Source organism: Brevundimonas phoenicis (assembly GCF_047237745.1).
GTDB lineage: Bacteria > Pseudomonadota > Alphaproteobacteria > Caulobacterales > Caulobacteraceae > Brevundimonas.
In genome coordinates, this window is the sequence record NZ_JBDFLN010000001.1 from 2,408,376 (window position 1) to 2,521,447 (window position 113,072).

At 66.8% G+C, this 113,072-nt stretch carries 110 protein-coding genes, 2 tRNA genes and 1 other RNA gene (1 of these 113 only partly in view); 63 read left to right on the forward strand and 50 right to left on the reverse strand.

The features are described from left to right. Together recJ and ABC419_RS12070 are read right to left on the reverse strand one after the other, a co-directional pair. On the reverse strand, positions 1-747 hold the 5' portion of the coding sequence (gene recJ, locus ABC419_RS12065; RefSeq protein WP_412877328.1) for a single-stranded-DNA-specific exonuclease RecJ. Its footprint begins 1,056 nt before the window's first position; the window shows 747 of its 1,803 coding nt (coding positions 1-747); its start codon is at positions 745-747; its stop codon lies beyond the left edge, outside the window. A 162-nt stretch (positions 748-909) separates the two neighbouring features. Next, on the reverse strand, positions 910-1,347 hold the full coding sequence (locus ABC419_RS12070; protein WP_412878783.1) for a hypothetical protein: 438 nt from the start codon (positions 1,345-1,347) through the stop codon (positions 910-912). 91 nt (positions 1,348-1,438) lie between these two features. Between ABC419_RS12070 and phaC the strand changes: the two genes are divergently transcribed. Further along, entirely contained in the window at positions 1,439-3,418 is a 1,980-nt protein-coding gene (gene phaC, locus ABC419_RS12075) for a class I poly(R)-hydroxyalkanoic acid synthase (protein ID WP_412877326.1), read from the forward strand. Beyond that, the gene (locus ABC419_RS12080; protein ID WP_412877325.1) at positions 3,415-3,792 is read left to right on the forward strand and encodes a hypothetical protein; all 378 of its coding nucleotides are present in this window, start codon (positions 3,415-3,417) and stop codon (positions 3,790-3,792) included. The genes phaC and ABC419_RS12080 overlap by 4 nt, the downstream gene beginning before the upstream one ends. A gap of 18 nt (positions 3,793-3,810) precedes the next feature. On the opposite strand, the gene argC is transcribed toward ABC419_RS12080, so the two are convergent. From argC to rplM, 3 genes are all read right to left on the reverse strand, one after another. Continuing rightward, complete coding sequence (gene argC, locus ABC419_RS12085) at positions 3,811-4,746, reverse strand: N-acetyl-gamma-glutamyl-phosphate reductase (protein WP_412877324.1); 936 nt, start codon at positions 4,744-4,746, stop codon at positions 3,811-3,813. A 240-nt stretch (positions 4,747-4,986) separates the two neighbouring features. Further along, positions 4,987-5,475, reverse strand: coding sequence for a 30S ribosomal protein S9 (rpsI, locus tag ABC419_RS12090; protein ID WP_003165345.1), 489 nt, complete (start codon positions 5,473-5,475; stop codon positions 4,987-4,989). A 2-nt stretch (positions 5,476-5,477) separates the two neighbouring features. Next, positions 5,478-5,951, reverse strand: a complete 474-nt coding sequence (gene rplM / locus ABC419_RS12095) for a 50S ribosomal protein L13 (RefSeq protein WP_172575532.1) — start codon at positions 5,949-5,951, stop codon at positions 5,478-5,480. Between the two features lie 269 nt (positions 5,952-6,220). Between rplM and ABC419_RS12100 the strand changes: the two genes are divergently transcribed. The 9 genes from ABC419_RS12100 to ABC419_RS12140 all read left to right on the forward strand — a co-directional run bounded on the left by ABC419_RS12100 (position 6,221) and on the right by ABC419_RS12140 (position 17,800). Then, a complete protein-coding gene (locus ABC419_RS12100; protein WP_412877323.1) occupies positions 6,221-6,832 on the forward strand; it encodes a TIGR02466 family protein in 612 nt (203 codons plus the stop codon). Positions 6,833-6,904: 72 nt separating this feature from the next. Further along, positions 6,905-7,834, forward strand: a complete 930-nt coding sequence (locus ABC419_RS12105; protein WP_412877322.1) for an alpha/beta hydrolase — start codon at positions 6,905-6,907, stop codon at positions 7,832-7,834. 113 nt (positions 7,835-7,947) lie between these two features. Then, entirely contained in the window at positions 7,948-9,615 is a 1,668-nt protein-coding gene (gene ettA, locus ABC419_RS12110) for an energy-dependent translational throttle protein EttA (protein WP_368924849.1), read from the forward strand. A 229-nt stretch (positions 9,616-9,844) separates the two neighbouring features. Next, positions 9,845-10,774, forward strand: coding sequence for a 2-hydroxyacid dehydrogenase (locus ABC419_RS12115; protein ID WP_200167419.1), 930 nt, complete (start codon positions 9,845-9,847; stop codon positions 10,772-10,774). Between the two features lie 136 nt (positions 10,775-10,910). Next, a complete protein-coding gene (locus ABC419_RS12120; RefSeq protein WP_412877321.1) occupies positions 10,911-11,873 on the forward strand; it encodes an ArsR/SmtB family transcription factor in 963 nt (320 codons plus the stop codon). Beyond that, the gene (gene metF / locus ABC419_RS12125; protein ID WP_412877320.1) at positions 11,873-12,820 is read left to right on the forward strand and encodes a methylenetetrahydrofolate reductase [NAD(P)H]; all 948 of its coding nucleotides are present in this window, start codon (positions 11,873-11,875) and stop codon (positions 12,818-12,820) included. The genes ABC419_RS12120 and metF overlap by 1 nt, the downstream gene beginning before the upstream one ends. Then, on the forward strand, positions 12,821-13,897 hold the full coding sequence (locus tag ABC419_RS12130) for a homocysteine S-methyltransferase family protein (protein ID WP_412877319.1): 1,077 nt from the start codon (positions 12,821-12,823) through the stop codon (positions 13,895-13,897). Continuing rightward, on the forward strand, positions 13,897-16,563 hold the full coding sequence (gene metH, locus ABC419_RS12135) for a methionine synthase (RefSeq protein WP_412878007.1): 2,667 nt from the start codon (positions 13,897-13,899) through the stop codon (positions 16,561-16,563). The genes ABC419_RS12130 and metH overlap by 1 nt, the downstream gene beginning before the upstream one ends. Positions 16,564-16,648: 85 nt before the next feature. Next, positions 16,649-17,800, forward strand: a complete 1,152-nt coding sequence (locus tag ABC419_RS12140; RefSeq protein ID WP_412877318.1) for an amidohydrolase — start codon at positions 16,649-16,651, stop codon at positions 17,798-17,800. Between the two features lie 55 nt (positions 17,801-17,855). On the opposite strand, the gene ABC419_RS12145 is transcribed toward ABC419_RS12140, so the two are convergent. Beyond that, entirely contained in the window at positions 17,856-19,202 is a 1,347-nt protein-coding gene (locus ABC419_RS12145) for a metal-dependent hydrolase family protein (RefSeq protein ID WP_412877317.1), read from the reverse strand. 314 nt (positions 19,203-19,516) lie between these two features. Beyond that, positions 19,517-19,590, reverse strand: a tRNA-Gln gene (locus ABC419_RS12150). 217 nt (positions 19,591-19,807) lie between these two features. Here ABC419_RS12150 and ABC419_RS12155 point away from each other — a divergent pair. The 6 genes from ABC419_RS12155 to ABC419_RS12180 all read left to right on the forward strand — a co-directional run bounded on the left by ABC419_RS12155 (position 19,808) and on the right by ABC419_RS12180 (position 23,512). Further along, positions 19,808-19,884, forward strand: a tRNA-Pro gene (locus ABC419_RS12155). Positions 19,885-19,959: 75 nt separating this feature from the next. Beyond that, the gene (locus ABC419_RS12160) at positions 19,960-20,508 is read left to right on the forward strand and encodes a DUF924 family protein (RefSeq protein ID WP_200167406.1); all 549 of its coding nucleotides are present in this window, start codon (positions 19,960-19,962) and stop codon (positions 20,506-20,508) included. A gap of 214 nt (positions 20,509-20,722) precedes the next feature. Beyond that, a complete protein-coding gene (locus tag ABC419_RS12165) occupies positions 20,723-21,583 on the forward strand; it encodes a thymidylate synthase (RefSeq protein WP_412877315.1) in 861 nt (286 codons plus the stop codon). Between the two features lie 3 nt (positions 21,584-21,586). Further along, positions 21,587-22,453 carry a TIR domain-containing protein gene (locus ABC419_RS12170; protein ID WP_412877314.1) on the forward strand — a complete coding sequence of 289 codons (867 nt, stop codon included), beginning with the start codon at positions 21,587-21,589 and terminating at the stop codon, positions 22,451-22,453. Then, a complete protein-coding gene (locus ABC419_RS12175) occupies positions 22,450-22,749 on the forward strand; it encodes a nucleoside triphosphate pyrophosphohydrolase family protein (protein ID WP_125900904.1) in 300 nt (99 codons plus the stop codon). The genes ABC419_RS12170 and ABC419_RS12175 overlap by 4 nt, the downstream gene beginning before the upstream one ends. Before the next feature lie 91 nt (positions 22,750-22,840). Beyond that, positions 22,841-23,512: an aquaporin gene (locus ABC419_RS12180; RefSeq protein ID WP_313040976.1), complete on the forward strand. Its 672-nt coding sequence runs from the start codon at positions 22,841-22,843 to the stop codon at positions 23,510-23,512. Here the strand turns inward: ABC419_RS12180 and ABC419_RS12185 are convergent, their stop codons facing one another. Continuing rightward, positions 23,513-24,112 (reverse strand): hypothetical protein, encoded by a 600-nt coding sequence (locus ABC419_RS12185; protein WP_412877313.1) that lies wholly within the window; start codon positions 24,110-24,112, stop codon positions 23,513-23,515. A 55-nt stretch (positions 24,113-24,167) separates the two neighbouring features. Between ABC419_RS12185 and ABC419_RS12190 the strand changes: the two genes are divergently transcribed. Together ABC419_RS12190 and ABC419_RS12195 are read left to right on the forward strand one after the other, a co-directional pair. Continuing rightward, positions 24,168-24,695 carry a dihydrofolate reductase gene (locus ABC419_RS12190; RefSeq protein WP_412877312.1) on the forward strand — a complete coding sequence of 176 codons (528 nt, stop codon included), beginning with the start codon at positions 24,168-24,170 and terminating at the stop codon, positions 24,693-24,695. A gap of 17 nt (positions 24,696-24,712) precedes the next feature. Beyond that, the gene (locus ABC419_RS12195) at positions 24,713-25,033 is read left to right on the forward strand and encodes a YbjQ family protein (RefSeq protein WP_003165113.1); all 321 of its coding nucleotides are present in this window, start codon (positions 24,713-24,715) and stop codon (positions 25,031-25,033) included. Positions 25,034-25,061: 28 nt separating this feature from the next. Here ABC419_RS12195 and ABC419_RS12200 read toward each other — a convergent pair whose 3' ends face one another. Continuing rightward, positions 25,062-26,156 (reverse strand): Mrp/NBP35 family ATP-binding protein, encoded by a 1,095-nt coding sequence (locus tag ABC419_RS12200; protein WP_412877311.1) that lies wholly within the window; start codon positions 26,154-26,156, stop codon positions 25,062-25,064. A gap of 86 nt (positions 26,157-26,242) precedes the next feature. Between ABC419_RS12200 and miaA the strand changes: the two genes are divergently transcribed. The 4 genes from miaA to ABC419_RS12220 all read left to right on the forward strand — a co-directional run bounded on the left by miaA (position 26,243) and on the right by ABC419_RS12220 (position 28,724). Continuing rightward, on the forward strand, positions 26,243-27,124 hold the full coding sequence (gene miaA, locus ABC419_RS12205; protein ID WP_412877310.1) for a tRNA (adenosine(37)-N6)-dimethylallyltransferase MiaA: 882 nt from the start codon (positions 26,243-26,245) through the stop codon (positions 27,122-27,124). A 13-nt stretch (positions 27,125-27,137) separates the two neighbouring features. Then, positions 27,138-27,506: a transfer-messenger RNA gene (gene ssrA / locus ABC419_RS12210) on the forward strand. 141 nt (positions 27,507-27,647) lie between these two features. Continuing rightward, complete coding sequence (locus tag ABC419_RS12215) at positions 27,648-28,145, forward strand: SspB family protein (RefSeq protein ID WP_125900893.1); 498 nt, start codon at positions 27,648-27,650, stop codon at positions 28,143-28,145. Between the two features lie 87 nt (positions 28,146-28,232). Next, positions 28,233-28,724, forward strand: coding sequence for an Ivy family c-type lysozyme inhibitor (locus ABC419_RS12220; RefSeq protein WP_412877309.1), 492 nt, complete (start codon positions 28,233-28,235; stop codon positions 28,722-28,724). Between the two features lie 64 nt (positions 28,725-28,788). Here the strand turns inward: ABC419_RS12220 and ABC419_RS12225 are convergent, their stop codons facing one another. Beyond that, positions 28,789-29,139, reverse strand: a complete 351-nt coding sequence (locus ABC419_RS12225; RefSeq protein WP_125900891.1) for a RusA family crossover junction endodeoxyribonuclease — start codon at positions 29,137-29,139, stop codon at positions 28,789-28,791. A 105-nt stretch (positions 29,140-29,244) separates the two neighbouring features. Here ABC419_RS12225 and fumC point away from each other — a divergent pair, with 105 nt between their 5' ends. After that, positions 29,245-30,636: a class II fumarate hydratase gene (gene fumC, locus ABC419_RS12230; RefSeq protein WP_412877308.1), complete on the forward strand. Its 1,392-nt coding sequence runs from the start codon at positions 29,245-29,247 to the stop codon at positions 30,634-30,636. 63 nt (positions 30,637-30,699) lie between these two features. Here the strand turns inward: fumC and ABC419_RS12235 are convergent, their stop codons facing one another. After that, positions 30,700-31,095, reverse strand: a complete 396-nt coding sequence (locus ABC419_RS12235) for a YccF domain-containing protein (RefSeq protein WP_412877307.1) — start codon at positions 31,093-31,095, stop codon at positions 30,700-30,702. Positions 31,096-31,191: 96 nt separating this feature from the next. Then, complete coding sequence (locus tag ABC419_RS12240; RefSeq protein ID WP_087140701.1) at positions 31,192-31,425, reverse strand: DUF2171 domain-containing protein; 234 nt, start codon at positions 31,423-31,425, stop codon at positions 31,192-31,194. 85 nt (positions 31,426-31,510) lie between these two features. Between ABC419_RS12240 and ABC419_RS12245 the strand changes: the two genes are divergently transcribed. Further along, the gene (locus tag ABC419_RS12245) at positions 31,511-32,104 is read left to right on the forward strand and encodes a glutathione S-transferase family protein (RefSeq protein ID WP_200167393.1); all 594 of its coding nucleotides are present in this window, start codon (positions 31,511-31,513) and stop codon (positions 32,102-32,104) included. Next, entirely contained in the window at positions 32,104-32,289 is a 186-nt protein-coding gene (locus tag ABC419_RS12250) for a DUF4169 family protein (RefSeq protein ID WP_200167392.1), read from the forward strand. Before ABC419_RS12245 ends, ABC419_RS12250 begins: the two co-directional genes overlap by 1 nt. On the opposite strand, the gene ABC419_RS12255 is transcribed toward ABC419_RS12250, so the two are convergent. Beyond that, a complete protein-coding gene (locus ABC419_RS12255) occupies positions 32,286-33,230 on the reverse strand; it encodes a DMT family transporter (RefSeq protein WP_412877306.1) in 945 nt (314 codons plus the stop codon). The two genes, ABC419_RS12250 and ABC419_RS12255, sit on opposite strands and share 4 nt — an antisense overlap. A gap of 129 nt (positions 33,231-33,359) precedes the next feature. On the opposite strand from ABC419_RS12255, the gene ABC419_RS12260 reads away from it, so the two are divergent. Genes ABC419_RS12260 through ABC419_RS12270 form a run of 3 tightly spaced genes read left to right on the forward strand, consistent with a single transcriptional unit; the run spans position 33,360 to position 34,741 of the window. After that, on the forward strand, positions 33,360-33,770 hold the full coding sequence (locus ABC419_RS12260) for a YbaY family lipoprotein (RefSeq protein ID WP_200216026.1): 411 nt from the start codon (positions 33,360-33,362) through the stop codon (positions 33,768-33,770). Positions 33,771-33,773: 3 nt separating this feature from the next. Beyond that, positions 33,774-34,013, forward strand: coding sequence for a ribbon-helix-helix domain-containing protein (locus ABC419_RS12265; RefSeq protein WP_312052651.1), 240 nt, complete (start codon positions 33,774-33,776; stop codon positions 34,011-34,013). Then, entirely contained in the window at positions 34,010-34,741 is a 732-nt protein-coding gene (locus tag ABC419_RS12270; protein WP_412877305.1) for an SIMPL domain-containing protein, read from the forward strand. The genes ABC419_RS12265 and ABC419_RS12270 overlap by 4 nt, the downstream gene beginning before the upstream one ends. A 24-nt stretch (positions 34,742-34,765) precedes the next feature. On the opposite strand, the gene ABC419_RS12275 is transcribed toward ABC419_RS12270, so the two are convergent. Genes ABC419_RS12275 through ABC419_RS12285 form a run of 3 tightly spaced genes read right to left on the reverse strand, consistent with a single transcriptional unit; the run spans position 34,766 to position 35,623 of the window. Next, positions 34,766-35,113 (reverse strand): DUF488 domain-containing protein, encoded by a 348-nt coding sequence (locus tag ABC419_RS12275; protein ID WP_200167387.1) that lies wholly within the window; start codon positions 35,111-35,113, stop codon positions 34,766-34,768. Between the two features lie 4 nt (positions 35,114-35,117). Continuing rightward, positions 35,118-35,429: a hypothetical protein gene (locus ABC419_RS12280; protein WP_412877304.1), complete on the reverse strand. Its 312-nt coding sequence runs from the start codon at positions 35,427-35,429 to the stop codon at positions 35,118-35,120. Then, the gene (locus ABC419_RS12285) at positions 35,426-35,623 is read right to left on the reverse strand and encodes a hypothetical protein (RefSeq protein ID WP_200167385.1); all 198 of its coding nucleotides are present in this window, start codon (positions 35,621-35,623) and stop codon (positions 35,426-35,428) included. Before ABC419_RS12285 ends, ABC419_RS12280 begins: the two co-directional genes overlap by 4 nt. A gap of 174 nt (positions 35,624-35,797) precedes the next feature. On the opposite strand from ABC419_RS12285, the gene ABC419_RS12290 reads away from it, so the two are divergent. Then, positions 35,798-38,137, forward strand: a complete 2,340-nt coding sequence (locus tag ABC419_RS12290) for an ATP-dependent helicase (RefSeq protein WP_412877303.1) — start codon at positions 35,798-35,800, stop codon at positions 38,135-38,137. On the opposite strand, the gene ABC419_RS12295 is transcribed toward ABC419_RS12290, so the two are convergent. After that, positions 38,134-39,294 carry a low temperature requirement protein A gene (locus tag ABC419_RS12295; RefSeq protein ID WP_412877302.1) on the reverse strand — a complete coding sequence of 387 codons (1,161 nt, stop codon included), beginning with the start codon at positions 39,292-39,294 and terminating at the stop codon, positions 38,134-38,136. The genes ABC419_RS12290 and ABC419_RS12295 overlap by 4 nt on opposite strands. Here ABC419_RS12295 and ABC419_RS12300 point away from each other — a divergent pair. From ABC419_RS12300 to ABC419_RS12340, 9 genes are all read left to right on the forward strand, one after another. Further along, complete coding sequence (locus tag ABC419_RS12300) at positions 39,293-40,579, forward strand: O-antigen ligase family protein (protein ID WP_412877301.1); 1,287 nt, start codon at positions 39,293-39,295, stop codon at positions 40,577-40,579. The genes ABC419_RS12295 and ABC419_RS12300 overlap by 2 nt on opposite strands. 68 nt (positions 40,580-40,647) lie before the next feature. Then, on the forward strand, positions 40,648-42,747 hold the full coding sequence (locus tag ABC419_RS12305; protein ID WP_412877300.1) for a DNA topoisomerase IV subunit B: 2,100 nt from the start codon (positions 40,648-40,650) through the stop codon (positions 42,745-42,747). Between the two features lie 93 nt (positions 42,748-42,840). Next, positions 42,841-43,203 carry a copper homeostasis periplasmic binding protein CopC gene (gene copC, locus ABC419_RS12310; RefSeq protein WP_200167375.1) on the forward strand — a complete coding sequence of 121 codons (363 nt, stop codon included), beginning with the start codon at positions 42,841-42,843 and terminating at the stop codon, positions 43,201-43,203. A 1-nt stretch (position 43,204) separates the two neighbouring features. Further along, on the forward strand, positions 43,205-44,110 hold the full coding sequence (gene copD / locus ABC419_RS12315; RefSeq protein WP_200167373.1) for a copper homeostasis membrane protein CopD: 906 nt from the start codon (positions 43,205-43,207) through the stop codon (positions 44,108-44,110). Positions 44,111-44,276: 166 nt separating this feature from the next. After that, positions 44,277-44,558, forward strand: coding sequence for a hypothetical protein (locus ABC419_RS12320; RefSeq protein WP_087140736.1), 282 nt, complete (start codon positions 44,277-44,279; stop codon positions 44,556-44,558). Further along, positions 44,555-44,995: a Spy/CpxP family protein refolding chaperone gene (locus tag ABC419_RS12325; RefSeq protein ID WP_368924866.1), complete on the forward strand. Its 441-nt coding sequence runs from the start codon at positions 44,555-44,557 to the stop codon at positions 44,993-44,995. Before ABC419_RS12320 ends, ABC419_RS12325 begins: the two co-directional genes overlap by 4 nt. Before the next feature lie 7 nt (positions 44,996-45,002). After that, complete coding sequence (locus tag ABC419_RS12330; protein ID WP_412877299.1) at positions 45,003-45,557, forward strand: RNA polymerase sigma factor; 555 nt, start codon at positions 45,003-45,005, stop codon at positions 45,555-45,557. Positions 45,558-45,687: 130 nt separating this feature from the next. After that, the gene (locus ABC419_RS12335; protein ID WP_412877298.1) at positions 45,688-47,502 is read left to right on the forward strand and encodes a copper resistance system multicopper oxidase; all 1,815 of its coding nucleotides are present in this window, start codon (positions 45,688-45,690) and stop codon (positions 47,500-47,502) included. Next, entirely contained in the window at positions 47,499-48,848 is a 1,350-nt protein-coding gene (locus tag ABC419_RS12340; RefSeq protein WP_412877297.1) for a copper resistance protein B, read from the forward strand. Before ABC419_RS12335 ends, ABC419_RS12340 begins: the two co-directional genes overlap by 4 nt. Positions 48,849-48,897: 49 nt before the next feature. Here ABC419_RS12340 and ABC419_RS12345 read toward each other — a convergent pair whose 3' ends face one another. From ABC419_RS12345 to ABC419_RS12365, 5 genes are all read right to left on the reverse strand, one after another. Next, positions 48,898-49,575 carry a helix-turn-helix transcriptional regulator gene (locus ABC419_RS12345; RefSeq protein ID WP_200167369.1) on the reverse strand — a complete coding sequence of 226 codons (678 nt, stop codon included), beginning with the start codon at positions 49,573-49,575 and terminating at the stop codon, positions 48,898-48,900. Between the two features lie 298 nt (positions 49,576-49,873). Then, on the reverse strand, positions 49,874-50,734 hold the full coding sequence (locus ABC419_RS12350) for a hypothetical protein (protein WP_412877296.1): 861 nt from the start codon (positions 50,732-50,734) through the stop codon (positions 49,874-49,876). 37 nt (positions 50,735-50,771) lie between these two features. After that, on the reverse strand, positions 50,772-53,387 hold the full coding sequence (locus tag ABC419_RS12355) for a fimbria/pilus outer membrane usher protein (RefSeq protein WP_412877295.1): 2,616 nt from the start codon (positions 53,385-53,387) through the stop codon (positions 50,772-50,774). A gap of 1 nt (position 53,388) precedes the next feature. Then, positions 53,389-54,126, reverse strand: coding sequence for a fimbrial biogenesis chaperone (locus ABC419_RS12360; protein WP_459562594.1), 738 nt, complete (start codon positions 54,124-54,126; stop codon positions 53,389-53,391). Positions 54,127-54,195: 69 nt separating this feature from the next. Further along, positions 54,196-54,789: a hypothetical protein gene (locus tag ABC419_RS12365; RefSeq protein WP_200167362.1), complete on the reverse strand. Its 594-nt coding sequence runs from the start codon at positions 54,787-54,789 to the stop codon at positions 54,196-54,198. 230 nt (positions 54,790-55,019) lie between these two features. Between ABC419_RS12365 and ABC419_RS12370 the strand changes: the two genes are divergently transcribed. The 5 genes from ABC419_RS12370 to ABC419_RS12390 all read left to right on the forward strand — a co-directional run bounded on the left by ABC419_RS12370 (position 55,020) and on the right by ABC419_RS12390 (position 62,524). Further along, entirely contained in the window at positions 55,020-56,267 is a 1,248-nt protein-coding gene (locus ABC419_RS12370) for a TetR/AcrR family transcriptional regulator (RefSeq protein WP_412877293.1), read from the forward strand. Positions 56,268-56,540: 273 nt separating this feature from the next. Further along, positions 56,541-58,769 (forward strand): TonB-dependent receptor, encoded by a 2,229-nt coding sequence (locus ABC419_RS12375; RefSeq protein WP_412877292.1) that lies wholly within the window; start codon positions 56,541-56,543, stop codon positions 58,767-58,769. A 72-nt stretch (positions 58,770-58,841) separates the two neighbouring features. Next, positions 58,842-60,149, forward strand: a complete 1,308-nt coding sequence (locus ABC419_RS12380; protein ID WP_412878784.1) for a metallophosphoesterase family protein — start codon at positions 58,842-58,844, stop codon at positions 60,147-60,149. 5 nt (positions 60,150-60,154) lie between these two features. Next, on the forward strand, positions 60,155-61,732 hold the full coding sequence (locus ABC419_RS12385) for an alkaline phosphatase D family protein (protein ID WP_412877290.1): 1,578 nt from the start codon (positions 60,155-60,157) through the stop codon (positions 61,730-61,732). Positions 61,733-61,759: 27 nt separating this feature from the next. After that, positions 61,760-62,524, forward strand: coding sequence for an acid phosphatase (locus ABC419_RS12390; RefSeq protein WP_412877289.1), 765 nt, complete (start codon positions 61,760-61,762; stop codon positions 62,522-62,524). Positions 62,525-62,784: 260 nt separating this feature from the next. Here ABC419_RS12390 and ABC419_RS12395 read toward each other — a convergent pair whose 3' ends face one another. Then, positions 62,785-65,448 (reverse strand): protein kinase domain-containing protein, encoded by a 2,664-nt coding sequence (locus ABC419_RS12395; RefSeq protein WP_412877288.1) that lies wholly within the window; start codon positions 65,446-65,448, stop codon positions 62,785-62,787. A gap of 250 nt (positions 65,449-65,698) precedes the next feature. Here ABC419_RS12395 and ABC419_RS12400 point away from each other — a divergent pair, with 250 nt between their 5' ends. From ABC419_RS12400 to ABC419_RS12415, 4 genes are all read left to right on the forward strand, one after another. Further along, positions 65,699-66,010, forward strand: a complete 312-nt coding sequence (locus ABC419_RS12400; protein WP_412877287.1) for a hypothetical protein — start codon at positions 65,699-65,701, stop codon at positions 66,008-66,010. A gap of 29 nt (positions 66,011-66,039) precedes the next feature. Continuing rightward, positions 66,040-66,960 carry a hypothetical protein gene (locus tag ABC419_RS12405; protein WP_412877286.1) on the forward strand — a complete coding sequence of 307 codons (921 nt, stop codon included), beginning with the start codon at positions 66,040-66,042 and terminating at the stop codon, positions 66,958-66,960. Between the two features lie 92 nt (positions 66,961-67,052). After that, entirely contained in the window at positions 67,053-68,486 is a 1,434-nt protein-coding gene (locus ABC419_RS12410) for a hypothetical protein (protein ID WP_412877285.1), read from the forward strand. Between the two features lie 2 nt (positions 68,487-68,488). Then, positions 68,489-69,991, forward strand: coding sequence for a type IV secretory system conjugative DNA transfer family protein (locus ABC419_RS12415; RefSeq protein ID WP_412878224.1), 1,503 nt, complete (start codon positions 68,489-68,491; stop codon positions 69,989-69,991). A gap of 24 nt (positions 69,992-70,015) precedes the next feature. Here the strand turns inward: ABC419_RS12415 and ABC419_RS12420 are convergent, their stop codons facing one another. From ABC419_RS12420 to ABC419_RS12430, 3 genes are all read right to left on the reverse strand, one after another. After that, complete coding sequence (locus ABC419_RS12420) at positions 70,016-72,526, reverse strand: hypothetical protein (RefSeq protein WP_412877284.1); 2,511 nt, start codon at positions 72,524-72,526, stop codon at positions 70,016-70,018. 49 nt (positions 72,527-72,575) lie between these two features. Next, a complete protein-coding gene (locus ABC419_RS12425; protein ID WP_412877283.1) occupies positions 72,576-73,109 on the reverse strand; it encodes a hypothetical protein in 534 nt (177 codons plus the stop codon). A gap of 76 nt (positions 73,110-73,185) precedes the next feature. Then, positions 73,186-74,043 (reverse strand): hypothetical protein, encoded by an 858-nt coding sequence (locus tag ABC419_RS12430; protein WP_412877282.1) that lies wholly within the window; start codon positions 74,041-74,043, stop codon positions 73,186-73,188. A 522-nt stretch (positions 74,044-74,565) separates the two neighbouring features. Here ABC419_RS12430 and ABC419_RS12435 point away from each other — a divergent pair. Then, positions 74,566-76,596, forward strand: coding sequence for a M3 family metallopeptidase (locus ABC419_RS12435; RefSeq protein WP_412877281.1), 2,031 nt, complete (start codon positions 74,566-74,568; stop codon positions 76,594-76,596). Here ABC419_RS12435 and ABC419_RS12440 read toward each other — a convergent pair. The 6 genes from ABC419_RS12440 to guaB all read right to left on the reverse strand — a co-directional run bounded on the left by ABC419_RS12440 (position 76,566) and on the right by guaB (position 83,446). Then, the gene (locus ABC419_RS12440; RefSeq protein WP_412877280.1) at positions 76,566-77,345 is read right to left on the reverse strand and encodes a hypothetical protein; all 780 of its coding nucleotides are present in this window, start codon (positions 77,343-77,345) and stop codon (positions 76,566-76,568) included. The two genes, ABC419_RS12435 and ABC419_RS12440, sit on opposite strands and share 31 nt — an antisense overlap. Before the next feature lie 628 nt (positions 77,346-77,973). After that, complete coding sequence (gene guaA, locus ABC419_RS12450; RefSeq protein ID WP_412877279.1) at positions 77,974-79,536, reverse strand: glutamine-hydrolyzing GMP synthase; 1,563 nt, start codon at positions 79,534-79,536, stop codon at positions 77,974-77,976. Continuing rightward, positions 79,533-80,228 carry a 5'-methylthioadenosine/S-adenosylhomocysteine nucleosidase gene (locus ABC419_RS12455; RefSeq protein ID WP_412877278.1) on the reverse strand — a complete coding sequence of 232 codons (696 nt, stop codon included), beginning with the start codon at positions 80,226-80,228 and terminating at the stop codon, positions 79,533-79,535. Before ABC419_RS12455 ends, guaA begins: the two co-directional genes overlap by 4 nt. Further along, complete coding sequence (locus ABC419_RS12460) at positions 80,225-81,520, reverse strand: RsmB/NOP family class I SAM-dependent RNA methyltransferase (protein WP_412877277.1); 1,296 nt, start codon at positions 81,518-81,520, stop codon at positions 80,225-80,227. Before ABC419_RS12460 ends, ABC419_RS12455 begins: the two co-directional genes overlap by 4 nt. Before the next feature lies 1 nt (position 81,521). Then, positions 81,522-81,920, reverse strand: coding sequence for an MAPEG family protein (locus ABC419_RS12465; protein ID WP_412877276.1), 399 nt, complete (start codon positions 81,918-81,920; stop codon positions 81,522-81,524). 65 nt (positions 81,921-81,985) lie between these two features. Continuing rightward, positions 81,986-83,446, reverse strand: coding sequence for an IMP dehydrogenase (guaB, locus tag ABC419_RS12470; protein WP_200166740.1), 1,461 nt, complete (start codon positions 83,444-83,446; stop codon positions 81,986-81,988). Positions 83,447-83,586: 140 nt separating this feature from the next. Between guaB and ABC419_RS12475 the strand changes: the two genes are divergently transcribed. After that, positions 83,587-84,147 carry a DUF2061 domain-containing protein gene (locus ABC419_RS12475; RefSeq protein WP_412878227.1) on the forward strand — a complete coding sequence of 187 codons (561 nt, stop codon included), beginning with the start codon at positions 83,587-83,589 and terminating at the stop codon, positions 84,145-84,147. Between the two features lie 261 nt (positions 84,148-84,408). Here the strand turns inward: ABC419_RS12475 and ABC419_RS12480 are convergent, their stop codons facing one another. Beyond that, the gene (locus ABC419_RS12480; protein ID WP_412877274.1) at positions 84,409-85,131 is read right to left on the reverse strand and encodes an RlmE family RNA methyltransferase; all 723 of its coding nucleotides are present in this window, start codon (positions 85,129-85,131) and stop codon (positions 84,409-84,411) included. A gap of 80 nt (positions 85,132-85,211) precedes the next feature. Here ABC419_RS12480 and ABC419_RS12485 point away from each other — a divergent pair, with 80 nt between their 5' ends. Continuing rightward, positions 85,212-85,676, forward strand: coding sequence for a peptidylprolyl isomerase (locus tag ABC419_RS12485; RefSeq protein WP_412877273.1), 465 nt, complete (start codon positions 85,212-85,214; stop codon positions 85,674-85,676). A gap of 24 nt (positions 85,677-85,700) precedes the next feature. Here ABC419_RS12485 and ABC419_RS12490 read toward each other — a convergent pair whose 3' ends face one another. Beyond that, on the reverse strand, positions 85,701-86,219 hold the full coding sequence (locus tag ABC419_RS12490; RefSeq protein WP_412877272.1) for a hypothetical protein: 519 nt from the start codon (positions 86,217-86,219) through the stop codon (positions 85,701-85,703). Continuing rightward, on the reverse strand, positions 86,216-87,181 hold the full coding sequence (locus ABC419_RS12495; RefSeq protein WP_412877271.1) for a M20/M25/M40 family metallo-hydrolase: 966 nt from the start codon (positions 87,179-87,181) through the stop codon (positions 86,216-86,218). Before ABC419_RS12495 ends, ABC419_RS12490 begins: the two co-directional genes overlap by 4 nt. Positions 87,182-87,327: 146 nt before the next feature. On the opposite strand from ABC419_RS12495, the gene ligA reads away from it, so the two are divergent. The 3 genes from ligA (at position 87,328) to ABC419_RS12510 (ending at position 90,871) form a co-directional block, all read left to right on the forward strand. Beyond that, entirely contained in the window at positions 87,328-89,652 is a 2,325-nt protein-coding gene (ligA, locus tag ABC419_RS12500) for an NAD-dependent DNA ligase LigA (RefSeq protein WP_412877270.1), read from the forward strand. Then, the gene (locus tag ABC419_RS12505; RefSeq protein WP_292057501.1) at positions 89,631-90,266 is read left to right on the forward strand and encodes a 3'-5' exonuclease; all 636 of its coding nucleotides are present in this window, start codon (positions 89,631-89,633) and stop codon (positions 90,264-90,266) included. The genes ligA and ABC419_RS12505 overlap by 22 nt, the downstream gene beginning before the upstream one ends. 182 nt (positions 90,267-90,448) lie before the next feature. Further along, the gene (locus ABC419_RS12510; RefSeq protein WP_003164483.1) at positions 90,449-90,871 is read left to right on the forward strand and encodes a DUF2147 domain-containing protein; all 423 of its coding nucleotides are present in this window, start codon (positions 90,449-90,451) and stop codon (positions 90,869-90,871) included. A gap of 227 nt (positions 90,872-91,098) precedes the next feature. On the opposite strand, the gene ABC419_RS12515 is transcribed toward ABC419_RS12510, so the two are convergent. From ABC419_RS12515 to ABC419_RS12535, 5 genes are all read right to left on the reverse strand, one after another. Beyond that, the gene (locus ABC419_RS12515) at positions 91,099-92,082 is read right to left on the reverse strand and encodes an aldo/keto reductase (RefSeq protein ID WP_412877269.1); all 984 of its coding nucleotides are present in this window, start codon (positions 92,080-92,082) and stop codon (positions 91,099-91,101) included. A gap of 216 nt (positions 92,083-92,298) precedes the next feature. Continuing rightward, positions 92,299-92,991: an LrgB family protein gene (locus ABC419_RS12520; RefSeq protein WP_412877268.1), complete on the reverse strand. Its 693-nt coding sequence runs from the start codon at positions 92,989-92,991 to the stop codon at positions 92,299-92,301. After that, positions 92,988-93,356, reverse strand: a complete 369-nt coding sequence (locus ABC419_RS12525) for a CidA/LrgA family protein (protein WP_412877267.1) — start codon at positions 93,354-93,356, stop codon at positions 92,988-92,990. The genes ABC419_RS12520 and ABC419_RS12525 overlap by 4 nt, the downstream gene beginning before the upstream one ends. 4 nt (positions 93,357-93,360) lie before the next feature. After that, on the reverse strand, positions 93,361-95,184 hold the full coding sequence (locus ABC419_RS12530) for an aminopeptidase P family protein (RefSeq protein WP_412877266.1): 1,824 nt from the start codon (positions 95,182-95,184) through the stop codon (positions 93,361-93,363). A gap of 166 nt (positions 95,185-95,350) precedes the next feature. Next, positions 95,351-96,217 carry a 50S ribosomal protein L11 methyltransferase gene (locus tag ABC419_RS12535; RefSeq protein WP_412877265.1) on the reverse strand — a complete coding sequence of 289 codons (867 nt, stop codon included), beginning with the start codon at positions 96,215-96,217 and terminating at the stop codon, positions 95,351-95,353. 81 nt (positions 96,218-96,298) lie between these two features. Here ABC419_RS12535 and ABC419_RS12540 point away from each other — a divergent pair, with 81 nt between their 5' ends. Further along, positions 96,299-96,871, forward strand: coding sequence for a hypothetical protein (locus tag ABC419_RS12540; protein WP_412877264.1), 573 nt, complete (start codon positions 96,299-96,301; stop codon positions 96,869-96,871). Positions 96,872-96,951: 80 nt separating this feature from the next. Here the strand turns inward: ABC419_RS12540 and ABC419_RS12545 are convergent, their stop codons facing one another. From ABC419_RS12545 to ABC419_RS12560, 4 genes are all read right to left on the reverse strand, one after another. Next, positions 96,952-97,158 (reverse strand): DUF3126 family protein, encoded by a 207-nt coding sequence (locus ABC419_RS12545; RefSeq protein ID WP_003164469.1) that lies wholly within the window; start codon positions 97,156-97,158, stop codon positions 96,952-96,954. A gap of 114 nt (positions 97,159-97,272) precedes the next feature. Then, a complete protein-coding gene (locus ABC419_RS12550) occupies positions 97,273-97,830 on the reverse strand; it encodes a hypothetical protein (protein ID WP_412878228.1) in 558 nt (185 codons plus the stop codon). 1 nt (position 97,831) lies between these two features. Next, positions 97,832-98,653 carry a serine O-acetyltransferase gene (gene cysE, locus ABC419_RS12555; protein WP_112999312.1) on the reverse strand — a complete coding sequence of 274 codons (822 nt, stop codon included), beginning with the start codon at positions 98,651-98,653 and terminating at the stop codon, positions 97,832-97,834. Between the two features lie 29 nt (positions 98,654-98,682). Further along, a complete protein-coding gene (locus tag ABC419_RS12560; protein ID WP_003164467.1) occupies positions 98,683-99,312 on the reverse strand; it encodes an NUDIX domain-containing protein in 630 nt (209 codons plus the stop codon). 45 nt (positions 99,313-99,357) lie between these two features. Between ABC419_RS12560 and ABC419_RS12565 the strand changes: the two genes are divergently transcribed. Beyond that, positions 99,358-99,960 carry a nitroreductase family protein gene (locus ABC419_RS12565; RefSeq protein WP_412877262.1) on the forward strand — a complete coding sequence of 201 codons (603 nt, stop codon included), beginning with the start codon at positions 99,358-99,360 and terminating at the stop codon, positions 99,958-99,960. A 137-nt stretch (positions 99,961-100,097) separates the two neighbouring features. Here ABC419_RS12565 and ABC419_RS12570 read toward each other — a convergent pair whose 3' ends face one another. After that, complete coding sequence (locus ABC419_RS12570; protein WP_412877261.1) at positions 100,098-100,949, reverse strand: DUF817 domain-containing protein; 852 nt, start codon at positions 100,947-100,949, stop codon at positions 100,098-100,100. Positions 100,950-101,135: 186 nt separating this feature from the next. Between ABC419_RS12570 and ABC419_RS12575 the strand changes: the two genes are divergently transcribed. After that, the gene (locus tag ABC419_RS12575; protein ID WP_412877260.1) at positions 101,136-102,125 is read left to right on the forward strand and encodes a hypothetical protein; all 990 of its coding nucleotides are present in this window, start codon (positions 101,136-101,138) and stop codon (positions 102,123-102,125) included. A gap of 2 nt (positions 102,126-102,127) precedes the next feature. Here ABC419_RS12575 and queF read toward each other — a convergent pair whose 3' ends face one another. Next, positions 102,128-102,589: a preQ(1) synthase gene (gene queF / locus ABC419_RS12580; protein WP_313428456.1), complete on the reverse strand. Its 462-nt coding sequence runs from the start codon at positions 102,587-102,589 to the stop codon at positions 102,128-102,130. A gap of 414 nt (positions 102,590-103,003) precedes the next feature. Here queF and ABC419_RS12585 point away from each other — a divergent pair, with 414 nt between their 5' ends. From ABC419_RS12585 to ABC419_RS12600, 4 genes are all read left to right on the forward strand, one after another. Continuing rightward, a complete protein-coding gene (locus tag ABC419_RS12585; protein WP_412877259.1) occupies positions 103,004-103,930 on the forward strand; it encodes an NAD(P)H-dependent flavin oxidoreductase in 927 nt (308 codons plus the stop codon). Positions 103,931-103,966: 36 nt separating this feature from the next. Next, the gene (locus ABC419_RS12590) at positions 103,967-104,674 is read left to right on the forward strand and encodes a TorF family putative porin (RefSeq protein ID WP_292057462.1); all 708 of its coding nucleotides are present in this window, start codon (positions 103,967-103,969) and stop codon (positions 104,672-104,674) included. A 64-nt stretch (positions 104,675-104,738) separates the two neighbouring features. Then, positions 104,739-104,945, forward strand: a complete 207-nt coding sequence (locus ABC419_RS12595; RefSeq protein WP_087141357.1) for a hypothetical protein — start codon at positions 104,739-104,741, stop codon at positions 104,943-104,945. Positions 104,946-105,114: 169 nt separating this feature from the next. Next, complete coding sequence (locus tag ABC419_RS12600; protein WP_003164457.1) at positions 105,115-105,327, forward strand: cold-shock protein; 213 nt, start codon at positions 105,115-105,117, stop codon at positions 105,325-105,327. Positions 105,328-105,424: 97 nt separating this feature from the next. On the opposite strand, the gene ABC419_RS12605 is transcribed toward ABC419_RS12600, so the two are convergent. From ABC419_RS12605 to ABC419_RS12615, 3 genes are read right to left on the reverse strand one after another with little or no spacing between them, the layout of a single operon-like run. Further along, a complete protein-coding gene (locus tag ABC419_RS12605) occupies positions 105,425-106,663 on the reverse strand; it encodes a mechanosensitive ion channel family protein (protein ID WP_412877258.1) in 1,239 nt (412 codons plus the stop codon). Between the two features lie 55 nt (positions 106,664-106,718). Beyond that, entirely contained in the window at positions 106,719-107,882 is a 1,164-nt protein-coding gene (locus ABC419_RS12610) for a cystathionine gamma-synthase (protein ID WP_412877257.1), read from the reverse strand. Positions 107,883-107,886: 4 nt separating this feature from the next. Further along, positions 107,887-109,290 (reverse strand): pyridoxal-phosphate dependent enzyme, encoded by a 1,404-nt coding sequence (locus ABC419_RS12615; RefSeq protein WP_412877256.1) that lies wholly within the window; start codon positions 109,288-109,290, stop codon positions 107,887-107,889. Between the two features lie 112 nt (positions 109,291-109,402). On the opposite strand from ABC419_RS12615, the gene rnr reads away from it, so the two are divergent. Together rnr and ABC419_RS12625 are read left to right on the forward strand one after the other, a co-directional pair. Beyond that, positions 109,403-111,718: a ribonuclease R gene (rnr, locus tag ABC419_RS12620; protein ID WP_412877255.1), complete on the forward strand. Its 2,316-nt coding sequence runs from the start codon at positions 109,403-109,405 to the stop codon at positions 111,716-111,718. Continuing rightward, a complete protein-coding gene (locus ABC419_RS12625; protein ID WP_412877254.1) occupies positions 111,715-112,422 on the forward strand; it encodes an NUDIX hydrolase in 708 nt (235 codons plus the stop codon). The genes rnr and ABC419_RS12625 overlap by 4 nt, the downstream gene beginning before the upstream one ends. A gap of 17 nt (positions 112,423-112,439) precedes the next feature. On the opposite strand, the gene ABC419_RS12630 is transcribed toward ABC419_RS12625, so the two are convergent. Then, complete coding sequence (locus tag ABC419_RS12630; RefSeq protein WP_412877253.1) at positions 112,440-113,054, reverse strand: hypothetical protein; 615 nt, start codon at positions 113,052-113,054, stop codon at positions 112,440-112,442. Positions 113,055-113,072: the final 18 nt, after the last annotated feature.

The following is a 113,072-nucleotide window of genomic DNA, read 5'->3' on the forward strand; positions in this document are numbered from 1 at the left end:
GGCCAGATCCAGCCACTGACGGATGTCGGGCTCAGCCTTGCCCTCGAACAGGCCGCGCCCGCGCGCTTCGCGGTTCAGGGCCGCCAGCAGGACGAAGACCACCCCCGCCGCCGCCAGATTGCCCTGCCCCGAGCCGCAGCCCGGCCGGTTCGGATTGACCACAGCGAGGCAGGCGGGCGGCTCTTCGCGCATCATATGGTGGTCGATGACGACGACCTTCAGGCCGATGACCGCCGCATGGGCCACCGCTTCATTGGCCGCTGCGCCGCAGTCGACGGTGATGACCAGATCGGCGCCGCGCGCCTTCAGCGTGTCGAAGGCCCGCGCGCTGGGGCCGTAGCCCTCGGTCAGGCGATCGGGGACATAGATGGGCAGGTCCGCCCCCAGCGTGCGGAACCAGCGCACCAGCAGGGCCGCGCTGGACGCCCCATCCACGTCGTAGTCGGCGAAGACGTGGATGCTGGCCTGCGCCTGAAGCGCGTCGACGATGGCGGCCGCGGCGGCGTCCATGTCCATGAAGCTGGACGGATTGGGGAACAGCGCTTTCAGCGTGGGCTTCAGGAAATCAGCGCCCTGCTCCGCCCCCACGCCGCGCGACGCCAGCGCCCGCGCCAGCGGCTCGTCCAGACCCAGCGCCTGGATGTGCGCCCGCGTCACGCCTGCCTCGGCGGGGCGCAACCGCCAGGCCCGGCCAGACAGGGATCGGGACACGTCGAGGAAGGCGGGCGAGACGGCGCCGTCAGCCATCAGCGCGCGCCGCCGAGACGGCAAAAGGGTTCAGACGGGACATGGGCCATGACGGCTCCTCGCACTCAAGGCGGCGAAACGCGGCCGGAGCGGCAGGATCGCCGGATTCGCCCAGGCGGGCGATGAAAGCCAAACGGCGACCTTGGGCCCCCGCCACGACTATTACGGACGCGGCCGATCGATGGGGGGCGGCGCCTTGGCGCGCTGACGCAGCGCCTCGGCGTAGGCCTCGACCTCTTCCGCCGTGCGCGCCGTTTCAGGCGACATCCGGCTAGCGTCGATGCGGCGGTTGATCGATTCGGTGAAAACGGCCGGGTCTTCGTTCAACGTCCATTCGATGCGCGCGACCTCGGCGCCCAGGGCGGCGCTACGCCCTTCCAGATTCGCCACACGCCCGGCGATCTCCGCCGGCGCCGGCAGAGGAGCGCTGGACTTCGGAAAGTCCGCCCAGCGCGGATACTGGCGGTTCTCGTCCACCAGTTGCTGCACGCGCGGCGCCAGCGGCGAGGTCGGATCGGTTTCGGGCGCGAAGGCGCTGACGCAGCCGCTCAGCAACGCAGCCCCGCCCAGCATTGCCGCCAGACCTGTCTTTTTCAGCATCAGCACGTTCATTTCCTGCAACGACATATGCCATCATCGCGCCGGGAGGAAGGCGTGCGCGTCGCGCGCCCCCATCGGAGGTTCCGCGCCCATGGCCAAGCGCCCGACCAAGACCCCGTCCGCCACGCCGAATGCGCCCGCCGCGCCGCGCAAGTCCGGACGCCCCACCTCGGCGAAGCCGCGCGCCGCCAAGAAGCCCGCCCCAGCGGAAGAGGTGAAGGCCGCTGCGCCTGAAAAGCCCGCCGCCGAAGCCCCTGCCCCGCCGCCCGAAACCCCGAACGCCGCGTCCGACTTCATGGCCTTCAGCGCCGAACAGCGTCAGCAGCTCGAGACCCTGTCGCTGAACCTGGCCAAGGCGGCGATGATGGCCCAGACGGCGGTGGCCGAGGCGGCCCTGTCGCAGGCCGACCGCCCCGCCGCCCTGTCTCCCGACCCGTTCAATGTGGCCCCGGCCATGTCCTCGGTCATGACCGGCCTGGCCGCCCGCCCCGAAAAGCTGTTTCAGGCCCAGGCCGACCTGTTCGGCCGCTATATGGAGTTGTGGTCGACCACCACCCGCCGGGCGATGGGCGAGACGGTCGACAGCCCCGCCCCGTCCGACAAGCGGTTCCGCGATCCCGCCTGGTCCGAGAACCCCATGTTCGACATGATGCGCCAGTCCTATCTGGCCACCTCGGACTGGATGAACAGTCTGGTGTCCAGCGTCGAGGACGTCGATCCGCGCGTGAAACGTCGGGCCGAGTTCTTCACCCGCCTGCTTACCGACGCCTTCTCGCCCGCCAACTTCCTGGCGTCGAACCCCGTGGCGCTGAAGGCCCTGGCCGAGACCAGCGGCGAATCCCTGGTGCGCGGGATGCAGAACTTCGCCGCCGATCTGGAGCGCGGCGCCGGGTCACTGAAGATCAGCCAGGCGGACTACGGCCGCTTCGTCCTGGGCGAGAACGTCGCCACGGCGCCGGGTCAGGTGGTCTGGCGCGACGAGCTGTTCGAACTGATCCAGTACGACGCCGCGACGGACCAGCAGCACGCCGTCCCGCTGCTGATCTTCCCGCCGTGGATCAACAAATTCTACATCATGGACCTGCAGCCGGCGAACTCCCTGATCCGCTGGCTGAGCGCGCAGGGCTTCACCGTCTTCGTCTGCTCATGGGTCAATCCGGACCGCGACAAGGCCGAGTTCGGCCTCGACGACTACATGAAGAAGGGCGTCTACCGCGCTGTCGAAAAGACGCTGGAGCAGACCGGCCAGACGCATGTGAACACCGTCGGCTACTGCATCGGCGGCACCATGCTGGGCGCCAGCCTGGCGCACATGGCGGCCAAGGGCGATGATCGCGTCGCCTCGGCCACCTTCTTCGCCGCCCAGCACGACTTCGCCGAGGCGGGAGACCTGCTGCTGTTCACCGACGAGCACTGGTTGTCTGAAATCGAGCGCATGATGGACGAGGCGGGCGGCGTCCTGCCCGGCACGGCGATGGCCGACACCTTCAACGCCCTGCGGGCCAACGACCTGATCTGGTCCTTCTTCGTGTCCAACTATCTGATGGGCAAGGCGCCGCCCGCCTTCGACCTGCTGGCGTGGAACGCCGACCAGACGCGGATGCCCAAGCGGCTGCACCTGCAATACCTGCGCCTGATGTACGGCCAGAACGCCCTGGCCAAGGGCGAACTGGAGGTCGGCGGCGAACGCATCGACCTGTCGAAAGTGCGCATCCCCCTCTATTTCCAGGCCAGCCGCGAGGACCACATCGCGCCGATGAACTCGGTCTATCGCTCGGCGCGGCTGTTCGGCGGGCCGGTGACCTATACGCTGGCCGGATCGGGTCACATCGCCGGGGTCATCAACCCGCCCTCAGCCGAGAAGTATCAGCACTGGGTCAACGCCGCCCTTCCCGAAACGCTTGAGGAATGGCAAGCGGAGGCGCAGCAGCATCCCGGCAGCTGGTGGTCGCACTGGGCCGACTGGCTGGGCGCGAAATCCGGCGAGAAGATCGCCGCGCGCGATCCCAAGGCCGGGGCGTTGAAGCCTATCGAACCGGCGCCCGGCGCCTATGTGAAAGTGAAGTCTTGAAGCGTATCGAGCCCAACCTGCTGCTGGCGATCGCCACGGCCTTTCCCCTGATCCTGCTGATCGCCACGGCCACCCTGTTCGGCACGCCGGGTCAGTTAGTGAAATACGTGATGATCGCGCTGATCGTGCCGGTCGCTTTCGTCCCCATGAACGCCGTCATGCGCCGGAAAATGGGTTGGGTGCGCCCGCCGATGATCCATCCGCAGGCTGCATCAACCGCCGTCTGGGCCAGCCTGTTTCCCGCGCTGATCATCCTGGCGGCAGGCGTGCCGCTGATCTTCCCCGGCCACGATTACGGCCTGCTGATCATCATCGCCGCCGTCTTCTTCGCCGGAACGGTGGAGTCGGCGATCAAGGCGGCACGGGCGGGTTAAGCCCGCCCCTGACCGGCCTCAGCTGAGGCCGGTCGCCTCGTCCAGGCCCAGCATGATGTTGAGGTTCTGAACCGCCGCGCCCGAGGCGCCCTTGCCCAGATTGTCCAGCAGGGCGACCAGACGCGCCTGCTCCCCGCCGCGATCGCCGAAGACGTGCAGGCGCATCCGGTTGGTGCCGTTCAGGCCCTCGGGTTCGATACCGGTCATGGCCTCGGTCTCGTCGATCTCGGCGACCTCGACGAAATGCTGGCCCTCATAAGCCTCGACCAGGGCGCCGTGCAGCCGTTCGACCGAGGGCGTCTCGGGCAGGGCCGACAGGTGCAGCGGAACCTCGACCAGCATTCCCTGGCGATAGTTCCCCACGGCAGGCGAGAACAGCACCGGGCGCGACAGCCCCGCGTGCTTCGTCATTTCCGGCACATGCTTGTGCTTCAGCGTCAGGCCATAGGCGCGGAAGGCGGTCGCAGCCCCTTCGGCCTCGAACTCGGCGATCATGGCCTTGCCGCCGCCGGAATAGCCGGACACCGCATTGATCGTGACGGGCCAGTCGGCCGGGACCAGCCCCGCCTTCACCAGCGGCCGCATCAGGCCGATGAAGCCGGTCGGATAGCAGCCGGGGTTCGACACCCGCGTCGAGGCGGCGATAGCCGCGCGCTGGGCCGCGTCCATCTCGGCGAAGCCATAGGTCCAGCCGTCCGCCACGCGATAGGCGGTCGAGGCGTCGATGACCCGCACCGACGGATTCTCGATCATCGACACCGCCTCGCGGGCCGCATCGTCCGGCAGGCACAGGATGACCGCATCGGCGCTGTTCAGCGCCTCGCGCCGCGCCTCGACATCGCGTCGGCGGTCGCCCAGCAGCATCAGCTCCAGATCGCCGCGCGCCTCCAGACGCTCGCGGATCTCCAGACCGGTCGTTCCGGCCTCGCCGTCGATGAAGATGGTGTGGGTCATCTCACGCTCCCGAAATGCCCTTCTCCCCTTGTGGGAGAAGGTGGCCCGCGCAGCGGGTCGGATGAGGGGTCGCACTGACGCGACATTCTGGCGATCTTCAGGCGAGGGATCTCGGCGAAGCGAAACCCCTCATCCGTCGGCCTTCGGCCGCCACCTTCTCCCACAAGGGGAGAAGGACAAAAGAAAAGGCGCCTCGGGTTTCCCCGAAGCGCCCTTTGTATTCCCACTCGCGGTCGCGAGTTAGCGCTTCGAGAACTGGAAGCTGCGGCGAGCCTTGGCGCGGCCGTACTTCTTACGCTCGACGACGCGGCTGTCGCGGGTCAGGAAGCCGTGCGGCTTCAGAACCTTGCGCAGTTCCGGCTCGTAGTGAGTCAGGGCGTGCGACAGGCCGTGGCGGATGGCGCCGGCCTGGCCCGACAGGCCCGAACCTTCGACGGTGCAGATCACGTCGTACTGCGTGGCGCGGTCCGAGACGGTCAGCGGCTGGGCGACCATCATCTGCAGCACCGGACGGGCGAAGTAAGCCGCCACGTCCTTGCCGTTGACGGTGATCTTGCCGGTGCCGCGCTTCACCCACACGCGGGCGATGGCGTTCTTGCGCTTGCCGGTCGAGTACGAACGGCCCAGGGCGTCGATCTTCGGCTCGCGGACGATTTCCTCGGCAGCAGCGGTGCCCAGGCCCTTCAGGGCGTCAAAGCCGGCGGCGGTGTCTTGAGTCACGTCGGTCATGCTCAGGCGCTCCGGGTGTTCTTGGACGACATCGACTTGAAGTCGATGGTCGTGGGCTGTTGGGCTTCGTGTTCGTGCGCCGCGCCGGCGAACAGGCGCAGGTGGGTCATCTGCTTGCGAGCCAGCGGCGACTCCTTGGGCAGCATGCGCTCAACGGCCTTTTCCAGGACGCGCTCAGGGAAACGACCGCCCAGAACCTTCTCCGGGGTGGTTTCCTTGATGCCGCCCGGGTGGCCGGTGTGGCGATAGTAGACCTTGTCGGTGGTCTTCTTGCCGGTGAACACCACCTTGTCGACGTTGGTGACGACGACGTAGTCGCCGCAGTCAACGTGCGGGGTGTAGGTCGGCAGGTGCTTGCCGCGCAGACGGTTGGCGATGAAGGTCGCGAGGCGGCCCACGACGACGCCTTCGGCGTCGATGTGGATCCACTTCTTCTCGACCTCGGCCGGCTTCAGCGAAGCCGTAGTGCTCTTCAGCATGATGAGGGTCCTGGAAGACGAAAAACGCGGCCCGAACCAAATGGATCAGGCGGAGGCCGGGGTGATAGAGGTTCCCTAATCAGAGGTCAATGCCAGTGTTGATGCCGATAACAACCTATCTAACTGATATATAATCACTTTTTATGAGCGGTATCAAAATACCCGATCATTGCCGCTCAAACCGCCCCGCCCCTTGCAACATCGCTCGGTCACAGCCCAGGCGTTTTCATCTTCTCGCAGGAATCCAGACGCGGTAATCGCCAGTCATGGCCCTTCGCTCGCTGTTCCCGACCCAAGTCTATGAAGCTTTTGTCAGTGCTGGGCGCGGCTGGAGCGATTTGCATGAAGAACTACTGGACCTCTGCCTGGTCATGGCCGAGGAGGACGAGGCCGGGATCGAGTGGTGCCGGGCCAACCACTATCCGGGCTACACCTCCTACGGCTCGATCAACGACCTGCCGCAACGGTTCCCCGAGTTCGCCGAGCTGAAGAAGCTGCTGGACAAGCACGCGGCGAGCTTCGCCGAGAGCCTGCATTTCGACCTGGCCAAGAAGCTGCGGCTCGACAATCTGTGGGTCAATGTCCTGATGCCCGGCGGCGGTCACACCGGCCACATCCACCCGCACGCCGTCCTGTCCGGCACCATCTACATCCATGTGCCTGACGGCGCCTCTTCGCTGAAGATCGAAGACCCGCGCCTGGTCATGATGATGTCCCGCCCCGGCCTGACCGCCGCCGCCGGCGAGGCCGAGCAGCCCTTCGTCTATCTGAAACCCGCGCCCGGCACGGTGCTGATGTGGGAAAGCTGGCTGCGTCACGAAGTGCCCGCCAACCGCGCCGCCGAACAACGCATCTCGATCAGCTTCAACTACGCCTGACGCCCGGTTCGCCCTTCCCTCGCCGCATTTGCCCCGAACCTTGCGTCAACGGCGAAGCTTTGGAGGGAATGGATGCGGGTTTTCAGCGCGGCGGCGGCGATCGCCATGTTCACGACAGGCGCCCTGCTTCTGGGCGCGTGCGGCGAAAAGGCGGATGCTCGGACCGTACGTGCCGTTGAACCCATCGCCGCGACCGAAGGCGCGCCCTATGTCCTGACCGGCACCCAGGTCTGGAGCGTGCCCGATCCCGTGTCCGGGCGGAACTATCAGGTCTTCGTCAGCCTGCCCGCCGGCTATGAAGCCAACCCCGGCCGCCGCTATCCCACGCTCTATGTCACCGACGCCGACTACGCCTTCCCCATCATCCGCCAGATCGCCAGGCGCGTGAATCTGGAGGGACCGGTCGTGCAGGAGTTCATCCTGGTCGGCCTGTCCTACGCCGACGGCGACAAGGGCGCCGACAGCCGCCGCCGCGACTATACGCCGACGCCCAACGGCCCGCGCAGCTCAGGCGCCGCCGTGCATGGCGGCGGCGCGGCCTATCAGACCTATCTGAAGACCCAGGCCCTGCCCTTCATCGAGAAGACGTTCCGCGCCGACCCGGCGCACCGCGTCCTGCTGGGCCACTCCTACGGCGGCTTGCTGGGCGCCCAGATCCTGTTCAGCGACCCGGCGATGTTCCAGTCCTACGTCCTGGGCAGTCCGTCGCTCTGGTACGACAAGGGCTACATGATGGGGGTCGAGGCCGACTACGCCCGCAATCATCGCGATCTGAACGCCCAGGTCTTCATGTATGTGGGCGGTCACGAGAAGCCCGGCCCGACGCGCCGTAACAGCGACGCCGACATGGTCGGCGACATGCAGGCGCTGCACCGCAACCTGGAATCGCGCGGCTATCCCGGCCTGAAAGTCAGCTCCGTGGTGCTGGAGGATGAGGACCACCTGACCGTCGCCCCCGTCGGCTTCACGCGCGCTCTTGAGACCGTGCTTCCCGCTCGCTGAGACCGCCTCCGAAAAGCCGCGCGCCTATCCGAAGATTTGCCCAAAGGCGTCGGGATCGCTACATCCCCCGTCAACTTCCCCATCCGCACTGAATCAAGGGCGCGACGCGACGTATGGCGCAGCAATATATCTTCCAGATGCAGGGTCTGACCAAGACCTTCCCCGGCGGCAAAAAGATCTTCGAGAACATCTGGCTGAGCTTCTACAACGACGCCAAGATCGGCGTCGTCGGGGTCAACGGCTCGGGTAAATCCACCCTGCTGAAGATCATGGCCGGTCTGGACAGCGAGTTTCAGGGCGAGGCCCGCGCCGCCGACGGCGTCAAGCGCGGCTATCTGGAGCAGGAGCCCCACCTCGATCCGGCGCTGAACGTGCGCCAGAACGTCGAGGCCTGGTGCGAAGAGAAGCAGTGGGTCAACCGCTTCAACGAAGTCGCCGCCGAACTGGGCGAAAACTACACCGACGAGCTGATGGAGGAGATGACCGCCCTCCAGGAGAAGATCGACGCCGGCGACGTCTGGGACATCGACAGCCGCATCGATCAGGCCATGGGTGCCCTGCGCTGCCCGCCGGACGACTGGGAAGTCACCAACCTGTCCGGCGGTGAAAAGCGCCGCGTAGCGCTGGCCCGCCTGCTGCTGTCGAAGCCCGACATGCTGCTGATGGACGAACCGACCAACCACCTGGACGCCGAATCCGTCGCCTGGCTGCAGCACCACCTGGAGAACTTCCCCGGCTGCGTCATCCTGGTGACCCACGACCGTTACTTCCTGGATCAGGTGACGAAGTGGACGCTGGAGCTGGACCGCGGCAAGGGCCACCCGCACGAGGGCAACTATTCCTCGTGGCTGGAAGCCAAGCAGAAGCGCGTCGTGCAGGAACAGTCGGAATCCGAAGCCCGCCAGCGCGCCCTCACCCGCGAACTGGAATGGGTCCGCTCGGGCGCCAAGGCCCGTCAGGCCAAGTCCAAGGCCCGTCTGGCCGCCTATGAGAAGATGGTCGCCGAGCAGGAAAACTCGCGTCAGGCCCAGTCCTTCGCCGTCATCCAGATCCCACCCGGCCCGCGTCTGGGCAACGTCGTGCTGGAAGTCGACGGTCTGAAGAAGTCCTATGGCGACAAGACGCTGTTCGACAACCTGACCTTCAAGCTGCCGCCCAACGGCATCGTCGGCGTGATCGGCCCGAACGGAGCCGGCAAGTCGACCATGTTCAAGCTGATCACCGGCCAGGAAACCCCTGACGGCGGCACGATCAAGGTCGGCGAAACGGTCAAGCTGGCCTATGTCGACCAATCGCGCGACGACCTGAAGCCGGACGACACCATCTGGCAGGCCATCTCGGGCGGCACCGACATCATGATGGTCGGCAAGCGCGAGATTAACACCCGCGCCTATGTCGGCTCGTTCAACTTCAAGGGCGGCGACCAGCAGAAGAAGGTCGGCCAACTGTCGGGCGGTGAGCGCAACCGCGTCCATCTGGCCAAGACCCTGGCCACCGGCGGCAACCTGATCCTGCTCGACGAACCGACCAACGATCTGGACATCGAAACCCTGCAGAACCTCGAAGAGGCGCTGGAAGAGTTCGCGGGCTGCGCCGTGGTCATCAGCCACGACCGCTGGTTTCTGGACCGTCTGGCCACCCACATCCTCGCCTTCGAAGGCGACGGCCACGTCGAATGGTTCGAGGGCAACTTCGAAGCCTACGAACAGGACAAGATGCGCCGCCTGGGCGCGGACAGCATCATTCCCAAGCGTATTCAGCACCAGAAGTTCGGTCGCTGATCCAGCTGACAGATTGACAAGCGGCCCTCCGAGCGATCGGGGGGCCGTTTTTCTATGCCCTACCCTCCCGCTCATCCCGGCGGACGCCGGGATCCAGTAAGAACCAAGCCGCCATAGGTCGAACACCACGCTTGTCGCCAAAGAACTGGATCCCGGCGTCCGCGGGGATGAGCGGTATTGAGTGAATGAGAAGGCTGGCGCTCCGACGAAAGCGGGATAGTCTGTCTCCATGACCCAGCGTCCCGCCGTCCTGATCATGCAGCGGCATCTGGCCCCGCTGAGCGCCTTTCTGGAAGGCGCCTACGATGTCTATCGCTTCTGGGAAGGCCCGCCGATCGAGGCCGCGCATGACATCCGCGTTCTGATCGTCGCGGGCGAGTTCGAGCTGGACAAGGCCCTGATCGAGCGCCTGCCCAATCTGTCGCTGATCGCCTGCTTCACCGCCGGATACGACGGCATCGACGTCGACTGGTGCCGCGCGCGCGGCCTGCCCGTCACCCATGCGCCCGGCGTGAACCACGAAGACGTGGCCGACCACGCCATCGGCCTGATCCTGGCCGCGCGGCGTCAGATCGCCGAGGGCGACCGCACGGTCCGGGCCGGCCAATGGAGCCTGTCCAGCCGCAGCATCACCACCTCCCTGAGCGGCCAGAGGCTGGGAATCGTCGGCCTGGGCCATATCGGCGAGGCCGTGGCGAGACGCGCCGAAGTCATGCGGATGGAGATCCGTTGGTGGGGCCCGCGCCAGAAAGAAGCCGCCTGGCCCCGTGCCGACAGTCTGATCGACCTTGCGCGCCGTTCCGACATTCTCGTCGTCGCCTGTCGGGCGGATGAGAACAATCGGGGTCTGATCTCGGCCGAGGTGATCGAGGCCCTGGGTCCAGCAGGCCTGCTGGTCAATGTCGCGCGCGGGCAACTGGTCGATGAGGACGCCGTCATCACCGCCCTGAAGGACGGCCGACTGGGCGGCGCCGCGCTAGACGTTTTCGCCCAGGAGCCGACCGAAGCGGCGCGCTGGGCGGGCGTGCCCAACACCGTCCTGACGCCCCATACCGGCGGCGCCACGACCGAAGCGGTGCAGGGGATGCTGATGCTGCTTCTGGAGAATCTCTCGGCCCACTTTGCCGATGAGCCGCTGAAGACGCCTGTCGCAGACTGAAACTCTGCTCCACCGGGCTGTCTCGCCCCCCATTCCAGACACGCAAAGAACGATCCGTGCCTGCATTACGCCCATAGAAGACCCGCGCGACCAGATTTTGCTTGCATAAGCGTATAAGGATATCTTTATACGACTTATGACACTGACCGCTGACCAGACTGTAGAAGCCCTGCGCGCCGCCGGCGAACCGACCCGCCTGCGCGTCCTGTCCCTGCTGGCTGCGGAAGAGCTGTCGGTGATGGAGCTGTCGCGGGTTCTGGACCAGAGCCAGCCGCGTGTCTCGCGCCATCTGAAGTTGATGGCCGACGCCGGTCTGATCGAGCGATTTCCCGACGGCGCGCGCGTCTTCTACCGCCTGTCGCACGACGCCCTGTCGCGGCGTCTGATCGACACTGTTCTGGACCTGCTGGACGACGGCGAGGGCGAGGCCGACCATCGCCGTCTGGACGAGGTGCGCAAGGAGCGCGCCATCGACGCCGCCCGCTATTTCGAGCAGATCGCGCCCCAGTGGGACCAGATGCGCAGCCTCTATGTCTGCGAAAGCGCGGTCGAGGCGGCGGTCGCGCGCGCGGCCGGGTCCGGCCCGTTCGAGCGCGTGGTGGACCTGGGCACCGGCTCTGGCCGGATGCTGACCCTGTTCGGCAGGAAGGCGAAGATGTCGGTCGGCCTCGACCTGTCGCAGAACATGCTGAACATCGCCCGCGCCAACGTCTCCAAGGCCGGGCTGGACAAGGTCGAATTGCGCCACGGCGACATCTTCTCGACCCGCCTGCCTCACGAAAGCGCCGACCTGGTGATCGTCCATCAGGTGCTGCACTACCTCGCAGATCCCGCCGCCGCCGTGGCCGAGGCCGCGCGTCTGGTCATGCCGGGCGGCAAGCTGCTGATCGTCGACTTCGCCCCCCACAAGTTCGAACACCTGCGCGAGGCGCACCAGCACCGCCGTCTGGGCTTCGCCGACACCGAGATTCGCGAATGGCTGACCAAGGCGGGCCTGACCCCCTCGGCGCCCATCGCCCTGCCCCCCGACACCGAGGGCCTGACTGTTCACATCTGGACCGGCGAGCGCGCCGCGAGCCCTGCCCGAAAGAGCGCCTGATGGCCCCCTCCTCTCTCGCCGAAGCCCGCGCCCTGCTGTTGTCGCCGCTGGGCCCAGTCGCGCGCGCCGGTTCCAACCGCAGCAGCGTCAACGTCTCCTTCGAGTTCTTTCCGCCCAAGACGGACGCGGCCGAGGCCAATCTGTGGTCAGCGATCCGACGGCTGGAACCGCTGAATCCGGCCTTCGTCTCCGTCACCTATGGGGCGGGCGGCTCGACGCGCGAGCGGACCCACCGCACCGTCCAGCGCATCATCAGCGAGACCACCCTGCGCCCCGCCGCCCACCTGACCTGCGTCGAGGCCAGCCGCGCCGAGGTCGATGAGGTCATCGAAGGCTATAAGGCCATCGGCGTCGATCACATCGTCGCCCTGCGCGGCGACCCGCCCGGTTCCGCAGGCATCGGCGGCGCCTATACGCCGCGCACCGACGGCTACGCCAACGCCACCGAACTGACCGTCGCCCTCAGCCGCATCGGCGGGTTCGAGGTCACGGTCGGCGCCTATCCGGAAAAGCACCCGGAAAGCCCGTCCATCGACCACGACATCGAGGTGCTGAAGGCCAAGGTAGACGCCGGCGCCACGCGCGCCGTGACCCAGTTCTTCTTCGACATCGAGGCCTTCCTGCGCTTCCGTGACCGGGTGCGGGCGGCGGGCGTGACCATTCCGCTGATCCCCGGCGTCATGCCGGTGTCCAACTTTGCGGGCCTGAAGCGGATGACGGCGGCGTGCGGCGCGGCCCTGCCCGACTGGCTGGCGGGTCATTTCGACGGGCTGGACGACGACCCGGAGACCCGCAAGCTGCTGGCCGCCTCCATCGCCGCCGAGACCTGCGCCCGCCTGCAGGAAGAGGGCTTCTCGGACTTCCACTTCTACACCCTGAACCGGGCCGAGCTGGTCTATGCGATCTGCCGGGTGCTGGGCGTGCGCGAAACCAAGGCTGTTGCGTAGATGACTTCCCCCCTCACCCGCGCCGAACGGATCGCCGCCCTGCACGCGGCGGCGAAGGAGCGCATCCTGGTGCTGGACGGCAGCTGGGGCGTGATGATCCAGCGCCGCGATCTGACGGAAGAGGACTTCCGCGGCGAGCGTTTCCGCGACCACAACCATCCGCAGAAGGGCAACAACGACCTGTTGATCCTGACGCGGCCTGACATCGTCGCCGACCTGCACGACGTCTATTACGCCGCCGGGGCCGATATTTCGGAGACGAACACCTTCTCCTCGACCACCATCGCGCAGGCGGATTACGGTCTGGAAGAGGCGGTCTATGACCTGAACTATGAAGGCGCCCGCATCGCGCGCGAGGTCGCCGATCGCTGGACGGAAAAAGAGCCGCACAAGCCCCGCTTCGTCGCCGGCGCCATCGGCCCGACCAACCGCACCCTGTCGCTGAGCCCCGACGTCAACGACCCCGGCTATCGCGCCGTCACCTATGACGAGGTCTATGAGGCCTATAAGCAGCAGGCGCGCGCGCTGCACCACGGCGGCGTCGACATCTTCCTGATCGAGACGGTGTTCGACACCCTGAACTGCAAGGCCGCGATCAAGGCGATCAAGGATCTGGAGGACGAGGGGCTGGAACCCCTGCCCCTGTGGATCTCGGGGACCATCACCGACCGCTCGGGCCGCACCCTCAGCGGCCAGACGGCCGAGGCCTTCTGGAACTCGGTGCGCCACGCCAGACCGTTCGCCGTCGGTTTCAACTGCGCCCTAGGCGCCGAGCTGATGCGGCCGCACATCGCCGAACTGAGCCGCGTCGCCGACACCCTGGTCAGCGCCTATCCCAACGCGGGCCTGCCCAACGCCATGGGCCAGTATGACGAACAGCCGCACGAGACGGCCCACTTCCTGGAGGAATGGGCGCAGTCGGGCCTCGTCAACATCGTCGGCGGCTGCTGCGGCACCACCCCCGACCACATCCGCCACGTTGCTGAGGAGGTCGCGGACGTGACCCCGCGCGCCGTGCCGGAGCGCCCCACAGCTCTGCGCCTGTCGGGCTTGGAACCGTTCGAACTGGTGTCGTGATGCGTCCTGTCTTCATCAACGTCGGCGAGCGGACCAACGTCACCGGCTCGGCCAAATTCCGAAAGCTCATCGTCGACGGCGACTACACCGCCGCCCTGTCGGTCGCGCGCCAGCAGGTCGAGGCGGGCGCCCAGGTCATCGACGTCAACATGGACGAGGGCCTGCTGGACGGCCCCGTCGCCATGCGCACCTTCCTGAACCTGATCGCGGCCGAGCCCGACATCGCCCGCGTGCCGATCATGATCGACAGCTCCAAATGGGAGGTGATCGAAGCGGGCCTGAAGTGCGTGCAGGGCAAGCCGATCGTCAACTCGATCTCGATGAAGGAGGGCGAGGACGCCTTCCGCCACCACGCCGTCCAGTGTCTGCGCTACGGAGCCGCCGTCGTGGTCATGGCCTTTGACGAGGCGGGCCAGGCCGACACCGCCGCGCGCAAGATCGAAATCTGCACCCGCGCCTACGACATTCTGGTCAATGAGGTCGGCTTCCCGCCCGAGGACATCATCTTCGATCCCAACATCTTCGCCGTGGCGACGGGGATCGAGGAACACGACAACTACGCCGTCGACTTCATCGAGGCGGTCCGCGCGATCAAAAAGACCCTGCCCCACGCCCGCGTCTCGGGGGGGGTGTCGAACGTCTCATTCAGCTTCCGCGGCAATGAGCCGGTGCGCCGCGCGATCCACAGCGTCTTCCTGTACCACGCCATCAACGCCGGTCTGGACATGGGCATCGTCAACGCGGGCGACCTGCCCGTCTATGACGACATCGACGCCGAACTGCGCGAATCGGTCGAGGACGTGATCCTGAACCGGCCGCAGCGGACGAATGTGTCCAACACCGAGCGGCTGGTGGACATGGCGCCCCGCTACAAGGGCGAGAAGGGCGCGGCCAAGGTCGTGGACCTGAAATGGCGCAACGCCCCGGTCGCCAAGCGCATCGAACACGCCCTGGTTCACGGCATCACCGACTACATCGTCGAGGACACGGAGGAAGCCCGCCAGGCGTCCGAACGTCCGCTGCACGTCATCGAAGGCCCCCTGATGGACGGCATGAACGTGGTCGGCGACCTGTTCGGCTCGGGCCGGATGTTCCTGCCGCAGGTGGTGAAGTCGGCGCGGGTGATGAAGCAGGCCGTCGCCCACCTCGAACCCTTCATGGAGGCCGAAAAGGCCGGTCAGGAACGCAAGGCGGCGGGCAAGATCCTGATGGCCACGGTCAAGGGCGACGTCCACGACATCGGCAAGAACATCGTCGGCGTCGTGCTTCAGTGCAACAACTACGAGGTCGTCGATCTGGGCGTCATGGTCCCGGCCGACCGCATCCTGGACGCCGCCGTCGAGCACAAGGTCGACATCGTCGGCCTGTCCGGCCTCATCACCCCCTCGCTGGACGAGATGGTCTTCGTCGCCCGTGAGATGGAGCGGCGCGGCTTCGACATTCCCCTGCTGATCGGCGGGGCCACCACCAGCCGCACCCATACGGCAGTCAAGATCGAGCCCGGCTATCGCAAGGGTTCGACCACCTATGTCATCGACGCCAGCCGGGCGGTCGGCGTGGTGTCGGGCCTGCTGTCCCCGACCGACCGGGCGAAGAACGAGGCGGCCACCCGCGACGAATACGTCCGCATCCGCGAGCAATACGCCCGCGGCCAGGAGGTGAAGGCCCGCGCCTCGCTGCAACAGGCGCGCGACAACCGCTGGCGGCCCGATGAGGCGCAACGCCCGGCCCCGGTGCCCTCCTTCCTCGGCGTGCGCGCCTATGAGGCATGGGATCTTCAGGATCTGGCCGACCACATCGACTGGACGCCCTTCTTCGCCAGTTGGGAGCTGATCGGTCGCTATCCGCTGATCCTGGAAGACGAGATCGTCGGCGAGGCGGCGCAGGATCTGTTCCGCGACGCCCAGGCCATGCTGAAGCGCATCGTCGAAGAGAAGTGGTTCACGGCCAAGGGCGTCGTCGGCTTCTGGCCCGCCAACGCCCGCGACGACGACGTGATCGTCTGGACCGACGAAACCCGCACGACAGAAGCCGCCTGCTTCCACGGCCTGCGCCAGCAGATCAAGAAGTCCAACGGCAAGCCGAACCTGTGCCTGTCCGACTTTGTGGCCGAGGACGGCGCTGACTATCTGGGCGCCTTCGCCGTCACCGCCGGTCATGGCGAGCTGGAAAAGGCGGCCGAGTTCAAGGCGGCTGGCGACGACTATTCCGCCATCATGGCCACGGCCCTGGCCGACCGTCTGGCCGAGGCCTTCGCCGAGCGGCTGCACAAGGAAGTCCGCACCCAGCTGTGGGGCTATGTTCCCGACGAACAGACTTCGGTGCAGGATCTGATCGAGGAGAAGTATCAGGGCATCCGCCCCGCACCCGGCTATCCGGCCCAGCCCGACCACACGGAGAAGGCGACCCTGTTCCGGCTGCTGGACGCAGGCGCCAACGCCGGGATGGAGTTGACGGAATCCTTCGCCATGACCCCGCCCGCCTCGGTCAGCGGCCTCTACTTCGGCCATCCGGGCAGCCACTACTTCGGCGTCGGCAAGATCGATCGCGACCAGGTCGAGGACTACGCCGCCCGCAAGGGCTGGGAGGTGGAGACGGCCGAGCGCTGGCTGGCGCCGATCCTGAACTACGATCCGGCCGCCATCGGACGAGACGACGCCGCCTGACCCGCGACCGGGGCCGCCATGTCCCCGACAGCGCGGCGGTGCTAAGGGTCAGGACGTCGTCTTTTTCGCCGGATGCCTGAGACCTATGAAGCCCCTGCCCGCCCTCGCCGCTCTCGCCTCGGACATGACCGCCTGGCGTCGGGATTTCCACGCCCACCCCGAGCTGTCGGGCGAGGAAAGCCGCACGGCGAAGATCGTCTTCGACGCCCTCAAGGACATGGGTCTGTCGCCTGAAGGCGGCATCGGCGGCGCGGGTGTTGTGGCGGTGGTTCAGGGACGCGAGCCCGGCCCGTCCATCGGCCTGCGCGCCGACATGGACGCCCTGCCCATGAACGACGACAGCGGCGCCGAGCACGCCTCGACCAAGCCCGGCGTCTCGCACGCCTGCGGCCACGACGGCCACACGGCGACCCTGCTGGGCGTCGCCCGCCACCTGGCGGCCAATCCGCCCTCGCGCGGGCGCGTCGTCCTGATCTTCCAGCCCGCCGAGGAGAACGGCCTGGGCGCCAAAGCCATGATCGACGACGGCCTGTTCGACCGCTATCCGTGCGACGAAATCTACGCCTATCACAACATGCCCCTGCTGCCGTTCGGAGAGGCGGCGGTGCGTCCAGGCGCGACCTTGAACGGCTACAAGATCTGGGACATCGACATCCAGGGCGTCGGCGGCCACGGCGCCGCCCCGCACAAGACCAAGGATCCCCTACAGGCCGCCGTCCGCGTCGCCTCGGAAATCTCGTCCATCATCGGCCGTCATGTCGATCCGATGGAACCGGCCCTGATCACAGTGACCAAGCTGCAGGCCGGCGCCTCGCACAACGTCGTGCCGCACGAGGCCAGCCTGGCGGGCACCCTGCGCGCCACCTCGCCCGAGGTGATCGAAACCATGTGGAACCAGCTTCAGGCCATCTGCGACGGCGTCAGCCGGATGACCGGCTGCACCATCACCATGACCGAAATCGCAGGCGTGCCGCCCTGCATCAACGCTCCGGACCAAGCCGCCCTCGCCGCCGACGCCTGCGCCTCCGTGTTGGGCGCGGACAAGGTGCTGCGCGACTTGAAACCCTACCCCTTCACCGACGACTTCGCCTACATGCTGCAGCACGCGCCCGGGGCTTACATGTTCTTTGGCCAGGGCGGGCCAATGGTCCATCAAACCGTTTATGACTTCAACGACGCCGTCCTGCCGGTCGCGTCATCGATCTTCGCGCGGATCGTGGAAGATCGCCTGACCTGACGAGGTCAGGCGGTCGGCGGCGAGACATAGGATCATGCCCCGTCGCCCCTGATCCTTAAAGCGTGTTCTTGTGGACGCGTCCGGCCTTCATGATCAGCTTCATCGTGCGGTCGGGGTCCGCGATCACCGAGATGTCCGTCAACGGATCGCCCTCGACCACCAGAAGGTCGGCATAGGCGCCTGCCTCGATACGCCCCAACTTCGCCGGATAGGGATTACGCGGCCCTGACAGGCTCAGAATCTCTGCGTTGCCGCCCGTCAGCATCCGCAGCACTTCCGCCGCGCCATACCAGCGCGCGAACTTGGCCAGTTGCTTGCCCTGCGTCGTCGTACCCTTGGGGCTGAACAGGATATCCGTGCCCAGGGCCATGTTGACCTTGTGCTTGCGACCCCATTCGACCGCGCGAGCCGTGCCCTCAGCAATGGTCTGCTGTTGGGCGCGCTGCTCAGGCGAGGGGTAAACATTAGCGTCCTCATCGGCCAGGAAGGGCTGGATGCTCCACCAGGCGCCGGCGTCCGCCATGCGTCGCACGGTCTCCTCGTCCGCCATCTGTCCATGCTCGATGGACTTCACGCCGCTGGCGACCGCCCGCTGGATGCCTGCCGGCGTATAGGTGTGGGCGCAGACATAGACGCCCCAATCTGTAGCGGCGGCCACCGCCGCCTTCATCTCGGCTTCCGTATATTGCAGGGCGTCGACCGGATCATAGGTCGAGGCGACACCGCCGCCTGCGTGGATCTTGATCTGGCTGGCGCCGAGCATCAACTGCTCACGCACACGGCGCAGCACCTCGGCCTCGCCGTCGGCGATGGCGGCGATTCCAGCCTGTTCGGCGACGCTGAGCGTGCTTTGGGATGTCCGGGGCAGATCAGCCCGCATCCGGAAGTCGCCATGACCCGAGGTCTGGGAGATCATCGAGCCCGACGGATAGATGCGCGGCCCGGCGAAACGACCTTCGTCAATCGCCCGCTTCAACGCAAAGCTGGGGCCGCCCATGTCGCGAACGGTCGTGAAACCCCGCATCACCGTGCGTTCGGCTTCCTGAGCCGCCACGAGGTGCAGATAGGGCATATCGGCGGTCATCGCCGCCATCTGGGAAATGCCCGCCAGCATGGCGTGCCAGTGGGCGTCGATCATGCCCGGCATCAGAATACGTCCGCCGCAATCCACGACATCGGCGTCCGCGACAATCTCGTCCGCCGGAACCAGGGCCTGGATCATGTCGCCGACGATGAGGACGTTGCGGCCTTCGATCAGGCGGGCGCTCGCTCCGTCGAAGATCCTCACATTGGCGAGCAGGCGCGGCTTGGCCGACGCCTGGGCGAACGCCGGCGAAGCGACGCCAAGCCCGGCCGCGGCGAAGCCCGCCGCCGCACCAGCCAGAATGGAGCGCCGCGACATGCCGGCTTCCATTCGGGCCAGCAGTTTTTGCGCCTGGGGAGAATGACAGGCGCAGGTCACGCCATGTTGCAGAGGCCGCTGCTGCGCGATTCCGCCGAACCAGGTCTTCAAGAGCACATCCTCACCAATCGAGCGGCCATGGCCGCATGCCAACGCGATAAGAACGGCTACGCTATTTCGATTCCGCAAACGGTCGGGGGGATTTCATAGGCCGCGACCATCCGTCGGCGACGACGGTTGCTCTTCGCCGCGAAGCTTGAGGTCATGATGTTCGGAGGGACGCCCCGAAGGGCGATTTCTTCAGCGAAAACCGATGGCTGGGGAACTAGGACTCGAACCTAGAATGACGGTACCAAAAACCGTAGTGTTACCATTACACCATTCCCCAGCGGTCCGGTGTTCCCGCCGCCGCAGTGCGTCGCGGCGAGGAGCGGTCATCTACGCCAAGGCTCCGGGGGATGCAACACCTGAAAACGAAAGAAATTTCATCGACCCGAGACTTTTTTCCGGAGCCTCATTTACCCGCTTGCGAGGGCCGGTCGGCATGGCTATAAGCCCCCTCCTCGACGCAAGCGGCGGCCCACGGCACGTGTGATTGCGAAAGTCGGAGTGTGGCTCAGTCTGGTAGAGCACCGCGTTCGGGACGCGGGGGTCGTAGGTTCGAATCCTATCACTCCGACCATCTTTCCTTAAAATGTGAATGTAGGCGACACCGCTCAGCTCGTGCCTTTTCACGCCCTGCTGCTAGGCTTGCAGCATGACGCGACTCCTTTCCTCGACTGAAGTGCTGGATTTCTGGTCCGACGCTGGACCGGATAAATGGTTCGCCAAGGACGCCGCTTTCGACCGCGCCTTCACTGATCGCTGTTGCGACACCCACTACGCCGCCGCGCGACGCGAACTGGATCACTGGATCGAGGCGCCCGCGTCGGCGCTCGCTCTGATCATTCTATTGGATCAACTGCCTCGAAACGCCTTTCGCGGCACGGCCCATATGTTCGCAACCGATCCATTGGCCCTCGGATTCGCCAAGGAGGCGATCCGACGAGGCCATGACAGCAAGCTCCCCTCGGAACTACGCGCCTTCATGCTGATGCCCATGATGCACGCCGAATCCTTGGAGGATCAGGAACGATTGCTGACCCTCCTAGACGAAGAACGTGAAGCGGAAACCTACAGGTTCGCCGTCATCCACCGCGACATCATCGCCCGTTTCGGGCGCTTTCCCCACAGAAACGCCTGCCTGTATCGCAGCACCACGCCTCAGGAGGACGAGTTTTTGGTTTCAGGCGGTTTTTCCGGATGACATCTAGGCACTTTTGGTTGTCCTAAATTTCTGGACGGCGACGACAACATCGGCTGGGTGCAGAACGAGCGTCTGACGCCCGCACACTAAGCGTATCGCCTGCCGCTCATAGGGAGAGGCGCCCGTTGGTTCGATCGGCGGGCGTTTCTCTTTTCTGTGAGCAAGCGAATCAGGCGCCTGCCCTCGAGCACGAATCAGCGGCATCCTTGTCGCCATGAACGCCGCCGTCGCCCTCGCCGATCTCGAAGCCCGCACGGCGGCCGCGCCCGCCGACCACCCCGAGTGGCAGTATCTGAACCTGCTGCGGGATATCCTCGACAACGGCGTGAGGCGTGACGACCGCACCGGCACCGGCACCCTGGGTGTTTTCGGCCGCCAGATGCGCTTCGACCTGTCCAAGGGCTTCCCCCTGCTGACGACGAAGAAGCTGCATACGCGGTCGATCTTCATCGAGCTGCTGTGGTTCCTGCGCGGTGAAACCAACATCGCCTGGCTGAAGGACAACGGCGTCAGCATCTGGGACGAATGGGCCGACGCGAACGGCGACCTTGGCCCCGTCTATGGCAAGCAGTGGCGCTCCTGGGCAGCCCCGAACGGCGCGAGCATCGACCAGATCCAGAAGCTGGTGCACGGCCTGAAGACCAATCCCAACAGCCGCCGCCACATCGTCAGCGCCTGGAACCCGGCCGATGTGGACGACATGGCGCTGCCGCCCTGCCACTGCCTGTTCCAGTTCTTCGTCGCTGACGGAAAGCTAAGCTGCCAGCTGTATCAACGGTCGGCCGACGTTTTCCTGGGCGTGCCGTTCAATATCGCCTCCTACGCCCTGCTGACACACATGCTGGCCAAGGTCGTGGGGCTGGAGCCGGGCGATTTCGTCCACACCTTCGGCGACGCCCACCTGTATTTGAACCATATTGAACAGGCTCGCCTTCAACTGACTCGCCAGCCCTTGGATTTCCCGAAGCTCAACCTCAAGCGACAGCTGCGAGATATTTTTGAATACGCCTATGAGGACATTGAACTCGTCGGCTATGCGGCCCATCCGCATATCCCGGCCAAAGTGTCCAAATAAAACATGGACAGACCCGCGCTGTTCATCGGCTCCTCGCGCGAGGCGATGGATGTCGCCTATGCCTTGCAACGCAATCTTGAGTACGAATCTGACCCAACAGTCTGGGATCAGGGCGTGTTTCGCCCGATGCGTCAGACGCTGGTCGATCTTGTTGCCGAAGCCGCTCGAACCGATTTCGCAGTCTTCGTCTTCGCCCCGGACGACGTGGCGGATATTCGTGGCGAAACGAAAGCTATTGTTCGCGACAATGTCCTGTTTGAGCTGGGAATATTTATCGGTGCACTCGGACTTGAACGCTGCTTCATCGTAGCGCCGCGCGATGCGCCCAATCTCCACCTGCCCAGCGATCTTCTGGGGCTGGAGCCATTACGCTATGCGGCGGATCGCAGAGACGGAAGGCTGCTCGCCGCCCTCGGGCCCGCCAGTCATGAAATCCTTGGCGTCATTCGTCGCTCCGACGCACACTGGCGCGGTGTCGATTCCGCGCCGAAGCCTTCGGCTCCCGCCGACATCACGCTCGACATCCAGCGATTGACCAACCGCTTTCTCGCCGACTGGGCTGGCGAAAATCTTGCCCCCTTCCGCGAGCGGCTCAGAAGCCCAATTCCCATGCACATGGTGGAAGATGAGGATGGATCGGCGACGGCGGCGATCAAAGCTGTCTTCGGTTTCCTCAACACCATGGCCGAAGCGTTGCTTTCGGGCAGGGTCGATGAAGCCAGGCTTCGCCCCGTATTCGAGCAACCCGTCCGGCATGTCTGGGGCCGAGCTTTCACCTACCTCGCGCCTCCCAATCATGCCGACGACGCTTGGGATCCATCTCCATACATCGCCTTGCTGGATCGTCGCTGGCGACGAGATACGCTTTGAAACTCACCGATCTTCAAGCGGATGTCCTGCGCATCTCCGACATCTATGCGCGCGAGCATTCCATCGACCGCGATCGCGATTGGGCCCTGCTGAAGCTGCAGGAAGAGCTGGGCGAGCTGACTGCCGAGCATCTGCGCCTCACCAGCCGCGCGCGCGGCGCCGCCGACCCGCAAGCCCTGGCCGATGAGGCGGCGGATGTTCTGGGCATGCTGCTGATCTATTGCGACCGCGCCGGCGTCGACCTGAACGCCGCAATGCAGCGCAAATGGTTGAGTTGGTTGAGGGCTGACACGTAAACTCACGTAACGACGACTGGCGAATTGGGCCGTTTGAGCGCACCCTCCCCGCGATCCGCCATCAGGCGGTGTCTGGAAACGGGAGGGTTCCATGGTCAAGAAGTTCGCCGCCGAACTGGTCGGCACGCTGGTTCTGGTGCTTTTCGGATGCGGGGCCGCCGTGCTGGGCGGGTTCGATCACGTCGGGCAGTTGGGCATCGCCCTGGCCTTCGGCTTCGCCATCGTGGCCATGGCCTATGGCATCGGGCCGGTGTCGGGCTGCCACGTCAATCCGGCCGTCAGCCTGGGCGCCTTTGTCGCCGGACGGATGAGCGCCAAGGACATGGTCGTCTACTGGATCGCCCAGTTCATCGGCGCGATCATCGGCGCGGCCATCCTAGGCATGATCGCCAAGACGGGCTTCGCCAGCCTGGGCCAGAACGGCTTCGACGCCGGATCACCCGGCGGGTACGGCCTGCACGCCGCCCTGATCTTCGAGGTCGTCGCCACCGCCATCTTCCTGATCGCCATCCTGGGCGTGACGGGGGCCAAGGGACACGGGGCCTTCGCCGGGGTCGCCATCGGCATCACCCTGGCCGTCATCCACATTGTCGGCATCCAGGTGACGGGCGTGTCGGTCAACCCGGCTCGCAGCTTCGGCCCCGCCCTGCTGGTCGGAGGCCAGGCGCTGAGCCAGGTCTGGGTATTCTTCGTCGCCCCGGCGATCGGCGCGGTGATCGGCGGCCTGCTGTTCCGCTCGAAACTGCTCGAGCCGGACGCCTGATCAGGTCGAGGCGGCGCTGTCCGGCGCCGTCATCGGCATGCGCGCCAGCCTGGCGCTGAGTGCGTCCCTGTCTTCGGGCGCGGGCACGAGCACGACGCTGTTCTTGACCGCGCCCATCGACACCGTGGCCCGATAGGCGAAGAACATGCCTTCACGCGCGACAAAGCTGACAACCGCGGCGTTGTTCTGAGGACCGGCCAACCCGCCAAAGCCGGCGGCCAGTTCGTGTTCGCCCGGATCCACCGCGACGGCGGTGAACTTGCCGCCCTTGATCTGGGCGAACTCCCGGCCGTCCAGCGCGAGGTTCATGCCCGCCGCCATGGCCACGAATCCCTCGCGATAGACGATGACCAGGGCCTTGCCGGGCGGCGGCGTCAGGCTGGCGACGTTAGCGCGTTCGGCCTCGGACGCGGCGACGCCGGTCCGGTTGCCCGCCAGATTGGCCATGATGTAGGCCGTGAAGGCGCCGGCGAAGAGGCCCGCCATCATCGGCAACACGCCCAGGTCCGCACCGACCGCTCCGCCCAGGAAGCCGAGAAGGAAGGAAACGACCAGCAGGACGATGAATCCGACGATCAGCGGCTTGGCGTACTTGTTCACACGGGGCTCCGAGGGCATTTGGAAGTGACGTTCCAGCATCAAACGGACAATCAGCTTGGCTGTTCCCTCCATCGCCCTCGTCGTCGCCCGCGCCCGCAACGGCGTCATCGGTCGGGACGGCGACCTGCCCTGGCGACTGCGTTCGGATCTGCAACGTTTCAAGGCCGTGACCGTGGGCAAGCCCTGCATCATGGGCCGCAAGACCTGGGAGAGCCTGCCGTTGAAGCCCCTGCCCGGCCGCCTGAACATCGTGCTGACCAAGGATGAATCCTACGCCGAGGCGGGGCTGGCCAAGGGCGCCGTGGTCTGCGCCGCCCTGGACGAAGCCCTGTCTATCGCACGTGAACAGGCGGCGGAGGACGGCGTGGACGAAGTCTGCGTCATCGGCGGCACGGCGGTGTTCGCCGCCGCCCTGCCCCGCGCCAAGCGTCTTTACATCACCGAGGTCGAGGCCGAACCTGAAGGCGACGCCGTCTTCCCGCCCTTCGACGAAACCGCCTTCGTCCGCACCGCGTTCGAACCGCACGAAGCGGGCGAGAAGGACGACCACGCCTTCGCCTTCACCGTTCTGGATCGTCGCTGAATCTAAGGGAGAGCCGAATGATCGTCGCCACCACCAACGACCTGGCCGGTCATCGCGTCGTACGCCAACTGGGCGTGGTGCGCGGCATCACCGTGCGCTCGCGCAACGTCATCTCCGACGCCATCGGCGGGGTGCAGTCGATGATCGGCGGCAAGGTCGGCGCCTATGTCAAACTGGCCGAGGCGGCGCGGCAAGAAGCCTATGACGACCTGATCGCCCATGCGCAGGAGATCGGCGCCAACGCCATCCTGGCCATGCGCTACGACGCCAATGAGATCATGCCCGGCGTGACCGAGGTTCTGGCCTATGGCACCGCTGTGGTGGTCGAGCCCGTCTGAGAACTCGGCAGGCGCGACCTGTCTCCAACTACGCGCGCGCCTTTTCCCCTTCCGGGCCCAGTCCCAGGGCCCCGGCGACCTGGCGCGCCACGGCGTCAAACCGGCGCGCGATGTCGCCATCAGGCTCAGCCACGATCAGGGGCCGTCCTGCGTCGCCCGCACGGCGCAACGCCCCGTCCAGCGGCAGATCGCCCAGATAGGGCGCATCCAGACGCGCGGCCTCGGCCTCGGCGCCGCCGGTCCCGAACACTTCGCCGCTCATGTTCTCGATCAGACCCAGGGTCGGCACGCCGACCTTTGCGAACAGGGCGTGCGCCCGGCGCGCATCGGCCAAGGCCACTTCCTGAGGCGTCGAGACGATCACGGCTCCATCCAGCGGCGTCTTCTGGATCAGGGTCAGTTGCACGTCGCCGGTGCCCGGCGGCAGGTCGATGACCAGGACGTCCAGCGGCTGCTCTTGCGTCCCCCAGCGCGTCTGGGTCAGCATTTGGGTAATGGCCTGCGACGCCATCGGCCCGCGCCAGATCATGGCGTCCTCGGCCTTGGTCAGCAGGCCGACCGACATGGCTTTCAGGCCGTGGGCCGTATGCGGGACCATGGCCCCGTCCTCATAGGCGGGCTGGCCCGACAGGCCCAGCATGGTCGGCAAGGACGGGCCATAGACATCGGCGTCCAACACCCCGACCGACAAGCCGCGCGCCGCCAACGCCGCCGCCAGATTGACCGCAACCGTCGACTTGCCGACGCCGCCCTTGCCGCTGGCCACGGCCAGGACGCGCTTCACATGGGCGGGGCGATCCGTCGGGACCGGCGCCTTGGGCCGCCCCTGATCGGTCGCAGCCTTCGACAGGCCCGCCGTGCGGCGCGGCGCGGCGGTCACAGCCTCGGCGGTCAGGACGACCGACACCCGCTCCATGCCCGGCATCGCCTTCAACGTCGCCTCGGCCGCGTCGCGAACGGGAGCGTACAGCGCCGTTTCCTTGGCCGGAACCTCCATGACGAAGCCCGCACGGCCATCGGCCACGACCAGCCCCTGCACCAGCCCCGCCGTCGCCAGCCCCTGGCCCGACTTCGGGTCGATCACGGCGTCAAGGGCGGCGAGAACGGCGGCGCGGTCGGTCACGATAGAAGCTCCTTGTGGCCCGACGGACTTGCCGGGCCGGTGACGGGCGTTCTATCGCCCTAAGCGTCCGTTCGCGAGTTGATCCTTTGTCCCAGCCTCACATCACCTTGATCGCCGGGCCCACCGCCTCAGGCAAGTCGCGCCTGGCGATGGAACGCGCGCGCGAGACGGGGGCCGTCATCATCAACGCCGACAGCCAGCAGTTGTACGCCGACCTGCGCGTCCTGAGCGCCCGCCCCTTGGTCGAGGACGAGGCCGAAATCCCGCACAGTCTGTATGGCGTCGCTGACGCCGCCGACGCATGGTCTGTCGGTCGCTGGAGTCGGGCGGTCATGAACCTGTTGGCCGAACTGGCGGCTGAGGGGCGCCCCGCCCTGCTGGTCGGCGGCACCGGCCTCTATTTCAACGCCCTGACCAAGGGGCTGGCCGATATTCCGCCGGTGCCGGTCGAAACCCGCGACGCCGTTCAGGCCGAGTTCGACGCTGAAGGCGAAACCGCCTTCCGCCGCCGCCTGAGCGAAATCGACCCCGCCGCCGAAGCCGCCGTCTTTCCCGGCGATCGGCAGCGCCTGGTTCGCGCTCTCAGCGTGCATCGCGCCAGCGGCCGCGCGCTCAGCGCCTGGAAGGCCGACACGCAACCGCTACTGCCGCCCGACAGCTATGACGCCATCGTGGTTGAGCCGTCGCGCGAGCGCCTCTACGCCTCATGCGACGCGCGCGTGGACCTGATGATGGCGCACGGCGCGCTGGACGAGGTGCGCGCGCTCGTCGCCCGCGATCTGGACCCGGACTTGCCCGCCATGAAGGCGGTCGGCGTGCGTGAACTTGCGGCGCATCTGGCGGGCGAGCTGTCGCTGGACGGCGCCGTCGACGCCGTAAAACAGTCCACCCGCAACTACGCCAAGCGCCAGCTGACCTGGTTCCGCAACCAGCAGAGAGACTGGCCCCGCCATCCCGGTTTCGCCTGAACTTCTTCGCCAGCCTCTTGGAAGGCCGCGTCGCCCATACTATATTGATCCTGCTCGGGTTCGCCCGAGCTATGGCGATAAACGCGCCTGTAATAAGCGGACCGGACCCGGGTGCGATTCCCGGCGGCTCCACCAACTTCTTCCCCGCGTTATCGGCGGAGGCAGCATGGGGCCGACTAGCATCGACGGACGTGTAAAGAGGATTGCTTTCGCTCGTCCTGGCCCACCGTATCGGGCCTTTATCTAACTGCGAACGATAACTTCGCTGGAGAAGTCCGCCTCGCCGCGTAATGCGGTTCGGTTGATTTCGAACACTTAAGTCCTAGGGGTTCAGATCCTTAGGCGGGGCCCGGGGGGCGCCTGGCAACAGAAGCTCCCCACTTTTCAGGCATCTCGGGAGCCTGGCAACAGAATCCCGGCGCTTCTCTCGACATTGAAATTCCTTTGCCGCAGGCGACTCTGCGTCTTCCGTCGCTCGCCTTGGGCGGGTAACAGTCGCGCGTTCCCCTTTCTTGAGGCGCCGATGACGGATCAAACTCCCCCTGTCGACGAGATGCACTATGAGCAACTCGCCCAGGACGCCCTGCGCGGCGTGATCCGCCTGGCGCTTGAGCGCGCGGCCGAGCCCGAAGGCATCCCCGGCGCCCACCACTTCTACATCACCTTCAAGACCCGCGGCGCCGGCGTCAGCGTCCCGCCGGACGTCCTGGCCAAATATCCCGATGAAATGACGGTGGTGCTGCAGCACCAGTATTGGGATTTGGCGGTCGAGCCGGACCTCTTCTCGGTGATGCTGAAGTTCGGCGGCGCGCCCAAGGTGCTGACCGTGCCCTACAGCGCCGTGGTCCGCTTCTACGACCCCAGCGTGCAGTTCCTGCTGCAATTCGACGAACCTGAAATCGTCGAGGCCGAGGTCGCGCCCCTGTCGCCGCCTGCGCGCGACCCGGACGCCGCCCCGCCTCCGCCCTCGGACGACGATGGCCCGAAGGTCGTTTCGCTGGACCAGTTCCGCAAGAAATAACGTCTTCGCGCCAAGGGGAACGCAACCTTTGGCTGCAGACAAGCGTTGCCGTAACCTCCCCTTCCTTACCTAAGCGAGGTCGCTTCCATGCGTCTGTCCCTCATGTCCGCCGCCGCCGTTTCCCTGACGCTGGCCGCCTGCAGCCAGCCTGAAGCGACCCCGCCGGCGGAAACCCCGACCGCCTCGACCGAAGCCGCGCCCGCAACCGCTGAAATCGCCGCCGCTGACTGGAACGCCCTGAACACCCAGATCGGCAATTATCCCAACGAGACCAAGCTTCTGGAAGACAGCGCGATCACGGCTGATCTGAAGACGCTGCTGGGCGACAAGTTCGACGTCCTGACGACCAATATGCAGACCCAAGCGCCGCTGCAGAAAGACGGCGCCGTCCTGTTCACTTCGGGCAACAAGCAGCATGAGGGCGGCGTCAACGCGGCCTATCTTCTGATCGACCCGGCGACCAAGGCGCTGGAAGTCGGCCTGTGGGAAGGCGGCAAGCTGACCACCTACAAGACCGCCGGCTCGAACATCGCCAAGCCGAAAGACGTGCAGACGCTGATCTCCAACGCAGCAGGCTGATCCGCCTTCAAGACTGACCTTAAAGATAGGGGTCGCGCCCGGCGCGGCCCCTATTTTCGTGACGCTATTTGCGGGGAAAGACTCGAATGGTGATCCGCTCGCGCTCGCCTTCGCGGCGCTCGACCAGCAGGCGGGCGACCTGGCTGTCGTCGTGGAACAGATAGCCCTTGATCGCGTCCAGCAGGGCCTTGGCGAGGTTGTCCAGGTCCATCCACGGCGGATCCCCGACGTGCTCCATCACGATCTCGACGACGTAATCGCCCCATGATGGTCGCGACGTCCATTCCTTGCGCATGAACTCATAAACCAGCGGCTTGTAGTATTTGGCCTGGGTGGTCAGGCCGTCGATGGCGATCTCGACCGCCTCGCCCTGCTCGCGCGCCCTGACCTTTCCGGTTCCGATCCAGCCGTCCACGCGCCGTCCGCCTTTCGTGAAGTGCGGCTCGCCTTGCCCCGCCGCGCCTGCGTGCTACACCGCCCGGCATCTTCCCGCCACGCCTGAGAGACGAGTCCCGCGCACATGAGCAACGTTCGTATCGAAACCGACACCTTCGGCCCCATCGAGGTCGCCGCTGATCGCTATTGGGGCGCGCAAGCCCAGCGTTCGCTCGGCAACTTCAAGATCGGCTGGGAAAAGCAGCCCCTGCCGGTCGTGCGCGCCCTGGGCATCGTCAAGCGCGCCGCCGCCGAGACCAACCGCGACCTGGGCAAGCTGGACGCCAAGCTGGCCGACGCCATCATCGCCGCCGCCAATGAAGTGATCGAAGGCAAGCTGAACGACCACTTCCCCCTGGTCGTCTGGCAGACGGGTTCGGGCACCCAGTCGAACATGAACGCCAATGAGGTGATCTCGAACCGCGCCATCGAGATGCTGGGCGGCGAGATGGGCTCCAAGAAGCCGGTCCACCCCAACGACCACGTCAACATGAGCCAGTCGTCGAACGACACCTATCCGACGGCCATGCACGTCGCCTGCGCCGAGCAGGTGGTCAACGACCTGCTGCCCGCGCTGAAGCACCTACACGCCGCGCTGGACGCCAAGGCCAAGGCCTGGGCCCACATCATCAAGATCGGCCGCACCCACACCCAGGACGCCACGCCCCTGACGCTGGGCCAGGAATTCGGCGGCTACGCCCACCAGGTCGCCATGGGCATCGAGCGCATCGAGCAGACCCTGCCGCGCCTGATGGAGCTGGCCCAGGGCGGCACCGCCGTCGGCACCGGCCTGAACGCGCCGATCGGCTTTGCTGAAAAGGTCGCGGCCCAGATCGCGGGCATCACCGGCCTGCCCTTCACCACGGCGCCGAACAAGTTCGAGGCCCTGGCCGCCCACGACGCCATGGTCTTCACCCACGGCGCCATCAACACGGTCGCCGCGTCGCTGTTCAAGATCGCCAACGACATCCGCTTCCTCGGCTCGGGTCCGCGCGCGGGTCTGGGCGAACTGTCGCTGCCGGAAAACGAACCGGGCTCGTCCATCATGCCGGGCAAGGTCAACCCGACCCAGAGCGAAGCCCTGACCCAGGTCTGCGTCCAAGTGTTCGGCAACAACGCCGCCCTGTCGTTCGCCGGTTCGCAGGGCCACTTCGAGCTGAACGTCTATAATCCGGTGATGGCCTACAACTTCCTGCAATCGGTCCGCCTGGTCGCCGATGCGGCCATCAGCTTCACCGACAACTGCGTCGTCGGCATCGAGCCGCGCGAGGACAACATCAAGCACGGCCTTGAAAACAGCCTGATGCTGGTCACGGCTCTGAACGCCAAGCTGGGCTATGACACCTGCGCCAAGATCGCCAAGACGGCGCACAAGAACGGCACCACCCTGCGCGAAGAAGCCGTCGGCGGCGGCTATCTGACCAACGAAGAGTTCGACGAGTGGGTCCGCCCCGAGAAGATGATCTCGCCGCAGTAAGCCGCGGTCATCGTCAGAGTTGAAGACGCCGGCCGGGTTCGCCCTGGCCGGCGTTTTTCATGCTCAGCCCTTGTCGCGAATGGTCCGCCCCACCGGGGCCAATGACAGCTTGACCAGCTCGACGTTCTTCAATGCGAACGGAATGCCGATCAGGCTGACGAACTGGGGTACGGCGATCAGGATATGCGCCAGGGCGATGTACCAGCCCGCCAGCACCAACCAGATCACGTTCAGCCCGACGCCCAGGCAGCCCGCGCCCAGATCAGCCGGGTTCGGATCGCGCCAGACAATCTCGCGCCCGAACGGCCAGAAGGAATAGCTGGCGATCCGCCATGCCGAAAACGCCCAGGGCAGCCCCACGACCGTCAAGGCCAGCAACAGCCCGCCGAACAGCCAAGCCAGGCCCGAGGCGAAACCGCCCAGGAAGAACCACAGCAGGTTCAGGATCAGTCGGATCAAGTCTGTCGCCCCTTCGCGTCAATCACACCCTCTATATGGCGAAAGGCCCTGCTGATTGCAGCAGGGCCTCGGGTGAAATCGCGGTAAGGCGACGCCTTAGTGTTTCTCGGTCCAGCGCGCCTTGGCCTCGTCCTTCGTCATGTTCAGATGCACATGTTCATCCACGCGCGTGACCCAGGTGACGGGGATCATGTGGTGCTTGAGGCCTGAACCCAGATCCAGCTTGGCCAGTTCGATCTGGTCGCCCATCACATGGTCCACGCGACCGACGTGGCCGCCGTCCGAACCGACGACTTCCTGATGTTCCTTGATCATCGAGGCGTTTATCATTGACGCTCTCCGTTACTATGGGGACCGTCCCGGAACGGCCCAACCGCTAGAGGGTTCACCGCAAAGCCAGGCGAGGAAGTTCACAATGTCGATGATCGTTCACCACGCGCCGCAGTCCCGCTCGACCCGCCTTCTGTGGCTATTGGAGGAGTTGGGCGCCGACTATCGCGTCCACTACGTCGACATTCTGCGGCGTGAGGGTCAGGGCCGAACCGACCCGGCCAACCCCCATCCGCTGAAGCAGGCCCCGGCGCTTGAAGTCGACGGCCAGGTGCTGATCGAATCCGTGCTGATCTTCCTGTTCCTGACGGATCGCCACCCAGAGGCGGGCCTGGCGCCGGGACCGGCCGATCCGCGCCGGGCGGAATATCTGTCGTGGCTGGGCCTCTACAACAATGTGCTGGAGACGGTGCTGACCTCCGGTCCGCCCGCCGGTTGGAACGAGACTCAGAAGGCCGCCTATGCCGAACTGGACCGGCGTTGGCGCACGGCGATCCAGGGCGGCGACTACATCCTGGGCGACTTCTCGGCCCTCGACATCCTGTTCGGCAGCCTGCTGCAGTGGTTCCGCGCCGCCATGCCTGCGGGCGAGCCTTATGACGCCTATGTCCAGCGCATCGGCGCTCGCCCGGCGCTGAAACGCGCCTGGGCCAAGGATAGCCCGGACGGTCATGTCTGATGGGTGAGATCGTCAACCTGAACAAGGCGCGAAAGGCTCGCGACAAGGCCGCCGCCAAGCGCACGGCCGAATCCAACCGCCTGACCTTTGGACGCACCCGCGCCGAACGCGAGACCATGCAGAAGGAACGCGATCGCGACGCGGCCCGCCTGGATGGCCACAAACTGGACGAGCCGGACGCCTAGGCCGCCGAGCGTTTCGGCGCGCGGATCAGGAACAACTGCCCGGCCAGGACCAGGGCCAGGCCGACCAGCGCCAGGACGCCGAAGCGCGCGCCTTCGAACATCACCGACACCAGCATGGCAATCGGCGGCGTCAGGGCCGAGATATAGCTGGCCACGGCGTACCCCCTCGCCCGCGCGATGGTGAAATACAGGCCGAAGGCGATGACCGAGCCGAACACCGCCAGATACAGCAGCGAAATCACATAGGCCGGGCTCCACGCCACCGACCAGGATACGCCCGTGACCAGGGCGTAGAGCGCCAGCGTTCCCGTGCCGTAGGCCATGGCCCAGGCGGTGGACGGCAGCACCTGCGATCCCGCCTGCTGCCCTCTCCAGGCGAACCAGTTGCCGAAGGCGGAGGCGACGACGGCGATCACGGCGAAGCTGACGCCTGCGACCGCGTGGGCGCCCAGGCCTGCGCCCATCACCTCGCCCGCCGACAGGACGCCGACGCCGATCACGCCCAATCCCGCGCCCAGCCAGGCGGCGCGCGCCGCCTTCTGGCCCGAGGCGACACGGAACAGGATCAGGTTCAGGAAGGCCAGGGCGGCGAAGATCACCGCCACGACGGCCGAGGCGATCTTTTCCTCCGAGGCGTAGACGAAGGCGTAGCTGATGGCGAAGGAGAACAGCCCCTGCCCCAGCGCCGCCAGATGCTGGCCGCGCGTCAGGGCCAACCGCCCGCCCGTCGCCTTGACGATCAGCGCCAGCAGGGCCGAGGCGATGCCGAAGCGCAGCACCACCGAAACCACCGGATCGACAGCCCCCAGCTGGAAGGTGATGGCGTACCAGGTCGTGCCCCAGATCAGGGCGCAGACCCCGACGCCGCCGATGGCCAACAGGGCCGGTGAAGACAAGCGCGACGACGCGGTTTCGGACTGGGGAGCTTCAGACTGGGACACGCCGGCGACTCGGTCGAAACGAAACGGGAACTTCCGATAGCACCGCTTCGGGTCCGCCGTCTCTCACCTGTTGCAGCCTTATGCGACGCTGGCGCGTTCTGTTAAGCTAGTCCTTCAAAGGAGACGCTGATGCGCCTGTTCCTCGCCCCCCTCGTCCTGGCCCCGGCCCTGCTGGCCGCCGCCTGCTCCACCCTGCCGGAGACCTCCATGACCGAAGTCCAGGTCACCGCCACCTATCGCGAACGCATCATGCTGCCGCCCGGCCATGTCCTGACGGTCAAGGTCGAGGACGTCAGCCTGATGGACGCGCCGTCCCGCACCATGGCCGAGGTGCGCCAGCCGCTGAACGGTCGCGCCCCGCCCTACGCCGTCACCCTTTCGGTGCCCAGCGACAAGATCGACGCCCGCCACCGCTATGCCGCGCGCGCTGAAATCCGCGACGCCTCCGGCGCCCTGCGTTTCACCACCGACACCAACTACGCCGTGCTGACAAACGGCGCCTCGAACAGCGCCGACATCGTCATGGTGGGCGTGCGCTAAGCCTTGAGCGGCCTCGCCAAACGATCGGTGCTGCTGTCCGGCCACGCCACCTCGGTGGCGCTGGAGCCTGAGTTCTGGGCCGTGCTGGACGCCATCGCGGCCGAACTGACGCTCAGTCGGTCAGGCCTGCTGATCCGCATCGACGCCTGGCGGGGCCGCCGCCCCCTGGCCTCCGCCTGCCGCATCCTGGCCCTGCAATGGACCGGCGGCGACCGCAGTTTCGCAGAAGAGAAGACGCCATGAGCGACGCTCGCATCGACAAGAACCGCCTGATCCCCGCCGCCGTCTTCGGCGGACTGGTGGCCGTAGGCCTGATCGGCGGCGGCGCCCTGATCGGTCAGGGCGTGGTCAACGCCCGCGCGGGCGACCGCTCCGTCACCGTGCGAGGCTTGGCGGAAAAGGACGTGAAGGCCGATCTGGCCGTCCTGCCGATCCGTTTCACAACCTCAGGCGACGTGTTGTCCGAGGTGCAGGCCCGCATCGACGGCGACCTGGCCATCGTGCGCCAGTTCCTGAAGGCGCAGGGCTATCCCGACGACGCCGCGGACCTGGGTCAGCTGGGCGTGACCGACACCCGCTCGCGCGAATACGCCAGCCAGACCGGCGGGCCGCGCTTCATCCTGACTCAGACCGTGATCGTGCGCACCACGGACGTCGACCGGGTCCAGACCACGACCCGCAGCCTGAACGATCTGGTGCGGCAGGGCGTGGTGCTGCAGGACTTCAACGGCCCGTCCTACATCTTCACCAAGCTGAACGACGTGCGCCCGGCCATGATCGCCGAGGCCACCGCCGCCGCCCGCAGCGGCGCCGAACAGTTCGCCAAGGACTCCGGCGCGCCGCTGGGGCCGATCAAGACGGCGGGACAGGGCTCGTTCGAGATCCTGTCGCGCGACGGCACGGGCGATGAAGCCGGCACGCCGAACAAGAAGGTCCGGGTCGTCACGACGATCAGCTATCGACTGAAATAGGTCCGCGCCAATGCGCCCGCCTAATCAGAGGTCCGTCAGATAGGCCGCCAGCACGACGGCGTCATTGTGCTCTTCGTCCTTGGCCCCATAGACCAGGGTCGCCGGGCCATCGGCGAGCGCGGCCTTCAGTTCGGATACGACATCGCCGTTGGCCTCCAACTCCGCGCGATAGCGGTGCTGGAACTCCGTCCATTTCGCCGGATCATGGCCGAACCACTGCCGCAGTTCCGTCGTCGGCGCGATCTGCTTGAGCCATAGGTCCACGCGGGCCTTGTCCTTGCTGAGACCACGCGGCCAGAGGCGGTCGACCAGGATGCGCGTCCCATCCGCATCGGACGGCGGTTCATAGACGCGCTTCAAGGCGACCTTCACGGCCTCATCCGCCCTGCGGTTCGGGCGCGGCCACCTGGGGCGGTTCAGAGGGGCGCGGCAATTCGGGCGGAACCGGGCGGTCTGGAACCTCAGGCAGGCGCGGCGTCGGCACATTGATGTCGACGTTCAATTCGGGCGTTGACGGCGCCGGCGCCCTTCCTCCGGCGAAGACGAACCAGGCTATCACCGCCACGGCGACGAGAAGCCCCCCGACGATGAAGGCCAGACCCGCCCCGCCGCCCTTTCGCGGCGCCGGGACGTTGTTGACGGTAGTCTGATGGACGACGCGCTCAGGCGGGATATTGGGATCGGTCATGACGCGGCCTCAGGACCGCTCGGCGCAGCCGGCGCCGAGACTTCAGGCAGCTTGACCTCGACATCGACATTCCTGGTGTCCGACGCCCCGCCTCGGCCCAGAAGGAACCAGGCCAGGACAGCCACAACCACGACCAAACCGCCGACGATGAAGGCGAGACCGGCGTTGCCGCCGCCGCTTGAGTTTTCCGCCATAAGGCATCCCTTCCCTTTGCTGACCCTGTCGTGTGCGAGAACGACGCTCTGACTGCGCGGTTCCGGAACGGCCCTGTGCGAATAGGCCTGACTTTGGCCGCCGTGCTGCTTATGTTCTCCCATTCAAATTCCGGCGGCTCGCCCGCCTGTCCCGCCGCCTGAGTATCCGCCCCTGTGACTGACCTGCCCGCTCCCCGCATTTCCGACCTCGCCCGCGCCCAAGCTCCCCAAGGCGCGGCGGCCGACTATCTGTCGGGCCTGAACCCCGAGCAGCGCGAAGCGGTGGAGACGACCGAGGGGCCGGTGCTGGTGCTGGCGGGCGCCGGCACGGGCAAGACGCGCGTCCTGACCACCCGCCTGGCGCACATTCTGGCGACCGGCCGGGCCAAGCCGTGGGAACTGCTGGTCGTCACCTTCACCAACAAGGCCGCGCGCGAGATGCGCGAGCGGATCGGCCATCTGATCGGCCCGTCGTCCGAAGGCTTACGCTGGCTGGGCACCTTCCACTCGGTCGCGGCGCAGATCCTGCGTCGCCATGCGGAGCTGGTCGGTCTGAAGTCCAGCTTCACCATCCTGGATACGGACGATCAGGAGCGGCTTCTGAAGCAGCTGCTGGAAGCGGCCAACATCGACACCAAGCGGTTCACGCCCAAGTCGCTAGCCCATATGATCGACCACTGGAAGAACCGCGGCTGGACGCCCGACAAGCTGCCGCCGGGCGAGGACTTCGCCAACGGCAAGGGCCCGGCGCTGTACGCCGCCTATCAGGCGCGGCTGGCGACGCTGAACGCCTGCGACTTCGGCGACCTGCTGCTGCACAACATCACCATCCTGTCGAAACACGCTGATCTAGCGGAGGAATATCGTCGCCGGTTCCGCTACATCCTGGTGGACGAATATCAGGACACCAACGTCGCCCAGTATCTGTGGCTGCGACTGCTGACCTCCTCGACCGGCAATGTCTGCTGCGTCGGCGATGACGATCAGTCGATCTATGGCTGGCGCGGGGCCGAGGTGGACAACATCCTGCGCTTCGAGCGCGACTTCCCCGGCGCCAAGGTCATCCGGCTGGAGCGCAACTACCGTTCGACCAAGCACATCCTGGGCGCGGCTTCGGCCCTGATCGCGGCCAATCAGGACCGACTGGGCAAGACCCTGTGGACCGAGGACGACAGCGGCGACAAGGTGCGGGTGCGCGGCGTCTGGGACGGCGAGGCCGAGGCCCGCCTGATCGCCGACGAGATCGAAACCACGCGCAAGCAGGGTATGAATTACAAGGACATGGCCGTCCTTGTTCGCGCGTCCTTCCAGATGCGGGCATTTGAAGAACGCTTCCTGATGCTGGCCATTCCCTATGTCGTCATCGGCGGGCCGCGCTTCTTCGAGCGGGCGGAAATCCGCGACGCCCACGCCTATCTGCGCCTGATCCAGTCCGAGGACGACGATCTGGCGTTCGAGCGCATCGTCAACGTTCCCAAGCGCGGCATCGGCGACACCAGCGTCCAGAAGATCCTGCACATCGCGCGTGAGAACGGCGTCTCGGCCATGCGGGCCGTGCGCCACCTGATTACGACGGACGAGCTTCAGGCCCGCACCCGCACGCCGCTGGCCAACTTCGTGCGCGATCTGGACCGCTGGCGTGACCTGATGGCGATGGGCACGCCCCACTGGCAGGTGATGGAGACCCTGCTGGACGAGAGCGGATACACCGCCATGCAGAAGGCCGACCGCACCAGCGGCCAGACGCGCTTGGACAACCTGAAGGAACTGACCCAGTCGATGCAGTCGTTCGAGACGCTGCAGGCCTATCTGGAGCATGTGTCGCTGGTCATGGACCTTGAGCGCCGCGACGAGAACGCCGACGGCTCCGGCTCGGTGCAGATCATGACGCTGCACGGCGCCAAGGGGCTGGAGTTCCCGCTGGTCTTCCTGCCCGGCTGGGAGGAAGGCGTCTTCCCCAGCCAGCGCAGCATCGACGAGAAGGGCGTGAAGGGACTGGAGGAGGAACGCCGCCTGGCCTACGTCGGCGTCACCCGCGCCAAGCAGGACGCACGCATCAGTTTCGCCGCCAATCGCATGGTCTATGGCCGCTGGACATCTCAGTTGCCCAGCCGTTTCGTCGATGAACTGCCCCTCGCCCACGTCGAGCCGCAGTCGGACACCGGCTATTACGGCGCCTCGACCGGGATGAAGGAGGCCAAGAGCCGCTGGGACGACGCCCCCTCCTTCGGCGGCGGCTATTCCAGCCCCGGCTGGAAACGCGCCCAGGCCCATACCGCGACGCAGACGCCCAAGCCCGCCTACGCCCGCCGCACCGTGATAGAGGGCGAAGGCCGACTGATCGCCACGGCCGATCCCAAGGCGGCGTCCGGCTGGGCGCGCGGCGACCGCGTCTTCCACCAGAAGTTCGGCTATGGTCAGGTCCGCGCGGTGGAGGGCAACAAGCTGGTCGTGAGCTTTGACAAGGCGGGCGAGAAGAAGGTCATCGACACCTTCGTGGAAAAGGCGCCCTAGGCGCGCCGTCCTCGCGGGGCGAAGGACTCCCACAGCCCCGTCGCCACCAGAACGACAGTCGACGCCATCGTCAGCGCCAGCGGCGACCAGCCTCGCCCGATCAGGAAGACGGTCCCCAGGATCGCCACGCCGATCACGCGCGGCCACGCCACCTTGCCCCAGATGCTGAAGACCGACAGGGCCGTTCCCAGCAAGAACAGCAACGGCCCGCCGATCAGCACGGCGGCACTCGCCGCGCCCGCCACGCCTAGCGGATGCGCTAGTGCCAGTTCATCGCCAACCGCCGTCACCACGATCCCCGCCACGACGATGATCGGGCAATAGGTATAGGTTCTCCGGGCGATGGCGCCGGGGTCAGCGGCGTGGCTGATGGTTTCCGATCCGGCCTCGTGCGCCTCGCTGAAGAACAGCCACCACATGGCGATGGTCGTCACGAAAGCGGACACGAAGGCCGCAGCCACCGGCGGCGTCCACGCCAGTTCCGCAAACGTCGCTCCGGTGATGATGATCGACTCGCCCAGGCAGATGATGACGAACAGACCCACGCGCTCGGCCAGATGCGCGCCCTCGACGTTCCAGTCCGTCGTACTGGATCGACCCAGGCCCGGCACGAAGAAGGCCAACGCCGGACCGATGAACTCCAGCGCCAGGGCGACCAGCCAGATCAACAGTCGCGCCTGCCCATCGGCCAGGCCGCCGCTGATCCAGAACCCGGCGCCCAGCAGGGCCCATAGCGATATCCTCTGGAAATTCGCCCTCTGCGTCGGCGAACCGCGCACCGCCCACAGGGTGAACAGGCTGCGCCCCACCTGAATGGCGGCGAAGGCGCAGGCGAACGTCAGCCCCCTGTCACCGAACGCCGTAGGCAGGGACATCGACATGACCAGGCCCGCCGCCATCAGAACGAACATCATCAGCCGCACAGGACCACGCTCGGGGTCCAGCCAGTTGGTGATCCAGCTGGTGTCGATCCACACCCACCAGACCGCCGCCAGCAGGACGGCCGCCTCCAGCGCGCCGAGCGACGTCAGGTGCGCCAGCAGCAGATGGCTGACCTGGGTGATGGCGAAGACGAAGACGAGATCGAAGAATAGCTCGACAAAGCTGACCCGAGCATGCTCTCCGGGCCGTCGAACGCGCATCAGACTGGCGGCCATGCCCCACCCTTCCTTAACCCTGTTCCACGAACGTGCTCCCGTGCGCGCCGTTCGTCCAGAACCCCAGACATCCTCGGTCGCGCCGCGCCTTTGGGAGCAGGCCGCGGCGGCCTTCATCCTGTTCCTTCTGACCGGGGCGCTGATCGGCCCCATCTTTGCGCCGCAGCAGCAAGAACTTCCGGCGCTTCGGCTGATCTGGCCGCCGATCTATCTGATCATACTGGGCCTCATGGCGGTTCGCGCGCGCCAGATGGCGGCGGCCTGGCCCGCCTTCATCCTGCTGGCCCTGATGGTCATCCTGGCTCTGTCGTCCAGCCTATGGTCGCAGGCGCCGGATGTAACCCAGCGACGGGTTCTGGCCCTAGCCCTGACCGGCGGCTTCTCCATCTATCTCGGCGTCGTATTCCGTGGTGCTGAACTGCCGCGCCTGCTGACCTGGACCTTCCTTGCCCTCGGCGTCGGCAGCCTGATCGCCGTCTTCCTGTTTCCCAGCCTGGGCGTCCATCACAGCGCCAACGCCGGGTTGTGGCGCGGCCTGTGGTACGAAAAGAACCACATGGGAATGATCATGGCGGTCGGCCTGATCGCCGCCTCGGCCCTGCTGGCGGCGGGCGCGCCGCGGGATCGGCGCATCGCCGTGGCCGCCATCGGCGTCTGCGCGCTGGCTCTGCTGGGCTCGCAGTCCAAGACCGCCCTGATCATGGCCATGCTGGGCGGCGGACTGATCGCCATGTGCCGTCTGATTGCGCGCATGGGGCCGGTGTTCGGGGTCGTCGTCGTATGGAGCCTGGGGCTGACCGCCGTCATCAGCCTGTGGGTCTGGAACCAGTACTCCGTCGAAATCCTAGCCTTGTTCGGCAAAGACCCGACCCTGACCGGCCGCACCGAGATCTGGGCCGCGATCGAGCGCATGGCGGCGCAGCGACCCTGGCTCGGCTATGGCTACGGCGCCTTCTGGGTGCTGGATACCGAGCCGATGGAATGGATCCGCCACGAGACCAGGTGGCGCGTGCCCTCGGCCCACCACGGCTGGCTGGACCTGCGTGTTCAGCTGGGCTGGGCGGGGACATGGCTGGTCAGCGCGGTCATAGCTCTGACCTCGGCCGCTGTCCTGTTTCGCCTCTCAGGTCTGGGGCGGCGCGAGGGATACTGGAGCCTGGCCTATCTGGCCGCCTTCCTGCTGCTCAGCGTGTCGGAAAGCGTCTTGATGAGCCATCAGGATCTGCCCTGGACCCTGTTCGTCGCGGTTCTGGCGCGCAATCTGGTTTCCGACCGCACGACCTGACGCGGGCCTTGCCCCCGCCGTCTTCGAAGCCTACCAGACCCTGCCCCGAATCGCCGCAAGCTGCCCTGATGGACGATCTGTTTTCCAACCTCGACGACGCCGAACCGGCCAAGCCCGCCGCCCCTGCGCCCGCAGCCGCTGCGGTGACGCCTCCGGTCGCGCCTCAGCCTGCGCCGGCCCCCGTGCATCAGCCCAAGGTCGAGCTGACGTCCCACGCCAGCGCCGCGACGGCGGCCGCCACCGGCTATTCCGCGTCCTCGATCGAGGTGCTGGAGGGACTTGAGCCCGTCCGCAAGCGCCCCGGCATGTACATCGGCGGCACCGACGAGCGCGCCCTGCACCATCTGTTCGCCGAAGTGCTCGACAATGCGATGGACGAAGCCGTCGCCAAGCACGCCAAGCTGATCACCGTCGATCTGGACGCCGAAGGCTATCTGTCGGTGCGCGACGACGGGCGCGGCATCCCGGTCGACCCCCACCCCAAGCACCCCGGCAAGTCGGCGCTGGAAGTCGTCATGACGGTGCTGCACTCGGGCGGCAAATTCTCGGGCAAGGCCTATGAGACCTCGGGCGGCCTGCACGGCGTCGGCGTCTCGGTCGTCAACGCCCTGTCGGAAAGCCTGGACGTAACCGTCTGGCGCGACGGGTTCGAGTGGCGCCAGTCCTTCAGCCGCGGTCATGTGCAGGCGCCGATCCAGCAGGTCGGCCCGTCCAAGAAGAAGGGCACCCTGATCCGGTTCAAGCCGGACGATCAGATCTTCGGCGTCGGCGCGACCTTCAAGCCCGCGCGCCTGTTCCGCATGACGCGGGCCAAGGCCTATCTGTTCCGCGGCGTCGAAATTCGCTGGACCTGCGCCCCGGAGCGCATCACCGACGCCACGCCCGCACAGGCGACGCTGCACTTCCCGGGCGGTCTGGCCGACGCCCTGGCCGAGCGCGTGGGCGAACTGGAAACCGTCACCCCCGTCTTCGCCGGGCGCGTCGAGCGCAAGGGCGAGGCCGGCGCACTGGAATGGGCCGTCACATGGTCGCCGATCGGCTTCGGCGACGCCGACAGCTTCGTCGCCTCCTACTGCAACACCGTCTCGACCCCCGACGGCGGCACGCACGAGACTGGTTTCCGCGCCGCCCTGGTCAAGGGGCTGAAGGCCTATGGCGAGTTGATCAACGAGAAGCGCGCCGCCCAGATCACGGCCGAGGACGTCATCGCCAATGCGGGCGCCCTGATCTCCATCTTCATCCGCAACCCTGAGTTCCAGGGCCAGACCAAGGACCGCCTGTCCTCGCCCGAGGGCGCGCGTCTGGCCGAACAGTTGCTGCGCGACCCCTTCGACCACTGGCTGACCGAAAGCCCGAAACAGGCCAACGCCCTGCTCGGCTTCGTCGTCGACCGCGCCGAGGATCGCCTGCGCCGCCGCAAGGACAAGGAAGTCCAGCGCGCCGCCGCCACGCGCAAGCTGCGTCTGCCCGGCAAGCTGTCGGACTGCAGCCGTCAGGCCGCCGAAGGCACCGAACTGTTCATCGTCGAGGGCGACTCGGCCGGCGGCTCGGCCAAGCAGGCGCGCGACCGCACGACCCAGGCCATCCTGCCCCTGCGCGGCAAGATCCTGAACGTCGCCTCGGCCACGGCGGACAAGCTGCGCGCCAATGTCGAACTGACCGACCTGATGCTGGCGCTGGGCGTGCAGGCGGGCAGCCGCTTCAGCGTCGACGACCTGCGCTATGAGCGCGTGGTCATCATGACCGACGCCGACGTCGACGGCGCCCACATCGCGGCCCTGCTGATCACCTTCTTCTATCGCTCCATGCCGGACCTGATCCGTCAGGGGCGGCTATATATGGCCCTGCCGCCGCTCTATCGGATTTCGGCGGGCCCGCTGTCGGAATACGCCCGCGACGACGCGCACCGCGATGAACTGCTGGCCACGACCTTCAAGGGCAAGAAGACCGAGATCGGCCGGTTCAAGGGTCTAGGCGAGATGATGGCCTCTCAGCTGAAAGAGACCACCATGGACCCGAAGAAGCGGACCCTGGCCCGCATCGCCCTGCCCGACAGCGAGGAAGAGATCGAGGATCTGGTCGAGCGCCTGATGGGCCGCAAGGCTGAGGCCCGCTACAACTTCATCCAGGAAAACGCCCGCTTCGCCCAGGCCGATCTGGACGTTTGATCAGCCTGTATCGCCGTTCCGCCGCCCTTCCCGAGGGGGACGTCGCCTAGGCGCGTAGTTGTGATTGAGCATCCTTCGCAACTGGAGCCTATTATGTCCTTTCTTCACCCCCTCGCCTCTATTGGTCTGGTCGCTGCTGTCTCCCTGGCCCCCGTCGCGGCACAGGCGCACGCCCGCCTGGTTAGCGCCACGCCGGCGGCCAAGTCGACCGTGGCCGCGCCGCGCGTCGTGACGCTGACCTTCAGCGACCGCGTGGCTCCGGCCTTCTCCAGCTTCGACGTGGTCAACGCCGCCGGCGCCAAGGCGACGGTTCGCACCCAGGTCAGTCAGGACGGCAAGACCATCACCGGAACCCTGGCTCGCCCGCTGGCCGCGGGGGCCTATGTCGTCAACTGGCGTATCGCTTCCACCGACGGCCACCGCATGACCGGTAGCTACGACTTCACCGTCCGCTAATATGGTCGAGGTCTGGATCATCCTCCTGCGCGGCGTGCAATACGTCGCCGGGGCGGTGCTGCTCGGCATGCCTGCGTTCATGCTGTACAGCGCACGCGCTGTCGGGCCGCTGGGCCTGCGCTGGCCGCGTCCTGCGACGGCCTGGGCGGCGGCGATCCTGATGCTGGCCGCGCCCGCCGCCCTGCTGGCTCAGACCGCCATGATGGCGGGCTCGCTGAGCGAGGCGTTCAAGCCCGATGCCCTGACCTTCATGGTCACAGGCATGGGGTTGGGCAAGGCGCTGGTCGTGCGGACTCTGGCGGCCGCCCTGGCTCTGGGCGCCGCCTTGTTGCTGCGGCCGGGACGCCTGATGTGGAGCCTGCTGACGCTGCTGGGCGTGGTCGTCTCGGCCAGCTTCGCCTGGACCGGCCACGGCGCGGCGACGCAAGGGGCGGGACATATGATCCACCTGGCCTCGGACATCGTGCACGCCGTGGCGGCCTCCGTCTGGGTCGGCGCCCTCGCCGCCTTCGCCGTCCTTATCGTTCGGCGGCCATCGGGCGATCCCGCCTGGGACGCCGGGGTGGCGCGCAGTCTGACCGGCTTCGCCGGGGTCGGTACGGCGGCCGTCGGCGCCCTGGTCGCAACAGGCCTGATCAACAGCGCCTATCTGGTCGGTCTGTCGAAGGCGCTGAGCCTGGGCGCCAGCTCCTATGGCGTCCTGCTGACGATCAAGCTGGCGCTGTTCGGGTTGATGGTCTGCCTGGCGGCGGCCAACCGCTTCCGCCTGGCGCCGTTGATGGCCCATGATGCGGGTCAGGCCATGCCGCATCTGAAGAAGAGTCTGGTCGTCGAGTTCGGTCTGGCGCTGACGATCCTGGCCGTCGTGGCGGTCATGGGCGTTCAGCCGCCGCCCGCCTCGCTCTGACGTCAGTCGGGGCTGTGACGCGAACCGCTTTCGTCACGGCCCCGACATGGCGTAGAGATTACAACGATTGGAACCATACGCCCTGGATGCGTACGCGGTCAGACGTCTTTCCAAGGGAAGGCGCGTCGCCTCGCGTATGACAGACAGGGCCCGCGAAAGGTGCAGAATGACAAAAGACATCGACCGCATCCTGGCGACGCCGTTTCCAGCAGATGAAACCTTGCGGTTGGCGGGACTGGAGAACCAGGTCTGGCGGCGGATCGAAGAGCGGCAGGAGCAACGCCGGTCGGGCCAGGTGCGTCTGGCGGTCATGGCCGTCGCCCTGCTGGTCGGCGTAACCAACGGCGGCATGCTGGGTCAGGCATTCAAGCCCAACCACTCCGACATTCAGGTCTTCAGCGTCTCTGCAGGCCTGTCGCCGATGACCCGCTTCGAGGTCGGCGGATGAACGCCAACTGGAAGTCCATCGCCCTGACCGTGGCGCTGGCCGCCCTGGCCAGCGGGGGCGCCGCCTGGCTGGCCGCGGGCTGGATGATGAAGCAGCACGAAACGCCCAGCGTGCACGACATCGTGCATCAGAAGCTGGACCTGACCGCAGATCAGGACGCTCGCCTGGACGGTATCGAAGAGCATTTCACCGTGCGGCGTGAAACGCTGGAGGCCGACGTGCGCGCCGCCAACCGCGAACTGGCCAACGCCATCGCCGCAAGCCAGGGCGACAGCCCCGAGGTTCGCGCCGCCGTCGACCATTTCCATGACGCCATGGGCGCCTTGCAGAAGGCCACCATCGCCCATGTGTTCGAAATGCGCGCGGTTCTGACGCCGGAACAGGCCCGCATCTTCGACAAGGAAATCGCCGGCGCCCTTACGCAAGAGCCTCGGTAAGGCCGAGGTGACGGTCGGGGGCGATACAGACGAGGCGCGCGCCGCGCGCGGCGACCGCACAGCCTTCACCGCCCTGATGGCGGCGACCAGCGGCGACCTCTATCGCTTCGTGCGTCGTTACGTCGGCGACACGGATGAGGCCCATGACCTGCTGCAGGAAACCTATGTCTCGGCCTGGCTGGCGATCCGGCGCTATGATCCGACGCGCTCCTTCGAGACATGGTTGCGCTCGATCGCCATCAACAAATGCCGCGACTGGGGCCGCAAGCGCACCGTGCGCCGCATCGTGCGCGGCGTCATGGGGCTGGACACGCCCGAAGCCATGGCCGTGGGCGAAGACGCGCCTGAAGCCGAGGCCCAGTTGGACGACCGCCGCCGCATGGACGAGATGAATCGCGCCCTGGCCGCCTTGCCCGACAATCTGAAGGCGCCGCTTCTGCTGGCCTCGCTGGAAGGCCGCTCCCATGCCGAGATCGCCGAAGTTCTGGGCGTCACGCCCAAGGCGGTCGAGACCCGCATCGCCCGTGCCAGGCAGAAGCTGAACCAGGCCCTGGCGCGTTAAGGCGTCGGCATGCTGCGGCGCCCTGCCGCAACGGCGATGCAAGGGGCGATCGTGTCGCCTGCGTATCCCAATCAGACCCCCTCCCCGCGCGCCTTCCTAAGGCGAACGGCCTCTTTGAGACTTGGACTTCATGGCGACAACATCTCTGGACCGTCGAACCCTGTTGCGAGGCGCCGCTCTGGGCGGCGGCATTCTGGGCCTCCAAGGCCTGCTGCCCGCCTGGGCGCAGACCGGATCGCCGGGCCTGCGGGCCGATCTGCCGACCCTGACCGGGCCGAACATCGACCTGAGCGTGGGCGACGCCAGCTTCACCGTGGGCGGCCGCACCGGCCACGCCTTCATGATCAACGGCCTGCTGCCCGCGCCCCTGCTGCGGATGCGCGAGGGCCAGAACGTGCGCCTGTCCGTGACCAACAATCTGGACGAGGACACCTCGATCCACTGGCACGGCCTGCTGCTGCCGTTCCAGATGGACGGCGTGCCGGGCGTCAGCTTCCCCGGCATCAAGCCGCGCGAGACCTTCGTCTATGAGTTCCCGATCAAGCAGTCGGGCACCTATTGGTATCACAGCCATTCGGGCCTTCAGGAAGCCATGGGCCACTACGGCCCCATCGTCATCGACCCGGCCGGCGCCGATCCGGTCGCCTATGACCGCGAGCACGTCCTGGTCCTGTCGGACTGGAGCTTCATGCATCCGCATGAAATCCTGGACAAGCTGAAGAAGAGCCCCGGCTACTTCAACATGCAGAAGACGACCCTGGCCGGCCTGCTGAACGGTTCCGACCGCATGAACGCCGCCGAGCGCCGGATGTGGGGCGGGATGCGCATGGACCCGCGCGACATCCTGGACGTCAACGGCACGACCTACACCTATCTGGTCAACGGCCACGGTCCGGAAGAGAACTGGACCGGTCTGTTCCGGCCGGGCGAGCGCGTGCGTCTGCGCATCATCAACGCCTCGGCCATGTCGATCTTCAACGTCCGCATCCCCGGTCTGCCGATGACCGTGGTTCAGGCCGACGGCGAGAACGTCCGCCCGGTCGAAATCGACGAGTTCCAGATCTCGGTCGCCGAGACCTATGACGTCATCGTCCGCCCGACCGAGGACCGCGCCTACACCATCGTCTCCGAGGCCATCGACCGCTCGGGCATGGGCCGCGCCACCCTGGCGCCGCGCCTGGGCATGACGGCGGAAGTCCCGCCGCTGCGCAAGGTGCCCAACCTGACCATGAAGGACATGGGCATGGGCGGCATGGATCACGGGAGCATGGATCACAGCGCGCACGGCGCAGCCAGCGCCGCCAGTGTCGACCACGCGGCCATGGGCCATGGGGCGGCGGCAGACACGGCGGCCGCAGCGCCTATGGACCACGGCGGCATGAGCCACAACATGCGCGATCCGAACAACGCCCCGGCCGACATGGCCGTCGGCGTCGGCGTGGACGCCATAGCCCCGGCTCCGTCCAACCGCCTGGCCGACCGGCCGCAGGGCCTTGATGACGTCGATCACCGCGTGCTGGTCTACGCCGACCTGCGCTCGCTGACGCCGAACAAGGACACCCGCGCACCCTCGCGCACCATGGAGATCCACCTGACCGGCAATATGGAGCGGTTCATGTGGGGTTTCGACGGTCGCAAATTCTCGGAAGTGGTCGAGCCGATCCGCTTCGAGCTGAACGAGCGCGTGCGCGTGACCCTGGTCAACGACACCATGATGGCCCACCCCATCCACCTGCACGGCCACTTCTTCGAGCTGGTCAACGGCCACGACGGCAACCAGCCGCTGAAGCACACGGTCAACGTCGCCCCCGGCGGCAAGGTCACCTTCGACCTGACCGCGGACGCGCCCGGCGACTGGGCCTTCCACTGTCACCTTCTGATGCACATGCACGCGGGCATGTTCAACGTCGTCACCGTTCGCCCGCTGGCTGGAGCCGCCTCGTGAAGTCCCTTTCCTTCTCCCTGGCGCTCGCGCCCCTGATGTTGGCTGCGGGCGGTCCCGCCCTGGCCCAGAGCCACGCCGGTCATGCGGGTCACGCTCCCGCAGCGTCTGCCCAGGCGACACCCCCGGCCGCCAAGCCCGCGCACGACTGCCCCATGATGCGCGACGGCAAATCCTGCCCCATGCATGGAGCCGCCGCCTCCGGCGCTCCGGCTGACCCGCACGCCGGTCATGACATGAGCGGTCACGCCGGGCGCGGCGAGGCTCCGACTGATCCCCATGCCGGCCACAACATGGCTCCGGCCCAGGCGGCCCTGGCGGATCCCCACGCGGGTCACGACATGGCTCCGGCCGATCCGCATGCCGGTCACGATATTAGCGGCCACGCCGGGCACGACGCTCCTGCGGCCGATCCCCATGCGGGTCACGCCATGGCTCCGGCGCAGGCGGCCCCCGCCGACCCGCACGCGGGTCACGCCATGAGCGGCCATGCCGGTCATGGCGCCGCCCAGACCGATCCCCATGCCGGTCATGACATGAGCGCCGCGCGCGGCGGGCCGAACATCCCGACCAGCGTGGACGCCGTCGGCGGCCGCATGGTCGAGACCCCGCCCCCGGCCGCCGCTCGTTCAGCTCCGGCCCATGCCGCCGACCTGCTGTTCGACCCGGCCGTCATGGCCGCTTCGCGCAAGCAACTTCTGGTCGAGAACGGCGACATCCGCTCGACGGCCGTGCTGATCGACTCCATCGAAGCCAGCTTCGGCGACGGCGCTGACGGCTACAGCTGGGGCGCCCAGGGCTGGACCGGCGGCGATATCAACCGCTTCTGGTGGAAGACCGAAGGCGAAGGCGAGATCGACGGTAGGCTGCACGAGGCCGAGGTTCAGGCTCTCTACAGCCGCGCCATCGCACCCTTCTGGGACGTGCAGGCGGGCGTGCGCCAGGACTTCCGTCCGGACGGCGACGACACCACCCACCTGACCGTCGGCATTCAGGGCGTGGCTCCCTACTGGTTCGAGATGAGCGCCGCCGCCTTCCTCTCGACCGAGGGCGACCTGACCGCCCGCGCTGAGGCCGAATACGATCAGCGCATCACCCAGAAGTGGATCCTTCAGCCGGCGATCGAAGTGGCCCTGTCGGCCAGCGACATCCCGGAGCTCGAAATCGGCTCGGGTCTGACCTCGGTCACGGCGGGCCTGCGTCTGCGCTATGAAATCCGCAAGGAGTTCGCCCCTTACGTCGGCGTCGAGTGGACCCGTTCGCTGGGCGACACCGCCAACTACGCCAAGGCCAGAGGCCAGGATCCCGAAGACACGCGCTTCGTGGTCGGCATCAAGGCCTGGTTCTGATTGGAAAGAAGGCGCGTCTGCAAACAGGCGCGCCTTTCGACCCACCAGATCAGCTCATCTGAAAACTGAGTCTCAGGGCGCCGTTGATGCCCTTGACGCCCATACGCATGCAGATCGAGCGTAAATGCGCCCGCACTGTATGGATCGACATCTCCAGCTTGCGGCCGATGTCCTTGGGCGTCGCGCCTGCCGTCAGATGCAGCAGCACCGCCGTCTCGGCCCGGGTCAGACCGAAGACGGCGCCCAGGGCTGTAATCCTCGCCACATCCAGCGGCTTGACCGGCCGCGCCGTGGCGAACACGCGGTTCGGCGCTTCCGGCGTCGTCATAAGATCCAGGATGCACCACTCGTCATCACCTGCTCGGAACAGAATACGCCCGCTTTCCCGGCTGCCGTCGGCAAGACCGCGTAGCAGAGCATCCAATTCGGCCCGGCTGCGATGAGCCGCGCAGATGAAGACGCCGCGTGATCCCACCATGCCGCAGTCGGCCAAAGCCCGTGCCTTGGCGTTGGTCCGCAACACTCGTCCCGACGTGTCCAGAATGAACCGCGCCGTATCGTCCGCTTCAAACCAGGCGTCTGTCTCCGAATGGCGTCCCCGGGACGCGGCGCGGAGAAAGGACCGCGTATCGGCGAAGGCGGCAGAGGCGATCGGCTTTATCAACAGCTGATCCACAGGCTGGGCCTTGCCTTGCGAAAACGCCGCCAGGCTCCGTTCTCCGACCATCGCCCTCACCTCCCGCACGCCTGGCCTTAAGGCTCATCAGCTTTTAGCCAAGCTGATCGGCGCGTTCTCATCAGCCTCATTTTGGCCACACAACGCCGAATTTCAAGCGGTAAATTCAGAAATGCGTGTTTTAATAACCTTAGCTAAAGAATTTGACTTACCCAACAGTCAAAATATTCAAATTGAAATAACTTCAATCGACCAAATCACTAACATAAAAATACTCGTTACTGTTTCAGATCACACCTATTTGGCATGATAATTTATATGATCATTTATATTCCCAAAAAGGGTCAGTTCACTTGGGCGAGATATCTATCGTCAACATATCCGCATATCGCCCCTCCATCGCACCTCCGACCTGGCCCAAGGTGAAGGTCATCGGAATGGAGACTCCAGCCAGGGTGCGCGGCGGATCGACCTGTTTTGTCCACAAGCTAGACAGGTCCACCTCGTCTCCGTCCAGTTCCACAGCGTAAGGCAAGGTCGTGGCGTTGGGGACTTCCTCCACCCGACGCATAACGCCGCCGTGCTGAGACGTGATCGACACCGTCGCCAAGGTGTTGGCCCGAACCTGGAGGAATATTCGCCGCGTCGCCCCGGCGACCGCTTCGCCGAAATCGACCACCTCAACGCTGGAGCCGCTGCCGAAGGCGCCGGCGGCGCCCGCAAGGTTGAGTTGCGCCCGCGGCGTCGCCTGAAGGATCAGGCGCACAGGAATCGGCACGCCGATCGACTCCCCGCCCGGCGTCTTCAGCACCAGCCGCAAGTTCACGCCATATTCGCCCGCGTCAGCGACCGCTCCCTGCACCACGGCGGCGTCGATCTGGGCCTGTCCCTTGGCGCCTGCCGCGAGTTGGTACTGGAACACGGCGGCCTGTACATCCGCCATCTGCACGCCCGACGCCTCTCGCGGGCGGAACTGCACCGCGACATTGCCCAGAACAACGCTGGTCACTTCCATGCCGACGTCGTCCGTGAACGACATCCGCACGTCGCAGGCAGCGTCGCCACGGTTCTCCATGCTGACATCCAGCGCACCGGACGAGGGCCCGATTGCGAAAGGATTATACTCGATCCGCACCGTCTGGGGTCCGTCCAGCACAGCCAGATCGCACGCCTGGGCCGACGCGCCCGAAGCCAGGGCGACGAGGGTCACAACGCCCGCCACTCCGCCCATCACCCGCAACCGCGCCCTATGACACCGGTCCGGGGGTTTTGATTTCACCCACATCGCTTACTCCTTCAGCACTATCCGGGATGACGAATTCCCCGACCGTCCGCCCCTTGATCACCAACCGATAGCGACCGGGGGACAGGCCGTCGGCGATGAAGCGGCCGTTTCGATTGGTGAAGAAGGGCTTGCCCTGCGCCTCGTCTTCGCTTCCGGCGGCCACGATCATGCCCCCGATCAAGGCGACCGGCCCTTCGGGCGAGATCAGATAGCCGCGCGCGGTATGCGAGGCGTCGCTGCCGACCACGAAGCGATAGCCGTTGCCGAAGCCGGGGAAGGCGGAAATCACGCCGCTGCCCAGGTCATACCCCTCGGGCAAGGGGTCGACCTCCAACTCATAGCGCCGCACGCCGTAGCCGCGATCGACGCCCGCCAGCGCTGGCCCGAACCAACCGCTGTTGGCGACCGGATAGCCGCTGGAATCGGTCAGACTGACTCGCGCGCCCTTCAGCGTCGGATGGCCGGTGGCGATGACGAAACCTTCGCGCGCAGAACGCCCGATGCCGAAGGCTCCGTTTGCGTAACCGACCATGGTCGAGGCCCGCCACAACGATTCCTGTCGCGTCGTCCCGCCCGGCTGACTTGACACCAGCCGGTTTGAGATGAGCTCAGCGTCGAAACGGTTGTTGATATAGCGCAGGTCGCCCGCGATGGTCTGCTGCGTCCGATCCTCAGAGAAACGCAGGTCGCCGCTCAAGTCGTTCAACCGCCCGGTCGAGGAGCGCGAGATACCTACTTCGCGCAGGTCGTTCTGGGTGTCGTACCGCGCCACCCCGCTCCAACGTCCGCCGAAACGAGTGGTCAGGTTGATCCCGAAACGCGTATCGTCACGGCCATCCAGCGCAGTTGTGCGCTGCACGGTCATATTGACGCCGAAGCGACGGAATGACCGGCCCACGTTCATGTTGAAGTCGGTCCGATCCCGTTCGCCTCGCCCCTTCACGAAGGCCGCGCCGAACCCCAGGGTATAGGCGCGAAACCTCAGCAAGGCCTGCCCCGCCGCGCGCCACTGCTCCCGATTGAAGGCTGAACTTTCAAAGGCGTTCTGGAAGTATCGGCTAGTGGCCTGCACCGACGCCACGAGCCGCAGGTCGATCTCACGTCCGAAGGTGGTCTCGCGCAGATAATCGACGGAGGCGATGTAGCCCTGCTCCCCCGTATCGCCGTTGTGACTGACGGCGGCGCTGGCCTGAATCAGGCCGACGCGGCTGCCCCACACGGCCAGACCGCCCACTTGCCCGCGCCCTTCCGCCAATTGGGCGTTGGCGCCCAGGGTCAGCACGTCGCTAATCCCTTTGCGGACAAAGCCCGAGGCGGCCAGGGACGAACCGTATTCCAGAGACCCGCCCTCTTCCAGCACCCCGGCCGACACGCCGAAGTCCAGAACGCCGGGATCCAGAAGCCCCGCGCCGCCGAACAGATCGAACACGGCGATCTCTCTTTGCCCCGTATTGTCCTCAACAAGCAGGCGCACGGTGTTAGCGCCCTGGCCAAACGGGAAGTCGCCCAGTGAATAGGGGCCGGCGTCCAGGCGCAGCCGCTCGATGATCACCCCGTTGACTTCGACCACCACAAGCGCCGGGCGATCCAGCACGAACTGACGCCGGCCGGCCGGCCGCACGTTCTGAAACGGCCGGATAGTCGAATAGGCCCGCGCCGCCGACAGGCCCAGAAACCGCCGCGATCCCTGAAAGCTCTCGACCGGCGGTGCGAATTCGCCCGCCGTAAGGCGCACGGCCGATTGAAACAAATCCTTGGTCAGCCTGATCTCGCGGCGACGCCAACGCTCATCCGTCGAACTGCCGTCATAGTCGCCTCCCGCCGTTAGCGTCACGCCGTCGAAACCGCCGAAATTTACGAACATGTCGATCCCGCCCGACAAGGGCGCGAACCGGTCCTCGGTGTGCGAATACTGCTGCGCCACCGTGATATTGGCGCCGGCCGAGAAATTGGCCGGTTGATCAAACGACGCCGGATCGACCAGTTCGTTGCGGTTGAAGCTGACGTCTCGCCGCGCCCTGGCCCCGGCCGACAGATCGGCGACGAACGTCAGCGCCAGAGGGTCAAAGCTCAACGAAAAGCCATCGCCTCTCAGATCAGCCATGTTCACGCGCCGCTGCGACGCGATAATCGTTTTCAACCGCTCGCGCTGGGTGGGCGCGAGGCTGGGGCCCAGAAGGTCCATCAGCGCCTCCGCATCGACCACCCCCTCTCCTTGCATGTCCACCTCCCCCGCCAGATCGCCCACATAGCGACCATCGAGGGTCAACGGCCCCTGGATCGGGCTCAGCACCGGCGTGGGCCGGGGCGACGGAGCCTGCTCCTGGGGTCCGCCGGCCGCCGCATCGAGCGCGGGGGGAACACTCGACGCGGCGCCGGCGGCGAGCAGGACGTCAGGGGCGTCTCGCTCGACCGGGACTACGGCGGCGGCGCCGTAGGTGACTTCTGGATAGTTTGGCGCCGTGCGGATGACTTCATCCGCAGCGAACGGGGCTTCGGCGTTGCTGGCGGACGCGACGCTGCCGCCCAGGCAGGCCGCGGCGCCGAGGCGCCGCCAGATCCGATTGCGGCCAGGCATCTCACAGCAGGACGATCGAGGCGGTCACGTCGCCGCCGGCTTCCGCCGCCAATGCCGCCGGGATGCGGATGTTGCGCGTGGTGCCGCCCGCCATCACGCTGACCTCGCCGACGTCGATGTCCGCCGCCGGAACTTCATGCGTCCGGCCATCCGCGGTCTTGAGCGTGAAACGCGCCTCGCGCAGATGGGCGAAGCCGTCGCCTGTATTACGCGCAGTCAAAAGAACGTCGCCGTTCGCCGCTCGCGAGACCGACGTCACCTCCACTGCGGCCCTGGCGCTGGTCGGGGCCACGAAGACGTAGGTGTTGATGGTGAAGGCCAGCTTTATGTCTGCGCCCGCTTCGGTGTCGCCTGTGACCGACTGCATGTCGATCGGCAGCTGCGCCGCACGAACCAGGTACATCTTTCCTTCGGGGCCGCCGTCGCCCAGGTAGCGCACCTGCACCACCTGCTCGCGATTGGGCGGGATGACCGACTGCACCGGAAAGACTCCGATGTCGTCGTCTTCGGGGACCAGGCTGCGGTGGCCGTTTTCATCGACCTGCATGCGATAGACTTCGATCTCGACCGTGGCCGGCGCCGTGCTGGTGTTGCGCACGGTCAGTCGATAGCTGGATCCGCTTCCTGAAGGCGTGATCTTGGCCACCATCGGTGAGACGTCCATGGCGCGCGTATCGGACGGCGCCGTCATGGCCATCATCAAGCAGAGCACTGAAGTTGCGACGACTTGGAATCTCATAACTGCATCTCCCCTGCAGTAATGCGAAAAGAAAAACGGGGAGCCTGAAGGCTCCCCGTTCTGGCTCGATCAAGCCGGGTTCAGCGTGAAGGTGAAGACCTCCGTATAGGTGCCGGCCGGAGCCGACGCCGCGCCCGGACCAGACGGCGCAGCCGCGCAGCCCGACGAACCGGGGTTGGTGTCATCGCCTTGCGAGCCGCCGGCGCCGGGGCCGCCGGGGACGTTGTAGCAAAGGTTCAGGAACAGATCGGCGAAGATGCCGTCAGCCAGAGCCTGGCTATAGCCGCCCGAGTTGGTGATGATGGCCGGGCTGCCGGGCCAGGTGTCCTGAGCCGGGAAGCCCAGGGTCGGCACTTGCTGGACCACCAGGTCCCAATCGTAGTTGATCAGCACGCCGCCGGCAGACTTGAAGTCGCCGTTCTGGGCGCTGGACGTCAGCTTGGCGCCCGTCGGGGCGTTACACGACATCCGCAGGGTGGTGACTTTCTGCCGTTGACCGTTGGCCACGGCGACATTGCCGCCAGCCACATTGGCCAGCCCGATGCCGCAGAAGTTGGTCACGCTGGTGCTGACCGTCACATTGGTCTGGGCGCTGGAAACGCCAGGCAGAGCCAACAGAGCCGCTGCGGCGGTGGCGGCCGCAGTAATCATCAAAGTACGCATCTTCGCCTCCGGGATTTTTGATTTTTCGAGAACCCAGGTCGCCGTCTCCGCCGCCTGGACTTGCGGCTACTCGCCACAATCTCGCCATTTAAATCCCGCCCCCGGAGCGAACATCCCCAAGGTTGATACTCATCTTGAGCTAGTCAATTTTGACTAGATCGCAGTGCTCGTCGTGGCGTCGATGCGATCAGGTCTCGACACAAACGCCCGAGGCGGCCATGCAGTCAGTGATGACGACGCCTGCCTCCTCACGCTCACTTGAAGCCGACCGCGTCGCCGCCGCCGCCATGACCCTGGTCACAAACGTCGGCCTACGCGGCCTGACACTGCGAGACCTGGCCCAGGCCGTGGGCAAGAGCACGACCGTCATCGTCAACCTGTTCGGCGCCAAGGCCGGGTTGATCGAGGCGATCGCCTTCAGAGCCTTCGAGCAGGACAAGGCCTACCACGAGTCATTCTTCGCCGGCGTCGACGCCCTGGCGCTCAGTCGCGACAGCCTGCTGGCCCTGACCGCCCGCTATCTGAGGGAACGCGCCGCGCCCTCGGCCGACTTCGCTCGGGTGTGGGAGGAGCTGCTGGTCAGCCCCGATCCGGCCGCCTTCCTGCCTCCCCTGCTGCGACGCTGGGATCTGATGCGGCGCAACGCCTGGACGGCCTTCCTGTCGCGTCGCCCCGGCCTGGAATCGTTCGGCGAGGCGATCTCCACCTATCTGATCATCGAGCAGTTTTACGTCGGCGCCCTGGGCGGTCGCTCCGACTATGAGGTGATCGCGGCCGAGGGGTTGGGCGGCCTGATCGACCGGGCCTTCAGCCGCCCCGACGATCCGGCCTCGGCGACCGAAAGCTATGTCGATCGGATGGTGATTCCCAAGGCGCCGGGGGACGGGCTGGAACCCGACTCCATCAAACGCCGCCTGCTGGACGTCGCCGCGGACCAGATCCTGAGCAAGGGCGTCGGGGTCGTCACCAACCGATCGGTCAGCACGGAGATCGGCACTTCGACCTCCACCATCGCCTACCACTGGGCGGATATGCGGCGGTTCGTGATCGACGCGATCTGGCACGCCGTCTTCCGCGAGATGCCCCGCTACCTCGACTACCGCCATCCGCTGGGCGCCGGCCCCCCGGACGTGCAGCGATGGGGCGAGATGATGGCCCTTACCCTGGAGACGCCTCCGGGCGGCGAGCGCGGCTTCTACGTCAAATACGCCCGGCTGATCGCCCAGGTCTGCCTGCAGGCCCGCCGCGATCCCTCCTTCCAGGAGCTGGCGATGATCCTGCGCGGGCCCGAAGGCGGCGGCAACTACATCAACCGCGACGAGCTATGGCCGCCTCAGTTCGACCTGACGCGCCGCGCGGCGACCCGTTTCGCCTTATGGATCAAGGGCGCGGCCATCATGGCGGCGGCGACGGGCGATGCGCCGGACGCGACGCGTCTGCGGGCCGCCGCTGCGACCTTGGTCACGCAACACGACTAATTCGAACAAACGTTCCTATCCGGAACTTTTTCTCTGTTGCAGACTCGACGGCAACACTTCAAATAAGCGTCACCAAAGCATCACGACCATCCCCTACAGCGGAGACGTTGTCGAACAGTTGTTTTTTTCAATCCGGTCGCGCGGCATCATAGACGGTCGATCATCTCGGCCTTTGTCGCCGCGCCACGGCCTGAAAACAACATCTGCTCGCGGCCCTCCCCAACTCTCCAGCCCGAGCGACTGGATCGCCCGCGCTGCCCGATGGATCGACACATGAACCGTCTTCTCTTCGGCGCTTCCAGCGCCGCACTGCTCCTGGCGGCGGCCGCGCCCGCGGCGGCCGAGGTCACGACCGAGCCGCAGGCCACCACCGTTCAGGACGTCATCGTCACCGCCCAGCGCCGTGAGGAATCCGCGCAGAAGGTCGGCCTGGCCCTGACGGTCGTGTCCGGCGAGGATCTGGACAAGCGCAACATCCAGACGGTCAATGACCTGGAAAACGCCGTTCCCAGCATGGAAGTCGACAGCCAACTGGGCGGCGGCCAGCCCCAGTTCCGTATCCGCGGCGTCGGCCTGACGGACTACGCCGCCAACAACACTTCGACGGTCGGCGTCTATATCGACGAAGTCGCCTATCCCTACGGCGTGATGACCCAGGGCCAGCTATTCGACATCGCCCGCATCGAAGTCCTGCGCGGGCCGCAGGGCACCCTGTACGGCCGCAACACCACCGGCGGCGCAGTCAGCATCGTCACCGGCGCACCGACCGACTATGTCGCTGCCGGTTTCAACGCCAGCTACGGCAGCTATGACGCCGCCAAGTTCGAAGGCTTTGTGTCGGGTCCGGTCGCCGGAACCCTGAGCGCCCGCCTGGCCGTCGCGGCCGAGACCGGCGGCGGCTGGCAATACCACCGCGACACGGGCGAAACCCTGGGCGACAAGGACACCAAGGCCCTGCGCCTGCGCCTGAACTGGCGCCCCAGCGACCAGACCGACCTCGACCTGAACGTCCACTACAGCCAGGACAAGTCGGACGGCCGGGGCCTGCGCCTGATCACCACCCCTTTCACGTCGGGCGGCGGCAAAGTCTATCCGGTCGACACGGCCCACCGGATCACCGGCTGGGGCATCTCCCCCTACTTCGCCCAGCTGATCGGCGTCTCGCCCAACGCCAAGCCGTTCCGCGATAACGAAGGCAAGGGCGTCAGCCTGCGCCTGAACCACGACCTGGGCTGGGCCACCCTGACCGCCGTCGCCGCCTATGAAGCCTTCGACCGCAAGGAGTTCAACGACTGGGACGCCACGGCCTCGAACGAAGCCGGCACCTACTTCTTCAACGACATCGAGACGATCTCGCAGGAAGTGCGCCTGGCCTCGAACGGCGACGGTCGCCTGCAATGGCTGGCCGGTCTCTATCACGCGACCGAAGACATTGACGGCGGTTTCTATTCCGACTTCTCGGAAGCGAAGAACCTCGCCTTCTGGATGAGCACCACCTACGGCCAGAAGGTCCAGACGACGGGCGCCTTCGCCAATGTGGACTACCGCCTGACGGATCGCCTGACCCTGATCGGCGGCCTGCGCTACGAGGACGAGACTCGTGAACTGAACGACTTCAAGACCGAGGTTCTGGCTCCGGTCCCGCGCGTCAACGCCACCGCTTCCAAAGCCCAGAGCATGGGCGAATGGACCGGCAAGATCGGCACCGAGTACGCCTTCAGCGACAGCGTGCTGGCCTACGCCAACGTCTCGCGCGGGGTGAAATCCGGCGGGTTCACCACCTACAACAGCGGACTGCCCGATCAGTTGGAACCGTTCAAATTCGAGGAACTGATCGCCTATGAAACGGGCGTCAAGGCCAGCCTGTTCGACAACCGGCTCCAGGCGAACGCGGCGATCTACTACTACGACTACCGCGACCAGCAACTTCAGGGCGTGCTATACACCCAGACCGGGCGCGTCGGCCGCATGATCAACGTGCCGAAATCTCACATCCAGGGCGCCGAGCTGGAACTGCGCTGGCAGCCCCTCGACAACCTGACCATCACCCAGGCGGTCGGCTACAAATACGGGGAGTATGACGAGTTCTTCTTCGTCAACGCCTCGGCTACCGAAGCCGCCAAGGATCCGGTGACGGGCGAGTACAACACCATCATCTACAGCGACCGCGCGGGCGAGCGCCTGCCCTTCCCGCGCTTCGACTACAAGGGTTCGATCGCCTATGAGCACCAGATCGGCGACTGGGGCGTCGAGGCGGAAACCAACTACGCCTACCGCAGCGAGAAGTTCAGCACCTCGTCCAACTCTATCATCGGCGATTACTGGCTGATGAACGCCAACCTGACGTTCCGTCCGATGAACGGCGGCTACGCCTTCGGCCTCTTCGTCAACAATCTGACGAACGCCTATTCGGAAGAGTCGCGCAACCGTTTCATCTCCGCGTCCACCGGCTCGCCCAACGCCCCGCGCACCTGGGGCGCCCGCGTAAGCTATCGCTACTGATCCCGCCTGCGAGGCTTCGGGCCAGACCCGGAGCCTCGCTCCCTTTTCATACGAAGAGAGTGAGATGCGCCCATGTCGATGATGCGTAAGCTGTTCCGCTCGACCGTCCTGGCCCTCGGCCTACTGGCGGCCGCCCCCAGCCTGGCCCAACAGGCGACTGACGCCCGTTTCACCATCGCCGTGATCCCCGACACTCAGAACTATGTCGATCACACGCGCCAGCGGGCGGCCGGCTTTCCGTTCGACGCGCGGGACATGATGACGGAGCAGTTCCGCTTCATCGCCGACAACGCCGCCTCGCGCGGCGGCGACATCGTCTTCGCCACCGGCGTGGGCGACGTGTGGCAGCATCCCATCATCGACATCGACCCGGACCACGCCGCGCGCGGCTTCAGTCCCCGCGCCCTGCCCTCCGGCATGGGCCCGGCGAAATGGGCGTCGGGCGTGCGCGAGGTGGAGATTCCCGCCTCCATCGCCGCCTATCGCCTGCTGGACGGCGCCCTGCCCTTCTCGGCCGTGCCCGGCAACCACGACTACGACGCCCAGTGGTGGGAAGAGTCCTGGCCGCGCGACCTGACCGCGCCCGAAGGCGACCTGCGTCGCCTGGGCATGATCCATGTCGGCGGCCTGACCGAATGGGTCCGCGTCTTCGGCGCCGCCTCGCCCTTCTTCAAGGACCGCCCCTGGTACGTCGGATCGCACGACGGCGGCACGGACAGCGCCCAGGTGTTCGAGGCCGGCGGCTACCGCTTCCTGCACATCGGCCTGCAGTTCGCCCCTTCCGACGCCAGTCTGAAATGGGCCGAGATCGTCATCCACGCCCACCCCGGCCTGCCGACCCTGATCAGCACCCACGACTTCCTGGACAAGACGGGACAGCGCCGCGCCCATCCGGTCGTGGACATCAACGCCCTCGACCCCTTCGACAACAGCGCCCAGGGCGTGTGGGACAAGCTGATCAGCCGGAATCCGCAGATCTTCATGGTCCTGAGCGGGCATCACAACGGCCAGGCCTTCCGCACCGATCCGAACCGCCAGGGCGGCGCCGTCTATCAACTGCTGTCCGACTATCAGGACCGCAACCGCGCCGCCGTCGACGCCGGGCTGGATGCGGCCAAGGCGCCGGGCCTGGGCGACGGCTGGCTGCGATTGATGGCCTTCGACATGACGGGCGAGGTTCCGACCGTGCGCGTCCGCACCTATTCGTCCCACTTCAAACGCTACGCCTCGGACGAACCGAACTACGCCCGCTGGTACAAGCAAAACGAGCAGCCCCAGATGACGGATCAGGAATTCCTGGCCCAGGACGAGTTCACCATCCGCCTGGACGACTTCCGCGCCCGCTTCGGACCTGGCCTCGGCGCCGTCGCTCAAGAATAAGCGCCATGAACCATCCACTGCCTCGCCTGGATCGCCGCGCCCTTCTGGGCGGCCTGGTCGCCGCGCCCGCCGTACTGCATTTCGGTCGGGCCCAGGCAGGCGGCGCCTATGCCTTCCCCCTGGGCGTCGCCAGCGGCGATCCCGCCCCGGACGGCTTTGTCATCTGGACCCGACTGGCCGTCGATCCGGTCGCGCCCGACGGTATGGGCGGCATGGGCGAGGCGGTTCCGGTACGCTGGGACATCGCCGCCGACGAAAGCTTCCGCACCCTGGTCGCCTCGGGCGGTACAATCGCCGAGCCGTCCGCCGCCCACAGCATCCATGTCGAGGTTCAGGGCCTGCGCCCCGGCCGCCCCTACTGGTACCGTTTCACCGCCCTGGGCCAGCAAAGCCCTGTCGGCCGCGCCTGCACCACGCCCGCGCCGAACGCCGCCGTCGAGACCTTGCGCCTCGCCGTCGCCTCCTGCTCGAACTGGGAGGTCGGCTATTTCAGCGCCTACGGCCACATGGCCGACGAGGCGCCGGACCTGACCCTTTTCCTCGGCGACTACATCTACGAGTACACGCGCGGCGCCGACCGCGCGCACGAGGTCGTCCGCCCCTACGGCCTGGAAGAGGCCACGACCCTGGCGGGCTATCGCAACCGCTACGCCCTGCATCGCACCGACGCCGATCTACAGCGCCTGCACGCCGCCGCCCCCTGCCTGGCCGTGTGGGACGATCACGAGATTCAGGACGACTATTCCGGCGTGTGGTCCAAGACGCCAGGCGTCGCGCCTGACGCCTTCCTGCGTCGCCGCGCAGCCGGCTATCAGGCCTTCTACGAAGCCATGCCGATCCGCCGCACGCGGCTGGACGCCCGACTGCAGATGCCGATCCACCGACGCATCCGTTACGGCCGCTTGGCCGAATTCCACATGCTGGACGGCCGCCAGCACCGCTCGCGCCAGCCCTGCAGCAACGGCCCAGGCGGCGGCAAAGGTCAGATCGTCACCGATACGACCTGCCTGGATCGGCTCGACCCATCCCGCACCTTCCTGGGTTTTGAACAGGAACGCTGGCTCTACGACGGATTGGCGCGATCCGAGGCGCGCTGGAACATCCTGGGCCAGAACCTGGTGCTGGCCGGGCTTCGGTTTGGCGATGGCGGCCCAGACACCCGCTACTGGACAGACACCTGGGACGGCTTCCCCGCCGCGCGCGACCGCCTGACACAAGCCCTGGCGGCGCTGAAGCCCGCCAACCCGGTCGTCCTCAGCGGCGATTACCACTCCTTCTGGACCAATGACGTGAGGTTGGACAGCGCCGACCCGTCATCAGCCGTGGTCGCCACCGAATTTGTCGGCACATCCATCACCTCGACCGGACCCAGCTACGACGGCCTGATGTCCGCCATGCCGAACAATCCCCAGGTGAAGTTCTTCGACAGCCGCGTTCGGGGCTATATGGCCATCGACGTCACGCCGGAGCGGATGACCACGCGCTATCGCAGCATCAGCGACGTGCGAGATCCCCACGCCTCCGTGTCCACGCTCAACACCTGGATGGTCGAGAACGGCCGCCCCGGCGCCCGGCCTGCCTGAACCGTCGCGCCCCTGCTCGGAGTTTCCATGCGTCACCCTGCCCGCGCCGTCGGCGTCGCCGCCCTTCTGTTCAGCCTGACGGCCTGCGCCGCGACGCCGATCCCGACCTTCTGGGAAGGCTTCCGCGACCACCCCCACGGCTATCTGGCCAAGGAGGGCGCGCCCGACGCCTCCGCCTTCCTGCCCCCGCCGCCCGAGGCCGGTTCGTTGCGGCAACAGGCGGACGTCGAGACCTATCGCGCCACCCGCGCTCTGGAAGGCTCCGATCGCTGGCGTCGGGCGGCCGCCGACAACGAGATCGAAACCCCGTCCGCGCCCCGCATCTTTGACGAAGCCCTGGGCGTCGCGTTCGAGCCGCAGCGCCTGCCGACCCTGACCCTGCTGCTGGGAAAGATGCTGGGCGATCTGGAGACCATCCAGACCCCGGCGAAACAGGGCTATTTCCGCCCACGCCCCTTCGTCGCCGAACCCGCCGTGACCTGTTTCCCGCCCGAGCCGTGGCTGGCGCGTAGCGGCTCCTATCCGTCAGGCCATGCCGCCATGGGCTGGGCCTGGGCCCTGGTGCTGTCGGAAATGGCGCCTGATCGCGCCGACGCCATCCTGGCGCGCGGCCTGGCCTATGGCGAAAGCCGGGCCCTCTGCGGCGTCCACTACGCCAGCGACGTCGAAGCCGGCCGCCTTGTCGGCGCCGCCATGGTCGCCCGCCTGAAAGCCGATCCGGCCTTCCAGCGCGACTTCGCTTCCGCCCGTCGTGAACTTCAGAGCCTCAGAGAAGACACCATAGCTCGCTAACCCAACAAGGCCGTCCAAACTGCACCGTGAGTACGAACATCCGATAGATGCGCTGGACCAGGTCGATCTCCTCGACCGGGCGGGGGCGAGGAGCGCCCGGTCATTCAGCAAGCTCTTGCTCTCGCCGCGCAGGCGCCCGTATTCGAGGCGTATTGACAACAACTCCAAGCCGATATTCTAGCCGTTCGTTCCTGTATAAAGGCCCAGTTCAGAACACCCTACCGCGGCGATTCTGACTTTCCTGAACCGTGAATCTGACATCAACTGGCGCCCATGATTGCCGCGTAACGGCGGCGTTCGAAAGGCGGAGTTCCACCTTCCTTTAAATCCGCGAGGCGCGGCGCCAGACCATTCAGCGCGACTTGATCGCCTTTCGCTTGAGCGATCTCGGCCAGCGCCAAGTCCAACATCACGCCCCAGGACGGGTCGCCGACCAGTTCCCCCACCCGCGCGCGATCGACCTGGGTCAGAAGCTGCTCCGCTTCCCCGTACCGCCGATCCAGCACCAAACACTCCCCGAGATAGAACCGAATGACGTGGGTCAGGGGATAGTCATCGCCGAACCCTTCGCGAGAGGCGCGATAGGCCTGATCGAGATAGTGCAGACCTCGGCGTCGGTCGTCAGTCCGGCACAGAACGGCTCCGAGGTCGTTGAGCCCGACGAGCGTCTGATGCGCATTCGGCCCCTGGCTGATCTCCGCTCCCTTCCAGACCGCTTCAGCAGCACTGGCCGCCTCTGCATAGCGGCCCATCGCAGCCAGGGCTTCGTAGCGGGTCGACTGAAGGCCAAGCGTGTAGCGACTGTTCCGGCCGAACCGATCAGCCATCAACGGCAGCAGGGCGTCGGCCTCGGCCAGGGCCTGGCTCAGCTCGCCCGTCATCAGCTTAGCTTGAGCCACATGTTGACGGGCGATCAGGGTGTTGGCGTGCTCGGCTCCAAGCGCTTGGGTCCATTCGGCCGCCACCCGAAGCGTCAGGGGAAGGGCTTCGGCTGGACGGCCCAGGCGCATCAGCACGACGGCCTGCTGCTGACGAACCAGCAGCACGTCGCGCTCGGATAGCCCCGCCGGCCGGGTTTCGGCGATGGCCAGGGCCCGCGCGAAGGCGGCGTTGGAGGCGTCGAGATCTTCGAAGAAGCCGATCACCGCCTCGGCCTGCGCGAGGTGGAAACCGAGCATGCCCTTGTCGGCGGCCGAGCCCAGACGGCGACGCTCCGCGGCGGCGAGAGTCTTGGCCGCGGCCAACCCTCCGGGTTGGGCCGACAACGCCTCGGCCCGGGCATGCAGCAACCGGGCGCGGGCCGCCGCGGGCGACTCCTGCAGTCCCGCCCTCTCATAGGCGGCGGCGGCCAGGCGGAACGATCGACGCGCCTCGTCATACTGTCCACGCTGGACGAAGGCGGTGGCCAGCGACAGGTGCAGGCCAGCAGCCACTTCCGGCTGGCGGGCGAAGCGGGCGTCGACTGTGGAGCGCGCACGCAGCGCCGCGGCCGCCAACGTCTCCTCCGCGGCCGAACCGGACAGCGGATTGGCCTGTCCCAGCAGGTCGTCCACCAGGAAGGCGTAGCTGGCCTCGGCCGCCGCCGTCTGGGCCCGGGCCTCGTTCCTCTGGTTGACAGCGACCAGCGCCGCCGTCGAGGTCGCGGCAAGGCCCACGGCGCCGAGCCCGACGGCCAGCCGGATCCATGGGCGCCGAGTGGCGCGCGCATCCTCGCGGCGGCGCTCCGCCTCGCGCCGCTCCGCTTCCGCCTCGGCCTCGGCGCGCGCCTTGCGCCGTTGTTCGAGCGTATCGAGCCGCTCGGCCAGCAGCGCGGCGGACTCCAGCCGTCGGCTCGGATCGCCGGCGGCGGCCAGGGCGATGTCCTCGCGCAGGAGAAGATCGCCCACCTCCCCTTCCCAGCCGGCGGCGAGCGGCCGATCCAGGTCGCCGACGATCATCTGATAGAGGATCAGCCCCAGGGCGTAGATGTCCGCGGCCATGCCCGGCGCGGCGCCTTGCGCCACCTCGGGGGCGCGATAGGCGGCGGTGTCGGAGCGGGTCGAGGCTTCGTTCTCCCCCGGGGGAAAGCCGCCGCCCGAGATGCCGTGCAGGTCCAACGCCGCCTGATCGAGCAGCCAGCCGCTGCCGAAATCGGCGAGACGGACGACGGGATTCCCGTCCGGCGGCGTCTCGATCAGCACGTTGGCGGGCTTGAGATCCTTGTGCAGAACCCCGGCGCCGTGCGCGGCGGCCACGGCGCGCGCCAGGTCGGCGACGACCGCGATCCGGCGATCCAGCGCCATGGCGGTCAGCCCGCCCTCCAGGCCACCTGCCCAGGCGCGCATGTCCCGTCCGGCGTCCGCCGCTTCGATGAAGTAGGGCGGCGCGTCGAAATTCCACTCCAGGATATCGACGCAGGGCCGCCGATCACCCAGCACATTGCGCATCAGTCGGAACAGCGCGACCTCGCGGCGCAGGCTGCGCAGGCGATCCGGCGCATCGGCGAACTTGAAGATACGCGTCTCGTCCACCTTCTGGTGACGCGCCCGCCAGACGTCGCCCGCGCCGCTGTCGCCCAACGCCTCCTCAAGCACCCACTGCGGACGGCCGGGGACAGTATCCCCCGGTGCGAAGGCGAAGCGCGGCGCCAGCGGCGTCGACAACTGCTCAATCTCGACCGGAACGCCTATGCGGTAGCCGATCCGGGGCAGGGTCTGAACGATGTCGCCTCCCTGCTCGCCTAGAGCCCCGCGGAGTTTGGACACGGCCGTGGTCAGGGAGGCCTCCACCACATGGACGCCAGGCCAGACCGTATCGAAGAGCTCCGCCTTCGTCACAGCCTCGCCGGCGCTGAGCAGCAGTTCGTGCAAGACCTGAAGCGGCTTGCCTTCCAGCTCCACGAGCCGGCCGGCGACTGACAGGCTCCAGGCGGCCTCATCGAACACCGCGTTCGCAAAGCGCCACCTGCGCCGTCTCCGGCGCGGTCCGGAACCGCCTTCTGTCATGAGCCCACCTCGAATGCCCGTTGCGATCCGGCAGCCTACGGGAGCCCGGTCCAGCATGGCAACGCTCGGCGAGCGTCGGCTGACGACTTCAGAACTTCTTTAGCCGGGCTTTAGGACCGGGCGGGGCGATCCGGCCAGGCTGACCTCCTGAAAGCGCGAGAGGCGCGCTCTGTCACGGAGGCCGAGAGGCATGGAGAACCCGCTTTTCCCGAACCGGATCGAACGATCCGCCGCGCTCGGCGCGTTCAAGCGCGCCGGATCCACCGACCTGGACGTGCTGGCGTCCGTCAAGGCCGCGTTGATCCAGACGTCAAGAACGGCAGTCCGGGGCGGATGGGGGCTGATCATCTCGGGCGTCCTCGTCTGCCTCACCATTCTCGGCATACCGGCGGGCATCGCCATGGCCCTGATCGGCTGGTGGGTGATCGCCCGAGCCCAGAAGAACATCCGCCTGGTCGACGACGTCCTGGCGGAGTTCACGGCGGCCCCTCAGCCGGCCTGACGCAACAATTCCGAACAGGAGGAAGAACCATGAAGGGCAAGATTTTGGGCGTCGCAGCCGGGGAGTTGACCGGCGCCATCACGGGCGACGACGGCAAGCGCTATCGCTATGACATCGCCGACTGGCGCGGCGAACGGCCCGCCTCCGTTGGAGCTGGCGTCGATTTCGAGGTCGAGGGCGGCGCGGCGCGCGACGTCTATCCGGCCGTGGGCGCCTTCGCCGGCGTCGGCGCAGGCGCGGCTTCGGTCGAGGCCCTGGCCCGGTCGTCCGGGGGCGAGAAGGTCATCGGCCTGTTCAAGGGAACCTTGGCCTTGCCTCTGGCGATCCTGGCGTTGGTCGCCTTCTTCCTGCCGGCCCTGTCTTCGCCGGCGCTGACGGTTTCCCAACTGGGGCTGGACAAGGTCACGACCGCCGCGGGGTTGAACCTGGAGCAGGCCGAGCACGGCCGACGCCGCCTGGCCGACCTGGAGCGCGACCTCGCCCGCTTCAAGACCGAAGCCGCGCGCGGCGGTTCCGGCGCCCCGGACAGCGTCTACGGCTATGGCAACGTCGGCGACCGCATCGCATCGCTGGAGGAGCAACGCGCCGAAATCCGCAAGGGCCTGGGCGCGGTCGACTTCCTGAAGACCGTGGACACCGCCCTGATCCTGCGCTTCGCCGCCGTGCTCGCAGCCCTGTGGCTGATCTGGCAGGCCTGGGCGGGCGCGGCGTTGCGCCCCTGGGAACTGGCGGCGGGCGCCGCCGCCATCCTCGCGGGCGGCCTGACCTTCCTGTTGCGGTCCGCGATCCTGGGCCTGTTCTCGGCCATGAACCCGCTCGGCGAAGCCGCCGCCGCCCGGGCGGAAGCGCTCATCTCGGTCGAGATCGGGCCGTGGCTTCTGCTCGCCGCGGGCGCGGGCCTGATCGCCTCCGGCCTGGGCCTGGTCCGCAATCCCCTTGGACGAACCTGACTCTGAAAGGAACCGCCATGCGCATCCGTCTCCTTGACGGCGCCCAAGCCGGCGAGGCGTCCTCGATATCGTCCAGGGCAGGAGAAAAAAGCATGCACGCCAAGGCCGCTCCGCAAACGCCGGAGCTCGATCCCGCCCGCCGAGAGGGCGACACCGTGGGCGTGCTCGCCGGCGATGCGCTCCGGTTCGCCGCGAGTTTTCTCGACTCGATCGAGAGCGACGCCGCCGAAGCGCGCAGGACGTTGGCAGAGGAGGCCAAGGTGTGCCGCAAGATGGCCGAGGCGGTCGCTCAAGCGCCCCTGCGCAACTCGTCCCGGGTTCTAACCCCGACTGATCTTGGCGGGCGCTTCTTCACCCTCACCGAGCGCATGTGGCCCAACGCCGAGGTCGCCGGCTATCTCCTTGGGCATGTGGCGGAGCTGATGCAGGCGCTCCCCGCGGCCGACGGCGCGCTGAAGAACCGCCTGCTTCGGGACGCTCAGCAGCTCCGGCGCGTGCAGCGACTGCTGAAGATCGCTCCCAACGCCCAGCTGGGCCCACGCCTGAACGAACTTATGCCTCTGCTTCAGAAGCTCGAACTTCCGGTGCTGGGCGAAAAGCCCTTTCCTCCGATGCTCATCGACGGCGTGACCGCGGACCCGGTTTTCCATGTCGCCGCCCAGGACGCCTATCGCATGGTGGTCGGTCGCGAACTGGATGATCTGCCCCCCATGGCGGGCGCGGTGTGGTCCGGCAAGCTGGCCCTCGCCTGGCCGCAGACGCGCAACGAAGGCTGGCCCCTGACCCCGGTGGACGCTGCGCGGCTGGCGAACGCCGTGCGCTGCCCGCGTGAGCCGTGGAGCCGATCGCCCGGCATGCCCGGGGACTGGACTGACCTGAAACCCGAGGCGGCGGCCGAGGTACTGCGCCTGATCGGCGCGCACCACCGCGTCGGCTCGGCGCGCGCGCCCTTCCCGCTGGCCGGCTTCTGCGATCGGGTCCGAACCCTGGCGCTGCGCTGCCACGGCGGCGTGATGCTGATCGAGACCCAAGGCCGGGTCAGCGGCGGCGCGACCGGAATCGCCTCGTTCGTACTGACCGAGAACAAGGTTCTGGCCGTCGACGGAACCTCGGCCTGGATCCACGAGCTGAACGAAGCCGTCGGCCCGCACCTTCAGGACGAGGGCGCGCGGTTGGACTACATACGGCTCTTCATGAACTGCGTTCGCCATGATGGGGAGAGATTCCAGCCGACGGAATCCTTCGAGGACTTGGCGGACCGGGCGGCGGACGCCGCCCTCTTGCGCGACCTCTGCACGGGCCACGCCCGCGCCATAGAGCCAGCCGGTTTCGACGCCGAGGGCCGCTGGCTGTTCCTGCTGGTGGTCTGTCACCGGCAAGGGTTCTTCGCGACCGGCTTGGCCCTGGCCCCGGACGGCTTCGTTGAGATGATCGACGACACCTTGCTGGCCGACGGCGTCCCTGTGCTGAGCGAACGCATGGACGGCTTTTTCGTCATTCTGGAACCGAAGGAAGCGATCTCATGAGCTTGATCCCGATCGATAGTGAGCTAACCCTGCCCGACAGCATCGACGAGCCGGGCCTGATTGTCGGCTGGTCCCTTGAGCGTTGGCACCGACGCCAGCCGATCGGCTTCAAGTTCGGAGCCGCCGCGGCCGCCGCCCCGGCGGCGGCTGTGGTCGCGCCTATCCTGATGGAACGCGAGGGGCACCTGATGACCATCGCCCCAACCGGCGCCGGCAAGGGCACCGGCTGCATCGTCCCGGCCCTGCTGCGCTTCGACGGACCGGTCATCGTCGTCGATCCCAAGGGCGAGAACGCCCTGATGACCGTACGCCGTCGGCGCGAACTCGGGCAGGAGGTGGCGGTCATCGACCCCATGGGCGTGACCGGCCTGCCCTCCGCCTCATTGAACCCGCTCGACATCCTGGACCCGGAGAGCTCGACGCTCGTCGATGACGCCATGGCCATGGTCTCGGCCCTGGCCAATCCTGATGTCGAGACAGACGCCAGCGACGGCGGTTATTGGCGCGAACGCGGGGCGACGTTCGTCCTCGGCGTGGTGCTGCACGTGATGAGCGACCTCCCGCCCGCCAGCCGCTGCCTGGAGACCGTGCGCACCCTGGTCAACCAGGCGGTCGGCGAGATCGGACTCTACAGCGCCGCGACCGAACGCCGGGACGCTGTCAGCAGTCTGGGCGGCACCGTGCTGGCGGCGCTGGAGGCCTCGCGCAACGCCGAGGCGCGCGACATCGGCCGGATGCTCCGGATCGGCGCGGTCTCGACCCTCGGCGGGATTCTCTCCTTCTCCCAGAATCTCGTCGACATCGCGCGTTCGGGAATGATCGCCCCCTCGCTGAGAACAACCAGCTTCGACCTCGGCGCGGTGCAGCGCGGCGATCCGCTGTCGATCTATCTGGTGCTGCCGCCGCACATGCTCGAAAGCCACGGCCGGTTGTTGCGGCTGTGGGTGCACACCTTGATGACGCTGATCTCAGGCCGCAGCGGCCGGCCGCCGAAATCGACGCTGTTCATCCTTGACGAGGCCGCCCAGCTCGGGGCGTTCGACGACCTGCGGCGGGCCATCACCCTCATGCGCGGCTACGGCCTGCAGACCTGGAGTTTCTGGCAGGATTCAAGCCAGTTGCAGAATCTCTACCCGCGGGATTGGCAGACCATGGTCAACAACTGCCGTGCCGTGCAGTGCTTCGGAGCCAACACCATGCTGGCGGCCGAGTCGATGGCGCGCCTGGTCGGCTTCGGCTCGCCCGAGCAGTTGCTGGACCTCGAGGACGATGAGATTCTGCTGCAGTTGTCCGGAGATATGCCGGTGATCGCCCGGCTGCCGAACTACCGGGCCGACCCGGTGTTCGCCGGCCTGTATGATGTCAATCCTTTCCACGATCCGTCTCGTCCGGTGCAGAGGTCCAAGCCGGTTCTGCGCGTGTTCGAGCGTTCACTGCCGGTCGTCGAACCCGACACGCCGGCGGAAGTCCTAGCGCGCCTCAGGGCCAGATCAACCTCCAGCTGATCGCCCGCTTCCGGGTCGTCGCTCTCAGGCTTGGCCGCCCCAATCCAGCAGCGCCCGATCGACGGCCGCCGAAGACTTGTCGATGTAGGGCGCCTGGGCTTCCAGCGGGCCGACGCATAGCCGACGCAGCTCGCCCAGCAGCATCTGCGCCCTCGTCAGCTTGTCCCGATTGCGGTCTTGCGCCCCCAGTTGGGTCGCCAGATCCGCAAAGGCATGCGCCGTCTTGAACCACAGGCCCAGGTTCCGATCCCGGTCGAGATGCGCGACGGCGAATTCCAAGGCTGGGAACGCCTTGCGCGCATGTCGATCCGCCTCCGGACCGGCCCCTTCCAGCACGGCCTGGTCCAAGTGCGACAAGCCCAGCGCCCGCATGGCGAGCAACCGTCCCTCCTCGTTTCCCAGCCCGGCGAAGCCGTCGACCGCCGCCTGGGCGTCGCGGATCGCTCGGTCCAGCACCTCACGCCGCCGATCCTGCGGTTTGAGAGGCGCGAGATCTCGCCGGACGTTCGACGCGGTGAGGGCTGCCGACGCCCGCGCCATCGGGTCCGCCGTCTCAGCCAGGCTGTCGGCGAGTTGGGCCGCCTCCTCCAGCCGGATTCGCGCGAGGTCGGGGCGAGCGCCCTCCGCGAAATTTAGAAGGGCGATCGCCATGTTGGCCCGCGCCTCGTTCGACAGAGGATCGTTGCCCAGGTCGGGGTCGTTCACCAACTGTCGATAAGTCTCGATCGCCCGTTCCGTGAGAGCGTCTCGCTTCGGCCCGAAAGGCTTGGTCGAGGCCTCCAGCACAAAGCGGTTCGCCTGGATTTCCCGCACGACCGCCCTGACCCGCGGCGCCTTGCCCATCTCGGGACCAAGCGCCTCGCACCACCTCTCGATCTGCCCAATCGCATCCTGCCGCGAAGAAGCCACCGCACGGGCGCGAGCGCTCCAGGCCTGGGCGAGACGCAGGGCGGCGTCGGATCGCACGGCCGCAACCTGCGCCTGGGCATAAAGCGCCTCGAGATCCCGGATGGTCCGATCCAGGCGTTCGAGGGCGTCGTCCGAAGGTTCGCGGCCGAATTGCAAGATGGTCGCAGCGGCCTGATCCAGTTGCGCCAGGGGCGTGCCTGGCGTCGCCGCGGACACGGCAGGGGGCGTCATGCCGCGCAACTGCATCCAGGTTCCGATCCGCGCGACCAGTCTGCGGGTTTCGGCGACGACTTCGGCCTCCCCGTCCGCCCCCATGCGGTCGATGAACCCCTGGATGTCCGCGATCAGCAGCGGCGGATGCTCCGGCGGGATCGCTTCGACCTGATGGAGCGCCTCGACCTGAACCGCCCAGTAGCCGAGCTCCGCCCGATCCGCGAGCCGCGGCGCCTCGAGAATGGACAGGCTCTGGGCCGCCAGCTTGAAGCCGTCGCGCGCCTCGATCAGGCGTCGCCGCCCCTGTTCGCCCCCCGCGAGCATGCCCAGCAGGTAGGCGGCGTGCGCCCGTGCAGCCACCGACTTCGCCCACTGCAGAGGCGCCTCGCGCTGCAATTCCGGGGTGATCAAGACGTCATAGGTCAGGAGCGCGGCGTTCAGCCCCGAAACCCCGACGACGGAGCCGTCCTCGTAGAGGTTCAGGAGCATATCCGCAGCGGCTCGGCGCTTGAAGACCTCGTGACGCGCGCCCCCGTCCAACGGAAGCGCGACCGCTTCAAGCTGAGCCAGGGCTGTGATGTTGCCGCGACGCGCCAGGTCCGCGAGCGCTTCCAGCGCGGCGTAGGCCCGATCCTCGGTGTCTGCGGCGCGCAGAGCCTCCTCGTGTCGCCGCAGATCCTCGCCGGTCGCAATCCGGCGCGCGACGGCGAGCGCCTGGAGCAAGCCGCCGATGACCAGAACATCCAGCGCCATGCGCAAAACGAAGGCGACCCACCCGCCGGTCGGAAGCACGGCCTGGACGCCGGACGGATTGTCGTAGCCCAGCACCTCGACATTGCCGACGATCGGCAGGGCCTCCAGAGCTTCGGAAGCGACGTAGGTCACATACTCCAGGACGCCGATCCCCGAGCCGGCGTTGAAGAAGTGCAAGCCCGTCAATCTCCAGACCAGAAGGCTGCCCAGCATGAAGACCGCCGACAGGGCGACGAGGAGTTCGTTGTTGTAGTCCTCGCTCCCGGGCGCCCGCCGCCGATCCGGATCCAGGCCGGCGGCTCGATCCTCCTCGTCCCAGGCCCAGCGCCGGAACACGGCGAGCACGGCGATCAACCCCAGAACCAACACCGGCGCGCCGATCAGCGGCGGCAACAGCGCCCCGAACACGCCGGCCCCCAGCAGCACGACCAACAGACGTCCCCAGCGGCGCGCTCGCCCTTCCTCATCCAGCCCGACCCACCGCGCGACGGCAAGCGCCAGCGCGCGATCCAGCCACTGAAAACCCGGCCTGAACCAGACCAGTCCGCGCTCGAACGCCGGATGCAGTCCCCGGATCAGAACGGCGGTCACGATCAGGAATAGCAGAGCGCCCGTCAAAGCGACGCCGAACTGAAGCAGGGAGACGCGGAACTCGGACATCGGATTCTCCGCAGTGAACAGCCAAGGTAGAACCAATCGACAGGGGTCGTCACGCGTTCCGCGTGATGACGAGCACCTCGGCCATGTCCCGGACCAGCGCGCTCGCGGTCTGTTGAGTGAGGCCGTCGAACAGGACGATCGGACGACTGTCCGAGCGCAGGCGCAAGCACGCCTGATAGCTGACGGCGATCTGGGCGTTCTTGAGGTCCACGACAGCGGCCCCCGTCCGGCCTCCCGTCGCGGCGTCCGGATGGGTCACGACGAACTCCGCGATGTCGGCGGCTGCATAGGCGCAGCCATCGACCACGACGCCGGATGCGTTTACCAGAATGTCCTTGGGTTTGCGGCCTTCGTTCTCCCGCCTCCATCGCGCCCTGAGTTTTCGACTTTGCACGATCCAGGCGATCCCCAGCCCGATGAAGGCGATCCCGACCACGAACAGCAGCAACAGGACGCCGACGCATATCGCTCCTACGCCCAGCATCATGATCTGCCCGGCCGCCTTGTCTCCCGGATAGGGAGCCGGCGCCACGCTGAACAGGATGTCGCCGTCCAGATCTCGGCGATTGTAGTGTGATCCCACGATTTTTCCCCGTGTCCCTGTCTCTAGGTTTGCGGCCAGACCGCACTCCGCCATCACCCCCAAGGGGCTAGAGCGGTTATCGTCCTGAAAGGTCGCCCCAGTCTTCGCGCTCGCCGCGGGGTATTTGTCCGGTCGGGCAATGGGTGTGGCGGTCGCCGTGTTCGTCTGTGAACGTCGTGCGGCTGGAGACCGTAATGACCATGTCCGCACCCCGGAAGCGGTAGCGGTCGCCGCCTAGCGCCTCGACGCCCTGGACGCGCCAGCCGCCATCGAACGACGCCACCCGCGCCTCGTCCAAATACATCAGCACGCCGGTTGGATCAGCGGCCGCTTCGGCGCAAGTGACGCCAATGGCGTAGTAGCCCTTCTCGATCGGCGGGAAGACCGCGGCGCCCTCCGCTGGCGCGTGCGCGCCTCCGGCGGCGCGTCCCTCCGGCGTCAAGGCGCACACCCGGCCCTCGTCGGAGGCGCCGCCATCAATGTAGGAGCGACCGTTCCAGCGCTGGAAATCCACGCACCCGGTCTCCTCGCCGCTGGCGATCTCGATATCCGGCCAGGCGATGCCGGGGCGGGGATGGAACCCGTAGTTGGCGAACCGCGCCTGAAACGCGATCAGCGACGCCCATCCTCCGCGCGTGCGATGAAGGACCGTGACGAAATGCTGGTTCATGCCCCAGCACTGGTCGCCGTCAGCCTTCACAACGACCTCCAACTGGCCGTCGTCGTTCAAATCCCGGACTTCCTCGATCTCGGCCCATACGTCCTCGCAGAGTGTCTCGGCGTCGTCGGGATCCCGCCAGGTCCAGCGGCTGTCGGCTTGCGGGTTGAAGAACCCCGCCGCGCGCATGACGGAGGCCCGCTCCTGCGCCGACAAGCCCGGCCCCGGTCTGATCTGCGAATCCGCTTCGAGCCGCGGAGCCGCTTGCCCGCTCACCGCCCTCCCTTCGGGCGATGAGGTCGTCTCATCGCTGTCGTTCGCGACCGATGGCGAGTTGCAAGCGGCGAGCGAAAGCAGGGTCGCCAGCAGAGCGCGGGCGCCCCGAGACATCCTTGAAACGGGTCGATCGAAGCCGCCGATGGCGCTCTTCGCCGGTCTCGAGGCGCTTAAGGAATCGAATGGGTCAGTTGGTTTTGTCATGCCGGCGCCTTCCGCTTCAAAGCGAAGACAGGCATAGGCGCGCGCTCCGCGAAGTCTTGACGCTGTCCTCAAGATTTTCTGAAGCGTTGAGCTTTGCGTCTTCAGGCGCGTGCTCCGCCGGGGCCCAGTCGAGCACCTCACCCAAGCAATACGAGCTGTTCAGCAAAAGGACGTCGTTCACGTGGCGCGTTGACGTACCCGTCTGGTGGGGAGCAGGAGGCCAACGCTGTTCGGAGCGCATCGGAAATCTACGCAAATTCCGCCATTGTTGACGCCCTCCCCTTCCCGCTACCCCTCGCTGGAAACGGGGGAAGCAAGATGAAAACTCAGATCCTGGCTCGCGTGGGCCGCCTGGCCGTCGGCGTATCCGCAGGCGCATTGATGCTGGCCGCACCCGCCCTGGCCCAGAACGCGCCGACGCCCGGCGACATCGACCAGGCCTTGGCCCAGCCCGTGTCCTTCCCGTCGGACGCTTCCGCGATGACCGCTCAATGCGACGCCGGCTTGGCTCGGATCGCCGCCCAACGCGCCGAGTTGGAAGGCGAAACCGGCCCTGCCGCCGTGGAAGGCACGTTCCGTCGCTATGACAACCTGATCCTGACCGCCTTTTCGCTGTCCAACGACGCCATGCTGATCGGCAACGCCCATGTGGACGGCGCCGTGCGCCAGGCAGGGCTGATCTGCGCCCAACGCGTCGGCGACGCGACGTCGTCGATCAACCTGTCGCGCCCCATCTATGACCGGCTGAGCGCCGTCGACGCTGCGAGCGATCCCCAGGCCGCCTTCTATCTTCAACGGACGCTGCGCGCCTATCGCGACGCCGGCGTCGATCGCGACGAAGCGACCCGCGCCGAAATCCTGCGGCTGCAGGAAGGGATTACGAGCGCCACGCTCGCCTTCCAGGACAACATCAACAAGGCCCGGGCTGAGGTCACGGTCCGCCCTGAGGAGCTGGAAGGCCTGCCCGCCGACTATATCGCCAACCATCCGGTCGGCGACGACGGCCTGATCCGCATCTCCACCGAATACCCCGACCTGGCGCCGGTGATGATGTACGCTCGCGACGAAACGGTTCGCCGTCGGCTGTCTGAAGCCTATCAGAACCGGGCGCCTGAGAACGCCGAAATCCTGGCTCGCATGCTGTCATTGCGCTACGAACTGGCGACCTTGCTGGGACGCCGGGACTTCGCCGAGTTGGCCACCGCCGACAAGATGATCGGATCGCCGGAGAAGGCGCGCGCTTTCCTGACCGATCTGGATCAGGCGACCCTGGCTCCCGCCCGGCGCGACTACACTCGGATGGCCGCGCGGCTGAACACCGACAAGCTGATGGGCTGGAACGTCCAGTACGTCCAGCAACTGCTTCGCAAGGAAGACTACGCCGTCGATCCGCAGGAGGTCCGGCGCTACTTCGCCTATGACAATGTACGCGGCGGCGTCTTCCAACTGACCGAAGACCTGTTCGGCGTCAAAATCCGCCCCTGGGACACGCCGGTCTGGGCGGACGACGTCGAGGCGTACGAAGTCATCGAGGGCGATCAGGTGATCGGCCGCTTCTATCTCGACAATCATCCGCGCGAGGGGAAGTACAGCCACGCCGCCGTGGCCCCCGTCCGGGTCGGGCTGGAAGGCCGCGCCCTGCCCGTCGCCGTCCTGTTGGCGAACTTCCCTGCCGGAGATCACGCCACCGGCCTGATGGAGCATCGCGACGTCGAGACCTTCCTGCACGAGTTCGGGCACCTGCTTCACGTCATGTTCTCCGGCAAGGGCCGGTGGGCGCTCCACAGCCCCTTTCTGGGCATGGAGCTGGATTTCGCGGAAGCGCCATCGCAGATGCTGGAGAACTGGGTCTGGGACTATGAAACCCTCCGCCAGTTCGCCGTCGATGCGGACGGCAAGCCTATCCCCGAGGGCCTGGTCGCACGGATGAACCGCGCGCGAGGCTTCGCCGAGGCGTTCGGGGACCGGTCCCAAATGGGCTACGCCGCAATGTCGCTGGGGCTGCACACAGGGGCCCCGGCCGCAGACCTCGGCCGCGCCGCGCGCGAGGCCAACAACCGCTACGCTCTGGCGTTTCAGCCCGAGACCGTTCACCCCGAGAACAACTTCGGCCACCTGACGGACTATTCGGCGCTCTACTACACCTACCTCTGGTCCAAGACGATCTCGACCGACCTGTTCACCGTCTTCGAAGCTGACGGCTTGCGTGACCCGCAGACGGCTCGCCGCTATCGGGAGCGCGTTCTGGCGCCGGGCTCGTCACGGCCGGCAGCCCAGCTGGTGGAAGACTTCCTCGGCCGCCCCGCCAATCTCGACGCCTATCGGGCGCGCCTCGCCCGCGAGCCCTGATCCAGGTCTTCAGGCTGCGCGCCCTGATCCAAGGCGCGCAGCGCCGCGGCGCCCGTCCGATCGTGATTGGACATGCCTTCGGCGATGAAGCGATCAAGGCATTCGAACAGGGCCGGTTGCAGGATGATCCGTCGATGGCTTCGATCGATATCGACGAACCCCTGTTCCTGGGCGTCGAGCAGAAGCTGGCGAACATGCGTACGAGACACGGCGAAACGCGCGCCCAGGCTCGACAGCGACAAGGGGATCGTCGCCGCCCCCTCGTCGATCGACGCCTTGACCATCTCCAGCAGCACCAGAATTCCGGAGTCGCGACCAAGGAAGAGCATGATGCCAGGGTTCTGCAAAAGGACCATGGCCGACTCCATGAAGATGCCTGTCGCAATCCCGCGCTGAACCTGCTGGAATTGGCGGTTCCGCGCCAGCGGCAAACGATAGTCCGCCTCGCCGAACAGGCAGGCGAGCGGCGCGTAGTGAGCCGTCAGCCAGTTCTGATCATGGTCCAGCATCCGCTCCGTCGGCCGGAGCAGACGCACGCGCCCGTCGACCGGCGACGGCCGGCTCTCAAGGTATCCGATCTGGACCAGGCGGCCGAGAATGTGATCGATCCGCCGCGGGCTGGTCAGGCCGAACATCGCCAAGGTCGCCTTGAGATTGCCGACTGTGGGCCAGGTCGCGCGGTCCTCCTCGCGATGTCCTGCTTCCAGGCAGATGGCGACGGCGAAGACCACCATCCGCGCCGCCGCCATCAGGAGCTTGTTGTGGAACGGGTCGTCTCCATATAGCGCCAGGACCTCTCGGATGTAGGTCCGCCTCGCCTGCGGGAAATCCGGGTGAGCCCGGATGAATTCAGCCGTCCGATAGGAGACGTCGAAGCCAGGATCATAGGTCTTTCCTGTCCAGCCCTGATCCACTGCGCCCTCCCCAGAACACTTCGCCCCAATGCTCGATGGCGACACTCAGTTTGTCGAGCAAAAATGCCACTTGGGATCCACTGATGAGAGCCCGTAGAGGCCGGTCGAAGCGATCGACACAGCCAACTGTTCAAGCATAGTAGCCAGGCTTGCTCGGCGATGGCCGACGTCACCCGATTGAAGGCGGCTCGCGACATCGGAGCGTCGGCATCGTAGCGCGACGGCAAAATGTAGCGCGAGTTCCCGGCGCAGGTCTTCAGCGCCATCAGGATGTCCGGCATCAAAGTCGAGAGGCATGGGCCCAGAGTTGGCTGGGCAACGGCCGGCGATACCGTCAGAGGCGCCGGCATCACAAAAAAGAGGCCCTCCGAAAAACTTCGAAGAACCTCGTCTAAATTCACTTTGTATCAGTAACTTATCGGAAATTTCGAAAGCAATGCCGAAAGCTTCCGAAAGGCCTGAATCATTCCCACTCGATGGTGCCGGGCGGCTTCGACGTCACGTCGTAAACCACCCGATTGACGCCGCGGACTTCGTTGATGATGCGCGTGGCGGTCTTGGCCAGCACATCCCACGGGAACTGGTAGAAGTCGGCCGTCATGCCGTCGGTCGAGGTGACCGCGCGCAGGGCCAGCACCTTTTCATAGGTGCGGGCGTCGCCCTGGACGCCGACCGTCTTGACCGGCAGCAGCACGGCGAAGGCCTGCCAAATGTCGTCGTACAGGCCCGCCTTGCGGATCTCGTCGAGGTAGATGGCGTCCGCGTCCTGAAGCGTGGCGACCGCCTCCGGCGTGATCTCGCCGGGGATGCGGATGGCCAGGCCCGGTCCGGGGAACGGATGCCGGCCGACGAAGGCCTCGGTCAGCCCCAGTTCGCGGCCCAGGGCGCGAACTTCATCCTTGAACAGTTCACGCAGCGGCTCGACCAGCTTCAGCTTCATGAAGTCCGGCAGGCCGCCGACGTTGTGGTGGCTCTTGATGACGTGCGAGGGGCCGCCGGTCGGGGAGACGCTCTCGATCACGTCGGGATAGAGGGTGCCCTGGGCCAGGAAGGCGGCGCCTTCGATCTTGGCGGCTTCGCGGTCGAACACCTCGATGAAGACACGGCCGATGGTCTTGCGCTTGGTCTCCGGGTCCGAAATCCCGGCCAGCTCGCCGAGGAATTCTTTAGACGCATCAACATGCACCAGCGGGATGTTGTAGTGCTCGCGGAACAGTTCCGTGACTTGTTTGGCCTCGTCCTTGCGCAGCAGGCCGGTGTCGACGAAGACGCAGGTCAACTGGTCGCCGATCGCTTCGTGGATCAGCACGGCGGCGACCGATGAGTCGACCCCGCCCGACAGGCCGCAGATGACCTTGGCGTCGCCGACCTGTTCGCGAATCTTGGCGATCTGTTCGTCGCGATAGGCGGCCATGGTCCAGTCGCCGGTCAGGCCCGCCACCCCGTGGGTGAAGTTCTTCAGCAGCTGGGCGCCGCGCGGGGTGTGCACCACCTCCGGGTGGAACTGCACGCCGTAGATCTTGCGCCCCTCGTCGGCGATGGCGGCGAAGGGCGCGCCTTCCGAAGTGGCGATGACGTGGAAGCCTTCCGGCAGAGCCGTCACGCGGTCGCCGTGGCTCATCCACACCGGCTCGCGGTGGTCGACGGCGCCGATGCCGGCGAACAGGCGGCTTTCGCGGGTGATGACGATCTCGGCGCGGCCGAACTCAGCGTGGTGGCCGCTCTCGACCTTGCCGCCCAGCTCGGCGCAGATCAGTTGCTCGCCATAGCAGATGCCCAGGATCGGCGCGCCATAGTCGAAGACCACGCGGTCGACACGCGGACTGTCGGCGTCGGTCGTGGAGTTGGGGCCGCCCGATAGGATGATGGCCTGAGGCTGCATCGCCGCCAGGGCCTCGCCCGCCTTGTTGAACGGATGGATTTCGCAATAGACGCCGGCCTCGCGCAGGCGGCGCGCGATCAGCTGCGTCACCTGACTGCCGAAATCGACGATGAGCACCTTCTGGTGTTGGGTCGGCTGGGTCATGAGGTCGAATCCGGGGCGAGCGATTGGGCGAGGGTTTGGCCTTGGAGGGCCGGAATTTCAAGGGCGGAGAGGCCGTGATCCGTCAGCACCGCAATCAAGCCGTCCACGGCCTGGGCCAGGTTCTCGTCCACCAGATGCAGGGTCGAGGTCCAGTCATGCAGGCCCGTCAGCTCGACCTTGCCGTCCGACACGCCGCGCAGCGCGACCAGCGGCAGGCCGAAGGTCTGGGCCGCGCGCAACAGCGCCCAGGTCTCCATGTCCACCATCTCGGCGTCGATGGCGTCATAGGCGGCGCCCGAGACGACGTTCCCGCCGGTCGACAGGCGCGCGCTCGGCACGCCGGGGATGGGGCACGGCAGCGGCAGAACGGCGGGCATGTCCAGCAGCGGCGTCACGCCCTTCTCGAACCCCAGAGCGCTGGCGTCCATGTCGCGATAGGCCACGGACGACGCCTGATAGACCGCCGCATGAGCCAGCACGCGCGACCCGCACGAGCCCAGCGACAGTATCAGATCCGGCGCCTCTCCCCTCGCCTCCAGCCGCGCCAGGGCCGCCGTCAGCGCCACCGCCCCCTCGACCGGCCCGATGCCGGTCATCAGCGGGTCGATACGGGCGCGCAGGTGTTCGCCATACTCGGCGGGCGCCGCCATCACCGGCAGGACCGTGACGGCGCCGTAGCGCTCCAGCCTCATGAAGCGCGCTCGAACAGGGCGATGAAGAAGCCGTCCGTGCCGGTCGCGGCGGGCGACAGACGCAGGCGGTTGCCTTGCGCCAGGGCGGTCAGGCGCTCGCGCCCCGCCTCGGTCAGGTCCGCGCTGTGCGCCGCATCGGCGACGGGGACCGGCTTGAAGTCCGAATGCGCGGCCTCGAAGGCGGCGGCGGTCGCCTCGTTCTCGGCGCCCAGCACCGAGCAGGTGACATAGGCCAGACGCCCGCCCGGCCGCACCAGCTTCGTCGCCTGCCCCAGTATCCGCAGTTGCAGCGCATGCAGGCGGGCGACTTCCTCAGCCGTCAGGCGCCAGCTGTCCTCCGGCCGGCGCCGCCAGGCGCCCGAGCCCGAGCACGGCGCGTCGACGAACACCACGTCGGCCTGACCGTTCAGATCCTCGACCCCGCCGCCGTTCGTGCCCAGCAGGCGCAGATCGGCCTCGACGCCCGCGCGGGCCAGGCGCGGCTTCACATTGTCCAGACGTTTGGCCGAGACGTCGCAGGCGATCAGGGCACCCTGCCCCTGCATGGCCTGCACCAGACCCAGCGTCTTGCCGCCGCCGCCCGCGCAATAGTCCACCACCGTCGCGCCGGGGAAGGCGCCGGACAGCCAGCCGACGACCTGACTGGCCTCGTCCTGAATCTCGAAATGACCGTTCTGGAAGCCGTCCAGCGGCTGCACGTTCGGCGCGGGCTCGGCGTCCAGACGCAGGCCCCAGGCGGACAACTCCGTGCGCTGGGGCGACAGCCCGGCGTCGCGCAGCTCGGTCTCGACCTCTTCCATCGTGGCGCGAAGCGAGTTGACGCGCAGATCCACCGGCGCGCGGCCGCTCAAGGCTTCGACCTCTTCGCGCCAGCGGTCGCCGTGGACCGCCTTCAGGTCCGCCGTCACGAAGTCCGGCAGGGCGACCTCGGCCAGATCGACCGCGTCCTCGCCCGCCATGACGCGGCCGCGCTCGTGCTTGGACAGGGGACGCGGGCCATAGCCTTCGCCGTTGTAAAGACCTTCGATCTCTTCCAGCGTCGCGCCGTCCAGCACCGACAGGGCGCCGACGATCAGGGCGCGTCCGTCCTGACGCCCGCCCATGAAGGCCGACAGGCGGCCGCGCGCGCGCAGCACCTGATAGACGCGCTCGGCGATGGCGCGGCGGTCGCCCGAACCGGCATAGCGGTTCTGCTGGCTCCAGGCCTTGAGCACGGCGTCGGCGGGCTGGCGGCCCTGCGAGATGCTGTCGATGATGGCGGCGGCGGCGGCCAGACGGGCGGCTGGGGTCAAATCAGACTCGGATGAAAAGGGCCAGAAGGCACAGCGCCAGTCCCGCGAGCGAGACCAGCCACACCAGCGACCGGATATAGGGAACGCCCAGGGCGTACAGCGGGATATAGGCGACGCGCGCCCAGAAGTAGAGGGCCGCGCCCCACGCCGTCAGCGCGCCGATCCGGTCGGCGACCTGGGCGATCAGCACGGCGCCGATGAACAGCGGCAGGGTCTCGAACAGATTGGCCTGCGCCCGCTCCAGACGGCCGACGACAGGGCTGTGCGCCTCGGGCGTCGTGTCCCGCGCCCCGGCGTTCCACGACAGGCCGAACTCGCGCGTTCGTGCGAAGGCGGGCAGGAAGACCTGCACCAGCGCCAGCACCAGCGTCGCCGACAGATAGGTAAGTTCAGTCGTCACGCCCGTCTCCTGTTCCACTAGCCCAAAACAAAACCGCTCCCGACCGGGGCCGGGAGCGGATCAGGTCAGCCCTGACGATAGTTGGGCGCCTCGCGCGTGATCATCACGTCGTGGACGTGGCTCTCACGAAGGCCCGCATTGGTGATGCGGACGAAGCGCGCGCGCTCCTGGAAGTCCGGGATGGTGGCGCCGCCGACATAGCCCATCGAGGCGCGCAGGCCGCCGACCAGCTGGTGCACCACCGGGGCGATCGGGCCCTTGTAGGCGGTCTGGCCCTCGATGCCTTCGGGGACCAGCTTCTCGGACGAGACTTCCTTCTGGAAGTAGCGGTCGGCCGAGCCGCGCGCCATGGCGCCCACCGAGCCCATGCCGCGATACGACTTGTAGGACCGGCCCTGGTACAGGAAGACCTCGCCGGGGCTTTCGTCGGTCCCTGCGAACATCGAGCCCATCATGGCGACGTTGGCGCCCGCCGCGATGGCCTTGGCCAGATCGCCCGAGAACTTGATGCCGCCGTCAGCGATGACCGAGGCGCCCGTGCCTTCCGCCGCGCGGGCGGCGTCGACGATGGCCGTCAGCTGCGGCACGCCCACGCCCGCGACGATGCGGGTGGTGCAGATGCTGCCCGGCCCGATGCCGACCTTCACCGCATCGGCGCCCGCGTCGATCAGGGCGCGCGTGGCGTCATAGGTGGCGACATTGCCGGCGATGATCTGGACGCGGTTGTTCTCGCGCTTGATGCGCTCGACCACCTGGGCGACCGAGGCTGAGTGGCCGTGGGCGGTGTCGATCACCACCACGTCCGCGCCCGCATCGGCCAGCGCCATGGCGCGCTCGAACCCGGCGTCGCCGACGGTCGAGGCGGCGCCGACGCGCAGGCGGCCCTGCTCGTCCTTGCAGGCGTTGGGGAAGGCCTGGGCCTTCTGGATGTCCTTCATGGTGATCAGGCCGACGGCGCGATAGGCGTCGTCCACCACGATGACCCGTTCGATCTTGCGCGTGCGCAGCAGCTCGCGCGCCGCCTCGCGTCCGGCCGAACCTTCACGCAGGGTGATCAGCTCGCCCGTCGTCATCAGATCGGCGGCCTTGAGGTTCAGGTCCGTCTCAAAGCGCATGTCGCGGTTGGTCAGCATGCCGACCAGCTTGCCGCTCTTGGGATCGACCACGGGGAAGCCGGTGATCTTCTTGCGCTCGACGATCTGGAGCACTTCGCCCAGCGTCGTGTCGGGAGCGACCGTGACCGGGTTCACCACCATGCCGCTTTCATAGCGTTTGACGGCGCGGACCTCTTCGGCCTGCTCGTCGATGGTCATGTTCCGGTGCAGCACGCCCATGCCGCCCGCCTGCGCCATGGCGATGGCCAGGCGGCTTTCCGTCACCGTGTCCATGGCGGACGACAGCAGCGGGATGTTCAGTTTGATTTCGCGTGTCAGCTGGGTCGAGACATCGACATCAGCGGGCATGACCTCGGACGAACCGGGTTCGAGCAAAACGTCATCGAAGGTTAGGCCTTCGCGTATCTCCATTTGGAGCCTCCATTTTGCGGGCCGCGTATAGCCCCCGTTGGCAGGGAACCGCAACCCCAAGGCCGCGCTATCGTGCATATAAGAGGAATTGCCTTGAAACGGACGGCGAGAGGCCGCATTTCCCGATAATGGTTCGCATCTTGATCACCACAGCGCGACAACTCGCCCTCAAGATCGCGAGCTATGGCGCCATGCACCTGATCGTGGCGATCCTGGTGGCCTTCGCCCTGACGCGCGACTGGCGGCTGGCCCTGGCGGTCGGGGTGGTCGAGCCGATCTTCCAGACCATCGCCTATTCCGTCCACGACCGCGTCTGGCACCGGGTCGAACGCCGCAAGATGCTGTCCCGCGTCGAGGAGACGGCCGAGGCCTTCACCGCCCGCCTGGAGGTGATGAACGCGCACGAACAGAACCGCGCGCACAACCACCACGGCCACGGACACGGGCACAGCCACGCCCTGCCTCGCAACCTGAAGCAGGTGGCGCTGAAGACCGTCACCTACGGCGTCATGCACTTCACGGTGGCGGTTCTGGTGGCCTTCGCCCTGACGCGCGACATCCGCATCGCCCTGGCCATCGGCACGATCGAGCCTCTGGTGCAAACGGTCTTCTTCACCCTGCACGACCGCATCTGGACGCGGATCGAGGCCAAGAAGGCCGCCCGCCGCGCCGCCGCGGCGGCTGAAGGCGCATCGGCGTAACTGACGCCGTCAGCCACGCCCACGCCGCGCCCTCAAGGCGCCGTCGTCAGTCCTACACGCGGCAACCTTCCCAAACGCCGTCATCCTCGAATGACCGCCGTCATCCTCGGGCTTGACCCGAGGATCGAGCCTTCCGTCTGCGTGACGTCGGCAAGGATGAGCGCGTCGCCGCGCTGGATCCTCGGGTCAAGCCCGAGGATGACGGCGTGTGGGAGAGCTGACGGCGATTGTTTATGGGTGGGAAGACAGCGGGCCAGCGCCCTACCGCTTGTTCAGCGCCACCAGAAACACCTCGGCGCTGCCTTTGCGGCTCGATTCGGGCTTCACGTATTTCACCGTCTCGAACTCTTCGCGCAGGCGCGTCAGCACCCCGCCCGCGTCGCCGCCCTGGAAGTTCTTCGACACGAAATTCCCGCCCGGCCTCAGGGTCCGGATAGCGAAGTCGGCCGCGATCTCGATCAGGGCGATGATCTTCAGGTGGTCCGTCTGACGATGACCGACCGTATTGTGCGCCATGTCCGACAGCACCAGGTCCGGCGGCCCGCCGATGGCGTCCAGCATCTGCTGATCCACGCCCGGATCGGTGAAGTCCGCCTGAATCAGCGTCGCGCCCGGAATCGGCTCGATCATCAGCAGGTCAACGCCCGCCACCGCCGCCGCCCCGCGATCCAGCGCCACCTGCACCCAGCCGCCCGGCGCCGCGCCCAGGTCGATGACCCGCGAGCCGCGCTTGATCAGCCGGAACTTGTCGTCGATCTCCATCAGCTTGAAGGCGGCGCGGCTGCGCCAGCCCTCGGCCCGCGCGCGGTCCGACCATTCGTCGGACAGTTGCCGCTTGATCCACGCCTGACTGGACAGGGTCTTCTTGTCGGCCGTCTTGATCTTCTGGCCGACCTTGCGGCCCGAGGCCGTGCCGCCCGTGGGCAGACGCACCATGCGGCGGCGTTCCTGCGGCTTGTCGGCGGGCTTTTCGTCTTCACTCATGCTTCCCACATAGCCCTGACGGCGTTCAGCCGCTATGACCCGCGCACAATTCCGGCTCGCATAACCTCAAGGAGCGCCCGATGGCCGACCAAACCCTGACCTTCACCCTGGACACCGGCGACGGCGAAGACCGCAACGTCGTCATCAAGCTGCGCGACGACCTGGCGCCCAACCACGTCAAGCAGATCACCGACCTGGCCAAGGAAGGCTTCTATGACGGCGTGGTCTTCCACCGCGTGATCCCGGGCTTCATGGCCCAGGGCGGCGACCCGACGGGCACCGGCACCTCGGGCTCGAAGAAGCCGAACCTGAAGCAGGAATTCTCGAAGGAGCCGCACGTCCGCGGCGTCTGCTCCATGGCTCGCACCGCCAACCCGGACAGCGCCAACTCGCAGTTCTTCATCTGCTTCGACAACGCCCGCTTCCTCGACGGCCAGTACACCGTCTGGGGCGAAGTGATCGAAGGCATGGATCACGTCGACGCCCTGCCGAAGGGCGAGCCCCCGCGCGCGCCGGGCAAGATCGTCAAGGCGACCGTCGCCTAAGAACGAAGGTTCAACGGCGGGGGATCAGTCCCCCGCCCACCATCGCATCGACACCCCGTCGAAGGTCCGGCCCCCGACCTTCAGCGTCCCTTTCAGGACCACGCCCTGATCTCCCAGATTGCGCCGCGCCTTCGCCAGCGCATCCTGGTCGAGCCTTCCATCGAACGACACCGCGCCCAGATCGCGCGACGTCGCCTGGAAGCGCACCCGATCCTCGGTCACGTCATAGGCTGTCGGAATCAGCCGCGTGCGCCGCGTCTTATCCCCCGCCTCGAACTCCATCATGATCGGCGCAAAGCCCGCCGTCCGCTGACCGTCGCGCCAACTCATGAAGTCGGGAACCTGCCCCATGAACAGGTGATGCAGTCGCCAGTCGCCGACCTGCACCGCCGTCGTGGGGATATAGTAGCCGGACACGTCCTCGGGCAGATCGTGCTTGAAGGCGGCCGCCTGCGCCGTCTTGTCGGGCGTCGCGCCGCGGTCGCAGGCGGCCAGCCCGACAACGCCCGCCAGCAGGACGGCCGCGATCAGCCCGCGCTTCATTGATCCAGCCACTGGTCCAACGCCCGGAAGCCGCTGATGGCCAGTTCGGTCGCGTCCTGGAACACCGCCGGATTGACCTTCTCGAAGTCGTCGCTCGGGCGGTGATAGTCCGTGTGATAGTTCACCCCGAAATAGAGGAACGGCAGCCCCGCGCGGTGGAAGGCGGCGTGGTCCGACGCCTCGACCCAGTTGTCGGCGCCCTTGTCCTCGGGCGTGTCCTTGCCGAAGGCCAGGGCCACGGTCCGGCGCGCCGGAACCTGATCCAGCACCGGGCGGAAATAGGGGTGCTGATACGTCCCCGTCACCCACAGCTTCCCGTCGCTGTCGGCCCGCGCCGTCATGTCGAAGTTCAGGTTCATCGCGATCGCGTGCAGCGGCACCGGCGGCGCCTCGACGAAATGCTTGGCGCCCAGCAGTCCCCGCTCCTCGCCGTCCAGCGCCACGATCAGCACGCTGTGCTCGGGCGGATTGGCCTTCAGCCGCTTGGCCAGCTCCAGCATGGTCGCCACGCCCGAGGCGTTGTCGTCCGCGCCGTTGTAGATCTGGCCGTCGTTGACGCCGACATGGTCATAGTGGGCCGTCACCACGATGTATTTGTCGGCCACGCGCGTGCCGGGGATCACGCCGATGATGTTGGTCCCGCTGTAGGTCTTCGTCCCTTCGCGCGTGCGGCCCTGCATCTCCCACGGCTGCAGACGCCCCATCGGCGAGGGCTGGACGCCCAGCGCCTCCAGCCGCGCCACGATGTATTCACGCGCCTTGGCCCCGCCTTCCGAGCCGGTGTCGCGGCCCTGCATGTCGTCGGCCGACAGGATGCGCAGATCATCCATCAACTGGGCGTAATCGGCCGAGGCGGCGGCGACGGCGGGCGTTTCCGACGCGGCCGGGACGGTCGTCGTCTCACAGGCGGCCAACGTCACGGCGGCGGCGATCACGGACAGGCTGACGAGGACAGGACGCATGGAGGGCTCCGGCAGGAATCTTTGAGGCGCGACGCTAGCGGCCCCCGGCCGCCGCGTCAGATTACCTTTCTGTCATGCCGCGTCTGCCATCAAGGTCGGGGGATGATAAGGAACCGTTCCGCCTTTGCCGACTTCCTGCGATTCTCATGTCCGACCTTTTCACGCCCGTCGAAACCCTGACCGAAGCCCAGGCGCGCGAAGAGCTGGAGCGCCTGTCGGCCGAACTGGCGCGCCATGACGCCCTCTACCACGCCGACGCCGCGCCCGAGATTTCCGACGCCGACTACGATGACCTGAAGCGCCGCGCCCTCGACATCGAGACCCGCTTCCCGGCGCTCTCCAGCCCCGTCTCCCCGTCCCAGCGCGTCGGCGCCCCCGTCTCGACCCAGTTCGCAGAGGTCCGCCACGGCGTGCCCATGCTGTCGCTGGACAACGCCTTCGACGACGGCGAGGTGCGCGACTTCGTGGCCCGCATCGCCCGCTTCCTGAAGCTGCCGGGCGACGAGCCGATCGCCTTCGTCGCCGAGCCCAAGATCGACGGCCTGTCCGCCAGCCTGCGGTATGAAAAGGGCGTGCTGGTTCAGGGCGCCACGCGCGGCGACGGCAAGACCGGCGAAGACGTGACCGCCAACCTGCGTACGCTGGACAGCATCCCCCAAACCCTGACCGGCTCGGGCTGGCCCGACGTCATCGAGATTCGCGGCGAGGTCTACGCCCCCAACGCCGCCTTCGACGCCTTCAACGCGGCCGCCGAGGCCGAAGGCAGGCGGACCTACGCCAACCCGCGCAACTTCGCCGCCGGGTCGCTGCGCCAGAAAGACCCGAAGATCACGGCCCTGCGCCCCCTGACCTTCTTCGCCTACGCCTGGGGCGAGACCTCGGCGCCGTTCGCGGAAACGCAACATGGCGCGCTCGAAGCCTTCCGCAGCTGGGGCTTTCAGGTCAACGACCGCTCGGCCCGCGTCGAGGGCGCCGAGGGCCTGATCGGCGTCTATCAGACGCTGGAGGCCGACCGCAGCCGCCTCGGCTACGACATCGACGGCGTGGTCTATAAGGTCGACCGTCTGGACTGGCAGCAGCGCCTCGGCTTCATCGCCCGCAGCCCCCGCTGGGCCATCGCCCACAAATTCCCGGCGCAACAGGCGACGACTGTTCTGGAAGGCATCGACATCCAGGTCGGCCGCACCGGCTCCCTGACCCCCGTCGCGCGCCTGCATCCCGTCACCGTCGGCGGCGTCGTGGTCCGCAACGCCACCCTGCACAACGAGGACGAGATCGCCCGCAAGGACGTCCGCATCGGCGACACCGTCGTCCTGCAACGCGCGGGCGACGTCATCCCCCAGATCGTCGGCGTGGTCGAAACGCTGCGTCCCGAGGACGCCCAGCCCTACATCTTCCCCACCACCTGCCCCGTCTGCGGCTCCGAAGCCGTGCGCGAGGGGGACGAGGTCAAGCGCCGCTGCACCGGCGGCCTGATCTGCGACGCCCAGATCGTCGAGCGGTTAAAGCACTTCGTCAGCCGCCGCGCCTTCGACATTGAAGGGCTTGGCGAAAAGCAGCTGATCGCCTTCCACATGCGCGGCTGGATCAAGGAACCCGCCGACATTTTCCGCCTCGCCCGCGACGAGGAAAAGCTGGCCCTGCTGCGCGCCGAGGACGGCTATGGCGAAACCAGCGTCGGCAACCTGATCGCCGGGATCGACGCGCGGCGCGTCATCAGCCTCGACCGCCTGATCTTCGGTCTGGGCGTGCGCGAGATCGGCGAGCAGACCTCGCTGGTCCTGTCGCGCGCCTTCGGCAGTTGGACCGCCTTCCGCGACGCCTGCATGGCCGCCGCCAACGGCCTCGCCAGCGACGACTGGAAGACGCTGGCCGCGACCCACGCCATCTCGACCCGCGTGCTGGGCCTGATGGCCGAGGCCCGTCCCGCCGCCGATGATCCGTGGCCCGAGGCGCCGATGGATCAGAAGATCGCCCTCGCCTTCCCCGGCATGGCCGCGCCTGCCCGCCGCTCGCTGGCGGAAATCTCCGAAGGCTGGTCCGACCTGACCCGCTGGGCCGCCGTCGCGCGCGATGAGGGCCCGTCCGACATGCTGAACCAGATCGCGGGCGTCTCCGGCGTCGGCCCGGTCGCCGCCGAAGCCCTGGCCCACTTCTTCCACGAGCCGCACAACCTTGATGTCGTCGACGCCCTGCTGGCCCAGCTTGAGCGCGTCGAGGACGTGGCCGCCCCCGTGACCGACAGCCCCGTGGCGGGCAAGACCGTCGTCTTCACCGGCTCGCTGGAACGCTTCACCCGCGACGAAGCCAAGGCCCGCGCCGAAAGCCTGGGCGCCAAGGTCAGCGGCTCAGTCTCCAAGAAAACCGATTACGTCGTCGCCGGTCCCGGCGCCGGATCCAAGCTGAAGGACGCCGAAAAGCACGGCGTCGCCGTCCTGACCGAGGACGAATGGCTGGCGCTTATTTCCTGATGCACGCCGTCGCCATCGACTTCGAAACCGCCAATGAACAGCGGGCCAGCCCCTGCTCCATCGGCCTGGCCTGGATCAACGACGGCGTCATCGAATCCGTCGAGCACCACTACATCCGCCCGCCGGGGATGCGCTTCGCCAGCTTCAACATCGCCTTCCACGGCATCGGCCCCGAACAGGTCGAAGACGCCGAGGAATTCCCCGCCGTCCTGGCCGCCATCGCCCCCCGCCTCGAAGGCCGCACCGTGCTGGCCCACAACGCCGCCTTCGACGTCAGCGTCATCCGCAACACCTGCGACCACTACGGCCTGACCTATCCCGAGTTCGACTACCTCTGCACGGTCAAGCTGGCCCAGATCAGCTGGCCTGAGTTCCCCTCGCACAAGCTGAACAACGTCTGCGCCGAACTGGGCGTCGCCTTCCGCCACCACGACGCCGCCGAGGACGCCTTCGCCTGCGCCTCCGTGGCCCTGGCGGCGGCTCAAGTGCATCAGGCGGCCGACTGCCGCGCCCTGGCCGACGCCAGCCGCCTGACGCCCGGCCGCATCTGGCGCGACGGCTACACCCCCTGCTCCAACGCCGGAACCCGCCCCCGCCGCCCGCGCGGCGGCTGACCGATGCCTCCCGCAAAAGACGCCCGAATCCATCGCCTTAGGCGCCCGCAGCGCGGTCAACTTGACCTAAGGTCATGTAATCATTGAGTGAAGTTCACAATTTCGGCCTTGTTTCAGACTGAACCCCGGATCATCCTTCGTCCAAGGGATCGCCTCAACGATCCGTCAGAAGGAAAACGCCGATGAAGACTTCCGTCCTGACGGCGCTCGCCGTCGCAGCCGCCGCCCTCGCTTCTCCGGCCCTCGCCAGCGACCCGACCGGCCTGTGGCAGACGCCGACCAACGGCGGCCAGGTCCGCATTGAGCGTTGCGGTCAGGCCCTGTGCGGCGTCCTCGTCACCTCCAGCCATATCCGCGCCGATCCGAACGTGCGCGACGCCCGCAACAAGGACGAATCCTTGCGGACCCGCCCCTTGCGCGGCCTGCGGATGCTGTCGGGCTTCACCGGCGGCCCGACCGAATGGCGCGGAGGCTCGGTCTACAATCCCGAGGACGGCGGCACCTATCGCGGGACCATCACCCTGACCAACGACAACACCCTGCGCCTGCGCGGCTGCATCGTCGCCCCCCTGTGCAAGACCCAGACCTGGACCCGCGTTCAGTAGACTTGATTGGCGTTGAGTGGCGCTCGCGCCCCTTCACTCCCATTCATCCCGGCGGACGCCGGGATCCAGTGATTTGGCTTCAACACCATTGGTCAGTTGTAGAGCGCGGAGTTCTTACTGGATCCCGGCGTCCGCCGGGACGAGCGGAGCTAGGTCGCAACCAACGCTCAACATCAATCCAGCCATGAAAACGCCTCCCCCGCGATCGCGAGGGAGGCGTTTTCACATCAACGGTTCAGCGAGCTCATGCCGCCGGGCGCATACCGCTCGCCCGCCGCCGCCCCGCGCGGGAAGACAGCCTCGATCCGCGCCAGATCATCAACTGACAGCACGATGTCCGCCGCCGCCGCGTTCTGCTCCAGCGTGGCGATGCGGCGCGTGCCGGGGATGGGGACCAGATCCTCTCCCTGCGCCAGCACCCAGGCCAGGGCCAGTTGCGCCGCCGTCACGCCCTTATCCGCCGCGATGGCGCCGACCGCATCGACCAGATCGAGGTTCTTCTGAAAGTTGTCGCCCGCAAAGCGCGGGTTCGTCCGGCGGAAGTCATCCGGTGCCAAGTCGTCGATCGACTTGATCTCCCCCGACAGGAAGCCCCGGCCCAGCGGGCTGTAGGGCACGAAGCCGATGCCCAGTTCACGCACCACGCCCAGAAGTTCGTCCTCCGGGTCGCGGCTCCATAGCGAATATTCAGTCTGCAAGGCCGTGATCGAATGCTCGGCATGGGCGCGGCGCAGGGTGGCGGGCGCCGCTTCGGACAGGCCAAGGAAGCGAACCTTGCCCTCCTTCACCAGCTCGGCCATCGCCCCGACCGTCTCCTCGATCGGCGTATTGGGGTCGATGCGGTGCTGGTAATAGAGGTCGATGTGGTCGACGCCCAGGCGGCTCAGGCTGCCCTCGACCGCGCGGCGCACATTGGCGGGCGAGCCGTCGGTGACGGCCGAGCCGTCCGGCTGGCGGTTGATGCCGAACTTGGTGGCGATGAAGGCCTCGTTGCGCCGCCCCTTCAGCGCCTTACCCAGCAGGACTTCATTGGTGTGGGGGCCGTACATCTCGGCCGTGTCGAACAGGGTGACGCCCAGGTCGAGCGCGCGGTGGATCACCGCAATGGATTGGGCCTCGTCGGCGCCGCCGTAAAAGGCGCTCATGCCCATGCAGCCCAGACCGACGGCCGAGACCTCAGGGCCGTTAAGGCCCAGCTTGCGCATCTTCATCCGCGCATTCCTTCTGATGTGAGGGGGTCGGCGGCGCATCCGCCGACCCTCTTTAGATGGGCGCCGTATGGCCTTATTTCAAGGGGCTCGCCTTCACCCTTACCCGCTCATCCCGGCGGAGGCCGGGATCCAGTAAGAGCCCCGCGCTCCACAACCGACCGATGGACTTGAAGCCAAAGCACTGGATCCCGGCGTCCGCCGGGATGAGCGGATGGATCAGAGCAAACTGGCCACAACCGACAGGATGGTCGCCGTCGCCACCGCGTTCAGCGCCATGCCCAGGCTGGCGAAGGCGCCCGCCGTCTGGTCCACCTGAAACGCCCGCGCCGCGCCGAAGCCGTGCGCCGACACCCCGACCGCAAAGCCCCGCGCCCGATAGTCCCTGATCTTCAGCAGGTTCAGCAGCGGCGTCGCCGTCATCGCTCCGAACACCCCCGACATCAGCACGATCACCGCCGCCAGCGCCGGTATGCCCCCCAACTGGGAGGCCACAGCCATCCCCACGGGCGTCGTCGTGGCGCGCGGCGCGATGGAGGCCATGATCTCAGCCGGCGCCCCGAACAGCCAGACAATGCCCACGGCGCTGACGATGGCCGTCGCGGCCCCCGCCAGCAGGGCGTAGGCCAGCGGCTTGGCCAGCCGCCGAATCGTCGCCCGCTGCGCCCAGATCGGCACGGCCAGCCCCACCACCGCCGGCCCCAGGAGGAAGCCCAGCACCTGCGTCGCCTCGGCGTAGGTCGGATAGGGCGTCTTCGTCGCCAGCAGGATTCCGATCAGCACCGGGGTCGCCAGCAGCACCGGGTGGCACAACGGATGACGCCCGCTGCGCCGCGACAGGATATCCGCCGCTTCGAACACCACCAGCGTCACCGCCAGCCACAGCAGAGGCGTCGCGATCAGACCGCTCACGACACGCCCTCTTCTTCGTCGCCCGCCTCACCCCGCCCCGCCACGGCGCGGAACACCAGCGCCGTCACCGCCAGCGTCAGCAGGGTGGAAACCGCCACCGCCACGACGATACCGAGGCCATGGCGCGACAAGATCGCCCCCTCCTCCATCACACCGACGGCGGCGGGCACGAACATGATCGACAGATGCGCCGTCAGCCAGCCCGTCACCTGCGTCAGCGTCAGCCGCTCCCTCGGAACGAGGGCCAGCCACGCCAGCAACAGCACCATGCCGATCACCGACCCCGGCAGGGGCAGGCCCGTCAGCCGGTGGATCACCTCGCCCGCCAACTGGCAGACGAGCAGCAGGGCGATGGCGCCGATCATCGGATCAGAGCGGCGCCGTCTGCGCCTTCAGCCATTCCAGCGCCGCCTCGTCCTTCTGCACGCCGTCCGCCAGCAGAGGCCCGACCTTGGCCAAAACCTCGGCGTGATAGGCGTCCACATAGGCCCGCTCGTCCGCCGTCAGCAGCGCCACATCGATCAGGCGGCGGTCCAGCGGCGCCAGCGTCAGTTGCTCGAACCCGTGCATCGGCCGCTCGCCGCCCGGCACCTGGGCCGGGGTCGTGACGACCTGCAGAGTCTCGATGCGGATGCCCCACTCGCCTTCGCGGTAATAGCCCGGCTCGTTCGACAGGATCATGCCGGTCAGCAGCGGCTGATCCGTGCCCCATCCGGCGATGCGCTGCGGCCCCTCATGCACGCCCAGATAGGATCCGACGCCGTGGCCGGTGCCGTGGTCGAAGTCGAAGCCCGCGTTCCACAGCGGCTGGCGCGCAATGGCGTCCAGCTGGCGCCCGCTGGTCCCGGCGGGGAAGCGGATCACCGCCATGGCGATGTGGCCCTTCAGGACCAGGGTGAACATCCGGCGCTGATCGGCCGTGCCCTCGCCGATGGCCATGGTGCGGGTCACATCCGTGGTCCCGTCCAGATACTGACCGCCGCCGTCCACCAGCAGCAGCGAGCCCGCCTTCATCGGCCGGATCTTGGCGCCGACCGGCTTGTAGTGCGGCAGGGCGCCGTTCGGCCCGACCCCGGCGATGGTGTCGAAGGACAGATCCTTCAGCATACCGGTCGCCTCGCGGAAGCCTTCCAGCGCCTCGACCACTGCCCGCTCGTCCGGCAGCTCCTTCTGCGCGACCGTATCGACCCAGTGCAGGAAGCGCGTCAGCGCCGCGCCATCGCGGATGTGCGCCTGACGGCTGCCCACGATCTCGACGGCGTTCTTCTGAGCGCGCGGCAGGGCGCAGGGGTCCATGCCGCGCACGATGTCGGCGCCCGCCGCTTCCAGCCGGTCGAAATACCAGGCCGAGGACACGGCCGGGTCGATCATCACCTTGCGCCCCGACAGGGCGTCCAGCGCGCCGGGCAACGCTTCGGGCGCCTCCAGCGTCACGGCGTCGCCCAACCAGCCGGGCAGTTCGTTCGTCACCTTGGCCGGGTCGAGAAAGACGCGCGCCGTCCCGTCCGCCTTCACCACCGCTTGACCCAGCGGCAGAGGCGTGCGGATCACGTCGCCGCCGCGAATGTTGAACAGCCAGGCCAGCGACGACGGCGCCGTCAGCACGGCGGTCTCAGCCCCGGCGTCGGCGATAGCCTTGCCGATGCGCGCGCGCTTGGACGCGGCGTCCTCGCCGGAATAGCGGTCCTCATGCGGGACCACCGGCGCCTGCGGCTGGGCCGGGCGGGCGTCGCCCCAGGCCAGATCGATCGGATTGGCCTCGACCGCCTTCAGCGTCGCCCCGGCCTTCTCGACCGCCGCGCGCAGGCTCGCCAGCGCATCGGGGCTGTGCAGGCGCGGATCATAGCCGATCACCGAACCCGACGGCACGGCCGCCAGCCAGTCGGCCAGCGTGTTCAGCGGCCGACGCTCGAACAGGGCCTCGTCCGTCTGGGCCTTGGCCTGCACCGTATAGCGGCCGTCGACGAAGACCGCCGCCTTGTCCTTCAGCACCACGCCCGCCCCGGCCGAGCCGGTGAAGCCGCTGACCCAGGCCAGCCGCTCATTGGCGTCGGGCAGGTATTCGTTCTGGTGCTCGTCCTCGTGCGGGACCAACAGGCCGTCGAGGCCCTGCTTGGCCATTTCGGCGCGGAGCAGAGGCAGGTGCTTGGCCCCGAAGGACGGATCGGTGGTTTCGTTGAATGTCTGGCGCATGAGGGCTCTTATACCCTTCTCCCCTTGTGGGAGAAGGTACCCCGGAGGGGCGGATGAGGGGTTTCTCAACGCAAAAGGGGTTGCCAGACTTCGATGTCCAGCAACCCCTCATCCGTCTCGCTTCGCGAGCCACCTTCTCCCGCAAGGGGAGAAGGGAGTTTGCGCCCTACTTCTTGCGCAGTTGCAGCGCGCTCCACGCATCATGATGAATCGTCTGCTCCACCACGAAGCCCAGCGGCAGATAGGCCTCCAGCACCCGCTCCTCCTGCGTGCGCAGCAGACCCGACAGGATGGCGACCCCGCCCGTCTTCAGCGCCGCGCCGATCTCGGGCGCCAGATGCACTAGCGGCGCCGCCAGGATGTTGGCGAACACCAGATCATAGGGCGCGTGCTGGGCGATGCGCGCATCGCTCAGGCCGTCAGCGAAGTAGAAGTCGCACTTGGCGTCGTTGATCTGGGCGTTCTCATTGGCGATGCGGGCCGAGGGCTCGTCGATGTCGGTGCCGACGGCGATGGGCGACCCCGTCCTGGCCGCCGCGATGGCCAGAACGCCCGTGCCGCAGCCCACGTCCAGCACCTTCTCAAAGGTCTCGGTCTTCAGCAGATTGTCGAACGCCTCCAGGCAGCCGACCGTCGTGCCGTGGTGGCCGGTGCCGAAGGCGGCGCCCGCGTCGATCTTCAGCGTGACCCGTCCCTCAGGCACCTTGCCCTGATCGTGCGCGCCGTAGACGAAGAAGCGCCCGGCCTCGACCGGGGGCAGGCCCGACAGGCTCATGGCCAGCCAGTCGGCGTCGGCCAGCTTCTCGACCACGACCTCCAGCCCCGGCGTGGCGCGCAGGATTTCGGCGATGCCCTCGGCCTCTTCATCGGTCGTGGGGAAGGCGTCGATGCGCCAGATTTCCTTGTCCTCATCCTCTTCCAGGATGGAATAGGTCGCGTTCTCCAACAGGGGGTTGGCGTCGATGGCGGCGGCGGCGGCTTCGGCCGGGGCGCGATCGCCGCGCGCGATCACCTGAACTGCGGATTCGGACATTTCTCAAACACCGTTATAATGACGAATCGCCAGTGCGGGCTTGGTTCTTACGCCCGTGTCCAACGAGGGGTCGGGGAGTTTATGGCCAAAGCACCGTCTGAAACGAAACCTGCCGCGAAAGCGGCCTCCGCCGCTTCCAAGCCGAAACCGGCGGCAAAGTCGAGCGCGACAGCGACAAAAGCTGACGCCAAGCCCAAGGCCGTAAAGGCGCCCGCCGCGACAAAGGCCCCGGCCAAGGCGGCCAAGCCTGCCGCGGCCAAGACCGCCGCCGCTCCCAAGGCAGCCGCGCCAAAGACTGCCGCTAAAGCGCCGGCCGCCAAGAAGCCCGCAACGCCGAAGGCTCCAGCTGCAGCAAAGGCGACCACGGCCAAGGCCGCCGCGCCGAAGAAGGCTGCTGCGCCCAAGAAGCCCGCCGCGCCCAAGGCCGCCGCTCCGGCCCCGGTCGAGACGCCGGTCGCCGCCTCCCTCGCCCCCGCGCCCATCGCCGAGACCAAGCCCGCGCCGAAGCCTGAGCCGGTCGTCGCTGCGGCCCCCGCTCCGGTCGAGCCGCCCGTTCAGGCCACGGCGCCCAAGCCCGCCGCCGAGCCGATCAAGCCGGTCGAGGCTCCCGCCCCGCAGAAGAAGGGCTTCTTCGCCCGTCTGTTCGGCTGGTGATCGGACGCTGATCCCAAATGCAGAGAAGGCCGGAGAGGACGCCCTCTCCGGCCTTCTTCAATTCTCATGGCTGAGACGGCTTATTCCGGCAGGTCTTCCGCCAGGATGGCCATTTCGAACATGAAGGAGCCGGCTTCGTCCTCATCTTCGAACACCACGCCGATGAACTCGTCATCGACATAGACTTCGGCGGAATCGGCGACCTTGCGGGCCTTCACCTTGATGCCGCCGTGGTTGAAGGTGCGCTTCAGGTGCGTCTCGACGCGCTTCAGATCGTTCTCGGTCACGGGGTCAGCCTCGCTTTGGCGCCGGGAGGGGCGCATGTCGTTGGCTGCGGACCCTAGAGAAGCCTCCCCGGATTGGGAAGCCCGCGCGTCAGGCGTCCACAGGCGCGCCCGTCGTCAGACTGCGGGCGCGACGTCACTCCAGCAAGGCGCCAGCATTGGCGCGGCCTCAGACCACCATTGGGCAAAGGGAGTATTCACATTTCCCTGCATTTCAAATCTGACGGCTGCGTTGTTGTCGCCTGCGCGCGCACTGCTGTTCCAGAAGGTGTGCCACGTTCCATCAAAGACGATCCCCAAATTCGGAGCCTCAACGCCCAGGTCGATGGCGTTAGGCCGAACCGGGGGTATCTCTTCCATGGCCAGCAGCACCGTCTCTACAGCAGGACAAGTCCGTGAATCCGCCCAGCGCACGGTCTTTGCTCCGCTCCGATCGCCCATGACCCGACGCACAACCCAAAATGTTGTCTGTTTGGGATGCTCGCCCTGAAAGACGGCGTAGAAGGCGTTGACCGACCACTCCTGGCTCAAGGCGCCGATCTCGTTGAGAGCTGCAAAAGGCCGCCTACGATCAAAATCGACTTCACGCGCTTGGGCCGCGACAGCTTCATAATCGTCCTGCGCCATGACCGGGCTCGCCGCCATCAACAGAGCCGCAGACAACAAGAGACGCATCTCAGATCACGAAGTCATAGACGATGTCGGACAGCGTATGGTCCATCGTCCGCGCGGGCGTGGCGTCCGTCGGGCAGTTGACCAGCCGCGCCGGCACCCCCGCCACGGTGCAGCCCGCCGGCACCGGCTTCAGCACCACCGAGCCGGACGCCACCTTGGCGTAGTCGCCGACCGTGATGTTGCCCAGCACCTTGGCCCCGGCGCCCAGCAGGACGCCGCGCCCGATCTTCGGATGGCGGTCGCCGCGCTCGGCCCCGGTCCCGCCCAGGGTCACGGCGTGCAGCATGGACACCTCGTCCCCGATCACCGCCGTCTCGCCGATGACGATGCCCGTGCCATGGTCCAGGAAGACGCCCGAGCCGATCCGCGCCGCCGGGTGGATGTCCAGCTGGAACAGCTCCGAAATCCGGCTCTGGAAATGGAAGGCCAGGGTGTCGCGGTCCTGCTCCCACAGCCAGTGCGCCACCCGCCAGGCCTGCAGCGCCTGGAATCCCTTGAAATACATGAAGGGCTGCAACAGCGACCGGATCGCCGGATCGCGCTCCTGCACCGCCTTCAGGTCCGCCTCGGCGGCGGCCACGATGCCCGGATCGGCGGCGAAGGCCGACAGCGCCACCTCACGCACCGTCATGGCGCCCAGCTCCGCATCGCCCAGCTTGCGCGCGATCTGGAAGCTCAGCGCCCCGGCGAAATCCTCATGCGCCAGGACGACGGCGTTCAGCTGCGACGCCAGGCGCGGCTCCTCGCGCGCAGCGTCTTCGGCGGCGGCGCGCAACTGTGCCCACAGGTCCGGCTGCTTCGGCACGACTTCCAGCTTGGCCATCAGGCTTCCTTCGAATTCAGGCGGCGATCCTACGCGCCCAGCATGGCGCGCGCCAGCGCGGCGGGCAGTTCGCCCTCCCGCGCCATATGGTAGGCGCGATACGCCGTCGCCACCGTCAGCCCGTCGCGCACCGCCCCGCGCGCGATCTCGGCCATCAGATCGCGGAACGGCACTCGCGCCGTCAGAAAGACCTCGGTCTCGTCCGGCGCCGTCTCTGTCGCCTCCAGTCCCCAGGCCACCCAGGCCATCGCCCGTTCGTCGGTGATGGAGTTGGACAGGTCCAGGTCCAGCGCCGCGCGCCAGTGCTGCGCCGTCAGCCCCGCCTCCTCGGCCAGTTCGCGCTTCACGGCCTCAAAGGGGTCTTCCCCCTCCGGCGCCCCGCCCTCGGGCATCTCCCACGAATAGCGCATCAGGGCGAAGCGGTGCTGCCCGACCAGGCTGACCGTCCCGTCGTCATGCAGCGGCAGCACGCCCGTCCCCACATTCTTCGGCCGCATGACCACATAGTCGGCGTCAGCCCCCGTCGGCGCGATCGCCGGGTGGCGCGTCACCCGCATCCACGGCGTGTCGACTAGGTCGCTGGTCCCCAGGCTGCGCCACGGCGGCGTGTCCGGCAGGCCCTCGGCCCAGCGAGGCTTGATGTCGCGGATCTGACTCATGCCCCTGCTATGGCGCAGCGCGCCCCGAAAGCCTAGCTATCGGCCATGAGCCAGTCAGACCTCGCTTCCGCCCTGCCCCTGCCCGTCCGTTCGGACGAGCTGCTGTCGCGCATGGCCGTGCGCCGCTCGGCCCCGGCCCAGTCGTTGGCCCTGCCCGGCCCCTCGGACGCCGAGATCGAGCAGATGCTGCTGCTGGGCGCCCGCACGCCGGACCACGGCAAGCTGTTTCCCTGGCGCTTCGTCATCCTGGGCCCGCGCAGCCGCGCCGAACTGTCCGAAGCCCTCGCCGCCCTGGGCGAAACCCAGAACCGCACCGGCAAGGAGATCGCCGCCCTGGCCAAGCTGGCCAACCCGCCGCTGACCGTCATGGTCGTCTCGACCCCGATCCAGGGCCACAAGGTGCCGGTCTGGGAGCAACAGCTGTCCGCCGGCGCCGTCTGCATGAACCTGGAGCACGCGGCCAACGCCCTGGGCTATTCGGCCAGCTGGATCACCGACTGGTATTCCTACGACCCCGCCGCCGTCGCCCTGTTCGGCGTCGAGGACGGCGAGAGCATCGCCGGCTTCATCCACGTCGGCTCCCTGTCCGAGCCCCCGCTGGAGCGCCCCCGCCCCGACCTGGAGCACAAGGTGACGGCCAGACCATAACGCCCACTTCCTTCTCCCCTTGTGGGAGAAGGTGGCAGCCGAAGGCTGACGGATGAGGGGTTTTGCAACGACGGAGAGACCCCTCATCCGACCTCGCTGCGCTCGGCCACCTTCTCCCGCAAGGGGAGAAGGACGCCCTACCGCGGCTCCTCCTCCGGCCGGTGCACGATCGACACCAGCACCACCGAGATGATCATCAGCAGGAACCACGCCCCCAGCTTGTTCAGGCTGACCATCTCCCATCCGCCCTCCTGCCCCGGATAGACCCAGGCCCGCGCGAACGTCCCCAGGTTCTCCGCGAACCAGATGAACAGCGCCACCAGCCCATAGCCCAGCAGCAGCGGCATCGACCGCCGCGTCCGGTCGGCGGTGAAGTAGAACCACCCCCGCATAAACAGCAGCCCCGTCGCCGCGAACAGCGCCAGCCGCACGTCCGGCAGCCAGTGATGCGCGAAGAAGTTGACGTAGATCGCCGCCGCCAGCGCCCACGTCGTCCACAGCGGCGGATAGTTCCGCACCCGGATATGGAAGATGCGCTGCACCCGCGCGATGTAGCTGCCCACCGCCGCATACATGAAGCCCGAGAACAGCGGCACGGCGCCGATCCTCAGCACCGACTCTTCCGGATAGATCCACGACCCGTGATAGGTCTTGAACAGTTCCATGACCGTCCCGGCGACATGGAACAGGAAGATGACCCGCGCCTCCTCCCAGCTCTCCAGCTTCAGGGCCAGCATCGCCGCCTGTATCCCCAGCGCGCCCAGCACAAGGAAGTCATAGCGCGCCAGCGGTGCTTCATCGGGCCAGAACAGAAACGTCCCCAGGATCAGCGCCAGCATCGCCCCGCCGAACAGACACGCCCACCCCTGCTTCAGCCCGAACCACAGGAACTCATAGGCGTAACGGCGAAGGCGCGAGCGGTCGGCCCACGCCTCGGCGCGGGCCATCAGGCGACGGCCCCAGACTTCGAGCGGGAGGCGGGCGTTCATCCATAACCTTTTGCGTGAGCGTCCTGCTGGGCATTGCGAATGGGAACCGCGAACCAAACAGCCAGCGTTAGCTCGGTAGTGCGAGCGGGATCTGACTTCCTCGTATAGCTTTCCCTTCTAGCAGAGCTAGATTTTAGATCTCCGCGCTAACAGCGCTACCTAAAGACAAGCGACTGAGGAGAGAGAGTGCATCAGATAACAAGGCAAACCATCCGCACGATAGATGAACTCCACTTCACCGGCGGTCTTCGCGGCAATCGACGCGAAGGAGGATGGCAGATAGGCCCTCTACTTCGGGATGGAAATCTCGTCGACATCGCGACGGTCGCCGACGAGCAAATCCAAGCCGTAGCTGAGGATTTTGGTGTGCGAGTCTTCGCTGCGGACGAAACCACGTTTGAAGATCCGGATTTACCAATTCGGATATGGCGACCATTTGTTGGGCTTGATCCAGATCGTGAGCTCCCCACTGAAACGTGGGCCAACATCGCCCATCACGCAATGGATGCGAGCGATCAAGAATATAGCTCACTCGCCCGCTATGTAGCCGTTTGCCTAAGAGCTTCTAACATCCGCCTACGAGACATTTCTGACGGATACGGCGCTCAGCTTCGATCCGCATTGAACCACAAAACTGAAATCGGGCATCCGTTCCAGAACATTCCGTTAGACAATATCTACCTAGCAATTCACTCTTTTGTTGCTGAAATGGGAGCCGCTCGAGATCACTTGGCTACCATCGTCGGAAGACAACTCGGTGCTCCCTCAAACAAAGACAGCTTAGCCCGTCTTTGCGATTGGCTTGATGCCGATGCGCGCCGCGAACAAGCCGCTCATCCTGCCGCTAAAAGCCTGTTAGCTGGCTGGACGGACCAAGATGATCCTTGGCTGCGGCAACTCACGGACTACAGGAACTTGTTCCTTCATCGTGTGCCTATGGGTGCCCGAGGCTTTGAATCAGCACCAAGACTAATAGCAAGCGATAGCCGACATGGAGAGATAAGGACGCTCGCGCTTCCGATCCCTCGCCGGCTTGACCACGATGAAGCCGTTGACGCCTTGGTACAGTTCATCCGGTTACACTGGCAACTATTCCATCTGGCGGCAGAACTGGCAGGAATGTCTCACTATCCAGCAACTCGGCGTATTGTCACTGGAAAAGACTTGGGCCTCTAGCCTCACCCCCGCCCGCGATACCCCGCCACGCCCTGATCCGGCAGCCACACGCCCTCCAGCGGCGCGCCGGTCTGCCAGAAGACGTCGATGGGGATGCCGCCGCGCGGATACCAATAGCCGCCGATGCGCAGCCATTTCGGTTGCAGCAGCTCGGCCAGGCGCTTGCCGATGGCGACGGTGCAGTCCTCGTGGAAGGCGCCGTGGTTGCGGAAACTGGTCAGGTACAGCTTCAGGCTCTTGCTCTCGACCAGCCAGTCGCCGGGCACATAGTCGATGACGAGGTGGGCGAAGTCGGGCTGGCCCGTCACCGGGCACAGGCTGGTGAACTCCGGCGCGGTGAAGCGCGCCACATAAAGCGTATCGGCGTGCGGATTGGGCACGCGCTCCAGCACCGCCTCTTCCGGGTTCGTCGGGGCGGCGGTCTGGACGCCGAGCTGGCTGAGGCTGTCGGTATAGTGGGTCATGCCCGCCATTTAGGCCTTCGCCCCGCCAAAGAAAACGCCGCCCCCGCCGCAATCGGCCATCCCCCCGTTTCACCTGTGCTAGACTGCCCCCAGCCGAGGGGACGGCGGAGGGCGATTTCAGACGATTCAGACGAATTGGACTCTGTTTTTCTAGGTGGCTTCCAGTTGCGCACATCCATCAACACCGCTCGTCCCGGCGGACGCCGGGATCCAGTGCTTTGGCCACGGACGCTCGGCGACAAAACCGGAGCACCATTTCAAGCCCGGCGCTTGAGGCTCTTACTGGATCCCGGCGTCCGCCGGGATGAGCGGGAATAGAAGATCGCAGTCATGGACGGAAAGCGTGATTGCCTTCCCCGACGACACCCGGTTAGCGTGGCTTAAAACAACGCATTCCTTCAGGAGAGACGACCCGTGGCCATTCCCGCTTCCCTGCAGTCCGGCCTGAAGCTGCCGGTGATCGCCTCGCCCATGTTCCTGGTGTCCGGGCCGGACCTGGTGGTCGAGGCCTGCAATGCGGGCGTGATCGGCACCTTCCCCTCGCTGAACCAGCGCACGACCGAGGGCTATCGGGAGTGGCTGCACGAGATCAAGTCGCGCCTGACGCCCGACGCCGCCCCCTTCGGCGTCAACCACATCATCCACCCGACCAACTCGCGCCTGATGGCCGACATGATGGTCTCGGTCGAGGAGAAGGTGCCGCTGATCATCACCTCGCTGGGCGCCGTGCGCGACGTGGTGGATGCGGTGCACGGCTACGGCGGCGTGGTCTTCCACGACATCGCCAATGCGCGCCATGCGAGGAAGGCGGCCGAGGCGGGCGTCGACGGCCTGATCCTGGTCGCCAACGGCGCGGGCGGGCACGCCAGCGTCGTGAACCCCTTCGCCCTGATCAACGAAGTGCGCAGCTTCTATGACGGGACCATCATTCTGGCGGGCGCCCTGTCGACCGGTCAGGACGTGGCGGCGGCGCTGATGATGGGCGCCGACTTCGCCTATATGGGCACCCGCTTCATCGCCACGACCGAGAGCGCGGCCCAGCCCCACTACAAGGAGCTGATCGTCCAGTCGGGCTCGGCGGACATCACCTATACGCCCGCCGTCTCGGGCATTCCGGCCAATTTCCTGACCCCCTCCCTGGTCGAGAACAAGATCGACCCGAAGTCCCTGCCCGAGCACAAGCTGGACATGGGCGAGGAGGCCAAGGCCTGGAAGACCATCTGGTCGGCGGGCCAGGGTTCGGGCGCCATCCACGACGTGCCGACCACGGCTCAGCTTGTCGCTCGGCTGACGGACGAGTTTTCGCAAGCCTGTGATAAATTCGACAAGAAGCGCCTCTAGGAAGCGGCCTCGACACTCCCCTATCGAGGCCGATTCATGCGCATCCTGACGACCGCCCTGAAGACGACCGTCTTGGCGACCGCCCCGCTCCTGATCCTGGCCTCGACGGCCGCACAGGCGCAGGACATGCCCGGCCGCTGGAGCTTCAGCGCCGGCGCCGCCAGCGACAACCGCTCCAAGGACGCCTCCAAGTCGGACGGCGACGCTTTCGTCTGGGGCGCGGCCGAATGGGAAAGCGAAAGCGGCCTCTTCTACGTCAGCCCCGCCGCCGAAACGATCAAGAGCGGCGGCTCGGAGCTGGAGCTGGAGCTGACCGGCGGGGTGAAGCCCCAGTGGGCCGGCTTCGACTTCGACCTGAACGTCGCGCACAAGTGGCGGGTGGACGCCAACCCCGGCTATGACGCCAACGCCTGGGAGTTCACGGCCGACATGAAGCGCTCGATCGGCCCGGCCAGCGCGCGCCTGCGGCTGCAGCACTCGCCCGACGGCGCCGGCTCGGTCGAGGCCTGGACCTGGGTCGCCCTGCGCGGCGGCTGGGACTTCACCGACAAGCTGAACGTCTCGGCCGAGGTCGGCCGCCGCGAGCAGGACAACAGCGTCGACTACACTGGCTACAACATCGGCGCGACCTACGCCCTGACGCCCAAGCTGGAGGCCGAACTGCGCTGGCACGGCACCAACGCCAAGGTTCCCGGCGAGCAATACGCCGACGCCCTGGTCGCCGGGATCAGCGTCTACTTCTGACCGACGCGCCGCCGTTTCAGGCGCCCGGTTTCATCTTTCGCCCGAAAGGGCCTAGGTTGCGGTCATGACTTTTCGACCGACGACTTTGGAACGTGCGTACCAACTGGCCGAAAGCGGCTCCTGCCGCACGGTGGGCGATGTCAAACAGGCCCTGAAGCTGGAGGGCTATGAGCGGATCCAGGATGCGCTCTACGGCTCGACCATCACCTCGGCCCTGCGTAAGCTGTGTCAGGAGAACTGGGTGTCGCCGCCGGAAACGGCCGAGCCCTGACGCACCGGCTCTTGCATTAGGACACCGGAGGGTCCACCCTAAAGGGGTCGATCTCTCTGCGTAACGCTCTGCCTTCTGCCCCGCGCACCGAGGTCTAAGCCGATCCATACAGACCCGACAGGTCTTCAGGGACGTTCTCTGAGGCCAACTTCTAGCGGAGGTCCTGAAAATGGCTACCGGCACTGTTAAATGGTTCAACTCCACCAAAGGCTACGGCTTCATCCAGCCGGACGACGGCGGCAAGGACGTCTTCGTCCACATCTCGGCTGTTGAGCAAGCCGGCCTGCGCGGCCTGGACGAAAACCAAAAGGTTTCCTACGAAATCGAGCGCGACCGTCGCTCGGGCAAGGAATCGGCTGGTCAACTGAAGACCGAAGGCTGATCCGGCTCCATCGCCAGCCGCGTCAGCAATGACAGGCCGACGATGACAGGATTTAAAGCGCGCAGGGGTCGCCCTCTGCGCGCTTTTCTTTTGCGCCCTAGGCCGCCAGCGAGGGCCGCCGCAGTTGGACGAAGTCCGCCCCGCTGGGCGACTGGAACAGGCGCAGATCGAACTCAGGCAGGATCGCCAGCAGGTGATCGAAGATGTCCGCCTGGATCGCCTCATACTCGGCCCAGGCCACGGTGGCGGTGAAGGCGTAGATCTCCAGCGGCAGGCCCGTCTCCGTCGGCTGCATCTGGCGCACCAGCAGCGTCATGTCCTGACGGATGCGCGGATGGTTCTCGAGATAGTTCTGCACATAGGCGCGGAAGGCGCCGATGTTGGTCGAGCGCCGCATATTGACCGGATCGCGTCCGGCCTCGACCAGCTTGGCGTTCCAGTCCGCCATTTCGGCGCTCTTGTCAGCCAGGTAGTCGTCGATCAGCAGGAAGCGCCGCATCCGCTCGCGCTCGGCCTCGGTCAGGAAGCGCGCGCTGGTCTGGTCGATCAGCAGGGACCGCTTGATGCGGCGCCCGCCGCTGTCCTGCATCCCGCGCCAGTTGCGGTAGGACTCGCTGATCAGCCGCCAGGTCGGGATGGTGGTGATGGTCTTGTCCCAGTTCTGGACCTTCACCGTGTGCAGAGCGATGTCGATGACGTCGCCGTCGGCGTTGACCTGGGGCATCTCGATCCAGTCGCCGACGCGCAGCATGTCGTTGGAGTTCAGTTGAACCGAAGCCACCAGCGACAGTATGGTGTCCTTGAACACCAGCATCAGCACCGCCGCCAGCGCGCCCAGCCCTGACAGCAGCAGCAAGGGCGACCGGTCGATCAGGGCCGCAATCACCAGAATGGTGGCGATGGCGTAGATGACGATCTTCAGAACCTGCAGATAGCCCTTGATGCTGCGGCGATGGGCGCGCGGCGAGCGGGCATAGAGGGCGTTGGCCATATCCAGCCCAGCCCCGATGCCGATGGCCACGCCCACGATCATGAAGGCCCCGGCCACGTTCTGGACCAGGGTGACGAAGCCGGGCGCCAGATGCGGCACGCCGCCTATGCCCTGATGGATGATGACGGCCGGAACGACGCGGGTGAAGCTGCGCACCACGGGCTGCAACAAGGTGTCGAGATCATGCACCGCCCGACCGACGATCCGCAGGATCAACCGGGTCAGAATGCGGCGGACCACAAAGTCCGCGATAAAGGCGACTAGGACGAGAAGACAGAGCCCGATCAGCATCTCCGCGATCGGGAACTCCGCCAGGCGATCACGCATGGCGACAAAATCAAACATGACGCCAGCCTAGGCAGGACGGCCGGGGTTTTGAACCCCGGCGCCTCGATCAGTCTCAGCCGATGGCCTGATCCAGATCGGCGATCAGGTCGTCGATGTCTTCGACCCCGACCGACAGGCGGATCAGGTTGTCGGTGACGCCCCCCGCCTCGCGCACCTCTTTAGGCACGGATGCGTGGGTCATGATGGCCGGATGGTTCACCAGACTTTCGACGCCGCCCAGCGATTCCGCTAGGGTGAAGACCTGCACCCGCTCCAGCACCCGCTTGGTGCGCTCCAGGTCGCCGTCGATCAGCACCGTGACCATGCCGCCGAAGCGGCCGTTCATCTGGCGCGCCGCCAGCTCGTGCTGTGGGTGGCTGATAAGGCCCGGATAGATGACCTTGGCCACGCCAGCTCGGTCTTCCAGCCAGCGCGCGACGGCCAGGGCGTTCTCATTATGCGCCTTCATGCGCAGGCCCAGCGTCTTCAGTCCCCGATTGGCCAGGAAGGCGTCGAACGGCCCCATGACGCCGCCGATCGAGTTCTGCAGGAACTTCAGCTGGGCCGCCATCTCGGCGTCCTTGGCGACCAGAACCCCGCCGACGATGTCGGAGTGGCCGTTCAGATATTTGGTCGCCGAGTGCATGACCACGTCGGCGCCGAGCGCCAGCGGCTGCTGGCTCCACGGCGTGGCGAAGGTGTTATCGACCACCAAGATCAGCTTGTGCGCCTTGGCGAGCTTCGACAGGGCCTCGATATCGGCCAGCTTCATCAGCGGATTGGTCGGCGTCTCGACCCACAGCATCCGCGTCTTTTCGGTGATCGACGCCTCGACGGCGGTCAAGTCGGTCAGGTCGATATAGCTGAAGTCCAGCCCCATCGAGCGACGGCGCACCCGCTCAAACAGCCGCCACGAACCGCCGTACAGGTCGTCGCCGGTAATGATGTGCGCCCCGGCGTCCAGCAGCTCCAGCGCCGTCGAGGTCGCCGCCATGCCCGAGCCGAAGCCGAAGGCCTGAACCCCGCCTTCCAGGTCGGCGATGCAGGCCTCGAACGCCTCGCGCGTCGGGTTCTTGCCGCGAGCATACTCATAGCCCTTGTTCACGCCGGGGCTTTCCTGGGCGTAGGTCGAGGTGGCGTAGATCGGCGTCATCACCGCGCCCGTCGTCGGGTCCGGCTGCTGGCCCGCATGGATGGCGCGGGTCGAAAAGCCCTGGCGGTTCTTCAGTTCAGACATAGGCTTACCGGTTCAGGCTGAGGTGGTTGATCAGGTCGGTGCGGGTGATCAGGCCGACGAAGGTCTCGCCGTCCAGCACGATGGCGACGCGGTCGCGGTCGAAGACCGGGATCAGGGCGTCCAGCGACTCCGTCACCTGAAGCGTGTCCAGATCGCGAGTCATGGCCGAGGCGACCGGCTTGGCGAAGCGCTCCTGACGGGTGATCTCGTCGGTGTTCATGATGTGGACGATGTCGCTTTCATCCAGAATGCCGACCAGACGGCCGTCCTGAATGACCGGCAGTTGCGACAGGCCGTCGCCGCGCATCCGCTTGAACGCCGTGTCCAGGGTGTCTTTCGGCCCGATCACCACCACGTCGCCGGCGGCGTATTTGCGATTGATCAGGTCCGACAGGTCGCCATGCAGTTCGCGCTCGGCCAGGCCCTGATCGGCCAGCCAGGCGTCGTTGTAGACCTTGGACAGATACTTGGCGCCGGTGTCGCAGACGAAGGTCACGACCCGCTTCGGCTCGGTCTGCTCACGGCACCAGCGCAGGGCCGTGGCGATCAGGGTGCCCGAGGACGAGCCCGCCAGAATGCCTTCCCTCAGCAGCAGTTCGCGCACCGTGGCGATCGCCTCGGCGTCAGGGATGGAATAGGCGACGTCGATCAGATCGGGATCGGTCGTCTCGGGCATGAAGTTCTGGCCGATGCCCTCGACGGTATAGCTGCCGTCCGGTCCGGCCACGCCGTCATTGATCAGGCCCGCCAGAGCCGAGCCGACCGGGTCGGCCAGAATGATCTTGGCCTTCGATCCCTGCGATTTGAAATACTGGGCGTTGCCGGTGATCGTCCCGCCCGAGCCGATGCCGGCGACGAAGGCGTCGATGTCGCCGTCCATCTGCTCGAAGATTTCCGGGCCGGTCGTCTTGAAGTGGGCCTCGGAGTTGGCGTCGTTGGCGAACTGGTTGACGAAATAGCCGCCCGGAATCTGCTGGGCCAGGCGCTCGGCCATGTCGGTGTAGTATTCCGGGTGGCCGTGCGGCACGTCCGAGCGGGTCAGGCGCACGTCGGCGCCCATGGCGCGCAGGTGCTGGATCTTCTCCTTCGACATCTTGTCGGGGATGACCAGCAGGACGTTGTAGCCCTTCTGCTTGCCGACCAGGGTCAGGGCCAGGCCCGTGTTGCCCGCCGTGGCCTCAACGATGGTGCCGCCGGGTTTCAGCCAGCCGGCCTTCTCCGCCGCCTCGATCATCGACAGGGCGATGCGGTCCTTGATGGAGCCGCCGGGGTTCTGGCTCTCCAGCTTCAGGAACAGGCGGCAGGGGCCGGTGTCGATCCGCGTCACCTCGACCATCGGCGTCTTGCCGATCAGGTCCAGCAGCGACCCCACGGGGCGGGACAGGACGGGATTGTCGGTCATCGACATGAAAGCAGGCTCCGTTGCACGGGTTTCAGGGGGAAGCTGGGCGTCGCGACCCTCGCGGTCAACTCATGCAAGTTTTCACCTTTTCGCCGCGAAGCGCGTTAGAAAGGGCGCAATGGTCAAGACACCGAAACGCCCCGTCGCGGGCCTGCCCGACAAAGAATCCCTGATCGCCTTCCTGCGTGAGGCCGGAGAAGCCGAAAAGGCCGACATCGCACGCGCCTTCGGCCTGAAGGGCGCCGAGCGCCGCGCCCTGCGCGACATGCTGAAGGAACTGGAGGCCGAGGGCCGCCTGGGTAAGCGCGGCCGCAAGGGCTTTTCCGAAGCCGGCGCCCTGCCCCCCGTCGGCGTGGTCGATGTCGTGGATCGCGACGCCGACGGCGAGCTGTATGTCGAATTGGTCAAGAGCAGCGAGGACGCGCCGCGCGCGCTCCTGATGCCCGACCGCGAAGGGCGCAGCCCGGCGCCCGGCATGGGCGACCGGCTGCTGGTCAAGTTCAGCCGGGGCGTCGAAGGCTGGGAGGCGCGTCTGGTCAAGCGGCTGGACGCCGGAACCAACCGCGTGCTGGGCGTCATCCGCAAGTCAGCGCGCGAGACTCGGGTCGAGCCGGTCGACAAGCGCTCCAAGGACGTTCTGCTGGTGCCCGCAGCCCAGGCGACGGATCTGCGCGACGGCGACCTGGTGCTGGCCGCCGTCGAGAAGGGCGAGCATCGCTATGGCCCCAAGCGCGGCAAGATTCTCGAGAACATCGGGCGCGAGGACGACCCGCGCGCCGCCTCCATCATCGCCATCCACGCCCACGGGGTGCCGACCGGCTTCTCTGACGCGGTAGAGCGCGAGGCCGAGGATCAGGCCGTCCCGACGCTGAAGGGACGCGAAGACCTGCGCCACGTGCCCTTCATCACCATCGACCCCGCCGACGCGCGCGACCATGACGACGCCGTCTATGCCGAGCGCGACGAAGACCCGGCCAATGCGGGCGGCTGGATCGTCTGGGTCGCCATCGCCGACGTCGCCGCCTATGTGCGCCCGAACACGGCGCTGGACCGCGAGGCGCGGGCCAAAGGCAACTCGACCTACTTCCCCGACCGGGTCGAGCCCATGCTGCCCGAGGTGCTGTCCAACGGCCTGTGCAGCCTGAAGCAGGGCGAGAACCGCGCCTGCATGGCCGTGCGCATGGTCTTCGACAAGGACGGCCGCAAGACCGGGCACAAGTTCACGCGCGGGCTGATGCGCAGCCACGCCAAACTGTCCTATGAACAGGCGCAATCCGCCATCGACGGCTTGCTGGACGACGCCACCGGGCCGATCATGGAGGCCATCCTCTATCCGCTGTGGAACGCCTATCGCACCATGCTGAAGGGCCGCGAGCGCCGCAGCCCCCTGGCCATCGAAAGCCCCGAGCGCCGCATCATCATGTCGCCCGACGGCGGCATCGCCGGCATCGAGCCGCGCAAGTCGCTGGAAGCCCACCGCCTGATCGAAGAGATGATGATCCAGGCCAACGTCTGCGCCGCCGAGACGCTGGAGAAGACGCACACGCCGCTGATCTATCGCGTCCACGACACACCCAGTCAGGAGAAGATCTTCAACCTGGCCGACTTCCTGCACACCATCGGCAAGCCGTGGAACAAGGGCGAGGCGCCGAACACCAAGCGCTTCAACAAGCTGCTGGAGGAAACCCGCGACACCCCACACGCCGAGGTCGTCAACGAAGTCGTCCTGCGCACCCAGATGCAGGCCATCTACAGCCCCGAGAACGTCGGCCACTTCGGTCTGCATCTGGACCGCTACGCGCACTTCACCTCGCCCATCCGGCGCTATTCCGACCTGATCGTCCATCGCGGACTGATCCGGGGCCTGAAGCTGGGATCGGACGGCCTGACCGACCGCGAGATCGCCGAACTGGGCGGCATCGCCGATCATGTCACCGAGACCGAGCGCCGCTCCATGGCCGCCGAGCGCGATGCGATGGATCGCTACATCGCCGCCTTCCTGGAAGAGCACGTCGGCGCGACCTTCACCGGCCGTATCACCGGCGTGACCCGCTTCGGCCTGTTCATCCGGCTGGACGAGACGGGCGCCGACGGCCTGGTGCCGGTCTCGACGCTGGGCGACGAATACTTCACCCACGACGACCGCGCTCACGCCCTGGTCGGCGAGCGCAGCGGCAAGCGGTTCCCGCTGGGCCGCCGCGTCGAGGTGCGGCTGATGGAGGCCACGCCCGTCACCGGCGGTCTGGTGCTGGAAATGCTGTCCGAGCCGGACCCGCGCGATCCCAACGCCCCGGCCCCGCGCTATGGGATGCGCGGACGCGGTGGAGACGGCCCGCCCAAGCGCGGTAAAGGCCGCCCCGGCGGCCCCAAGCCCCGCAACGGAAGCAAGCCCTCCGGCGGCCTGAAAGGCGTCCGAAAGGGCAAGCGGCGGTGAAGCCCCTCCCCTTCGACGCAGCCCAAGACCTGGCCGATGCGCCCCGTGTCGGCGGCGCGCAACGCCCCAAGGATGCGGCGACCCTGATCCTGACCCGCGACGCCCGGCGTCCCGAGGTGCTGATGGGTCGCCGGGCGTCGGGTCATGTCTTCATGGCGTCGAAGTGGGTGTTTCCGGGCGGCCGCATCGACCGGGCGGATTTCAACGCCGCCGACGACGGCGTCCTGTCGCATGACGCCGCGCGACGGTTGCAGGCGGAGATGCCCGCCCGCCGCGCCCGCGCCCTGGCCCTGGCCGCCGTACGCGAGACCTTTGAGGAAACCGGCCTGATCCTGGGCCGCGCCGCACCGACCGCCTCGGTCGCCGGACCGTGGCGAGAGTATCGTCAGGCGGGCGCCCTGCCCGATCTGTCGGTTCTGTCCTATGTGGCGCGCGCCATCACCCCGCCGGGCCGCACGCGCCGCTTCGACGCCCGCTTCTTCATGGCCCCGGTCGAGGCCCTGCGCGATCCCGACCGCATCGAAGGCTCAGGCGAACTGGACGAGATCGCCTGGATTCTGCTGGACGAGGCGCGAGGGTTGGACCTGCCCGCCATCACCCGCTTCGTGCTGGGCGAAGTCGCCGAGCGGCTGGAGACGCCGCAGCGCCCCCTGCCCTTCGTGCACATGGTGCGCGGCCGCCACGTCATCGACCATCAGGACTGACGCAGCGGCCTCGCGTCTTATTCGGCGACCGGCTTGGTCAGGTCGAAATCAACCTGGAAATGGCGGTTCGGCCGACGCAGTTCATAGGTAAACGTCTTGCCGGGACGGACCTCCATCGCCCAGACGTTGGTCGTCGAGACCGAGGCGTCCTGGGCGTTGAACAGGTCGATGGATTCCTGATCCACCGGGAATTCCTGACGCTCGGCCGTGCCTTCGTTCTTCGTATCGCCGCCGTACCAGTGCAGCGGATCGGTCTTGCCGTCCGGCTGGCGGTGATCGTGTTTCAGGCGCAGGCCCGATTCGGTGCGGGTCACGACCCAGGTGCGCGAGCGGTCTTCGCCGACCCAGAAGGGAATGCGAATCTCATCCTTCGAGCAGTCGCGCACATGCATCAGCAGGCGTTTGCCGACGAAGTCCGAGTCGGCGGCCTCGTTCGTGACGACCTTGCCCTCAAAGCGCTGGCCGCAAAGGGCGGTCAGATTGGCGAAGAAGGCGTCCTGGGCCGTGGCCGGAGCCGCATCGGCCGTTGCGGCGGGCGTCGCAGGCTCGGACGAGCAGGCGGACAGGGTCAATCCAACCGCAATGGCAGCGACGGACAGGGCGCGGGCAGGCTTGAAGTAAGGCGTTTTCATGTCGAAACACTAGCGCTT

Bases quoted from the DNA above. Each gene is read 5' to 3' on its own strand.
- ABC419_RS12070 (WP_412878783.1), bottom strand. From the start codon at position 1,347: ATGCTGAAAAAGACAGGTCTGGCGGCAATGCTGGGCGGGGCTGCGTTG.
- phaC (WP_412877326.1), top strand. From the start codon at position 1,439: ATGGCCAAGCGCCCGACCAAGACCCCGTCCGCCACGCCGAATGCGCCC.
- argC (WP_412877324.1), bottom strand. From the start codon at position 4,746: ATGACCCACACCATCTTCATCGACGGCGAGGCCGGAACGACCGGTCTG.
- rpsI (WP_003165345.1), bottom strand. From the start codon at position 5,475: ATGACCGACGTGACTCAAGACACCGCCGCCGGCTTTGACGCCCTGAAG.
- ABC419_RS12100 (WP_412877323.1), top strand. From the start codon at position 6,221: ATGGCCCTTCGCTCGCTGTTCCCGACCCAAGTCTATGAAGCTTTTGTC.
- ABC419_RS12105 (WP_412877322.1), top strand. From the start codon at position 6,905: ATGCGGGTTTTCAGCGCGGCGGCGGCGATCGCCATGTTCACGACAGGC.
- ettA (WP_368924849.1), top strand. From the start codon at position 7,948: ATGGCGCAGCAATATATCTTCCAGATGCAGGGTCTGACCAAGACCTTC.
- ABC419_RS12115 (WP_200167419.1), top strand. From the start codon at position 9,845: ATGACCCAGCGTCCCGCCGTCCTGATCATGCAGCGGCATCTGGCCCCG.
- ABC419_RS12120 (WP_412877321.1), top strand. From the start codon at position 10,911: ATGACACTGACCGCTGACCAGACTGTAGAAGCCCTGCGCGCCGCCGGC.
- metF (WP_412877320.1), top strand. From the start codon at position 11,873: ATGGCCCCCTCCTCTCTCGCCGAAGCCCGCGCCCTGCTGTTGTCGCCG.
- ABC419_RS12130 (WP_412877319.1), top strand. From the start codon at position 12,821: ATGACTTCCCCCCTCACCCGCGCCGAACGGATCGCCGCCCTGCACGCG.
- metH (WP_412878007.1), top strand. From the start codon at position 13,897: ATGCGTCCTGTCTTCATCAACGTCGGCGAGCGGACCAACGTCACCGGC.
- ABC419_RS12140 (WP_412877318.1), top strand. From the start codon at position 16,649: ATGAAGCCCCTGCCCGCCCTCGCCGCTCTCGCCTCGGACATGACCGCC.
- ABC419_RS12145 (WP_412877317.1), bottom strand. From the start codon at position 19,202: ATGTCGCGGCGCTCCATTCTGGCTGGTGCGGCGGCGGGCTTCGCCGCG.
- ABC419_RS12160 (WP_200167406.1), top strand. From the start codon at position 19,960: ATGACGCGACTCCTTTCCTCGACTGAAGTGCTGGATTTCTGGTCCGAC.
- ABC419_RS12165 (WP_412877315.1), top strand. From the start codon at position 20,723: ATGAACGCCGCCGTCGCCCTCGCCGATCTCGAAGCCCGCACGGCGGCC.
- ABC419_RS12170 (WP_412877314.1), top strand. From the start codon at position 21,587: ATGGACAGACCCGCGCTGTTCATCGGCTCCTCGCGCGAGGCGATGGAT.
- ABC419_RS12180 (WP_313040976.1), top strand. From the start codon at position 22,841: ATGGTCAAGAAGTTCGCCGCCGAACTGGTCGGCACGCTGGTTCTGGTG.
- ABC419_RS12195 (WP_003165113.1), top strand. From the start codon at position 24,713: ATGATCGTCGCCACCACCAACGACCTGGCCGGTCATCGCGTCGTACGC.
- ABC419_RS12215 (WP_125900893.1), top strand. From the start codon at position 27,648: ATGACGGATCAAACTCCCCCTGTCGACGAGATGCACTATGAGCAACTC.
- ABC419_RS12220 (WP_412877309.1), top strand. From the start codon at position 28,233: ATGCGTCTGTCCCTCATGTCCGCCGCCGCCGTTTCCCTGACGCTGGCC.
- fumC (WP_412877308.1), top strand. From the start codon at position 29,245: ATGAGCAACGTTCGTATCGAAACCGACACCTTCGGCCCCATCGAGGTC.
- ABC419_RS12240 (WP_087140701.1), bottom strand. From the start codon at position 31,425: ATGATAAACGCCTCGATGATCAAGGAACATCAGGAAGTCGTCGGTTCG.
- ABC419_RS12245 (WP_200167393.1), top strand. From the start codon at position 31,511: ATGTCGATGATCGTTCACCACGCGCCGCAGTCCCGCTCGACCCGCCTT.
- ABC419_RS12250 (WP_200167392.1), top strand. From the start codon at position 32,104: ATGGGTGAGATCGTCAACCTGAACAAGGCGCGAAAGGCTCGCGACAAG.
- ABC419_RS12260 (WP_200216026.1), top strand. From the start codon at position 33,360: ATGCGCCTGTTCCTCGCCCCCCTCGTCCTGGCCCCGGCCCTGCTGGCC.
- ABC419_RS12270 (WP_412877305.1), top strand. From the start codon at position 34,010: ATGAGCGACGCTCGCATCGACAAGAACCGCCTGATCCCCGCCGCCGTC.
- ABC419_RS12280 (WP_412877304.1), bottom strand. From the start codon at position 35,429: ATGACCGATCCCAATATCCCGCCTGAGCGCGTCGTCCATCAGACTACC.
- ABC419_RS12285 (WP_200167385.1), bottom strand. From the start codon at position 35,623: ATGGCGGAAAACTCAAGCGGCGGCGGCAACGCCGGTCTCGCCTTCATC.
- ABC419_RS12300 (WP_412877301.1), top strand. From the start codon at position 39,293: ATGCCCCACCCTTCCTTAACCCTGTTCCACGAACGTGCTCCCGTGCGC.
- ABC419_RS12295 (WP_412877302.1), bottom strand. From the start codon at position 39,294: ATGGCCGCCAGTCTGATGCGCGTTCGACGGCCCGGAGAGCATGCTCGG.
- ABC419_RS12305 (WP_412877300.1), top strand. From the start codon at position 40,648: ATGGACGATCTGTTTTCCAACCTCGACGACGCCGAACCGGCCAAGCCC.
- copC (WP_200167375.1), top strand. From the start codon at position 42,841: ATGTCCTTTCTTCACCCCCTCGCCTCTATTGGTCTGGTCGCTGCTGTC.
- copD (WP_200167373.1), top strand. From the start codon at position 43,205: ATGGTCGAGGTCTGGATCATCCTCCTGCGCGGCGTGCAATACGTCGCC.
- ABC419_RS12320 (WP_087140736.1), top strand. From the start codon at position 44,277: ATGACAAAAGACATCGACCGCATCCTGGCGACGCCGTTTCCAGCAGAT.
- ABC419_RS12325 (WP_368924866.1), top strand. From the start codon at position 44,555: ATGAACGCCAACTGGAAGTCCATCGCCCTGACCGTGGCGCTGGCCGCC.
- ABC419_RS12335 (WP_412877298.1), top strand. From the start codon at position 45,688: ATGGCGACAACATCTCTGGACCGTCGAACCCTGTTGCGAGGCGCCGCT.
- ABC419_RS12345 (WP_200167369.1), bottom strand. From the start codon at position 49,575: ATGGTCGGAGAACGGAGCCTGGCGGCGTTTTCGCAAGGCAAGGCCCAG.
- ABC419_RS12355 (WP_412877295.1), bottom strand. From the start codon at position 53,387: ATGCCTGGCCGCAATCGGATCTGGCGGCGCCTCGGCGCCGCGGCCTGC.
- ABC419_RS12360 (WP_459562594.1), bottom strand. From the start codon at position 54,126: ATGAGATTCCAAGTCGTCGCAACTTCAGTGCTCTGCTTGATGATGGCC.
- ABC419_RS12365 (WP_200167362.1), bottom strand. From the start codon at position 54,789: ATGCGTACTTTGATGATTACTGCGGCCGCCACCGCCGCAGCGGCTCTG.
- ABC419_RS12370 (WP_412877293.1), top strand. From the start codon at position 55,020: ATGACGACGCCTGCCTCCTCACGCTCACTTGAAGCCGACCGCGTCGCC.
- ABC419_RS12375 (WP_412877292.1), top strand. From the start codon at position 56,541: ATGAACCGTCTTCTCTTCGGCGCTTCCAGCGCCGCACTGCTCCTGGCG.
- ABC419_RS12380 (WP_412878784.1), top strand. From the start codon at position 58,842: ATGTCGATGATGCGTAAGCTGTTCCGCTCGACCGTCCTGGCCCTCGGC.
- ABC419_RS12385 (WP_412877290.1), top strand. From the start codon at position 60,155: ATGAACCATCCACTGCCTCGCCTGGATCGCCGCGCCCTTCTGGGCGGC.
- ABC419_RS12390 (WP_412877289.1), top strand. From the start codon at position 61,760: ATGCGTCACCCTGCCCGCGCCGTCGGCGTCGCCGCCCTTCTGTTCAGC.
- ABC419_RS12400 (WP_412877287.1), top strand. From the start codon at position 65,699: ATGGAGAACCCGCTTTTCCCGAACCGGATCGAACGATCCGCCGCGCTC.
- ABC419_RS12405 (WP_412877286.1), top strand. From the start codon at position 66,040: ATGAAGGGCAAGATTTTGGGCGTCGCAGCCGGGGAGTTGACCGGCGCC.
- ABC419_RS12410 (WP_412877285.1), top strand. From the start codon at position 67,053: ATGCACGCCAAGGCCGCTCCGCAAACGCCGGAGCTCGATCCCGCCCGC.
- ABC419_RS12420 (WP_412877284.1), bottom strand. From the start codon at position 72,526: ATGTCCGAGTTCCGCGTCTCCCTGCTTCAGTTCGGCGTCGCTTTGACG.
- ABC419_RS12435 (WP_412877281.1), top strand. From the start codon at position 74,566: ATGAAAACTCAGATCCTGGCTCGCGTGGGCCGCCTGGCCGTCGGCGTA.
- ABC419_RS12440 (WP_412877280.1), bottom strand. From the start codon at position 77,345: ATGGCGGCGGCGCGGATGGTGGTCTTCGCCGTCGCCATCTGCCTGGAA.
- guaA (WP_412877279.1), bottom strand. From the start codon at position 79,536: ATGACCCAGCCGACCCAACACCAGAAGGTGCTCATCGTCGATTTCGGC.
- ABC419_RS12455 (WP_412877278.1), bottom strand. From the start codon at position 80,228: ATGAGGCTGGAGCGCTACGGCGCCGTCACGGTCCTGCCGGTGATGGCG.
- guaB (WP_200166740.1), bottom strand. From the start codon at position 83,446: ATGGAGATACGCGAAGGCCTAACCTTCGATGACGTTTTGCTCGAACCC.
- ABC419_RS12480 (WP_412877274.1), bottom strand. From the start codon at position 85,131: ATGAGTGAAGACGAAAAGCCCGCCGACAAGCCGCAGGAACGCCGCCGC.
- ABC419_RS12485 (WP_412877273.1), top strand. From the start codon at position 85,212: ATGGCCGACCAAACCCTGACCTTCACCCTGGACACCGGCGACGGCGAA.
- ABC419_RS12490 (WP_412877272.1), bottom strand. From the start codon at position 86,219: ATGAAGCGCGGGCTGATCGCGGCCGTCCTGCTGGCGGGCGTTGTCGGG.
- ABC419_RS12495 (WP_412877271.1), bottom strand. From the start codon at position 87,181: ATGCGTCCTGTCCTCGTCAGCCTGTCCGTGATCGCCGCCGCCGTGACG.
- ligA (WP_412877270.1), top strand. From the start codon at position 87,328: ATGTCCGACCTTTTCACGCCCGTCGAAACCCTGACCGAAGCCCAGGCG.
- ABC419_RS12505 (WP_292057501.1), top strand. From the start codon at position 89,631: ATGGCTGGCGCTTATTTCCTGATGCACGCCGTCGCCATCGACTTCGAA.
- ABC419_RS12510 (WP_003164483.1), top strand. From the start codon at position 90,449: ATGAAGACTTCCGTCCTGACGGCGCTCGCCGTCGCAGCCGCCGCCCTC.
- ABC419_RS12515 (WP_412877269.1), bottom strand. From the start codon at position 92,082: ATGAAGATGCGCAAGCTGGGCCTTAACGGCCCTGAGGTCTCGGCCGTC.
- ABC419_RS12525 (WP_412877267.1), bottom strand. From the start codon at position 93,356: ATGATCGGCGCCATCGCCCTGCTGCTCGTCTGCCAGTTGGCGGGCGAG.
- ABC419_RS12530 (WP_412877266.1), bottom strand. From the start codon at position 95,184: ATGCGCCAGACATTCAACGAAACCACCGATCCGTCCTTCGGGGCCAAG.
- ABC419_RS12535 (WP_412877265.1), bottom strand. From the start codon at position 96,217: ATGTCCGAATCCGCAGTTCAGGTGATCGCGCGCGGCGATCGCGCCCCG.
- ABC419_RS12540 (WP_412877264.1), top strand. From the start codon at position 96,299: ATGGCCAAAGCACCGTCTGAAACGAAACCTGCCGCGAAAGCGGCCTCC.
- ABC419_RS12550 (WP_412878228.1), bottom strand. From the start codon at position 97,830: ATGCGTCTCTTGTTGTCTGCGGCTCTGTTGATGGCGGCGAGCCCGGTC.
- cysE (WP_112999312.1), bottom strand. From the start codon at position 98,653: ATGGCCAAGCTGGAAGTCGTGCCGAAGCAGCCGGACCTGTGGGCACAG.
- ABC419_RS12560 (WP_003164467.1), bottom strand. From the start codon at position 99,312: ATGAGTCAGATCCGCGACATCAAGCCTCGCTGGGCCGAGGGCCTGCCG.
- ABC419_RS12565 (WP_412877262.1), top strand. From the start codon at position 99,358: ATGAGCCAGTCAGACCTCGCTTCCGCCCTGCCCCTGCCCGTCCGTTCG.
- ABC419_RS12570 (WP_412877261.1), bottom strand. From the start codon at position 100,949: ATGAACGCCCGCCTCCCGCTCGAAGTCTGGGGCCGTCGCCTGATGGCC.
- queF (WP_313428456.1), bottom strand. From the start codon at position 102,589: ATGACCCACTATACCGACAGCCTCAGCCAGCTCGGCGTCCAGACCGCC.
- ABC419_RS12590 (WP_292057462.1), top strand. From the start codon at position 103,967: ATGCGCATCCTGACGACCGCCCTGAAGACGACCGTCTTGGCGACCGCC.
- ABC419_RS12595 (WP_087141357.1), top strand. From the start codon at position 104,739: ATGACTTTTCGACCGACGACTTTGGAACGTGCGTACCAACTGGCCGAA.
- ABC419_RS12600 (WP_003164457.1), top strand. From the start codon at position 105,115: ATGGCTACCGGCACTGTTAAATGGTTCAACTCCACCAAAGGCTACGGC.
- ABC419_RS12605 (WP_412877258.1), bottom strand. From the start codon at position 106,663: ATGTTTGATTTTGTCGCCATGCGTGATCGCCTGGCGGAGTTCCCGATC.
- ABC419_RS12610 (WP_412877257.1), bottom strand. From the start codon at position 107,882: ATGTCTGAACTGAAGAACCGCCAGGGCTTTTCGACCCGCGCCATCCAT.
- ABC419_RS12615 (WP_412877256.1), bottom strand. From the start codon at position 109,290: ATGTCGATGACCGACAATCCCGTCCTGTCCCGCCCCGTGGGGTCGCTG.
- rnr (WP_412877255.1), top strand. From the start codon at position 109,403: ATGGTCAAGACACCGAAACGCCCCGTCGCGGGCCTGCCCGACAAAGAA.
- ABC419_RS12630 (WP_412877253.1), bottom strand. From the start codon at position 113,054: ATGAAAACGCCTTACTTCAAGCCTGCCCGCGCCCTGTCCGTCGCTGCC.